100 protein-coding genes and 2 pseudogenes (1 of these 102 running past the window's edge) are annotated in these 115343 nt (G+C 71.1%); 59 read left to right on the top strand and 43 right to left on the bottom strand.

Annotation, left to right across the window (positions count from 1 at the left end; all coding sequences use genetic code 11):
* Window positions 1-675: the 5' portion of a deoxyribose-phosphate aldolase gene (gene deoC / locus VJ976_RS09740; protein WP_324100016.1), read on the bottom strand. It extends 120 nt beyond the left edge of the window; only the first 675 of its 795 coding nucleotides appear in the window; the start codon lies at window positions 673-675; its stop codon lies beyond the left edge, outside the window.
* A 23-nt stretch (window positions 676-698) separates the two neighbouring features.
* Here deoC and VJ976_RS09735 point away from each other — a divergent pair, with 23 nt between their 5' ends.
* Complete coding sequence (locus VJ976_RS09735; protein WP_324100015.1) at window positions 699-1049, top strand: cupin domain-containing protein; 351 nt, start codon at window positions 699-701, stop codon at window positions 1047-1049.
* Window positions 1039-2166 (top strand): adenosine deaminase, encoded by a 1128-nt coding sequence (locus tag VJ976_RS09730; RefSeq protein WP_324100014.1) that lies wholly within the window; start codon window positions 1039-1041, stop codon window positions 2164-2166. The genes VJ976_RS09735 and VJ976_RS09730 overlap by 11 nt, the downstream gene beginning before the upstream one ends.
* On the opposite strand, the gene VJ976_RS09725 is transcribed toward VJ976_RS09730, so the two are convergent.
* Entirely contained in the window at window positions 2120-3034 is a 915-nt protein-coding gene (locus VJ976_RS09725; protein ID WP_324100013.1) for an RDD family protein, read from the bottom strand. The genes VJ976_RS09730 and VJ976_RS09725 overlap by 47 nt on opposite strands.
* A 62-nt stretch (window positions 3035-3096) precedes the next feature.
* Between VJ976_RS09725 and VJ976_RS09720 the strand changes: the two genes are divergently transcribed.
* Window positions 3097-4092, top strand: coding sequence for a stage II sporulation protein M (locus tag VJ976_RS09720; RefSeq protein ID WP_324100012.1), 996 nt, complete (start codon window positions 3097-3099; stop codon window positions 4090-4092).
* A 57-nt stretch (window positions 4093-4149) separates the two neighbouring features.
* Here the strand turns inward: VJ976_RS09720 and VJ976_RS09715 are convergent, their stop codons facing one another.
* From VJ976_RS09715 to VJ976_RS09690, 6 genes are read right to left on the bottom strand one after another with little or no spacing between them, the layout of a single operon-like run.
* Window positions 4150-5706 (bottom strand): MFS transporter, encoded by a 1557-nt coding sequence (locus VJ976_RS09715; protein ID WP_324100011.1) that lies wholly within the window; start codon window positions 5704-5706, stop codon window positions 4150-4152.
* A 7-nt stretch (window positions 5707-5713) separates the two neighbouring features.
* Window positions 5714-7048, bottom strand: a complete 1335-nt coding sequence (locus tag VJ976_RS09710; protein WP_324100010.1) for a DUF58 domain-containing protein — start codon at window positions 7046-7048, stop codon at window positions 5714-5716.
* Between the two features lie 7 nt (window positions 7049-7055).
* Window positions 7056-8072 carry a MoxR family ATPase gene (locus VJ976_RS09705; protein WP_324100009.1) on the bottom strand — a complete coding sequence of 339 codons (1017 nt, stop codon included), beginning with the start codon at window positions 8070-8072 and terminating at the stop codon, window positions 7056-7058.
* The gene (locus VJ976_RS09700) at window positions 8069-9307 is read right to left on the bottom strand and encodes a DUF4350 domain-containing protein (protein ID WP_324100008.1); all 1239 of its coding nucleotides are present in this window, start codon (window positions 9305-9307) and stop codon (window positions 8069-8071) included. Before VJ976_RS09700 ends, VJ976_RS09705 begins: the two co-directional genes overlap by 4 nt.
* Window positions 9304-9933 carry a DUF4129 domain-containing protein gene (locus VJ976_RS09695; RefSeq protein WP_324100007.1) on the bottom strand — a complete coding sequence of 210 codons (630 nt, stop codon included), beginning with the start codon at window positions 9931-9933 and terminating at the stop codon, window positions 9304-9306. The genes VJ976_RS09700 and VJ976_RS09695 overlap by 4 nt, the downstream gene beginning before the upstream one ends.
* Window positions 9930-10844 (bottom strand): glycerophosphoryl diester phosphodiesterase membrane domain-containing protein, encoded by a 915-nt coding sequence (locus VJ976_RS09690; protein ID WP_324100006.1) that lies wholly within the window; start codon window positions 10842-10844, stop codon window positions 9930-9932. The genes VJ976_RS09695 and VJ976_RS09690 overlap by 4 nt, the downstream gene beginning before the upstream one ends.
* Window positions 10845-11203: 359 nt before the next feature.
* On the opposite strand from VJ976_RS09690, the gene VJ976_RS09685 reads away from it, so the two are divergent.
* A complete protein-coding gene (locus tag VJ976_RS09685; protein ID WP_324100005.1) occupies window positions 11204-11842 on the top strand; it encodes a hypothetical protein in 639 nt (212 codons plus the stop codon).
* 10 nt (window positions 11843-11852) lie between these two features.
* On the opposite strand, the gene VJ976_RS09680 is transcribed toward VJ976_RS09685, so the two are convergent.
* A complete protein-coding gene (locus VJ976_RS09680) occupies window positions 11853-13571 on the bottom strand; it encodes a phospho-sugar mutase (protein WP_324100004.1) in 1719 nt (572 codons plus the stop codon).
* Window positions 13571-14407: a purine-nucleoside phosphorylase gene (locus VJ976_RS09675; protein ID WP_324100003.1), complete on the bottom strand. Its 837-nt coding sequence runs from the start codon at window positions 14405-14407 to the stop codon at window positions 13571-13573. The genes VJ976_RS09680 and VJ976_RS09675 overlap by 1 nt, the downstream gene beginning before the upstream one ends.
* Window positions 14408-14447: 40 nt before the next feature.
* Between VJ976_RS09675 and VJ976_RS09670 the strand changes: the two genes are divergently transcribed.
* Window positions 14448-15857 carry an NAD(P)H-quinone dehydrogenase gene (locus tag VJ976_RS09670; protein ID WP_324100002.1) on the top strand — a complete coding sequence of 470 codons (1410 nt, stop codon included), beginning with the start codon at window positions 14448-14450 and terminating at the stop codon, window positions 15855-15857.
* A gap of 33 nt (window positions 15858-15890) precedes the next feature.
* On the opposite strand, the gene VJ976_RS09665 is transcribed toward VJ976_RS09670, so the two are convergent.
* Complete coding sequence (locus tag VJ976_RS09665; protein ID WP_324100001.1) at window positions 15891-17660, bottom strand: acetyl/propionyl/methylcrotonyl-CoA carboxylase subunit alpha; 1770 nt, start codon at window positions 17658-17660, stop codon at window positions 15891-15893.
* A gap of 108 nt (window positions 17661-17768) precedes the next feature.
* A complete protein-coding gene (locus tag VJ976_RS09660; RefSeq protein ID WP_324100000.1) occupies window positions 17769-18161 on the bottom strand; it encodes a MerR family DNA-binding protein in 393 nt (130 codons plus the stop codon).
* A gap of 76 nt (window positions 18162-18237) precedes the next feature.
* On the opposite strand from VJ976_RS09660, the gene VJ976_RS09655 reads away from it, so the two are divergent.
* Together VJ976_RS09655 and VJ976_RS09650 are read left to right on the top strand one after the other, a co-directional pair.
* A complete protein-coding gene (locus VJ976_RS09655; protein WP_324100044.1) occupies window positions 18238-19419 on the top strand; it encodes an acyl-CoA dehydrogenase family protein in 1182 nt (393 codons plus the stop codon).
* Window positions 19416-21002: an acyl-CoA carboxylase subunit beta gene (locus VJ976_RS09650; RefSeq protein WP_324099999.1), complete on the top strand. Its 1587-nt coding sequence runs from the start codon at window positions 19416-19418 to the stop codon at window positions 21000-21002. The genes VJ976_RS09655 and VJ976_RS09650 overlap by 4 nt, the downstream gene beginning before the upstream one ends.
* 15 nt (window positions 21003-21017) lie before the next feature.
* Here the strand turns inward: VJ976_RS09650 and VJ976_RS09645 are convergent, their stop codons facing one another.
* The gene (locus tag VJ976_RS09645) at window positions 21018-21665 is read right to left on the bottom strand and encodes a Maf family protein (RefSeq protein WP_324099998.1); all 648 of its coding nucleotides are present in this window, start codon (window positions 21663-21665) and stop codon (window positions 21018-21020) included.
* Window positions 21666-21814: 149 nt separating this feature from the next.
* Here VJ976_RS09645 and VJ976_RS09640 point away from each other — a divergent pair, with 149 nt between their 5' ends.
* Together VJ976_RS09640 and VJ976_RS09635 are read left to right on the top strand one after the other, a co-directional pair.
* On the top strand, window positions 21815-22057 hold the full coding sequence (locus tag VJ976_RS09640) for a hypothetical protein (RefSeq protein WP_324099997.1): 243 nt from the start codon (window positions 21815-21817) through the stop codon (window positions 22055-22057).
* Between the two features lie 6 nt (window positions 22058-22063).
* Window positions 22064-22930: an FHA domain-containing protein gene (locus tag VJ976_RS09635; protein ID WP_324099996.1), complete on the top strand. Its 867-nt coding sequence runs from the start codon at window positions 22064-22066 to the stop codon at window positions 22928-22930.
* An 18-nt stretch (window positions 22931-22948) separates the two neighbouring features.
* On the opposite strand, the gene VJ976_RS09630 is transcribed toward VJ976_RS09635, so the two are convergent.
* Complete coding sequence (locus VJ976_RS09630) at window positions 22949-24844, bottom strand: cation:proton antiporter (RefSeq protein ID WP_324099995.1); 1896 nt, start codon at window positions 24842-24844, stop codon at window positions 22949-22951.
* Between the two features lie 65 nt (window positions 24845-24909).
* Here VJ976_RS09630 and VJ976_RS09625 point away from each other — a divergent pair, with 65 nt between their 5' ends.
* Complete coding sequence (locus VJ976_RS09625; protein ID WP_324099994.1) at window positions 24910-25617, top strand: MOSC domain-containing protein; 708 nt, start codon at window positions 24910-24912, stop codon at window positions 25615-25617.
* 18 nt (window positions 25618-25635) lie between these two features.
* Here the strand turns inward: VJ976_RS09625 and VJ976_RS09620 are convergent, their stop codons facing one another.
* Both VJ976_RS09620 and VJ976_RS09615 read right to left on the bottom strand, forming a co-directional pair.
* A complete protein-coding gene (locus tag VJ976_RS09620) occupies window positions 25636-25878 on the bottom strand; it encodes an acyl-CoA carboxylase epsilon subunit (RefSeq protein ID WP_324099993.1) in 243 nt (80 codons plus the stop codon).
* Window positions 25875-27479, bottom strand: coding sequence for an acyl-CoA carboxylase subunit beta (locus VJ976_RS09615; RefSeq protein WP_324099992.1), 1605 nt, complete (start codon window positions 27477-27479; stop codon window positions 25875-25877). Before VJ976_RS09615 ends, VJ976_RS09620 begins: the two co-directional genes overlap by 4 nt.
* Window positions 27480-27502: 23 nt before the next feature.
* On the opposite strand from VJ976_RS09615, the gene VJ976_RS09610 reads away from it, so the two are divergent.
* The 4 genes from VJ976_RS09610 to VJ976_RS09595 all read left to right on the top strand — a co-directional run bounded on the left by VJ976_RS09610 (window position 27503) and on the right by VJ976_RS09595 (window position 30862).
* Entirely contained in the window at window positions 27503-28303 is an 801-nt protein-coding gene (locus VJ976_RS09610) for a biotin--[acetyl-CoA-carboxylase] ligase (protein WP_324099991.1), read from the top strand.
* Window positions 28300-29112, top strand: coding sequence for an enoyl-CoA hydratase/isomerase family protein (locus VJ976_RS09605; RefSeq protein ID WP_324099990.1), 813 nt, complete (start codon window positions 28300-28302; stop codon window positions 29110-29112). The genes VJ976_RS09610 and VJ976_RS09605 overlap by 4 nt, the downstream gene beginning before the upstream one ends.
* A 10-nt stretch (window positions 29113-29122) precedes the next feature.
* On the top strand, window positions 29123-29800 hold the full coding sequence (locus tag VJ976_RS09600; RefSeq protein WP_324099989.1) for a response regulator transcription factor: 678 nt from the start codon (window positions 29123-29125) through the stop codon (window positions 29798-29800).
* An 84-nt stretch (window positions 29801-29884) separates the two neighbouring features.
* Window positions 29885-30862 (top strand): HAMP domain-containing sensor histidine kinase, encoded by a 978-nt coding sequence (locus VJ976_RS09595; protein ID WP_324099988.1) that lies wholly within the window; start codon window positions 29885-29887, stop codon window positions 30860-30862.
* 46 nt (window positions 30863-30908) lie between these two features.
* Here VJ976_RS09595 and VJ976_RS09590 read toward each other — a convergent pair.
* Window positions 30909-31475, bottom strand: a pseudogene (locus tag VJ976_RS09590) (GtrA family protein); the annotation flags it as partial.
* On the opposite strand from VJ976_RS09590, the gene VJ976_RS09585 reads away from it, so the two are divergent.
* Genes VJ976_RS09585 through VJ976_RS09575 form a run of 3 tightly spaced genes read left to right on the top strand, consistent with a single transcriptional unit; the run spans window position 31402 to window position 34333 of the window.
* On the top strand, window positions 31402-32628 hold the full coding sequence (locus tag VJ976_RS09585) for a 5-(carboxyamino)imidazole ribonucleotide synthase (RefSeq protein WP_324099987.1): 1227 nt from the start codon (window positions 31402-31404) through the stop codon (window positions 32626-32628). The pseudogene VJ976_RS09590 and the gene VJ976_RS09585 sit on opposite strands and share 74 nt — an antisense overlap.
* Entirely contained in the window at window positions 32625-33179 is a 555-nt protein-coding gene (purE, locus tag VJ976_RS09580; protein WP_324099986.1) for a 5-(carboxyamino)imidazole ribonucleotide mutase, read from the top strand. Before VJ976_RS09585 ends, purE begins: the two co-directional genes overlap by 4 nt.
* Window positions 33176-34333 (top strand): acyl-CoA dehydrogenase family protein, encoded by a 1158-nt coding sequence (locus tag VJ976_RS09575; protein WP_324099985.1) that lies wholly within the window; start codon window positions 33176-33178, stop codon window positions 34331-34333. Before purE ends, VJ976_RS09575 begins: the two co-directional genes overlap by 4 nt.
* A 23-nt stretch (window positions 34334-34356) precedes the next feature.
* Here VJ976_RS09575 and VJ976_RS09570 read toward each other — a convergent pair whose 3' ends face one another.
* On the bottom strand, window positions 34357-35595 hold the full coding sequence (locus VJ976_RS09570) for an LCP family protein (RefSeq protein WP_324099984.1): 1239 nt from the start codon (window positions 35593-35595) through the stop codon (window positions 34357-34359).
* 49 nt (window positions 35596-35644) lie between these two features.
* On the opposite strand from VJ976_RS09570, the gene VJ976_RS09565 reads away from it, so the two are divergent.
* A complete protein-coding gene (locus VJ976_RS09565) occupies window positions 35645-36640 on the top strand; it encodes a glycosyltransferase family 2 protein (RefSeq protein WP_324099983.1) in 996 nt (331 codons plus the stop codon).
* Here VJ976_RS09565 and VJ976_RS09560 read toward each other — a convergent pair.
* The 3 genes from VJ976_RS09560 to VJ976_RS09550 are packed head-to-tail and all read right to left on the bottom strand — an operon-like array spanning window position 36637 to window position 38835.
* Window positions 36637-37281: a CoA transferase subunit B gene (locus VJ976_RS09560; RefSeq protein ID WP_324099982.1), complete on the bottom strand. Its 645-nt coding sequence runs from the start codon at window positions 37279-37281 to the stop codon at window positions 36637-36639. The two genes, VJ976_RS09565 and VJ976_RS09560, sit on opposite strands and share 4 nt — an antisense overlap.
* Window position 37282: 1 nt before the next feature.
* Window positions 37283-38089 (bottom strand): CoA transferase subunit A, encoded by an 807-nt coding sequence (locus VJ976_RS09555; RefSeq protein ID WP_324099981.1) that lies wholly within the window; start codon window positions 38087-38089, stop codon window positions 37283-37285.
* 20 nt (window positions 38090-38109) lie between these two features.
* A complete protein-coding gene (locus tag VJ976_RS09550; RefSeq protein ID WP_324099980.1) occupies window positions 38110-38835 on the bottom strand; it encodes a TIGR03089 family protein in 726 nt (241 codons plus the stop codon).
* Window positions 38836-38886: 51 nt separating this feature from the next.
* Here VJ976_RS09550 and VJ976_RS09545 point away from each other — a divergent pair, with 51 nt between their 5' ends.
* Window positions 38887-39828, top strand: coding sequence for a DNA-3-methyladenine glycosylase 2 family protein (locus VJ976_RS09545; RefSeq protein ID WP_324099979.1), 942 nt, complete (start codon window positions 38887-38889; stop codon window positions 39826-39828).
* Here VJ976_RS09545 and cofE read toward each other — a convergent pair.
* Both cofE and cofD read right to left on the bottom strand, forming a co-directional pair.
* A complete protein-coding gene (gene cofE, locus VJ976_RS09540) occupies window positions 39770-40915 on the bottom strand; it encodes a coenzyme F420-0:L-glutamate ligase (RefSeq protein WP_324099978.1) in 1146 nt (381 codons plus the stop codon). The genes VJ976_RS09545 and cofE overlap by 59 nt on opposite strands.
* Window positions 40915-41922 carry a 2-phospho-L-lactate transferase gene (gene cofD / locus VJ976_RS09535; RefSeq protein ID WP_324099977.1) on the bottom strand — a complete coding sequence of 336 codons (1008 nt, stop codon included), beginning with the start codon at window positions 41920-41922 and terminating at the stop codon, window positions 40915-40917. The genes cofE and cofD overlap by 1 nt, the downstream gene beginning before the upstream one ends.
* Window positions 41923-42103: 181 nt before the next feature.
* Here cofD and VJ976_RS09530 point away from each other — a divergent pair, with 181 nt between their 5' ends.
* The 3 genes from VJ976_RS09530 (at window position 42104) to VJ976_RS09520 (ending at window position 47207) form a co-directional block, all read left to right on the top strand.
* Entirely contained in the window at window positions 42104-42355 is a 252-nt protein-coding gene (locus VJ976_RS09530; protein ID WP_324099976.1) for a WhiB family transcriptional regulator, read from the top strand.
* 68 nt (window positions 42356-42423) lie between these two features.
* Window positions 42424-45624: a hypothetical protein gene (locus tag VJ976_RS09525; protein ID WP_324099975.1), complete on the top strand. Its 3201-nt coding sequence runs from the start codon at window positions 42424-42426 to the stop codon at window positions 45622-45624.
* Complete coding sequence (locus VJ976_RS09520; RefSeq protein WP_324099974.1) at window positions 45621-47207, top strand: DUF5719 family protein; 1587 nt, start codon at window positions 45621-45623, stop codon at window positions 47205-47207. Before VJ976_RS09525 ends, VJ976_RS09520 begins: the two co-directional genes overlap by 4 nt.
* 38 nt (window positions 47208-47245) lie before the next feature.
* Here VJ976_RS09520 and VJ976_RS09515 read toward each other — a convergent pair whose 3' ends face one another.
* A complete protein-coding gene (locus VJ976_RS09515) occupies window positions 47246-47641 on the bottom strand; it encodes a metallopeptidase family protein (protein ID WP_324099973.1) in 396 nt (131 codons plus the stop codon).
* A gap of 80 nt (window positions 47642-47721) precedes the next feature.
* Here VJ976_RS09515 and VJ976_RS09510 point away from each other — a divergent pair, with 80 nt between their 5' ends.
* The 13 genes from VJ976_RS09510 (at window position 47722) to secA (ending at window position 64108) form a co-directional block, all read left to right on the top strand.
* A complete protein-coding gene (locus VJ976_RS09510; RefSeq protein WP_324099972.1) occupies window positions 47722-48102 on the top strand; it encodes a DUF3499 domain-containing protein in 381 nt (126 codons plus the stop codon).
* Between the two features lie 9 nt (window positions 48103-48111).
* Window positions 48112-49590 (top strand): phosphomannomutase/phosphoglucomutase, encoded by a 1479-nt coding sequence (gene manB / locus VJ976_RS09505; RefSeq protein ID WP_324099971.1) that lies wholly within the window; start codon window positions 48112-48114, stop codon window positions 49588-49590.
* Window positions 49591-49603: 13 nt separating this feature from the next.
* Window positions 49604-49837, top strand: coding sequence for a hypothetical protein (locus tag VJ976_RS09500; RefSeq protein ID WP_324099970.1), 234 nt, complete (start codon window positions 49604-49606; stop codon window positions 49835-49837).
* Window positions 49821-51140, top strand: coding sequence for an SIS domain-containing protein (locus tag VJ976_RS09495; protein WP_324099969.1), 1320 nt, complete (start codon window positions 49821-49823; stop codon window positions 51138-51140). The genes VJ976_RS09500 and VJ976_RS09495 overlap by 17 nt, the downstream gene beginning before the upstream one ends.
* Before the next feature lie 36 nt (window positions 51141-51176).
* Window positions 51177-52556: a mycothione reductase gene (locus tag VJ976_RS09490; RefSeq protein ID WP_324099968.1), complete on the top strand. Its 1380-nt coding sequence runs from the start codon at window positions 51177-51179 to the stop codon at window positions 52554-52556.
* Window positions 52557-52784: 228 nt separating this feature from the next.
* Window positions 52785-54266, top strand: a complete 1482-nt coding sequence (gene ahcY / locus VJ976_RS09485) for an adenosylhomocysteinase (protein ID WP_324099967.1) — start codon at window positions 52785-52787, stop codon at window positions 54264-54266.
* A gap of 29 nt (window positions 54267-54295) precedes the next feature.
* Window positions 54296-54973 (top strand): MtrAB system response regulator MtrA, encoded by a 678-nt coding sequence (gene mtrA / locus VJ976_RS09480; protein ID WP_324099965.1) that lies wholly within the window; start codon window positions 54296-54298, stop codon window positions 54971-54973.
* A complete protein-coding gene (gene mtrB / locus VJ976_RS09475) occupies window positions 54966-56624 on the top strand; it encodes an MtrAB system histidine kinase MtrB (protein WP_324100043.1) in 1659 nt (552 codons plus the stop codon). The genes mtrA and mtrB overlap by 8 nt, the downstream gene beginning before the upstream one ends.
* Window positions 56621-58402: an LpqB family beta-propeller domain-containing protein gene (locus tag VJ976_RS09470; protein WP_324099964.1), complete on the top strand. Its 1782-nt coding sequence runs from the start codon at window positions 56621-56623 to the stop codon at window positions 58400-58402. Before mtrB ends, VJ976_RS09470 begins: the two co-directional genes overlap by 4 nt.
* Window positions 58403-58465: 63 nt before the next feature.
* Window positions 58466-59206, top strand: a complete 741-nt coding sequence (locus VJ976_RS09465) for a ComF family protein (RefSeq protein WP_324099963.1) — start codon at window positions 58466-58468, stop codon at window positions 59204-59206.
* A 161-nt stretch (window positions 59207-59367) separates the two neighbouring features.
* Window positions 59368-60051: a ribosome hibernation-promoting factor, HPF/YfiA family gene (gene hpf / locus VJ976_RS09460; RefSeq protein ID WP_324099961.1), complete on the top strand. Its 684-nt coding sequence runs from the start codon at window positions 59368-59370 to the stop codon at window positions 60049-60051.
* 124 nt (window positions 60052-60175) lie between these two features.
* Complete coding sequence (locus VJ976_RS09455; RefSeq protein WP_324099960.1) at window positions 60176-61279, top strand: winged helix-turn-helix domain-containing protein; 1104 nt, start codon at window positions 60176-60178, stop codon at window positions 61277-61279.
* A gap of 75 nt (window positions 61280-61354) precedes the next feature.
* Window positions 61355-64108 (top strand): preprotein translocase subunit SecA, encoded by a 2754-nt coding sequence (gene secA / locus VJ976_RS09450; protein WP_324099959.1) that lies wholly within the window; start codon window positions 61355-61357, stop codon window positions 64106-64108.
* A gap of 12 nt (window positions 64109-64120) precedes the next feature.
* Here secA and VJ976_RS09445 read toward each other — a convergent pair whose 3' ends face one another.
* Complete coding sequence (locus VJ976_RS09445) at window positions 64121-64687, bottom strand: Rv3235 family protein (RefSeq protein WP_324099958.1); 567 nt, start codon at window positions 64685-64687, stop codon at window positions 64121-64123.
* Window positions 64684-65505 carry a LysM domain-containing protein gene (locus VJ976_RS09440; RefSeq protein WP_324099957.1) on the bottom strand — a complete coding sequence of 274 codons (822 nt, stop codon included), beginning with the start codon at window positions 65503-65505 and terminating at the stop codon, window positions 64684-64686. The genes VJ976_RS09445 and VJ976_RS09440 overlap by 4 nt, the downstream gene beginning before the upstream one ends.
* Window positions 65506-65625: 120 nt before the next feature.
* Between VJ976_RS09440 and VJ976_RS09435 the strand changes: the two genes are divergently transcribed.
* Window positions 65626-66186, top strand: coding sequence for a hypothetical protein (locus tag VJ976_RS09435; protein WP_324099956.1), 561 nt, complete (start codon window positions 65626-65628; stop codon window positions 66184-66186).
* 19 nt (window positions 66187-66205) lie between these two features.
* On the opposite strand, the gene VJ976_RS09430 is transcribed toward VJ976_RS09435, so the two are convergent.
* Entirely contained in the window at window positions 66206-66439 is a 234-nt protein-coding gene (locus tag VJ976_RS09430) for a helix-turn-helix domain-containing protein (protein WP_324099955.1), read from the bottom strand.
* A 228-nt stretch (window positions 66440-66667) separates the two neighbouring features.
* Here VJ976_RS09430 and VJ976_RS09425 point away from each other — a divergent pair, with 228 nt between their 5' ends.
* From VJ976_RS09425 to pruA, 4 genes are read left to right on the top strand one after another with little or no spacing between them, the layout of a single operon-like run.
* Window positions 66668-67333 carry an SAF domain-containing protein gene (locus tag VJ976_RS09425; protein ID WP_324099954.1) on the top strand — a complete coding sequence of 222 codons (666 nt, stop codon included), beginning with the start codon at window positions 66668-66670 and terminating at the stop codon, window positions 67331-67333.
* Window positions 67330-68667 (top strand): hypothetical protein, encoded by a 1338-nt coding sequence (locus VJ976_RS09420; protein ID WP_324099953.1) that lies wholly within the window; start codon window positions 67330-67332, stop codon window positions 68665-68667. Before VJ976_RS09425 ends, VJ976_RS09420 begins: the two co-directional genes overlap by 4 nt.
* 14 nt (window positions 68668-68681) lie before the next feature.
* Window positions 68682-69137: a DUF6912 family protein gene (locus VJ976_RS09415; protein ID WP_324099952.1), complete on the top strand. Its 456-nt coding sequence runs from the start codon at window positions 68682-68684 to the stop codon at window positions 69135-69137.
* Between the two features lie 20 nt (window positions 69138-69157).
* Window positions 69158-70786, top strand: a complete 1629-nt coding sequence (gene pruA, locus VJ976_RS09410) for an L-glutamate gamma-semialdehyde dehydrogenase (protein ID WP_324099951.1) — start codon at window positions 69158-69160, stop codon at window positions 70784-70786.
* A 37-nt stretch (window positions 70787-70823) separates the two neighbouring features.
* Here the strand turns inward: pruA and VJ976_RS09405 are convergent, their stop codons facing one another.
* Entirely contained in the window at window positions 70824-71318 is a 495-nt protein-coding gene (locus VJ976_RS09405; RefSeq protein ID WP_324099949.1) for a hypothetical protein, read from the bottom strand.
* Window positions 71319-71479: 161 nt separating this feature from the next.
* On the opposite strand from VJ976_RS09405, the gene VJ976_RS09400 reads away from it, so the two are divergent.
* On the top strand, window positions 71480-76273 hold the full coding sequence (locus VJ976_RS09400) for an NAD-glutamate dehydrogenase (RefSeq protein WP_324099947.1): 4794 nt from the start codon (window positions 71480-71482) through the stop codon (window positions 76271-76273).
* Window positions 76274-76304: 31 nt separating this feature from the next.
* Entirely contained in the window at window positions 76305-77813 is a 1509-nt protein-coding gene (locus tag VJ976_RS09395; RefSeq protein ID WP_324099946.1) for a sensor histidine kinase, read from the top strand.
* Here the strand turns inward: VJ976_RS09395 and VJ976_RS09390 are convergent, their stop codons facing one another.
* The 5 genes from VJ976_RS09390 to VJ976_RS09370 form a co-directional block, all read right to left on the bottom strand.
* Complete coding sequence (locus VJ976_RS09390; RefSeq protein WP_324099945.1) at window positions 77814-78062, bottom strand: WhiB family transcriptional regulator; 249 nt, start codon at window positions 78060-78062, stop codon at window positions 77814-77816.
* Window positions 78063-78469: 407 nt separating this feature from the next.
* Window positions 78470-81184, bottom strand: a complete 2715-nt coding sequence (gene ppdK, locus VJ976_RS09385) for a pyruvate, phosphate dikinase (protein ID WP_324099944.1) — start codon at window positions 81182-81184, stop codon at window positions 78470-78472.
* A 103-nt stretch (window positions 81185-81287) separates the two neighbouring features.
* A complete protein-coding gene (locus tag VJ976_RS09380; protein ID WP_324099943.1) occupies window positions 81288-82142 on the bottom strand; it encodes a pyruvate, water dikinase regulatory protein in 855 nt (284 codons plus the stop codon).
* Between the two features lie 83 nt (window positions 82143-82225).
* The gene (locus VJ976_RS09375; RefSeq protein WP_324099942.1) at window positions 82226-83245 is read right to left on the bottom strand and encodes a CNNM domain-containing protein; all 1020 of its coding nucleotides are present in this window, start codon (window positions 83243-83245) and stop codon (window positions 82226-82228) included.
* Complete coding sequence (locus VJ976_RS09370; RefSeq protein WP_324099941.1) at window positions 83242-84687, bottom strand: hemolysin family protein; 1446 nt, start codon at window positions 84685-84687, stop codon at window positions 83242-83244. The genes VJ976_RS09375 and VJ976_RS09370 overlap by 4 nt, the downstream gene beginning before the upstream one ends.
* 150 nt (window positions 84688-84837) lie before the next feature.
* Here VJ976_RS09370 and miaA point away from each other — a divergent pair, with 150 nt between their 5' ends.
* Window positions 84838-85749 carry a tRNA (adenosine(37)-N6)-dimethylallyltransferase MiaA gene (miaA, locus tag VJ976_RS09365; RefSeq protein WP_324099940.1) on the top strand — a complete coding sequence of 304 codons (912 nt, stop codon included), beginning with the start codon at window positions 84838-84840 and terminating at the stop codon, window positions 85747-85749.
* An 8-nt stretch (window positions 85750-85757) separates the two neighbouring features.
* Here miaA and VJ976_RS09360 read toward each other — a convergent pair whose 3' ends face one another.
* Both VJ976_RS09360 and VJ976_RS12685 read right to left on the bottom strand, forming a co-directional pair.
* A complete protein-coding gene (locus VJ976_RS09360; protein WP_414693612.1) occupies window positions 85758-86471 on the bottom strand; it encodes a LysR family substrate-binding domain-containing protein in 714 nt (237 codons plus the stop codon).
* Window positions 86472-86486: 15 nt separating this feature from the next.
* A pseudogene (locus VJ976_RS12685) lies at window positions 86487-86657 on the bottom strand (LysR family transcriptional regulator); the annotation flags it as partial.
* An 80-nt stretch (window positions 86658-86737) separates the two neighbouring features.
* On the opposite strand from VJ976_RS12685, the gene VJ976_RS09355 reads away from it, so the two are divergent.
* The 4 genes from VJ976_RS09355 to VJ976_RS09340 are packed head-to-tail and all read left to right on the top strand — an operon-like array spanning window position 86738 to window position 91763.
* Entirely contained in the window at window positions 86738-88075 is a 1338-nt protein-coding gene (locus tag VJ976_RS09355) for an FAD-dependent oxidoreductase (RefSeq protein WP_324099938.1), read from the top strand.
* A gap of 10 nt (window positions 88076-88085) precedes the next feature.
* Window positions 88086-88358 (top strand): sarcosine oxidase subunit delta, encoded by a 273-nt coding sequence (locus VJ976_RS09350; protein WP_324099936.1) that lies wholly within the window; start codon window positions 88086-88088, stop codon window positions 88356-88358.
* Window positions 88355-91216, top strand: coding sequence for a 2Fe-2S iron-sulfur cluster-binding protein (locus VJ976_RS09345; protein WP_324099935.1), 2862 nt, complete (start codon window positions 88355-88357; stop codon window positions 91214-91216). Before VJ976_RS09350 ends, VJ976_RS09345 begins: the two co-directional genes overlap by 4 nt.
* 55 nt (window positions 91217-91271) lie before the next feature.
* On the top strand, window positions 91272-91763 hold the full coding sequence (locus tag VJ976_RS09340; RefSeq protein ID WP_324099934.1) for a hypothetical protein: 492 nt from the start codon (window positions 91272-91274) through the stop codon (window positions 91761-91763).
* Between the two features lie 30 nt (window positions 91764-91793).
* On the opposite strand, the gene VJ976_RS09335 is transcribed toward VJ976_RS09340, so the two are convergent.
* Entirely contained in the window at window positions 91794-92795 is a 1002-nt protein-coding gene (locus VJ976_RS09335) for an Ldh family oxidoreductase (protein WP_324099933.1), read from the bottom strand.
* 96 nt (window positions 92796-92891) lie between these two features.
* Window positions 92892-93551 (bottom strand): class I SAM-dependent methyltransferase, encoded by a 660-nt coding sequence (locus VJ976_RS09330; RefSeq protein WP_324099932.1) that lies wholly within the window; start codon window positions 93549-93551, stop codon window positions 92892-92894.
* An 80-nt stretch (window positions 93552-93631) separates the two neighbouring features.
* On the opposite strand from VJ976_RS09330, the gene hflX reads away from it, so the two are divergent.
* The 3 genes from hflX (at window position 93632) to holA (ending at window position 98316) form a co-directional block, all read left to right on the top strand.
* Window positions 93632-95080, top strand: a complete 1449-nt coding sequence (gene hflX / locus VJ976_RS09325; RefSeq protein ID WP_324099931.1) for a GTPase HflX — start codon at window positions 93632-93634, stop codon at window positions 95078-95080.
* A gap of 75 nt (window positions 95081-95155) precedes the next feature.
* On the top strand, window positions 95156-97336 hold the full coding sequence (locus VJ976_RS09320; RefSeq protein ID WP_324099930.1) for an ATP-dependent DNA helicase: 2181 nt from the start codon (window positions 95156-95158) through the stop codon (window positions 97334-97336).
* Window positions 97333-98316 carry a DNA polymerase III subunit delta gene (gene holA / locus VJ976_RS09315; protein WP_324099929.1) on the top strand — a complete coding sequence of 328 codons (984 nt, stop codon included), beginning with the start codon at window positions 97333-97335 and terminating at the stop codon, window positions 98314-98316. The genes VJ976_RS09320 and holA overlap by 4 nt, the downstream gene beginning before the upstream one ends.
* A gap of 23 nt (window positions 98317-98339) precedes the next feature.
* On the opposite strand, the gene VJ976_RS09310 is transcribed toward holA, so the two are convergent.
* Window positions 98340-98939: a DUF998 domain-containing protein gene (locus tag VJ976_RS09310; RefSeq protein ID WP_324099928.1), complete on the bottom strand. Its 600-nt coding sequence runs from the start codon at window positions 98937-98939 to the stop codon at window positions 98340-98342.
* A gap of 138 nt (window positions 98940-99077) precedes the next feature.
* On the opposite strand from VJ976_RS09310, the gene rpsT reads away from it, so the two are divergent.
* From rpsT to VJ976_RS09285, 5 genes are all read left to right on the top strand, one after another.
* Window positions 99078-99341 (top strand): 30S ribosomal protein S20, encoded by a 264-nt coding sequence (rpsT, locus tag VJ976_RS09305; protein ID WP_324099927.1) that lies wholly within the window; start codon window positions 99078-99080, stop codon window positions 99339-99341.
* Between the two features lie 212 nt (window positions 99342-99553).
* The gene (gene leuS, locus VJ976_RS09300; RefSeq protein WP_324099926.1) at window positions 99554-102466 is read left to right on the top strand and encodes a leucine--tRNA ligase; all 2913 of its coding nucleotides are present in this window, start codon (window positions 99554-99556) and stop codon (window positions 102464-102466) included.
* Window positions 102467-102479: 13 nt separating this feature from the next.
* Entirely contained in the window at window positions 102480-103385 is a 906-nt protein-coding gene (locus tag VJ976_RS09295; RefSeq protein WP_324099925.1) for a DegV family protein, read from the top strand.
* A gap of 121 nt (window positions 103386-103506) precedes the next feature.
* Window positions 103507-104340 carry a helix-hairpin-helix domain-containing protein gene (locus VJ976_RS09290; RefSeq protein ID WP_324099924.1) on the top strand — a complete coding sequence of 278 codons (834 nt, stop codon included), beginning with the start codon at window positions 103507-103509 and terminating at the stop codon, window positions 104338-104340.
* A gap of 29 nt (window positions 104341-104369) precedes the next feature.
* Window positions 104370-106784 (top strand): ComEC/Rec2 family competence protein, encoded by a 2415-nt coding sequence (locus VJ976_RS09285; protein WP_324099923.1) that lies wholly within the window; start codon window positions 104370-104372, stop codon window positions 106782-106784.
* On the opposite strand, the gene VJ976_RS09280 is transcribed toward VJ976_RS09285, so the two are convergent.
* Together VJ976_RS09280 and VJ976_RS09275 are read right to left on the bottom strand one after the other, a co-directional pair.
* Entirely contained in the window at window positions 106781-107719 is a 939-nt protein-coding gene (locus VJ976_RS09280) for a LysR family transcriptional regulator (RefSeq protein WP_324099922.1), read from the bottom strand. The two genes, VJ976_RS09285 and VJ976_RS09280, sit on opposite strands and share 4 nt — an antisense overlap.
* Window positions 107720-107746: 27 nt before the next feature.
* Window positions 107747-108136, bottom strand: a complete 390-nt coding sequence (locus VJ976_RS09275; protein ID WP_324099921.1) for a hypothetical protein — start codon at window positions 108134-108136, stop codon at window positions 107747-107749.
* 113 nt (window positions 108137-108249) lie between these two features.
* Here VJ976_RS09275 and VJ976_RS09270 point away from each other — a divergent pair, with 113 nt between their 5' ends.
* The 3 genes from VJ976_RS09270 to VJ976_RS09260 are packed head-to-tail and all read left to right on the top strand — an operon-like array spanning window position 108250 to window position 110898.
* Window positions 108250-108972: an AIM24 family protein gene (locus tag VJ976_RS09270; protein WP_324099920.1), complete on the top strand. Its 723-nt coding sequence runs from the start codon at window positions 108250-108252 to the stop codon at window positions 108970-108972.
* 2 nt (window positions 108973-108974) lie between these two features.
* Entirely contained in the window at window positions 108975-110024 is a 1050-nt protein-coding gene (locus tag VJ976_RS09265) for an aminotransferase class V-fold PLP-dependent enzyme (protein ID WP_324099919.1), read from the top strand.
* A gap of 4 nt (window positions 110025-110028) precedes the next feature.
* The gene (locus tag VJ976_RS09260; RefSeq protein ID WP_324099918.1) at window positions 110029-110898 is read left to right on the top strand and encodes a Sir2 family NAD-dependent protein deacetylase; all 870 of its coding nucleotides are present in this window, start codon (window positions 110029-110031) and stop codon (window positions 110896-110898) included.
* 71 nt (window positions 110899-110969) lie between these two features.
* On the opposite strand, the gene lexA is transcribed toward VJ976_RS09260, so the two are convergent.
* Entirely contained in the window at window positions 110970-111689 is a 720-nt protein-coding gene (gene lexA / locus VJ976_RS09255; RefSeq protein ID WP_324100042.1) for a transcriptional repressor LexA, read from the bottom strand.
* Window positions 111690-111891: 202 nt separating this feature from the next.
* On the opposite strand from lexA, the gene VJ976_RS09250 reads away from it, so the two are divergent.
* On the top strand, window positions 111892-112266 hold the full coding sequence (locus tag VJ976_RS09250) for a LysM peptidoglycan-binding domain-containing protein (protein ID WP_324099917.1): 375 nt from the start codon (window positions 111892-111894) through the stop codon (window positions 112264-112266).
* Between the two features lie 16 nt (window positions 112267-112282).
* Here the strand turns inward: VJ976_RS09250 and VJ976_RS09245 are convergent, their stop codons facing one another.
* Complete coding sequence (locus tag VJ976_RS09245) at window positions 112283-112759, bottom strand: hypothetical protein (RefSeq protein ID WP_324099916.1); 477 nt, start codon at window positions 112757-112759, stop codon at window positions 112283-112285.
* A 59-nt stretch (window positions 112760-112818) separates the two neighbouring features.
* A complete protein-coding gene (locus tag VJ976_RS09240) occupies window positions 112819-115320 on the bottom strand; it encodes a glycoside hydrolase family 65 protein (protein ID WP_324100041.1) in 2502 nt (833 codons plus the stop codon).
* Window positions 115321-115343: the final 23 nt, after the last annotated feature.

The raw sequence follows: 115343 nt of genomic DNA, 5'->3' as shown, positions 1-115343 counted from the left end.
GGTGCTGGAGGTTCCCAGCCGGGTCACGCCCTCGGCCACCATGGCCAGGGCGGTGTCGATGTCCCGCACGCCGCCCGATGCCTTGACCTGGACCCCGGGAGAGCACTGTTCGCGCATCAGCCGCACGTCGGACAACGTCGCGCCGCCGCCGGCGAACCCGGTGCTGGTCTTGACGAAGTCTGCCCCTGCCGCCTCGCTGAGCCGGCAGGCCTGCTTCTTCTGCTCCTCCTCGAGCAGCACGGTCTCGAAGATGACCTTCACCAGCACACCGGCCTCATGTCCCACCTCGACCACCGCAGCGATGTCGTCCTGCACCTGCTCGTGCAGACCCCCGATGAGGGCACCGATGTGGAGCACCATGTCCAGCTCGGTCGCGCCGTCGGCCAGCGCCTGACGCGCCTCGGCCACCTTCGCCGCGGTGGAGGTCGTGCCGTGCGGGAACCCGATGACCGTGCACACGCGCGTGGGGGAGCCCTCCACGCCGGCGGCGGCCTCGACCGCCAGCGGCACGTCAGCAGGCCGCACACACACCGACCAGATCCGCTGCCCGGCGAGGTCGACGACGCTGGCTCGCACATCTTGGGGCGTCAGCTCGGGCTTGAGCAGCGCGTGGTCGATGAGGTCGGCGATGTCCTGGGTCGACAGGGAGGTTCCGGCGGAGATGCGGTCGGTCATGGGTGCCACCTTAGACTCCTGGGATGGCAGAGATCATGGCTCCGACGCCGTTCCCCCTCCCCGACGGCAAGTCGATCCACGAGTTCGTCGGACGCATCAGCTCCGGCCACGGGAACTTCTCCGTCGCCCACAACAAGGCCGAACCGGGCTGGAGCGAGCCGGGCCAGGCCCCGGACTTCGACGAGGTGACCTACGTCATCGCCGGGTCGGTCGAGATCCACCACTCCGATGGCTCGCTCACGATCTCGGCCGGCCAGGCAGCCATCTCCCGCTCCGGTCACTGGGTGCGCTACGCCGCCGGTGACGAAGGGGCGGAGTACCTGGCGGTCTGTGTCCCGGCCTTCGACCTCGAGGCGGCGCACCGTGACTCCTGAGGACCTGGGCGCGCTGCCGAAGGTGCTGCTCCACGACCATCTGGACGGAGGTCTGCGTCCGGAGACCATCCTCGACCTGGCGCGGGAGCAGGGTTACGCCGACCTCCCGTCCGACGACCCCGTTGACCTCGAGCGCTGGTTCCGTGACAGCGCCGACTCCGGCTCGCTGGAGCGCTACCTGGAGACGTTCGCCCATACCGTCGCCCTGATGCAGACTCCGGCCGCCCTTCACCGGGTGGCTCGCGAGTGTGTCCTGGACCTCGCCGAGGACGGCGTGGTCTACGCAGAGGTCCGCTACGCCCCGGAGCAGCATCTCCGCGGCGGGCTGGAGCTGGACGAGGTGGTCACGGCGGTGACCGAGGGCATCGAGGACGGCATGGCCGAGGCGAGCCGTCTGGGCTCCCCGATCGTGGTGCGCTCGTTGCTGGGGGCGATGCGGCACGCCGCGCGCTCCCGTGAGATCGCCCAGCTGACCGTGCGCCATCTGGAGCGTGGCGTCGCCGGGTTCGACATCGCCGGGGCCGAGGTCGGTTTCCCGCCCACCCGGCACCTCGACGCCTTCGAGTACCTGCAACGTCAGAACGCGCACTTCACCATCCACGCCGGCGAGGCGTTCGGTCTGCCGAGCATCTGGGAGGCGATCCAGTACTGCGGCTCCGAGCGGCTGGGACACGGCGTGCGCATCGTGGATGACCTCACCCTGCACGGTGATCCGGTCAGTCCGGCGGACACGCCGTACGGCTCCTGGGCCCACGACGACGTGCAGGCCGTCCGGCTCGGGCGCCTCGCCGCCTACATCCGTGACCGGCGCATCGCCTTGGAGATGTGCCCGAGCAGCAACCTCCAGACCGGCGCGGCAGACAGTGTCGCGATGCACCCGATCACCCTGCTCGCCCGCTTGCGTTTCCGGGTCACCCTCAACACCGACAACCGGCTGATGAGCGGGACGACCATGACCCGTGAGATGCAGCTGCTGGTGGCCGAGGCGGGCTGGGAGATCAGCGACCTGCGGCGGGTGACGATCGACGCGATGAAGTCGGCCTTCCTCCCCTATGACCAGCGGCGAGCCCTCATCGACCGGGTGATCCTGCCCGGGTACGCGCAGGCGCTGGACTGACGCCGTCGGGCTGGGAGGTGCCTGGCCTGGTGGCGTGCTGAACCCCGAGCCGGTCCGCCAGCGGGTCAGGACCGAGGACCCGGGATCGGACCTCGTCGTGCCGTCGTGCCTGGATGAGGTCGCGGCGCCGGCGCTCCGCGAGCACGGTGGCCATCACGGCCAACGGAGGGGCACCAGCCGGCGGGGGCGGCGAGACGTGGGCGACGACGTTGCTGAACAGCTGTTGCGTCACGGCAGCGTGGTGCGCGGGAGTCATGGTGGATGAGCGGCTCAACACCTGGCGCACGGCGACGGTCAGCGCGTCCGGCAGCCCGGCCATGTCGGCATGGCGCGCCCAGTCCTGCAGCAGCGGGTCACCCTCCGGCGCCGAGACGGCTTTCAGGCGGACCCGGTCGCGCACGACGTAGGTGCCGGCCAGATAGTCGCCGAGTCTCTTGCCACGGGCGTTGGAGATCGCAACAACCACCGCCAGGGCGCCCGCGGTCAGCCAGACTTCGACGAACATCAGCAGCGCCCGGATCACCGCGTGTCGCAGGCCGATCGGCCCGGCGTCGTCGCGGACCGTGCGCAGACCCAGCGCGATCTTGCCCACGGTGCGACCACGCAGCAGGGTCTCCTGAGCGACGGGCACCGCGACCACCGCCGCGACGAGCGCGAGGGTCACCAGGGCCTGCAGCAGTGCCTGGTCGGCGAACACCGCCGTCTGGGCCACCAGGAAGACGCCGGAGAACAGCACCGCGAGGATGACGGCCAGGTCGATCAGGGCCGAGCAGATGCGCAGCCCGATGCTGGCCGCCGGCAGATCGAGCTCCACCGCTTCCGGCATGACGAAGCCCGGGCTGTCCATGATCCCGGTGGGAGGCTTCACCGCCTCAGCGTACGTGCGCGACGCAGGGTCAGGGCAAGAGAGCTTCTCGCTAGACTTCGTCGGTGGACGTGGATGCGCTCATCGCCCGTCGCCGTGGGGCGTGGGAGCGGCTGGCGAGGTTGTCGAAGGCGCGGCGCCTCTCGGGGGCTGAGGTGGACGAGCTGCTGGATGAGTACGGGCGCACCGCCACGGACCTCTCCCTGGTGCGCTCGACCGCCCCCGACCCGGCGCTGGTCGGCTATCTGTCGGCGGTGCTGGCTCGCGCCCGCGTGAGGTCGAGCAGCTCCCGCACGCTCGGATGGTCGAGCCTGGCCGGCTTCTTCGTCGAGGTCTTTCCCGCCGCGCTCTACCGGATGCGGTGGTGGTGGGGGGTGACCGCCCTGATCAACGTGGTCCTCGGCCTGGCCCTCGGCGCATGGCTGGTGCAGAACCCGGTGGTGGAGAACACGTTGATCTCCACCGCCGAGATCCAACAGCTCGTGGACGCCGACTTCGAGAACTACTACTCCGAGAACCCGGCCAGCAGCTTCGCGGCTCAGGTATGGGTCAACAACGCCTGGGTAGCCGCTCAGTGCATCGCTCTGGGGGTGCTCGGGCTGCCGGTGCTCTACGTGCTGTGGCAGAACATCAGCAACGTCGCCGTCATCGCCTCACTCATGCACGCCGAGGGGCGCGGGTCGCTGTTCTGGGGTCTGATCACCCCGCACGGGCTGCTCGAGCTGACGGCGATCTTCGTCGCCGCCGGGGTCGGCCTGCGCCTGTTCTGGTCGTGGGTGGATCCGGGGCCGAGGACCCGGTGGTCCTCGCTGGCGCAGGAGGGACGGACCGCGGCCGGGGTGAGCATGGGTCTGGTCGTGGTCCTGCTCATCTCCGGTCTGATCGAGGCGTTCGTCACTCCCTCGCCGCTGCCCACCTGGGCACGGGTGGCGGTCGGGGTGGTCGCTCTCGCGCTGTTCCTGCTCTACGTCTTCACGCTCGGACGCTGGGCGGTGCGCGCCGGGCGGACCGGAGACGTGCAGGACTCGATGTTGCCGAGCGAGCGACCCAGCGCGTTCTGAGCGCGACGACGTCGTGTCGCTGCCGGCATCAGCGGAGCCGTTGCCGGCGCCCTCGCGCTACTCCTCCCCGACGGGTGGCCCGCATTCGACGCGCAGCGGTGGTGCGCCGACCGCGCAGTGGCTGGTCGGGCGCGGGTGCGACGGGACGGGCTCGGCAGGGGTCGCGTTGGACGCGGGGTCGTCGGCGGCCTCGCTGAGCGTCGTGGAGGAGATGGTCATGGCGGCGATCGCGCCACCGAGCAGCAGCACCGCCACGGCTGCCCACAGGGAGCGTTCGAAGCCGGCGTCGAAGACAGCCGGCCGGGTGTAGTCGTCACCCGAGATCCCGGCGACGGCGGGCAGGACGGCGATGGCGAGAAGGCCCGCGGCGCGGGCCACCGCGTTGTTGACGCCGGAGGCCAGCCCGGCGTGCGTTGCGGGTGCGGCGGCAAGGGCGGTCGCCGTGAGCGGTGCCACCATGATCGCCAGGCCCAGGCCGAAGACAGCCACCCCGGGCAGTACTTCGGTGAGATAGGCGGCCTGCGGGCCGATGCGCAGCATCAGCACCAGCCCCGCCGCACAGACCACGGGCCCCAGGCTCATCTGCCACCGTGGACCGATGCGGTAGGCCAGGGCGCCGGAGCGGGAGGACAGGGCCAGCATGACCAGCGTGATCGGCAGGATCGAGACCCCCGCTTGCACCGGCGAGAACCCCGCGACGACCTGCAGCTGGATCACCAGCAGGAAGAAGACGGCGCCGAAGCCCCCGTAGACGGCGAAGGTGACGAGGTTGGCCGCGGTGAACTGTGTGGATCGGAAGATCGACAGGGGCAGCATCGGTTTTCTGCTGGCCCCTTCGACGAGGACGAAGGCGACACCCGCGCCGAGACCCACGACGGCCGCGATGACCACGGGTGCGGCACCGGAGCCCTGCCCCGGCTGCTCGACCAGTGCGTAGGTCACCCCAGCCAGGGCGGCCACACCGAGCAGCGCACCCCAGACGTCCACGCCCGAGGACGGGGCCGAGGACCGGGACTCCGGCACGTGTCGCAGGGCTACGACGATGACCAGTGCGGCCAGCGGCACGTTGACCAGGAACACCCAGCGCCAGGAAACCTGCTCGACCAGCCATCCGCCGAGGAAGGGCCCGGCCGCGGTGGCGATGCCGCTGAGCCCCGACCAGGCCCCGATGGCACGGGTGCGGTCCTCGGGCACGAAGGACGCCTGGATGAGGGCCAGGCTGCCCGGGGTCAGCAACGCTGCCCCCACTCCTTGGACGGCGCGCGCGGCGATGAGGGTGCCGATGCCGGGAGCGAGCCCGCACAGCAGCGAGGCGGCCGCGAACCATACGACACCGGTGAGGAATATCCGCCGCCGGCCGAAACGGTCGGCGAGCGAGCCGCCGAGGAGGATGAAGGAGGCGAGCGTCAAGGTGTAGGCCGTCACCGTCCACTGCAACCCCGCGAAGCCGGCGTCCAGTGACTCGCCGACGGCCGGCAGCGCGACGTTGACCACGGTGGCGTCGATGCCGGCGAGTCCTGACCCGAGCACGGCGGCGAGCAGGATCCAGCGGCCCGACGCAGACCCGAACGTCACCGGCTCGGCGTCCCGCCGGACGGTCGGGTCCGAGGTCATCTGTCGATTAGAGCAAACCCCGAGCCTTGAGTGCGAGGTAATGGTCTGCCAACACCGCCGGAAGCCGGTCGGGGTCTTCGTCGAGGACCTGTACTCCCAGGCGTTCCATCGCCGCGGCCGTGCGGCGATGCAGCGACAGCGTGCGCTCCGCGGCCGCCGCCCCGTAGACCGCCGACAGCGAGGCCAGGTCACGCGCCATCCGCGGGAGCTCCGGGTCGGCGACGGAGGCCACGACGACCTGGTGGTGGGCCGTCAGGGAGCCCAGCACAGGAAGCAGCCCCTCCTCGAGGGCAGCCGGCTCCAGCGCCGTCAGCAGCACGACCAAGGCCCGGTGCCGGCTGCTGGCGTTCACCGCCCCGGCCAGCAGGGCCCAGTCCGCCTCGACCAGCACCGGGTCCAGCGGTGCCATCATCGTCACGATCGAGCTCAGCAGGGTCGGGCTTGCGGGGTCGGGCCGCACACGGCCGCGGATGCGCCGGTCCCCGGCGATCAGGTCGAGGCGGTCGCCGGCTCGTGAGGCCAACGCAGCGAGCAACAGTGAGGCGTCCATGGCCGCGTCCAGCCGCGGCTGGTCCCCGACCCGAGCTGCGCTGGTGCGAGAGGTGTCGAGCACGATGATCACGCGGCGGTCGCGTTCGGGCTGCCACGTCCGCACCACCACGGTCTGGCGTCGAGCGGTGGCGCGCCAGTCGATGCTGCGCACGTCGTCCCCGTCCACGTAGTCGCGCAGGGAGTCGAACTCGGTGCCCTGCCCGCGCGTGCGCACCGCCGAGCGACCGTCCAGCTGGCGCAACCGGGCCAACCGGCTGGGCAGATGCTTGCGGGAGTGGAAGGGCGGCAGCGCGCGGACCGATCCCGGCACCTCGCGGCTGCGCTGCCGGGCCGCCAGGCCCAGGGGCCCGTGGAGGCGGACGGTGACCCGGTCGGTCTCTCGGTCGCCCCGGCGAGTGGGCCGCAGCGGTGTGTGCACGCGACGACGCTCCCCTCCCGGTAGGTAGAGCCGATGCCGGTTGGAGGTCGCCCCGGCCGACGGCACCCATGCGTCACGCAGGACACCGCGCACGCGGCGCCGGGTGGGGTTGGAGACCAGCAGTGAGGTCTGTGTGCTCTCACCGAGGCGCACCGACAGCATGACCTTCCCGTCGCCGTGGCGCACCGCACTGTCGCCGAGCAGCTCGCGCTCCACGCGGACCGTGGAGGTGGCAGGCGTCAGCAGCAGGTCGGCGCCGATCACCACAGCGACGGTCAGCAACCACCACCACACGGTGGCAGCGCCGGGCCAGATCGCGACCGGAACGATGCCGAGCAGCACCGCGACCGCGCTGAGCGGGCGGATCACCATCGGCAGCTCAGCGTGGCACCGGCACGGAGCTCATCGCGCTTTCCAGCACCGAGCGCACAGAGACGCCCTCGAGCTCGGCCTCCGGCCGCATCGAGAGCCGGTGGGTGAGGGTGCCCGGCGCGAGGGCCTTCACGTCGTCCGGCGTGACGAAGTCGCGGCCGTTCAGCCACGCCCATGCACGTGAGGTGGCGAGCAGGGCGGTGGCGCCGCGGGGGCTCACCCCGAGCTGCAGCGAGGGTGAGGAGCGGGTGGCCCGGGCGATGTCGACGATGTAGCCGGTCACCTCCGGGGATACCTCGACGTCGCCTACCGCCCTCGATCCGGCTGCCAGATCCTCGGGCCCCGCTACCGGGCGGACCCCCGCCCGTGCCAGGTCACGAGGGTCGAAACCGTCGGCGTGGCGCGTGAGGACCTCCACCTCGTCGGCGCGGGGCGGCAACGGCAACACCACCTTGAGCAGGAAACGGTCGAGCTGCGCCTCGGGCAGCGGGTAGGTGCCCTCGTACTCGACCGGGTTCTGGGTGGCCGCCACCAGGAACGGGTCGGCCAGGCGGCGCGCGGTCCCGTCCACCGTGACCTGCCGTTCCTCCATGGCCTCCAGCAGGGCTGACTGGGTCTTCGGTGGGGTGCGGTTGATCTCGTCGGCGAGCAACAGGTTGGTGAACACCGGACCGGGCCGGAACTCGAAGTCGCTGGCGCGGGAGCTGTACACCAGCGAGCCCGTGACGTCGCCGGGCATGAGGTCGGGGGTGAACTGCACGCGGGAGGTGTCGATGTTCAGCGCCGTGGCGAAGCTGCGCACCATCAGGGTCTTGGCTACGCCCGGCACCCCTTCGAGCAGGATGTGACCGCGGGCCAGCAGCGCGACGATCAGTCCCGTCACGGCGGCGTCCTGACCCACCACCGCCTTGCCCACCTCGACCTTCACCCGGTGCAGCGCCTCGCGAGCGGACTCGGGGCGGGCGGGCCCGGAGGGGCCGGAGCCTGCGCTGCCCTGCGTGGTGGTGCCGTCGTCGGTGCTCATCTCGCGCCCAACCCTTCCTCCAGGGACCGCACCTCGCGCGCGGTCCGCACCAGTGTGTCGTCGTCGTCGGCCGTCGGGTCCAGCAGCAAGCGGCGGACCTCGTGCTGGCTGCGACCGGACACCGAGCTGACCTCGGCCACGACGTCGTCCTCCGAGGCGGTCCCGGCCGGTAGCCCCAGTCGGCGGGTCAGCCGCTGCCGGGCGGACAGCTGCAGCGAGGCGAGCGCGCGGCGACGGTCTTGCGCCTCCTGGTACAGCCGTCCCCGGCTGGTGGTGGTCTCGATCGCACGGACGACCACGGGCAGCGACTCGGTGCTGACCGGCCCGAGGCGACGTCCGCGCACCAGCGACCAGACCACGAGAGCGACCACGATGACGACCATGCTCGGCAGGAGCGGGTCGGGCAGGACGTCGAAGAGGCCCTGAGGGGGTATCTCGCCCGCGTCGGCGACGGTCGGGATGACCCAGACCAGTCGACCGGACTGCCCGAGCAGACGCAGCCCCGTAGCCGCGTTGGCGTCGGCGGCGATGTGCTCGTTGGTCAGGGCGCTACCCAGCCCGGCGACGACGATGCGAGGGCTGTCCGGGGTGGCTGCGAACTCCACCAGGTGGCCTTCGCGCGCCCCTCCGGCGTTGAATCCCGGCGAGGGCGGCAGACAGGTGACCGCTTCGTCCCTCGGTACATCCTCATCGACGCGCAGACGTCGGTCTGCTCGGCTCACCCGTTCGTCGGCGTTCCACAGGCCGAGGTCGCACTCCGGCGACATGGAGGTGGTCGTGAGCCGGTCGGTGACCTCCACCCCGATCTCCAGGGTGCCGCGGAGGTTGTCGGCGGGGGACAGCACGACCAGTGAGGACGCTGGCCGGGCATACGCCAACACCTCCTCCCCTGAGTCCGCGGAGAGCAGCCCGGTGCCGGCCACCAGGACCGTGGCCCCGGCCGCCGACCCCTCCGGCAGGTTGTCGACGCCGCGGACCACGTCCACCTGCACACCCCGCTGGTCCAGCACGCGCGCCAGCGCCTGCATCCCCTCACCCTCGGGGTTGTCCGGGTCCAGCGGGCGGGTGCTGGACCCGGACTGCCCCACGAGAACCGTCATGACCGCGCTCAACCCCAGCACGACCAGCCCCCAGGTGACCCAGCGGGGGGCGCGCCGAGGTCGACCGCCCGCGTCGCCGCCCGCGGCACCGTGGGCCTCGCGCCCGGCCGGGGCAGACGTGCGGGGCGCGCTCACGACGCCGACCCGGCGCGTGCCGGACGAGCCTGCATCACGGTGGCGTCCAGCTCACGCACCGCCACAGCCTCCGCGGGGGAACAGGACCTGCCTCCGTAGCGCACCCGGTCGAACCCTTCCGCCGCCTGGAGCAGGGAAAGCCGGTGGTCGGGGAACACCCGGCCCAGATGCAGGGCCACCTCGTGGGCGGTGCGGGTCGGGGCGTCGTCGAGCAAGGTCCGTTCGCCGGCCGCGGTCGTCAGCGCGCGGTAGGAGTCCAGGAGCACGGTGTCCCAGTCGCCCCTCTCGGCGGCGCGGGCTGCGCGCTGCCGGTAGTCGCGGCCGCTCAGATGGGTCTCCTCCAACACCGCTCCCGGACTCTGGGGGCCCAGGGCCGAGGAGCGCAGCCGACCCCGCATCGCGAGGACGCAGGCTGCCACGGCGATCACGACGACGGCGCCGATGAGGATCGAAGCGAGCCCGCCGGAACCCGGAAGCACCTGCAGCAGACGGTCGAGCTGCTCGAGGAGCCACGACAGGAGGCGGTCGAGCAGGTCCTCCGGCCGGTTGTACTCGGGACGGGACAGCTCCTCGGTGAGCAGGCGACGGCTCTCCTGCTCACCCGGCTGCGAGGGGTCTGAGGTCACCGGCGATGACGTCGTGCGGTCCGCGTCGAGGCGGCTTGCTGCATGGCGATGTCCAGGCCCTCGCGTCGCATCCGCTGGTCGAGGTAGAGCAGCGCGGTGACCCCGGCGGTGAAGGGAGTGACCACGACGCCCACGGCGAACTGGGCCAGGTGCTGGCCGAAGACCATCACCGTCAGCAGGCTCGACTCGTCGGTGAAGATCGTGGCACCGCCGAAGCTGATCAGCGCCTGCAAGGGGGTGGACACGACGGATCCCACGATGCCGGCGAGGAGCTGGGCGAGCACTGTGATGCCCAGCAGCCGCCAGAACTGCCTGCCCCGGCTCAGAGCCCAGGACCGGGTGATCCCGCGCAACGGTCCGACTCGCTCGAGCACGATCGGGGCCGGGGTCAGGATGAGCCGGACGGCGAGCCAGAGCATGGCCACGAAGGAGACGATGAAGGCAAGGACGGCGATGACCACCACCGCGGTCTCGCCGACCGCGATCGCAGCGATGAGGGCGCCGGCTCCCGCCACCAGAGGCGCGCTCACCAGCACACTGGTCAGCAGGGTGCCGGCGATCAGCGGCAGGAGCCGAGCGCGCACCTGGGTCCACGTCTGACCGAGCCCGACCTTGTCGCCCAGTGCCGCTTCGCTGACCACGTAGAGGACGAAGCCGGTGAGCAACACGGTGGCCACGGCGGCCACGAGAGAGGGGATGAGCACTCCGATGAAGCCGGCGAGCTCACCGCCGATCCCCGGAACCAGCTGCACACCGTAGGAGAGCACCAGAGAGGGCAGCAGGAAGGCAGCGAGCACCACCACGGCCATGCCCATGGTGGCCTCCGGATTGCGCCGGATGGTGTTGACAGCTCCACCGAAGATGTCGCCGAGGCTGAGCGGTCGCAAGGGCACGACTCCCGGCTGGTACATGCGCGCAGCCTCCTCCGGCGCGACCTGCTGCCAGGAGGGCGGCTGACCAGGAGGGTGCCCCGGGCCGGGCTGGCCGGAGCCGCCCGCGGCCGCCGGCGAGGGAGTGGAACCGGGTGGCGGCGCCGCTGGTGGTTCCGAGCCTGGGGCGGGACCCGCGGGCCAGGATGCTTCCGGCTTCGGCGAGGACCCTGGCGGGTCGGACGTGGGCGGTTGCCAGGCCGGCGTCGGCGCACCGCGACTCTCGCTCATGCTCCTCACCCCCGGTGCGTCTGTGGCCATGGACGATACCCGGGCCGGGGGCGGGCGGACGAACCCCGGGTCCCTGCCGCCCCGTGCGAGGTGGCCCTAGACTCGCTGGAGTGAGCACGCCCGGCGGGGCCGCGCAGGCGGCGGGGGACGATGCGCAGACGGCGCTCCTGGGCGTCTACCGCACCCTTCCCGCCCGTCTCCTGGGGTGGACGGTGGTGTCCACCGCTTCGTTGGTGGGCTTCGTCGTGGTGCGTGGCGAGCTCTCGCTCGGCCGCAACGTGCTTTTTCCGGTGGCCGTCGTGCTCTTCGTCATCGCACTCGTCTGGGTGCTGCTGCTCCGCCCCCGGGTGGAGCTGCGTGCCGACTCGGTCACCCAACGCAACATCCTGCGGGACGTCGTCGTGCCGTTCGAGCGTCTGGCCGCGGTCGGTTCCCGGTGGGCGTTGGAGCTGACCGACACCACCGGGCGTACCTACAGCTCGTGGGCCGTGCCCAAGCAGCGCGAGTTCTCCGCTCGGCGGGCCTTCGACGACTTCGCCGAGACCACCTCGCGGGCCAGAGCCCGCCCGGGGACGACCGCGCAGGTCGTGGCCGGGGACACCGAGCGGGCCTTCCAGCGCTGGCAGATGGGTGGCGGAGCCCCGCAGCCGCAGGCGCGGGCCGACCTGCAGTGGGCCCCAGCCGCGGTCGTGCCGCTGGCCGCCTCCACCGCCCTGCTGGCGCTGGCGATCGCGGCTGAGAGCGCGTGACCACGGGTGCTCAGCCCACGGAGGTGAGCTCGTGCATCGTGTCCACCACGGCGTCCAGGCGCCGACGCGCCTGCGCCCTGGCGTCGGGCAGCTCGTCGGGCGAGCTGAGCCCCACGATCGCCTCGACATACACCTTGAGCTTGGGTTCAGTGCCGCTGGGACGCACGATCACCCGGGTGTCGTCCTGGAGGTAGAAGCGCAGACCCGGGGTGCCGGGGAGGTCGTCGTCGGGGTCCTGGAGGTCCTCGACCGAGCGCACCGGTACCCCGCCGATCCGCTCGGGTGGGGCATCGATCAGCCGCTGCAGGATCGCAGCGATCTGGGAGACGTCCGAGACGCGAACCGAGAAGGCGTCGGTCGCGTGGACACCGTGTGCGCACGCGAGCTCGTCGAGCAGGTCGTCGACGGTGCGGCTCTCGGCGCGCAGGCCCGCCAGCAGCTCGGCCATGAGCAACGCGGCGCTCACGCCGTCCTTGTCGGGCACCCGGGCCGGGTCGACGCAGTAGCCGAGGGCCTCCTCGTAGCCGAACGCCAGACCGGGCACGCGCCCGATCCACTTGAACCCGGTGAGCGTCTCCATCGCGGGGAGTCCGGCCCGGTTGGCCATCGCCCCCAGCAGCCGTGACGACACGATCGAGCGGGCCAGGACCGTGCGCTCGCCTTCGGGGTCGATGCCCCGCTGGATGAGGTGCTGACCCAGCAGAGCGCCGACCTCGTCGCCTCGCAGCATGCGCCACCCCTGCGCGTGGGGGACCGCCACGGCGCAGCGGTCGGCGTCCGGGTCGTTGGCGATGACGGCATCGGGGTGGGTGGTTCCGGCGAGGCGGAAGGCGGCGTCCATGGCCCCGGCCTCCTCCGGGTTGGGAAAGGTGACGGTGCTGAACGCGGGGTCGGGCTCCTGCTGCTCCTCGACCGGGACGGGCGCCGCGAAACCCGCACGCTCGAAGGCACTGCGGATGACCTCGGCGCCCACCCCGTGGAGGGCCGTATGCACCAGTGAGATCTCACGGCTGGTGTGCGGGTCGACCACGGCGACGACACTGTCGAGGTATGCCTCCAGCACCTCCTCGCCGAGCCGGGTCCAGCCCTCGTCGGAGCGGGGGACGTCGCGGACACGCTCGACCCGCTCCAGGTGGGCGGCGATCCTCTCGTCGGCCGGGGGCACGATCTGGGACCCGTCGCCGAGGTAGACCTTGTAGCCGTTGTCGTTCGCCGGGTTGTGGCTGGCCGTGACCATCACTCCGGCATCGGCGCCCAGGTGCCCGATGGCGAAGGCCAACACGGGCGTGGGCAGCGGGCGCGGCAGCAGCATCGCCGTTCCTCCGGCCCCCGTCACGACCGCGGCCGTGTCGGCGGCGAAGGTCTCCGAGTTCGTGCGCGCGTCGAAGCCGATGACGACCCGCGGGGCCGCGGTCCGCCGCTCCTGCTGTAGGTAGGCGGTGAGCCCGGCGGCGGCCCGGATGACCACCGCCCGGTTCATCCGGGCGGGCCCAGCGCCCAGGGCCCCGCGTAGCCCGGCCGTGCCGAAGGCGAGCGGGCCCGAGAAACGGTCGGCGAGCTCGGTGTATGCGGCATCGGGGTCGGCCTCGCCGGAGTCGCCGGCGGGCGGGGAGCCGCGGTCGACGCGGGCCAGCAGCTCCTCCAGCTCGGCGCGAGTGGTCTCGTCCGGGTCGTCGTCCCGCCACGCCCGGGCGCGGGCGAGCATCTCCTCGCTCCCGTGGCCCGACATCAGATGCGCTCCACGATGCGGGCCAGCAGCTGGCTGCACCGCCCGGAGGCTGCCTTGCCGGCCTCGGTGACCTCCTCGTGCGACAGCGGCTGCGCACTGATCCCGGCCGCCAGGTTGGTGACCAGAGAGACCGCGAGGACCTCCATGCCGGCCTGCCGGGCAGCGATGGCCTCCAACGCCGTCGACATCCCGATGAGGTCGGCTCCCATGGTGCGGGCCATGGCCACCTCGGCTGGGGTCTCGTAGTGCGGGCCGCGGAACTGGGCGTAGACGCCCTCGTCCAGGCTCGGGTCCACCTCGCGGGCCAGGCCGCGCAGCCGTGGGCTGTAGAGGTCCGTCAGGTCCACGAAGTTCGCGCCCTCGATCGGTGAGGTGCCGGTGAGGTTGAGATGGTCACGGATGAGCACTGGTGTCCCGGGGTCCCAGTCGGTACGCACTCCACCGCAGCCGTTGGTGAAGACGACCGCGCGGCAGCCGGCCGCCGCCGCGGTCCGTACCCCGTGGACCACCGCTCGTACTCCGCGGCCCTCGTAGAAGTGAGTCCGCGTGCCGAAGACCAGGGCCCGCACGTCGCTGTCGCCGATCGCCACCGAAGAGATGGTGCCCCGGTGTCCGGCCACCGCGACGGCGCCGAAGCCGGGCACGTCGGTGTTCTCCACCGTGCCGACCGTCTCACCGATGAGATCGGCGGCGCCGGCCCATCCGCTGCCCAGAACGAGCGCGATGTCGTGGCGCGGCGTGCCGGTGCCGTCCGCGATGGCGGTGGCCGCCTGGGCGGCGACCTCGTTCGGGTCCGTGGTCGGATCGTCCAGGTGCAGTGTGCTGTCGTCGCTCATCGGCCCAGCCTAGTGAAAAGCCGGGTGGTTGGATGGGGCCATGAGCACCCCGCGGCAGTCCGTGACCATCATCGGCGGCGGCCCCGGTGGCTACGAGGCGGCGCTCACCGCCGCCCACCTCGGCAGCAGGGTCCACCTGGTGGAGAGCGAGCAGGTGGGTGGGGCCGCGGTGCTCACCGACTGCGTCCCCAGTAAGGCGCTCATCGCCACCGCCGACTTCATGGACCGCTTCTCCGCCGCGGCACGGATCGGCGTGCAGTTCGACGGTGCCCCGCAGGACCAGGGGGTGACCGCGCATCTGGACGACATCAACCGCCGGGTGATGAACCTCGCCTCCGCGCAGAGCGCGGACATCATCGAGCGGTTGGAGCAGGCCGGCGTCGATCTGGTCACCGGCCAGGCGGTGGTCCGCGACCGGCGGACGGTGCAGGTGGGTGAGCGGACGGTGGACGCCGACGTCATCCTGCTCGCCACCGGGGCTCGGCCACGCGTGCTGGACTCGGCCGTGCCCGACGGCGAGCGCATCCTGACCTGGCAGCAGATCTATGCCCTGACCGAGCTTCCCGAACACCTGGTCGTGATCGGCTCCGGCGTGACCGGGGTCGAGTTCGCGCACGCCTACCTGGGCCTGGGCTGCGACGTCACCTTGGTGTCCTCCCGCGAGAGGGTTCTGCCGGGGCAGGACGTGGACGCGGCCAACCTGCTGGAGGAGGTCTTCCGCCGCCGCGGGATGCAGGTGCTGAACCGCTCCCGGGCGGCTTCGGTCGAGCGCGTCCGGGAGTCGCACGGCACCGACCGCGACGGGGTCGTCGTCACGCTGCAGGACGGTCGCACGGTGCGGGGCAGCCACGCGCTCCTGGCCGTCGGTTCGTTGCCGAACACGCAGGACATCGGCCTGCGTGAAGTGGGGGTGGGGCTGACCGAGTCGGGGCACATCGAGGTGGACCGGGTCTCTCGGACCAGCGTGCCCGGGATCTACGCCGCCGGAGACTGCACCGGCATGCTGCCGCTGGCTTCGGTCGCGGCCATGCAGGGTCGGATCGCCATCGCCCACGCCCTCGGCGACGCGGTGGCGCCCCTGTCGCTGCGACGAGTGAGCTCCAACATCTTCACCGACCCCGAGATCGCCACGGTAGGGGTCTCCCAGCAGGACGTCGACGAGGGGCGGGTGGACGCCCGGGTGGTCATGCTGCCGTTGACGAAGAACCCTCGCGCCAAGATGCAGAACCTGCGGGACGGGTTCGTCAAGCTCTTCGCGCGTCGGGGGAGCGACACCATCCTCGGAGGTGTGGTGGTCGCCCCCCGAGCCAGCGAGCTGATCTTCCCCATCGCACTGGCCGTCTCGACCCGGCTCAACGTGGACCAGTTCGCGGCGACCGCCACCGTCTACCCGTCGATGACCGGGTCGGTCTCCGAGGCCGCCCGACAGCTGCACTCGGTGGCCGAGTAGCCGACACCGGCCCCGGCCCGGGCGCGTCCTGGCTCAGCCCCCGATGTCGCAGATGACGGCCCCGTTGGTGACGGTCTGTCCGACTTCGGCCTTCAGGGAGCTCACCGTTCCCGACTTGTGCGCCTTGATCGGCTGCTCCATCTTCATCGCCTCGATCACCACGACCGTGTCGCCCTCGGAGACCTCCTCGCCCTCGGAGACGACCACCTTGACCACCGTGCCCTGCATCGGCGCGGTCACCGAGTCCCCCGAGGCTGCCTGGCCACCGGAGGCTCGCCGGGTGCGCCGCGGGGCCTTGTTCTGGTGGCCGCCGCCATCAGCGCCCACGGAGAGCCCGCCGGGCAGGGAGACCGCCAGTCGCCGGCCGTCGACCTCGACGACCATCTCGGTGCGCTGCGCCTTCTCCTCCTCGGCGTCCGCAGTGGGCCCGGAGTAGGCCTCGATGGTGTTGTCGAACTCGGTCTCGATCCACCGCGTATGCACCGAGAAGGGCTCCTCGCCCTCGGGAGCGAAGGCCGGGTCGTCCACCACGACCCGGTGGAAGGTCAAGGCGGTCGGCATCCCGGCCACCTCGAACTCGCCCAGGGCGCGGCGCGCGCGGGCAAGCGCCTGGCGGCGGTCGGCCCCGGTGACGACCAGCTTGGCCAGCATGGAGTCGAACGCGCCGGAGATGACGTCACCCTGCTCGACTCCGGAGTCGACCCGCACACCCGGCCCGCTCGGGGTGCGATAGGTCATCACCGTGCCGGGCGAGGGCAGGAAGTCCCGCCCGGGATCCTCGCCGTTGATGCGGAACTCGATGCTGTGCCCGCGCGCCCGGGGGAGCGAGGTGAAGGTCAGCTCCTCCCCGTCGGCGATCCGGAGCTGCTCGCGGACGAGGTCGACGCCGGTGATCTCCTCGGAGACCGGATGCTCGACCTGCAGGCGGGTGTTGACCTCGAGGAAGGAGATGGTGCCGTCGTCACCGACGAGGAACTCCACGGTGCCTGCCCCGACGTACTTCGCCGCGAGCAGGATGTTCTCCGAGGCCGTGACCAGCTCGTCGACCTGCTGCTGGGTCAGGAAGGGGGCCGGAGCCTCCTCGACCAGCTTCTGGTGCCGACGCTGCAGCGAGCAGTCGCGGGTCGAGACGACGGCGACGTTGCCGTGGGTGTCCGCCAGGCACTGCGTCTCCACGTGGCGGGGACGGTCCAGGTAGCGCTCGACGAAGGACTCGCCGCGACCGAAGGCGCCTTCGGCCTCACGGACGGCGGCGTCGAACATGTCCGGGATCTCCTCCTCGGTGCGGGCTACGCGCATCCCGCGGCCTCCGCCGCCGTAGGCCGCCTTGATCGCCACGGGGAGACCGTGCTCCTGGGCGAACGCCAGGACGGCGTCCGAGTCGGGCACCGGGTCCTGTGTGCCCGGGACCAGGGGGGCGCCGGCCTCGGTGGCGATGTGGCGGGCCTTGACCTTGTCGCCCAGGGCGTCGATGGCCTCCGAGGGGGGCCCGATCCACACCAGCCCGGCGTCGGTCACGGCCTGGGCGAACGTGGCGTTCTCGGAGAGAAAGCCGTACCCCGGGTGGATGGCGTCCGCCCCGGACTTGCGCGCGGCCTCGAGGACGGCGTCCTGGTCCAGATAGGAGTCGCCGGGGGTGCTCCCGCCCAGCCCGTAGGCCTCGTCCGCGACCTTGACGTGCAGAGCGTCCCGGTCGGGGTCGGCGTACACGGCCACCGACTGGATGCCGGCGTCGGCGCAGGCTCGTGCCACGCGGACCGCGATCTCGCCGCGGTTGGCAATGAGCACCTTCTGGATCGGCATGCGGTCAACCTACTACGCGCCCTGGCAGGCTGGGAGGCGTTCCAGGCGTGCTGAGAGAGGTTGTCCTCGCTGGCTCACCACGGCCATCGCCGGTGGTGCCCGGCCGCTCTAGTGGCGCCGCCGGAGGTCGCGGCGGCAACGCTCCTCGAGCTCGTCGAGCTCGGCCAGTGACTTGCGGATGTCGGCCGCGCGACGCTGCAGGTCGGCGCGACGGTCACCGATCTGGGACAGCAGGTACTGCAGCTGACCGGTCTCCCCGGGCTGCTCGTCGTACATGTCGATGATGGTGCCGATCTCTTCCAGTGGGAAGCCGAGGCGTCGCCCGCGCAGGATCAGAGCCAGACGGGTCCGGTCACGGCGTCGGTAACGCCGGACGGCTCCGCCCCCACCGATCCGCTCGGGGCTCAGCAGCCCGAGATGCTCATAGTGCCGAAGCGCGCGGTGGGTGACTTCGAAGTCGTCGGCCATCTCGGCGATCGTCCACGAGTCCTGGCTTGTCATGCTCGCGATCTTGCTTTACGTTTACGTCAACGTCAAGTGGCATGTCCCTCCGAACCACAGAGAGGTGGGCACGGTGATGTTCGAGCTCAGCCACGACCATCTCGACTTCCGACATCTGGTGCGCGACTTCGCCGCGGCACGGATCGAGCCCTACGTGGCCGACTGGGACCGCCGGGCGCACTTCCCGACCGAGCTGGTGCCGGCCATGGGTGAGCTGGGGCTGTTCGGGCTGAACGCTCCCGAGGAGTTCGGCGGGGCCGGCCTCGAGGAGGGCGGCTTCACCTACCTGTGCGTGGCCATCGAGGAGCTCGGCCGGGTGGACCAGTCGGTGGGCATCACACTCTCGGCCGGCGTCGGGCTGGGGATCAACCCGATCCTCACCTACGGCACCACGGAGCAGAGGGAGCGCTGGCTGCCCGACCTCGTGGCCGGTCGCCGGCTGGCCGGTTTCGGACTCACCGAGCCGGATGCCGGCTCTGACGCTGCCGGCACCCGGACGCGCGCCGGGCTGTCGCAGGGGCGGTGGACCCTGAACGGCTCGAAGGCGTTCATCACCAACTCCGGGACTGAGATCACCTCCGTGGTCACGGTCACCGCCCGGACGGGGCGCCGTCCGGACGGTACGCCCGAGATCAGCGCGATCCTGGTGCCCAGCGACAGCCCGGGGCTCACCGTGGAGCCGGCCTACCGCAAGCTCGGCTGGCATATCAGCGACACCCACGGCCTGACCTTCGAAGACGTCGAGGTCCCCGAGAGCAACCTGCTCGGCCAGCGCGGACACGGATTCAAGCAGTTCCTCAAGACTCTCGACGACGGCAGGATCGCGATCTCCGCGCTCGCGGTCGGGTGTGCACAGCGGATGCTCGAGGAGGCGACGGCGTACAGCAAGCAGCGGATGGCCTTCGGGCGGCCGATCGGGGCCAACCAGGGCATCAGCTTCCAGGTGGCGGACCTTGCCGTGATGGTGGAGTCCGCGCGGTTGCTCACCTACAAGGCGGCCTGGTTGAAGGACGAGCACGAGGCCGGTCGCCGCGGGGCGGGGGAGGTCAAGCAGGCCGCGGCCATCGCGAAGCTGCACTCCACCGAGGCCGCGATGGACGCCACCCGCATCGCCACCCAGGTGTTCGGGGGCAACGGGTTCATGGAGGAGTACCCGGTCGCCCGCTTCTACCGCGACGCCAAGATCCTCGAGATCGGGGAAGGCACGTCGGAGGTGCAGCGGATGCTCATCGCCCGCGGGCTGGGGCTTCCGGCATGAGCACTCCCGAGCAACCGAGCGCCGCCGCTGGAGGCGCCCACACGGCGGACCCACGCGTCCACGAGCTGCGCGAGCGACTGTCCGCGGCGTACCGCGCGACCGGCCAGCCCAGCGCACGGGGGCGTGCCAAGCTGGAGGCGCAGGGCAAGCTCGCGGTCCGCGAGCGCATCGACCTGCTCATGGACCCCGGGACGTTCGTGGAGGACGGACGGTATGCGCACGCCCTCGCCGGAGACCTTCCCGCCGACGGCGTGGTGACTGGGCGGGGCGAGGTCGACGGGCGCGCGGCGATCGTGGTCGCGGGGGACCCGACCGTCAAGGCCGGTTCGTGGGGGGCCCGCACGGTGGAGAAGATGATCCGTGCGACGGAGGCGGCGCTGCGCGAGCAGCTGCCCGTGTTCTGGTTCGTCGACTCGGCGGGAGCCCGCATCACCGACCAGGTCGAGCTCTTCCCCGGCCGCCGGGGCGCGGGCCGCATCTTCCACAACCAGGTCGCGCTGTCCGGCAAGGTCCCCCAGATCTGCTGCCTGTTCGGTCCCTCGGCTGCCGGCGGCGCCTACATCCCGAGCTTCACCGACGTGGTGATCATGGTGGAGGGCAATGCCTCGATGTATCTGGGCAGTCCGCGGATGGCCGAGATGGTCGTGGGGGAGAAGGTCTCTTTGGAAGAGATGGGCGGAGCCCGGATGCACTGCACCGTCTCCGGGGTCGGGGACGTGTTGGCTGCAGACGATGAGGAAGCGGTGGAGCTCGCCAAGATCCTCTTCTCCTACCTTCCCTCGCGCTGGGATGCCGCCGCCCCGCGCTACGACGCCGAGGAGCCGGTGATCCCGCTGCGGCCGGACGTCGTCCCCGAGGCGGAGTCGGTGCCCTTCGACATCCACGAGGTCATCGACTCACTCGTCGACCAGGACAGCTTCTTCGAGATCAAGGAGCTCTTCGCCCCCGAGCTGGTGGTGGGTCTGGGTCGGCTGGGTGGGGAGTCGGTCGGCATCGTCGCGAACAACTCCGCCGTCAAGGGTGGGGTGCTCTTCAGCGACTCGGCCGACAAGGCGACCCGGTTCATCTGGATGTGCGACGCCTACGGGATCCCGCTGGTCTACCTGGCCGACGTGCCGGGCTTCATGGTGGGCTCAGAGGTGGAGCGCGGTGGCATCATCCGCCACGGCGCCAAGATGGTCAGCGCCGTGGCCGAGGCCACCGTGCCGCAGGCGTGCGTCGTCCTCCGCAAGGCCTACGGTGCCGGGCTCTACGCCATGGGCGGCCCCGGGTTCGGGCCCGACGTCACTCTGGCTCTGCCCACCGCGCGGATCGCGGTGATGGGGCCCGAAGCCGCGGTCAACGCGGTATACGCAGGCCGTCTGGCCCAGATGCCCGGCCCGGCCGAGCGCGAGGCGTTCGTCGCCGCGAAGCGGGCCGAGTACCTCCAGGACGTCGACCTCGAGCGCCTGGCCTCGGACCTCGTCGTGGACGACATCGTCGAGGCGGGCAGCCTCCGCGGCGAGCTGTGGGCCCGTCTGCGCTACGCCCGCGACCGGGACCGCCGGTTCAGCACGAGGCGCCGGGGGATCCCGCCGGTCTGAGGTCGTCGAGGCCCCTCAGCTCTCACGCAGCTCGTGCCAGCTCAGCCCGAGGCTGCGGACCATCTGACGCAGCAGGGGCAGGCTGAGCCCCACGACCGCGTGGTAGTCACCCTGGATGCCGGCGACGTAGGCACCGCCGAGCCCGTCGACCGTGAAGCCTCCGGCGACGGTCAGGGGTTCGCCGGTGGCCACGTAGTCCTCGATCTCCTCGTCGTCGAGATGGGCGAAGTGGACCCTCGTCGACGCCGTGGCCCCTTCGGCGGCGTGGTGCCCACCGGAGACGTCGCGACGGTCGAGCAACCAGTGTCCGCTGTGCAGGATCCCGACCCGCCCCCGCATCTGCCTCCATCGCCGGGTCGCCACGTCAGCGGTGGACGGCTTACCGAAGGCCTCGCCGTCCAGCTCCAACACGGAGTCGCAGCCGAGCACCAGCCCGGGGCTGGCCTCACCGCGGCCGGCGAGTGCGTGGGCCACCTGCTCAGCCTTGGCCCGGGCCAGGAGCAGCGCGACGTCGCGGGCGCCCAACGGACCGCGGGAGGTCTGCGCCCTCTCGAGAACGGCTTCCTCGTCGACGCCGGAGACGACGACGCGTGGACGGATCCCTACCCCTTCGAGCGTCCGGAGTCGGGCGGTGGAGGCTGAGGCCAGCACGAAGTGACTCACCGCGTTAACCTACCCGTAGGCAGGTGTGATGGCTGCGGCCACCCCCAGCCCGACCGGCGACGGAGGCCGTCCTACTCTGGAGGAACTCGAGGCACGATGGCCCAAGGTCGTCGGCTGGCCACACGACAACGGCACTCAAGGAGATCCAGATGAGTATTCCCGAAGAGCAGGAGACGTCCGAGGACAAGAGCTGGACCGATCTCGGTCAGGACCTGTGGGCCTACCTCACCGGTCGCGGCGCGGCGATCAACTACAGCTTCGTCGACATGGCTGTGGAGGTGCCGCGTGACACCGGGCCGGAGGCACCCAGGGCGACGTGGAAGCTGAACGGCACGCTGCGTATCACCACCAGCGACGAAGAGCACCCGGGGTCGGACCCGCTGCGGGACTGAGCCACCGTGGTCCATCGCTTCGACATCGATGCTGACCTGAGCTTCTCGGTCGAGCTGCCTGACGAGGGTCAGGGCGGTGCGTCCGTCTCGGGAACCGTCACCGGCCAGGGCCGACACCTCGAGGTACGCAGCGATGACGTCGGGGCGATGTCCTCTGGAGCGTCTCTGGGCCAGGCCCGGGCCATGGCCGCTGGGCTCGCGGCCTGGGGTCTCACGGTGACCGTCGTGGGCCCGGATGGCCCTGTGGTCAGTGTGGGAGACGTCAAGCCCAACCGGCTGGCTCGACTGCTGACCCGCTCCAAGCACATCCGGATCGAGGACTGGCGGCAGGCCGCGTCGCTGCGCGGTGCGGCCGCTCCGGGGCGGTCGGGTGGCGGGGCGTTCCTGCCACCCGGCACCCCGTGGCCGCCGGCACCGACCTTCCGTTGGTCGAGGCGACCGCTGACCACCACGCACGACCCGGACGGCGGAGGACGGCCTCGACTCGTCATGGCGATGGGGGAGCACGCCCAGCGCGGGGACGCCCGGCGGGTGGTCCCCTTGCGGCCCGCTGGTGTGACCATCGGCAGCTCGGAGGACGCCGACCTGCGCCTGCCGGGTACCGACTCGCTGCAGGCGCGCGTACGTCGGGACGCCAACGACGAGTACGTGCTGGTCATCGAGAGCGACCAGACGCCCTCCGCCTTCAACGGTGGCCGGCTGACGGCGGGGGAGGAGAGGACGCTACGGACGGGGGCGCGTGTGCAGCTGGGCACATGGACCATGACCTACACCCGTGAGGAGTACGCCGACCACGGCCGGCCCTACGGTGGCAGAGCCGGCGGTGAGTTCGCGCGGCAGCGGCACCAGGCCAAGCCCAAGTACAAGAAGTAGCCGGCGCGAGTAGCTCGGCTAGCCGGTGAGGCCGTCGACGTAACACCAGCGCCAGGCTTCGCCCTCTTCGAAGCTCTCGACCACCGGGTGGTGCGTCCGCTCGTAGTGCTTCGTCGCGTGCACTTGGGGCGAGGAGTCGCAACATCCCACGTACCCGCAGCTCAGGCATTTGCGCAGGTGCACCCATGTGCTGCCCGCCTCGCGGCAACCCACGCACTCGGGAGCCACGGCTTTGGTGTCCTCCGGCGCCTGCGCCAGGTGGGAGCAGCCCCCCTCCAGGCCCCGCGGAGGCCGGATGCCGGTGCGACGCTCACCGTCCTGGCGATCCGCCGCGAACGACTCCAGCACCGACTCCTCGATGTCGAGCTGCTGCAGGATCTCGGCCAGCAGCTCGTGCTCGGCGGCGCCCTCGTTGCGCAGCCGGACGAGCTCTTCGCGCTCGGCCGAGATCATGCCGAGTCGCAGCCGTCGATAGGCGTCGCTGGGCGTCTCGTCGTTGCCCACGCCGCGCGGCCCGACCCGCTCCCATCCTTGGTGGGTGCGGCGCTGGGCCTCTTGTCGCAGCTGACGCAGCAATGCGTGCGACTCATCCCGGTGCTGGTCGAGCTCGGCCAGACCGGCCGAGACGGCATGCTCGGTGAGCACGGCTTGTTGCAGCGCGTCCTCGCGGGCGTCGGGTCCCTGTACCTTCAGGGCCCGGGTGAGCCAGGGCAGCGTCAGGCCCTGCAGGGTGAGTGTCCCGATCGCCACCACCATGGCGATGAAGATGATCGCCTGCCGCTCAGGGGAGCTCGCCGGCACGAGGAAGGCGGCCGCCAAGGTGACCACGCCGCGCATGCCCGCCCAGGACACCAGGGCGAGCTCGCGTGGCGGAAGGCCCGACCCATGGGAGCGGCGCGAGAGCAACCAACGGCTGGGAAAGACCCAGAGGGGTCGCAACAGCATCACCACGACGAGGATGACTCCCGCCGCGAGGAGGACGCGCGACAACGACATGGAGTCGTTCTGAGTCGTGGTGACGATGTCGCGCATCTGCAGCCCGATCATCAGGAACACCGCGCTCTCTCCGATGAACTGCACGCTCGCCCAGTTGCTGCCTTCGGACAGCCGGGAACGGGCGTTCTGCAGAGTCAGCGCCCGGTGGCCCAGGATCAGCCCGGCCGTGACCACGGCCAGCACCCCAGAGGCGCCCAGCGCCTCGGCCGGCAGGAACGCCAGGAACGGGAGTGTGAACGACAGCGCCGTGTCGAGCTCGGGGCCCAGCCGGCGGCGGCGGAGCACCGAGGCGGCCAAGGCCACCGCCACGCCCACACTGAGCCCGCCGACCACGGCCCAGACGAAGCTCAAGGCGACCGTCCAGGTGCTGACCCCGTCGGTCGTGGCCGCGATCGGTCCGCGCTCGGCGCCCAGACCGGCCAACGCCAGGCCGGTGCGCAGAGCCACCAGTGCGGTGGCGTCGTTGAGCAGCGACTCCCCTTCCAAGATGGTCACGATGCGGCGGGGCATGCCGACCTTGCGCGCCACCGTGGTGGCGGCGACGGCGTCGGGCGGAGCGACGATGGCCCCGAGCGCGAAGGCCAGCCCGTAGGAGATGGGCAGCAGGGCGTAGGCCACCGCCGCCACTCCGAGGGCGGTGAACAGGACCAGGCCGACCGACAGCGACAGGATCGCCGCACGGTGCCGGGTGAAGTCGACCAGGGAGGTCCGGATCGCCGCTGCGTAGAGCAACGGGGGCAGCAGGCCGTACAGGACGACGTCGGAGGTCAGCCGTACCTGGGGGATGAAGGGCAGGTACGACCCGACCACCCCGACGAGGAGGAGCAGCACGGGACCGTTCCATCCGCGCCGCTCGGCCGCGCCGGCCACGAGGACCGCCGTGCCGGCAACCAGCACGAGGGTCAGGGCCACCGTCATCGTCGCCCCCGGTCTGCGGACATCACAGGTCCATCTTCACCGATGCGCGGTACTACCGTGGGCGAATGAGCTCACACACGCCGTCGTCCGCCCAGGTGCTCTCCGTGAACGTGGGTCGGGCGCGGATGGTCGGGCAGGGGCGGCGTGCTCACGTCAGCGGCATCGACAAGCGACCGACCACGACGATCACGGTGCGAGACCCCGGCGACCGGCTGACCGGTGCGGGCAGCGGGGTGCCTGGGGACCATCTCGCCGACCGCAAGCACCACGGCGGCACGTCGCAGGCGGTGTACGTGGTGGCCCGGGAGCAGCTGGACCACTGGCAGGCCGAGCTCGGACGCGACCTGGCGCCAGGAGTCTTCGGCGAGAACGTCACGACGGGCGGCCTGGTGGTGGACGACGCTGTCGTCGGGACGACATGGCACGTCGGCGACCATGCGCAGCTCGAGGTGCGCGGCCCGCGCATCCCGTGCGCCACCTTCGCGGCGCACCTCGGTGAGCCGGGTTGGGTCAAGCGCTTCACCGCACACGGCCACCCGGGGGCCTACTGCGCGGTGCTCCGACCGGGAACGATCCGGGCGGGCGACGGCATCCGCGTGCACGCCGTCCCTGGCCACGGCGTCACCGTGCGCACGGTGTTCTCCGCCTACTCCGGTGACCTGGAGGCGGTCGATCTGGTGCTGCGGGCGGGATGCCTGCCGGCCGAGGAGCACGCCGAGCTGGAGGCGCGGGTCGCGCGGCGCCGTGCCGACGCCACCCCCGCGGCGGACTGAGCCGGGTACGGCGGCCCGCTAGCGGGGCAGGCGGGTCGCCTGCCAGGCCCCCGGGCCCGGGCTCAGCGGCGGGCGCGTCGCCCGGATGCGCGAGTTCCACAGGCTTCGTTGCTCGCTCACCGAGGGCCGGTCACCCGCAGGGGCCTGGCTGACCGCGACGAGGGCCGCGACGACCGCTGCCGTCTCGGCCGCCGACGGCCGGCCAGTGATCAGGATGTCGGGCCCGTCTTCGGTGGGTCCCTGGCTCGGTGCGCCGCTCACAGTGGGATGTTCCCGTGCTTCTTGGGGGCCCGGTGGGCACGCTTGGTGCGCAGCGTGCGCAGTGCCTTGACCACCTGGACCCGAGTCTGGGAGGGAGCGATGACCGCGTCCACGAAACCGCGCTCGGCCGCGGTGTAAGGGTTGGCCAGGGTGTCCTCGTACTCCTGGATCCGCTTGGCTCGCTCGGCCGCGACATCCCCTCCCTCCTGCTCGACCTGCGCCAGCTGCTTGCGATAGAGGATGTTGGCGGCCCCTTGTGCTCCCATCACGGCGATCTGAGCCGAGGGCCAGGCCAGGTTGATGTCCGCGCCCAGATGCTTCGAGCCCATCACGTCGTAGGCGCCGCCGTAGGCCTTGCGGGTGATCACCGTGACCAGGGGCACCGTGGCCTCGGCGTAGGCGTAGAGCAGCTTGGCCCCCCGGCGGATGATGCCTCCCCACTCCTGGTCGGTTCCGGGGAGGAAACCCGGGACGTCGACGAAGGTGAGGATGGGCAGGTTGAAAGCGTCACAGGTGCGCACGAAACGGGCCGCCTTCTCCGAGGCGTCGATGTCCAACGTCCCGGCCAGCTGCAGCGGCTGGTTGGCCACGACACCGACCGAACGCCCTTCGACGCGGCCGAAGCCCACCACGATGTTCGGTGCGAACCGCTCCTGCACCTGCAGGAACTCCCCGTCGTCGAGCACGTGCTCGACGACCTCCACCATGTCGTACGGGGTGTTCGCCGAGTCGGGGACGAGCGTGTCGAGCTCCTCGTCCTCCTCGGTGACCGACATCTGTGGTGTTGAGTCGAAGGCGGGCGGATCCTCCAGGTTGTTCTGCGGCAGGAAGGAGAGCAGGTCTTGGACGTAGGCGATCGCCTCCTGCTCGTCGGAGGCCGCATAGTGCGCGACACCGGAGCGCGAGTTGTGCGAGTGGGCACCGCCCAGCTCCTCGAAGCTCACGTCCTCTCCGGTCACCGTCTTGATCACGTCCGGTCCCGTGATGAACATGTGGGACGTCTTCTCCACCATGACGATGAAGTCGGTGATCGCCGGCGAGTAGACCGCACCCCCTGCGCACGGGCCGAGGACCAGCGAGATCTGCGGGATGACGCCGGAGGCGTGCACGTTGCGCTTGAAGATCTCGGCGTACAGCCCCAGCGCCGCCACCCCCTCCTGGATCCGCGCACCGCCGGAGTCGTTGATCCCGATGACCGGGCACCCGACCTTGAGAGCGAGGTCCATGACCTTGACGATCTTCTCGCCGAAGACCTCCCCGAGCGAACCGCCGAACACGGTGAAGTCCTGGGCGAACACGGCCACACCGCGCCCGTCGACGGTGCCGTACCCGGTCACCACGCCGTCGCCGTAGGGGCGGAAGTTCTCCTGGCCGAAGTTCGTCGACCGATGCCGGGCCAGCTCGTCCAGCTCGGTGAAGGACCCCTCGTCCAAGAGCTGCTCGATGCGCTCGCGGGCCGTCTGCTTGCCACGGGCGTGCTGCTTGTCCACCGCCCGCTCCGACCCCGCATGCACGGCCTCGTCGAGGCGTCGACGGAAGTCTGCCAGCCGGCCCGCGGTGGTGCGCATGTCGGCGTTCGCGCCCAGGGTGGAGTCGTCCATCCGGATAACCTAGCCTTGCTGCGATGGTGAGTCAGCCTTGGACGCGCCCGCAGTGGCACACCACCATCGACTCGACGAACGCCCGTCTGCTGGCGGACCCGCGGCCGGGTTCGGTGGTGGTCGCCGAGCACCAGAGCGAGGGCTCGGGCCGGCGAGGCCGGCGTTGGGTTGCTCCCCCCGGCATGGCGCTGGCCGTCAGCGCCGCAGTCCGCGCTCCCAGCCCGGAGCGAGCCGGCTGGGTGCCGCTGCTGGCGGGGCTCGCTGTGGCCCGCGCCCTGTCGCAGCACGAGCTGGCGTTGCCGACGGTGCTCAAATGGCCCAACGACGTGCTCGTGCCCGCCGGGGTGACGGCGCCGGATAGCCCGAGGGTGACGTCGCCCCGACCCGGCAAGGTATGCGGGGTGCTGGCGCACGCGGCGGGGCCGGTCGTCGTGGTGGGCGCCGGCCTGAACATCGACCAGGGCGTGGACGACCTACCGGTGCCGGAGGCCACCTCGTGGCGTCTGGGCCTGGGCCTGCCTTCGTTGCCGCGTGAGGTGCGCCAGAGCTGGCTGGCGAGCTACCTCGAGGCTCTGGGTGGGCTCCTCGAGCAGCTCAGCGTGGACCCGTCGGCGGCGGCCGCCGCCTACCTGAGGCGCTGCGACACCGTTGGACGGCGCGTCCGGGTGGAGCTCCCCGGTGGTGGACGCTCGTGCGGGACGGTCACCGGGACCACCGACGAAGGTGCCCTGGTCCTCCAGACCCTCACCGGCACCCAGGTGCATCGAGCCGGCGACGTGGTGCATCTGCGGGCGACCGCACCGGTCGCAGGGGTGGGTTCGTGAGCGCTCCGGCCGCGATGGTGGTGCTCCGCCGCGAGCCTGCCGACGGGCCGGTGGTGGAGGTGACGCTGGACCGTCCGCAGGCGCTGAACGCGATCTGCACCGACATGGCGCGTGAGCTGACGGCGACGATGGCGCGCCTGGCTCACGATGCCACCGTCCGAGCGGTGGTGCTGACCAGCAGCTCGGCTCGGGCGTTCAGCGTCGGGGCCGATCTGAAGGAACGATCGTCGATGAGCACCGACGAGCTGCTGGCCCACCGCGAGGTCAGCCGGGCAGCCTATGCCTCCGTGCTCGACCTGCCGGTGCCCGCGATCGCGGCCGTGGCGGGCTACGCCCTCGGCGGTGGCTTCGAGCTGGCGTTGTCCTGTGACCTCGTCGTGGCCTCGGCCGGGGCGGTCTTCGCGCTCCCCGAGGTCCGGGTGGGGCTGGTCCCCGGCGGAGGTGGGACCCAGCTGCTCACCCGCAGGGTCGGATGGTCGCGGGCCGCCGGGATGGTGTTCAGCGCTCGCCGCGTCGGGCTCGAGGAGGCGAGCCGACTGGGCGTGGTGGACGAGGTCGCCGCGCCCGGGGAGGCACGGCGCGTGGCGCTGCAGCGGGCCTGGGGCATCAGCGAGAACTCCCCGGCGGCGGTGCGCTACGCCAAAGCGGCGATGCGCGACGGAGCCGATCTGGGCCTGGAACAGGCACTGGAGTGCGAGGACGACTATTGGCGACGGGCCGTGGTTCACGACCAGCGGGTAGAAGGGATAGCGGCATTCAACGAAAAACGCCACCCCTCATGGCATCCGGGAGAGGCCCCAAGCGTCTAGTATTCTATTTATGATGCGCGTATTGCTGGCTGAAGACGACGAGACTATCTCAGAGCCTCTCTCCCGTGCACTGCGCCGAGAAGGGTACTCCGTCGATGTCGCGGAGGACGGCCGGGCCGCCTTGACCTCGACCGAGGGGGAGGCCCCTGACCTGGTGATCCTGGACATCGGCCTGCCCTACCTCGATGGGCTGGAGGTCTGCCGCCGTATCCGACAGGAGGGTTTGACCTCGCCAGTGCTGATCCTGACCGCCCGGGGGGACGAGGTGGACACGGTGGTCGGTCTCGACGCCGGCGCCGACGACTACGTGACCAAGCCGTTTCGGCTCGCCGAGCTGCTGGCGCGAGTGCGAGCACTGCTGCGGCGAGGGAACGACCAGCGCGATGGGGGAGACCGGCCGATCACCATCGACACCAAGGCTCGTCAGGCATTCTTCCGGGGGCAGGAAGTGGCGCTGACCGCCAAGGAGTTCGACCTGCTGCGCGTGCTGGCGCGCGAAGAGGGCCGCGTAGTCCCGCGAGAGACCTTGATGCTCGAGGTATGGGACAGCTGGTTCGGGTCGACCAAGACCCTGGATATGCACATCTCGGTGCTTCGTCGAAAGCTCGGCGACGACGCAAACAATCCTCGATACATCGTGACGGTGCGCGGCGTAGGGTTCCGCTTTCAAAACGAACCCGAGCAATGAACCTCTGAGTACGTGCGTCGAGAACTCCGACGAATCGCTGTCGTCGTCGCCCTCGCGGGAGCCGGAGTCGCTTTAGGGTTGACGATGCTGTTCTTCGCGTTGGCGAAGAACCTCACGCCGTGGGCCACCGTCGACATCGAACCGGGATGGCTTCCGTACGTGTCCTTCGTCCTGGGCGTGGTGATCACGGTCGCGGTGGTGGTGCCGACGGCGCTGGTGCTGATCGACCGGACCGTCGCGACGTTGACCCTGGCCCTGCAGGACCTGGCGCAGCAGGCCGACGACTTCGGTACCGGCGCCTTCACCGCCGATCCGCCGCCGGAGGGCCAGGACGTGGAGCCATCCGGGCGTACCGGTCTGGACGAGATCGACACCGTGCGGAACATCATGGCCCGTTCGCAGACCACCCTGGCGCGCGCCCTGAGCTCGGAGCGCTCCTTCGCCGCCGACGCCTCCCACCAGCTGCGCACTCCCTTGGCTGCCCTCTCGCTCCGTCTGGAGGAGGTCGTGCACACCGACGACCTCGATGTCGCCAAGCACGAGGCGCAGATCGCCATGGGCCAGACCGAGCGCCTGGCCAGTGTGGTCGACGACCTGCTGCACCGCACCCGGGCCGGTCACGCCGACGGGGGGCGTTCGGTCTCGCTGGATACTGTTCTCTCGGCGCTCGAGCAGGAATGGACGCCGTCCTTCCAGGCTCGGGGACGACAGATCGTGGTGCGCGCCGAGCGGGCCATGATCGTGCGCTCCAGCTCTTCCGCGGTCTCGCAGATTCTCAACACGCTGGTGGAGAACTCGTTGCAGCACGGTGACGGGCTGGTGCAGGTCGCCGCCGCGCGCTCCGGACCGTCGGCACTGCTGGAGGTGCGGGACGAGGGGCCCGGGATGGACCCGGAGCTGGCTCGCCGTGTCTTCGACCGGGCGGTTACGAGCGGATCCGGGACCGGCCTGGGTCTGGCCGTGGCGCGGGAGACGGCGGAGTCGTTCGGGGGGCGGTTGGAGCTCGCCCAGGCGAAGCCGGCAGTCTTCGCCCTGTATATCTCGATGGAGCCGGCCCGGTAGCGGTGCTCCGTGCCCCGTGGGTCGGTGACGCCGCGAACACATAGCTCCGGTAGGCCCAGAAGCGGAACAGGGTCCCGAGCACCAGACCGATCCCGTTGCCGCTGACGTTGTCCGCGAGCTGGCTGTCCAGCCCGAGGCCGTACCGCGAGAAACCCAGGCAGGCCAGGGCGATGGCGAGGCCGACGATGTTGGCCGCCACGAAGAGAAGAAACTCCTGAGCGCGAGCGGCGCGACGCCGGTGCCGGAAGGTCCAGTAGCGGTTGCCGACCCAGGCGAAGGTGGTGGAGAACACGGTGGCGGCGATCTTGCCCCGCAGCGGCATGTCGGCGAACATTCCCGCCTCGCTGGTGCCGGGGATGCCGAAGACGAAGTAGTTGTACAAGACGGTGTCCAGCACAAAGGCACAGAGTCCGACGACGCCGAACTTGGCCACCTCACGGGCGAGCAGGTCGTACCAGTGACGCACGCGCCGCACGAGCAGGCGGGAGCGGCTGGTCACCGCCGCAGCATACGTGTCCGGCCTACTAGGCTGGCTGACCGTGACGTCCACCTCGCAGCGCACCCGTGGCCCCCAGCCGCAGCGCACGCCGGGAGGCTTCCCCGTGGTCGGCATCGTCGGCGGCGGGCAGCTCGCCCGGATGTGCCAGCCTCCCGCGGTCGCGCTCGGGCTGACGCTGTCCGTCCTGGCCGAGTCGCCGACCGCCTCGGCCGCTCTGGTCGTGCCACACAGCCCCGTCGGTGCCTGTGACGACCTCGATGCCGTGGTCGACTTCGCCCGCTCCTGCGACGTGGTGACGTTCGACCACGAGCATGTGCCCGGCCGCGTCCTGCACGCGGTCCAGGCCGCGGGGGTGAGTGTGCACCCCGACCCCTCGGCCCTGCGGTACGCGCAGGACAAGATCGCGATGCGAGACCGGTTGACGCAGATGGGCGTCCCCTGCCCGCGCTGGGCGGTGGCCCGCGAGCAGCAGCAGGTCGAGGACTTCGGTGCCCGAGTGGGCTGGCCGGTGGTGATGAAGGCGGCCCGCGGCGGCTACGACGGTAAGGGTGTGCGGGTCATCTCGGCGTCCGAGGAGGCCCAGGACTGGCTCGCGCGAGCCCGTACCGCGCGCGACGGCGACGGCAGCCCCGAGGGTGTCCTGCTGGAGGAGAAGGTCGACTTCCGGCGCGAGCTCGCCGTGCTGGTGGCCCGCAGCCCCAGCGGCCAGGCGGCGACCTGGCCGGTCGTGCAGACCGTGCAGCAGGACGGGATCTGCACCGAGGTGCTCGCGCCGGCTCCGGGGCTGACCCACCAGGTTGCGACCGAGGCGACCGCGGCGGCGCTGCGCATCGCGGGTGAGCTCGAGGTCACCGGAGTGATGGCCGTGGAGATGTTCGAGCTCAGCGCGCCCGGGGAGCCCGGGTTCGTGGTCAACGAGCTGGCGATGCGTCCCCACAACAGCGGGCACTGGACCATCGACGGCGCGGTCACCAGCCAGTTCGAGCAGCACCTGCGAGCGGTGCTGGACCTTCCGCTGGGGGCCACCCGTGCCCGCGACCGGTGGAGCGTGATGGCCAACGTCCTGGGGGGCTCTGAGCCGGAGCTCTACTCCGCCTACCGGCACCTGATGGCACGTGACCCTGCCCTGCGCCTGCACCTGTACGGCAAGCAGGTGCGCCCCGGCCGCAAGATCGGCCACGTGAACGTCGGGGGCTCCGACCTGGAGGACCTTCGAGCCCGGGCGGGCCACGCCGCCGACTACCTTCGAGGAGTGGTCACCAGATGAGCGAATCGACGGGTGGACCGGGCTCGGCCGGCGCGGACGAGCCCGCGCCGGTCGGCCTGGTCATGGGCAGCGACAGCGACTGGCCGGTGATGGAGCAGGCTGCGCTGGTGCTGGCCGAGCTGGGCATCTCCTGTGCACCGGACGTGGTCTCGGCTCACCGCATGCCGCTGGAGATGATCGAGTACGGCAGCCGTGCCGCCGAGCGTGGGCTGCGCGTGGTCATCGCCGGAGCCGGGGGCGCCGCCCACCTTCCGGGCATGCTGGCCTCGGTGACCACGCTGCCGGTGATCGGCGTCCCGGTGCCGCTGAGCTACCTGGACGGGATGGACTCACTGCTGTCGATCGTGCAGATGCCCGCAGGTGTGCCGGTCGCGACCGTCTCCATCGGCGGGGCCCGGAACGCCGGGCTGCTCGCGGCTCGCATCCTGGCCAGCGGCTCCGACGCCGAGGCTGCGCGGATCTCCCGGGCGCTGACGGCCTTCGCCGCTGACCTGCGCGACCAGGCACACGCCAAGGGCGAGCGAGTGCGCGGTCGTACAGTGAACCCGTGAGCGGCTTCGACCTCTTCCGGCTGTCCGAGGACCACGTTGCCCTGCGCGAGGCGGTCCGTGAGCTCTGCGCCGACAAGGTCGCTCCGCATGCGGCCGACGTCGACGCTCGGTCCCGGTTTCCCACGGAGGCCTACGACGCCCTGCGAGCCACCGACTTCCATGCCCCTCACATCGCCGAGGACTACGACGGGGTCGGCGCCGACGCGCTGGCGACCTGCATCGTCATCGAAGAGGTCGCCCGCGTCTGCGCCAGCTCCTCGCTCATCCCGGCCGTCAACAAGCTGGGCACGCAGCCTGTGATCCTGGCGGCGGGCGAGGAGGTCAAGCGGCGGTACCTGCCGCTGGTGGCCCGTGGCGAGGCCATGTTCTCCTACGGGCTGTCCGAGGCCGCCGCGGGGAGCGATACCAGTGCCATGGCCTGCAAGGCCATCGAGAACGCAGACGGCTCGTTCACGCTCAACGGCCAGAAGTCCTGGATCACCAACGCCGGGGAGTCCGCCTACTACACGGTGATGGCCGTGACCGATCCCGAGGGCGAGCGAGGCCGCAACATCAGCGCCTTCGTGGTGCACGGTGACGACGAGGGATTCGAGCTGGGACCCCCGGAGCGCAAGCTCGGCATCAAGGGCTCACCGACCCGCGAGCTGCTGTTCACCGACTGCACGATCCCCGGTGACCGCCTCGTCGGCCGGCGGGGCGAGGGGCTGAAGATCGCCTTGGCCACGCTGGACCACACCAGGGTCACGATCGGCGCCCAGGCGGTCGGCATCGCTGCCGGTGCACTGGCTCAGGCGCTGGCCTACGTCAAGGAGCGCCGGCAGTTCGGCAAGGCCGTCGCCGACTTCCAGGGTGTGCAGTTCATGCTGGCCGACATGGGCATGAAGCTCGAGGCGGCGCGGCAGATGGTCTACGTGGCGGCAGCCAAGTCAGAGCGCGGCGACGACGACCTGCCGTTCTTCGGGGCGGCGGCCAAGTGCTACGGCTCGGACGTGGCCATGGAGATCACCACGGACGCCGTGCAGCTGCTCGGTGGTGCCGGCTACACCAGCGACTTCCCGGTGGAGCGGATGATGCGCGACGCCAAGATCACCCAGATCTACGAGGGGACCAACCAGATCCAGCGCATGGTGATGGCCCGTCAGATGCTGCGCTGACGCGAGATGACCGCCCACGGCGGCTACGGCTCGACCGTCAGGGGCTCGCCTTCGCGCAGGGCCTCGAAGAGCTCGCCGGCCTCCGCCTCGTCCCAGAGCACCGTGCTCCCCGCCGCCGTGGCGTAGTCGGTGTCCGCGATGGGCACCGTGATCGACTGCCCCGAGCCGCCCGAGATCGAGCGCATCGCGAGCCCCACCCTGGTCATCTCCCAGGCCGAGGTGTCCTCGCCCCGGCGCAGGGAGGCTCCGGTCGCCGTTCCGGCGGCGTGCAGCTCCCACGGGACCAACAGGGTCGAGGGGCTGGTCATCTCCCCGACCAGGGAGCTGAGGAACTCCCGCTGGCGCTCCACGCGGCCCAGGTCTCCGCGGGGGTCGGAGTAGCGCATGCGGACGTAGTTCAGCGCGTCCTTGCCCTCCAGGTCCTGGCAGCCGGCCGGGAGGTCGAGGTCGCTCCGCTCCTCGACCACCGGCTCGGGCAGGCACATCTCGACCCCGCCGACCGCGGCCACCACGTCCACGAAGCCGTCGAAGCCGACCTCGAGATAGCCGTCCACGGGCAGGTCGGTGGACTGCTCCACCGTGTCGACCAACAGTGGGGGCCCGCCGTTGGAGTAGGCCGCGTTGATCTTGTTCATGCCGCGGCCCGGGATGTCCACGTAGGAGTCCCGGGGAATGGACACCAGGGTCGGCTCCCCGCCGGAAGGCAGGTGCAACAGCATGATCGTGTCGGCACGGGAGCCCTCCGTGTGGCCGGTCTTCAGCTCGTTGCGCTGCTCGCGAGTCAGTGACGACCGCGAGTCGGTGCCGACCAGGAGGATGTTGCTGCCGGAGGCGGACCCGGGCCGGTTCTCGGTGGTCGGCGTGGCGTCCACCTCACCGATCGCCAGCCAGCTCGCCGCTACGGCCCAGACCATCGCGGCGACATAGAGCCCGATGACCAGCAGGACCAAGACGCTGACCCGGCGAAGGCCGTAGCGCGGCCGTCGTGGGTGCCGGGAGCCGTACCGCGAGCGCTGACCTGGTGGGGACCCGCGGCCGTCGCGTGGCCGCCGGTCGTCCGGCCAGCCGTCGCCGTCCCACTGCTCGTCCTGCCATGGGTCGGTGTGCCCGCCTTCCTGAGGCCACCCGTCGTCGCGCTCGCGGCGCTGCCGGTCGGTGGTCCAGTCGTCTTCCCACGAGGGCGGCGGGCCCTGGTTGCCGTCCGGCGCGCGTGGAGTGCGCGGCATCGGTCGCGTCCAGTCGTCCTCTGGGCGATGCGGCATTCGGCCAGGGTAGGTGAGAAACGTGGCCCACTGCCGCTACCCTGCCGGGGTGCCGCCCGATGAGCCTTCGCAGGACGACGCGGCCAATCCCCCAGTCTCGGTGGTGATGCCGGTGCGCAACGAGGCCCGGCACCTGGCGGAGTCCCTGGGCTCGGTCCTCGGTCAGGACTACCCGGGCGAGATGGAGGTGGTGATCGCCCTGGGCGGCAGCACCGACGCCAGCCGTGAGGTGGCCCAGCGCCTGGTCGCGCGGGAGCCACGGGTGCGGATCGTCGACAACCCCACCGGGCGCACCCCGCAGGCGCTCAACGCTGCGATCGCCGCCACCCGCCATCCGATCGTGGCCCGGGTGGATGCCCACGGGGCCCTGCCCCCGGACTACCTGAGCACGGCGGTGGCCATCTTGCTGCGCACCGGTGCCGCCAACGTCGGCGGGCGGGCGGTCCCGAGAGGGGTGAGCCGGACCCAGCGGGCGGTTGCCCTCGGCATGGGGTCCCGGCTGGGCATGGGGGGCGCGCGGTTCCGGGTCGGTGGGCAGGCCGGCCCCGCCGATACGGTCTTTCCGGGCGTCTTCCGCAGGGAGTGGCTGCAGCGCGTCGGTGGCTTCAGCACGGACTACGAGCGTGCCCAGGACTGGGAGATGAACCTGCGGATCCGGCAAGCCGGTGGGCTGGTGTGGTTCAGCCCCGACGTCTGTGTGACCTACCGCCCCCGTGGCTCCTTGCGTGGGCTCGCAGCCCAGTTCTTCGCCACCGGGCAGTGGCGTCGACGACTGGCCGCCGAGCACCGGGGGGCGTTGAACGCGCGGTACCTGGCTCCACCGGTCGTCGTCGCTCTCGTGGCGGGGGGTGCGGTCGGCGCGGCGTGGTGGCCGCCCCTGGCGCTGTTGCCCGGCGGCTACGCCTTGGCGGTCACGGTCGGTGGGCTGACCATCGCCGCCCATGAGCCGTGGCCGGTGCGGCGCAAGGTTCCGCTGGTGCTGGCCACCATGCACCTGAGCTGGGGTGCGGGCTTCCTGGTCGGCGTGCGCCCACGCCGCGCCTAGCCCTCCGCCTCCGCCACGCCCAGGTCCGCGTCGGTGCGTGCGCGCACCTCCTGCTCGCTGACCCCCGGCGCCAGCTCCCGGAGCAGCAGGCCCTCCTCGCTCACGTCGATCACCGCGAGGTCGGTGATGATCCGTTGCACGCATCCCAGTCCGGTGATGGGCAGCGTGCACTCGTTCAGGATCTTCGGGCTACCGTCCTTGGCGGTGTGCTCCATCAGGACGATGACCTTCTTGGCTCCGTGCACGAGGTCCATCGCGCCGCCCATCCCCTTGACCATCTTGCCGGGAATCATCCAGTTGGCGATGTCCCCGGCCGCCGAGACCTGCATCGCGCCCAGGATGGCGGCATCCACCTTGCCGCCACGGATCATGCCGAAGCTCATGGCGGAGTCGAAGAACGACCCCCCTTGGCGCACGGTGACGGTCTCCTTGCCCGCGTTGATCAGGTCCGGATCCTCCTCGCCCTCGACGGGGTAGGCGCCGACACCGAGGATGCCGTTCTCGGACTGCAGTACCAGCTCCACGTTCTGCGCGACGTAGTTCGGCACCAGGGTCGGCAGGCCGATCCCGAGGTTGACGTAGTCACCGTCGTGCAGCTCCCGGGCCGCCCGCGCGGCCATCTGCTCCCGGTTCAGTGCCATCTCAGTGCTCGCGCTCCTGCTCCTGCTCCCGAGCCGGTCCCGGCCGGGTGGTGCGTTTCTCGATCCTCTTCTCACCGGCCTGCTCACGCGTCAGCGGCAGCACCCGCTGGACGTAGATGCCGGGCAGGTGCACCTCGTCCGGTGCCAGGACGCCGGGCTCGACCAGCTCCTCGACCTCGGCCACGCTCACGCGTCCGCTCATGGCGCACATGGGGTTGAAGTTGCGCGCGCTGGCTCGGAAGAGGAGGTTGCCGTGCCGATCTCCCTTCCAGGCGCGCACCAGCCCGAAGTCGGCCGCGATCGACTCCTCCAGCACGTACTCCTGGGGGTCACCGCCGAGGTGGTGGAACACCCTGCGGTCCTTGGCCGGGGAGGAGACCCGCACCTGACCCTGGGTGTCGTAGCGCCACGGCATGCCGCCGTCCGAGACCTGGGTGCCCACTCCGGTGGCGGTGTAGAACGCCGGAATGCCGGCGCCGCCCGCGCGCAGCTTCTCGGCCAGCGTCCCCTGCGGGGTGAGCTCGACCTCCAGCTCCCCGCTCAGGTACTGCCGAGCGAACTCCTTGTTCTCTCCCACGTAGGAGGCGATGATCCGCCGGATCCGCCCCGCCGCGAGGAGCAGGCCCAGCCCCCAGTCGTCGACCCCCGCGTTGTTGGAGACCACCTCGAGGTCAGCGGTGCCGGAGCGGAGGAGCTGTGCGATGAGCACCGAGGGCACACCGCACAGGCCGAAGCCGCCGACAGCCAGCGTCATCCCGTCGGTGACCCCGCGCAGGGCGTCCTCGGGACGCTCGACGACCTTGTCCATAGCGCCGAGGATAGTGCCCCTCAGACGAAGCGGGCGTCGACGCCTTCGCTCTGCATGCGCGGGTCCTGCTGGTCGACGTCGGCGCCGCGCACCATCACCACCGAGCCGTGGGCGGCCAGGCCGCCCAGCACCGCCTGCAAGAAGGTGGCCGGGTCCCGCTCGGTGACCAGCAGACGTCCGGATGCCGGGCCGGAACGCTCGCGGGCGCGCGTCACGAGGTCGGCATATCTCGTCCGCTCACCTCCGGCGACCAGCGCCACATCCCCGGCCTCGGGTCCGGTCCACGGGGTGAACGTGTCGGCGAAGGAGGAGATCTCACGTGCCTCGTCCATGACCCCGGTCCGCAGGTCGCCGTCGAAGGCCCGGGCCAGCGCCGGCAGGGACACGGCGACCACCTCGTCCGCGTCCGCCGCCTCCGGGGAGGCGGGGTCCGTCGTCACGAGTACGTCCGCCCCTTCGAAGGTGTCCAGGGTCACGGTGGCGCCGACCGACCACGCGGCGAAGGCCCAGTACGCCATCCGCCAATGAGGAACGGGGATATCGAGGCGCACCAGGGTGCCCGGCTCGGCGTCGAAACCCTCTTGCAGGGCGTTGGCTGCCTTGGCCACCCACGTGCCCAGCACCTTGCGGGAGATCTCGATGCGCTCGTGCTGGGTCGGGCCCGGCTCGTCGTCGTAGAAGGTCAACGCGGGACGCGAAGAGTCCTCCTCGATCAGTCCAGCCAGCACGTCGGCAGGGGTCGGCACGCGCACAATGTAGTGCACGGCGGCGCCGCGCCCGCATGCGAGGCTGGGAGCATGTGCGCTCTTCCCGTCCGGCCTGAGCGCAGGCGGGTCTGGCGACCAGGGCGGGAGGTGGACCTGGAGGCCACCTGGGGGCCGTTGCGCCGGGGTGCCGGCGACCCCACCTGGCGCCGCCGCGGGCACTGGCTCTTCCGTGGGATCAGCACCAGCACAGGCTGCGCGACCCTGGCCGTTTCGGTGCGGACATCGCCGGGGGAGGTGCTCGCCCAGGCGTGGGGAGAGCCGGAGGTGGTCGACCGGCTCCTCCACCGCCTGCCCGCCATGCTCGGCGAAGGCGACGACCCCTCGGGGTTCCGGGTGCGCCATCCGGCGCTGCGGCGGGTCCACCTCGCCCGGCCCGGCTGGCGGGTGCCACGCACCGGGTTGGTGATGGAGTCGCTCATCCCGGCGATCGTGGAGCAGAAGGTCACCGGTGCCGAGGCGTTCGCCGGGCAGCGGCGCCTGGTGCGACGCTTCGGGGCTCCGGCACCGGGTCCGGGGGCCGCGATGGGCCTGTACGTGCCGCCTACCCCCGCTCAGGTGGCGCGCATCGCCTCCTGGGAGTGGCTGCGGATGGGAATCAGCCCGCAGCGTTCGGACACGGTGATGCGCGTGGTGAGGATGGCCGACCGGTTGGAGGAGCTGGCGCTGCTCGACGCCGAGAGGGCCAGCCGTCGCCTCCGCGCGGTGCCGGGAGTGGGGTTGTGGACGGTCGCCGAGACCGCTCAGCGGGCCCTGGGTCACGCCGACGCCGTCAGCTTCGGGGACTACCACGTGGCCAAGAACATCGGCTACGCCCTGACCGGTGAGCCACGGGACGACGCTGGGCTGGCCGAGCTGCTCGCCCCCTACGCACCCCACCGGTACCGCGTGCAGCGGCTGGTCGAGCTGGGGCGGTTCAGTCCGGAACGGCGGGGGCCTCGGATGTCGGTGCCGTCACACCTGCCGACGCGGTGACCCGCTCGACCCGCCAGTCGTGCAGGTTCTCGCTGTGCAGCGCCACCTCGAGCCTGGCCACGGCCCGGCCACAGCGGTAGGGATCCTCGAGGCTGACCTCGAGCACGCGGTCGCCGACCGCGACTGCGGCGTAGTCGACCGGCGGGTCGATCTCGAGCAGGGCGAGGTCGACGCAGCGCCGCAGACGGGTGGCGAGATCCTCCTCGCCGGTGGAGGTGATCCCGACCGCAGCCGCCCGCTCGGAGCCGGGCGGTGCTCCCAGGGCTGCACGGACCGACTCCGCGGTGCCCAAGGTGAACCAGTCGCTCGACGCCGGTCGGAGCAAGGCACGCGCACCCACCGCAGCGGGCGTGGTGACCGCGTGGGCCAGCCCTCGGACCACCACGGCGGGAATCGCCGCTCTCTTGCCCTTCACCAGGTCGGCGGCCGCAGCGATCTCGTCCGCCACGGCCCGCGCGGTGACCGACAGCATCCGACCGTCGGCGTCGCTGCGCCCTCTCAGGTCCTCGAGCACCTCCACCCCGCAGGCACCGAGCGCGAAGTCGACCTGACCCTCGCGCCAGGGGCGGCCCGCGGTATCGCTCAGCAGCACCCCGATACGGGGCAGGGGCACCGGCGCGTACGCGGTGAGCAGGTCCGCATACAGGGTGCGGGCGGCCAGGTCGGGATCGCTGGGCAGGATGAGAGATCCGCCGTGGGGGCCGGTGTTCGAGGCGTCCACCCCCGCCGCCGCCAGGACCGGGCCCGACCGAGAGGTCACGATCCTCGTCGTGCCCGACGGCGTCGCCCGCTCGGCCACCACGCGGGTGCTCTGTTCCAGCACGATCTCATCACGGCCTCCAGCGTCATCCGGAGCGGGATACTCATCCGTGGTGCTCGAGCGCAGCCCGAGGGCCTTGGAGACCACCTTGCTGGAGACGACGAGTACGTCACCGTCGCGCAGCACCACCCCGGCCCGCTCCAGCGCGTCGCGCAGCAGCCGGGCGAGGTCGTGAGCCGCCGTGACCTCGGGCATACCCGGCAGGGGCGTCACGGTGAGGCTGCCTACGGTGGAGCCGGCCGTCTCCTCCGGCGACGGTTCGCGCATCAGCGCACGACTTCGGCCAGGGCGATGGCGGCCTGCGCAATCTCCCCCGCACTGCCGACGTCGCGCATGTGGAGGTCTCGGGCCCTCATGGGCAGCGCACCGTAGTCCTCGCCGCCGTCCGCGGAGTCGACGAGCCAGCCGTTGAGGAAGTCCCGGTAGAGCCCGGCCACTCCGGCTGCCGTGACCGGCACGCCGAGCGCGCTCAGACACGCGTCAGCGTGTCCGCGCACGGGGGCCCCACCGATGATGGGGGAGACGCCGACGACCGGCGCGCGGGTGCCCCGCAGCGCGTCCCGTACGCCGGGGATGCTGGTGATGATGCCGATGGAGACCACCGGGTTGCTCGGCGGAAGCAGCACCACGTCGGCCTTCCGGATGGCCTCCAGGACGCCGGGGCCGGGCGTGGCGCGGGCGAGCCCGGCCACGACGAACCGGAGAGCGGGGGCCTGTGCCTGCATCTGGATCCACCACTGCTGGAAGTGCACGGCTCTCTCGCCGGGGTCCTCACCGGGACGACCGCCCGGGTCCGCGCTGAGAACGACGTGCGTCTCGATCGGCTCGTCCGTGGCGGGCAACAGGGCGATGCCCGCCTGCGTCAGGCCCCAGCGGCGCGCCAGGCGCGCGGTCACCTGGCTGAGCGGAACGCCTTCGGCCAGCCAGTGGCTGCGAGCGACGTGGGTGCCCAGGTCGCGGTCGCCGAGGGCGAACCAGGAAGGTCCGACTTCCAGCGCGTCGAGCTCCTGCTGGGCGCGGAAGGCCTCGTCGGCCCGTCCCCAACCCTGTTCCTCGTGTACGGCGCTCCCCAGGGTGTACAAGAGGGTGTCCAGGTCCGGGCACACCCGCAGTCCGGCGATGGTGATGTCGTCGCCGGTGTTGCCGATGACGGTGACGGTGCTGCCACTGCCGGTCGCGGGGTCGTACGCCTCTCCCATGGTGTCGAGGTGGTGGCGCAGGCCGCGCACGAAGCGGGCGCCGCCGACACCGCCGGCCAACACAGTGATGTGCATGGGGTCCATTCTGGTTGGTGGACAACGTGTCACATGAGTCGCGTGGGGTTGTAGCAGATCCGGGGTTGACGGGAAAGGATGACACGCGTGTAATTTAGGCGTACCGCGGGGTTCTCATCGAGCAGCACCGTGGTGCCGTGGTGCTGGCGAGGGTTGAGGAGGAGCCGTGCACGATTTGGACATGGTGTCATTGTTGACGACCGAGGGTGGGGACGAGGCGTCGTGGCAGGAGCGTGCGCTGTGCGCCCAGACCGACCCTGAGGCGTTCTTTCCGGAGAAGGGGGGGTCGACCCGCGAGGCCAAGAAGGTGTGTGTCGGGTGTGAGGTGACCGCTGAGTGCCTCGAGTACGCACTTGCCCACGATGAGCGATTCGGCATCTGGGGGGGCTTGTCCGAGCGTGAGCGTCGCAAGCTGAAGAAGCGAGCCGTCTGAGCGCTTCTGCCCTGACCGAGTCGGCGACCCGGGCGTCCCGTGACGAGCGCCGCGGCTCAGTCGGCGTGGTGGTGCTGCCATCCGGGCCTGGCGGTAAGCCTTCGTCCGATGCCACCCCGCCGGTGTTCGACGCGCTGCTTCCCACGGCCGAGGAGGTGCGCTGGGTCAGCCTGGAGCTGAGCGGAGTTCCGGCGGCCGAGCTCGGCCACCATCCGCTGGTCGCATCCGGGCAGGTCCGGGTGCTGCCGGAGGCCTCGGTCGCGGTGTCCCCGGAGACCGCAGGCGTGGTGGAACACGCCTGGCCGGACGATGTCAGCTGGTTGTGGTTCCTTCCCGCGGACGCCCAGCCGCGAGCCGACGCCCTCGCGGCCATGACAGCGGTGCTGCGTGACTCCGGCCGGGTGGCGGCGGTGGGTCCCAAGCTGGTGCGAACGGCGGCCCCTCGCGTCGTAGTGGGAGTCGGTCACCGCGTGACCCGCTGGGGTCGCTCGGCTGAGGGCGATGACGTCGGTGCCTACGACCAGGGTCAGTTCGACGACCGGAGCGACGTCATCGCCGTGCCGTGCGAAGGCATGGTGGTGCGCGCCGACGTGGTCCAGAAGATCGGCGGCGTGGACCCGCGGGCCCACCCGAGCGTCGTGGGCTTGGACCTGTGCTGGCGGGCCCATCTGCACGGTTACCGCGTCCAGGTGGTGCCGGACGCCGTCGTGTCGGTCGACGGGTCGGCCGGCGATGGTGATGTCGCGGTCGGTCGCAGTGCTCGGGTTCCGGTCCGTCAGCGAGCGCAGGCGCGGGCGGAGGTCGCGTTGGCCCGGGCGGCGTGGTGGCGGCTACCGCCGAGGGCGCTGGCGATGCTGGCCTGCTCCTTGTGGGTCACGGCGCTGATGCTGCTGTTGCGACGACCGCGTGCGGCGGGTGTGGCCTGGGCCGAAGCGGCAGCGGTGATCTCCGCACGACGGGTGTGGGCAGCACGCTGGCGCTTCCGCGGGCGAGGCAGGCTCTCCGAGAAGGACCTGGCCAGCGTCTTCGAGCCCGGACGCGCTGCCCGCTCCGCGGCCCGGTTGATGCCGCTGGACGCCCCGGTCACGGGCCAGGTGTTCTCGCCTGGTCCGGTCCCGGAGCGCGTTGCCCCCGCCGTACGCGGCACCTCTGCCGAAAGCTCGGGTAGCTCCCTGGACTCCGGGCCCGTCTGCGAGGAGTTCGCCTCGCCCGAGGCCGACGCGAAGCCGGCGCGGTGGTGGAATCCGGCGCTCGTCGCGGCGCTCGCTCTGGCGTGTGCGGTCACCGCCGCGCGGTGGTGGGAGCTGACCGGTGCGCTGGATGGTGAGGGGTGGGGGGTGCGCGGCTCGGAGGTCCTGGGTGTGGGGGCGTCGGCGCCGGATCTGTGGTCCGCGTGGTGGTTCGGCTGGACCGGCGCCGGCCTCGGGCAAGCCGGCCAGGGCCCGTCCTGGCTCCTGCCGATGAGCGGTCTGACGTGGCTGGCCGAGCAGGTGCCCGGTGGCCCGGTCGAAGGTCACGGGGCGTCGGTGGTCACCGCATGGCTGCTGTGCTCGTCTCTGGTGCTCAGCGTGGTCGTGGCCTACGTGTCGGCCAAGGCGGTGGTGCGCTCGCGGGCGGTGCGTGCCGCCTTGGCCCTGGGATGGGCGGGCCTGGCCCCGATGACAGGGGCGGTGGACGCCGGGCGCCTCGGCCCCGCGCTGGTGCACGTGATCGCTCCGGCACTGGTGGCCGGCGTGGTGCTCAGCCTGCGCCCGGGCCGCCAGGGCACCTCGGCCTCGTTCGGTACGGCGCTGTTGGTCGCCGCAGCCGCCTGGTGGGTGCCGGTGGTGACCGCGGTCGGCGTCGTGGGCGGGGCGGTCCTGCTCATCAGCCTGCGGGGGGCGGCGCGCCTGCGTGGCCTGGCGCTGGCCCTGCTACCGCTGGTGCTGCTGGGACCACATCTGCTGCAGTACCACTCCGATCCGGTGATGCTCTTCGGCGGCGCGGGCTCGACCGTCGCCGGCGCGGAGGCGCTCGCGGGTTGGCAGGGGTTGCTGATGCACCCCACCGGAGCGGTGCGGATCAGCATGTGGTGGGTGATGCCCATCTGGCTGCTGGCCGTCGTCGCCGTGCTCGCGCCCGGCGGACGCCGGGCGGGCCGGTTGGCCACCGGCCTGACGCTGGCCGGAGTCTGCGGGCTTGCCGGGGGCGTGCTGGCCTCCCGTCTCGTGGTGGGTGAGCTGCCCGCCGGGTATGAGGAGGCCGGTCTCGGGGTCACGATGTGGCCGGGAACGTTCGCGAGCCTGGGGGGCGCGGCCGTCTTCATGGCCGGCGGCATCGGGGCGGGCCGGCTGGTGGAGACCTCAGCTCGCCGGGGTCGCGGCACCACGCTGGGCACGGTTCTGCTGGCCGTGGCCGCCGTCGCGGCCGTCGCCATGTCCGCCGTCCATGCCGTCACGCCCAGCTCAGGCAACCTCAACGCGGCAGACGCACCCGTGCCGGCGGTCGTGGCCGAGAGACTGAGCGGACCCGGCCAGGTCCGGCTGCTGCAGCTGACTCCCGTCGCGGCGGGGCCGACGGACAACGAGGTGTACGGGGTGCGCTACCAGCTGCAGGGAGCCGAGCCCTCCCCCTGGCTGCGCGACCGCGCCCGCGACCTGGCCCAGGCACCCCCACTGGACGGGCAGACGCAGCCGGGCGACGCGGCAGCGCTCGCCGACCCCGTCGCCCGGGCGGTGGACACGGTGCTCACGCCGGCAGCCTTGTCTGCGGACCACGCGCGGCTCACTCGGGAACAGCTGGCCGACCTGGCGGTCGGTTACGTCTCGGTCCTCGCCCCGCAGGACCATGCGCTGGTCGGGCGAATCGACGAGGACCCCTCGCTGACCAGGGTCAGCTCGGCGCCGGGGACGGCGTTGTGGCGCGTCGCGTCCCAGACTCCCGGGGCGCGGGTGCGGTGGGAGGCCTCGTCGGGGGAGCGATCCGACGCCGCGCCCAGCACCGGGCCGCACGGACGGGCCCGGCTCGCGCGCGACGGTGGGCCCGAGATGCTGGTGGTCTCCGAGCCCGCGGCCTGGGCTCACGTCGCCCAGGTGCGGGCGGACGGGGAGATCCTGACGCCCGAACCCGGCTTCCCCGTGCGCTACACCGTCCCGGAGCAGGCTGAGCGGGTCGTGGTCGATGTCCCACCACCGCACCTCCGGTGGTGGCTTCTCACCGGTGGCGTCGCTCTGGTGGCAGCGGTGGCGGCCGTGCCGCTCGTAGGCAGGGAGCGAGGTAGAGGGGCATGAGGTTCCGGCCGGGACGGCGCGCGGCACGGGCGGCGGTGCTCGCCGGCGCCACCGGCGCCGTGCTGGTCGGGTCGGCTCACGCCCCGGCCTCGGTCCATCTCGGCGACCGCACCACGGCCATCACCACCGCACCCTCGGCTGCCGGGCCCTCCGAGGTGCCCGTCGACCGAGCCGGCCTGGTGTGCCCGGGTCCGGAGCAGCGAGGCATGACCGACAGCGCCGTACCCGAAATCGCGCAGGACGTCCGGGTCGAGGCGGTGAGCGCGCCGGAAGAGGCGCTGCCGGGGATCGTCACCAGGCCCGGCGCGACCGCGGGGGCCGTCGCGGTGCGCCGGCTCGCCGGTGCGCCCGTGGGCGAGATCGGCGACCGTGGCTCGATGGCCCGGACGAGCTTGGACGAGGCCGACGCCGTCGTCGTCGACGCTCAGGGGGCACTGGCCCCCGGGCTGGGGGCGGCTCAGCTCTACCACGGCGACCAGGAGCAGCGTCTGGCCCTGTCCCTCACCGGCTGCCCTGCTCCGGCCGAGCACTCCTGGCTCGTGGCCGGCGGCGGTGCGGTCGGCCGTTCGGAGCGGATCGTGCTGGTCAACCCCGGTGTGAGCGCCGTCGACGTCCGCGTCGGGGTGCTCGGCGCGGCCTCGGAGGCCGGCGCCGACGCCGGCGAGCCGCCAGGCACGGTCGTCGCTCTCGGGCCCGGTGAGCGAGAGATCCTCCTCGTCGACGCGCTGGCACCGGGCGTCCGGGCTCCGGTCGTCGAGGTGACCTCGAGCCCCGGCCCGGTGGCTGCCTTCCTCGGTGACCGGTGGCTCGACGGCAACACGGATGCCGGGATGCAGCTGACCACCCCCGTCGGGCCTCCCGCGACCACACAGGTACTGGGGGGGCTCGGCAGCCGGCCCGGTGATGGGTCGGACGTCACGGTGCGCGCAGCCGTGCCCGGTTCTCGCGCCACCGTGGTCCAGGTGCGAGCCCTCACCCCCGAGGGGCCGGCACGGGTGGATGCGGAGGCGGTGGTCGTGCAGAGCCGGGCGGCGCAGGACATCTCCGTGGGTGGGCTGCCCGACGAGGCCGTCGCCCTGGAGGTGACGAGCGAGCGACCGGTCGTGGCCGCGGCTCAGACGCGTTCATCGGAGAGCGAGACGGGCGCGCGCGACCTGGCTTGGTCGCCAGGCATGGCGCCACTTCGCGCACTCGGTGGTACCCCGCTGCCCCGACCCCCCGGCCAGGGGCAGGTCGACTACAGCCTCGAGGTGGTCGCTCCGCGCGGTGGTCGGGCACAGGTACTGCTGCAGGACGCCGGGGGCGACGTGGAAGCACAGGCGGTAGACCTTGCCGCCGGGCGCACGTGGAGCCGGGAGCTGGACGGCGCCGCGGTCTGGGTGGTGCCGGAGTCCGGCGAGGTCTACGCGACGGTGACAGCACGGTCGCAGGTCCGGCCACGGCCCGCGCCGGACGACGTCGAGGCGAGGCGCGGCGGAGGCCGGGGGGCCAGACGGGTGCCGGTCGACCTGGTCTCGGTGCTTCCGGTGACGGACCTGGCGGTCACGCGACCTGTGCTCGCGGTGGTGCCCGCAGTGCCGTGAGGTCCTCGTGCGGGCACGACCCGGCAGCGGCCGGGCTTTCACAGGAAGTCCTCGGGATCCACGCCCAACATCGTCGCCAGCTGCTCCACGACCACCTCGTGCACCACCGTGGCCACCTCGGAGGGGTCAGCTGCGCGCGCCTCCACCGGGAGCCGGTAGATGACCATGCGAGCCCGGGCGCCGCGCTCGGCCGGGAAGAGCCGGCCCAGCGCCACGCCTTGCTCCCAGGGGTGCGGGTCGCTCGCCGGGACGTCCTGGACCGCCACTTCCAGCTCGGGAAGCGGTGAGCCCCAGCGGCGCTCGAACTCGGCCACGGCGTCCAGCACCGCCTCGTCGAAGCGCTCGCGGCGCGAGACCATGACGGGCACCCGTGGCCAGGCCAGGGGCCCGCGCATCCCCCGGCCGTGTCTGTCCCGGGATCGTGCTGCGGCCACCGGACGAGCCTAAGCCTCGCGGGGTCGGCCCGGCGTGGTGCAGCCCGCGATGTCTCAGGGTCCACCTACAGTGGGGTGCCGTGACCATCTCTCGCCAGTGCTCCCGGACCGCTTGTGACCGAGGGGCCGTGGTGACCCTGACCTACGTCTACGCCGAGCAGACCGCGGTGCTCGGCCCCTTGGCCACCTACGCCGAGCCGCACTCCTACGACCTGTGCGCCGGCCACGGAACCGGCTTGACCGCTCCTCAGGGCTGGGACATCGTGCGCCTGGAGGCACCCGAGAGTCACGCTCTCCCCGCGGACGACCTGGTGGCCCTGGCCGAGGCGGTGCGCGAGCGCCGCGCCCAAGCGGTGCCGACCGACGGGGCGGGCCCGACTCACGGGGCGGGTTCGACTCACGGGGCGGGCCCGACTGACGGGAGGCGACGCGGTCACCTGCGTGTGCTGCGGGACCGGTAGCCTCCCGGCGTGCCTGACCTCTTCGCGCTGACCAAGGCTCATGACGTGCGTGGGCTCGTTCCGGGCCAGCTGACGCCTGGGGTGAGCCGGGCTCTCGGACTGTCCTTCGCTCACGTCGTCGTGCGTCCCGGCGGTCACGAGCAGATGGTGCTGGGTCGCGACATGCGTGCCTCGTCGCCGGAGCTGGCCGAGGCCTTCGCCGGCGGGGTGAGCGCGGGGGGCGTGGACGTGCTCGACATCGGTGAGTGCGCGACGGACCAGCTCTACTTCGCCAGCGGGAAGTACCGGTCTCCGGGGGCCATGGTGACGGCGAGCCACAACCCGGCCTCCTACAACGGCATCAAGCTCTGCCGTAGCGATGCCGTCCCCCTGGCGCTGGGTTCCGGTCTGACGGAGGTGAGGGACCTGGCCCAGTGGCTGCTGGATCGGGGCGAGGTGCACGGTGGGGCGTTGGCGGCCTCGCGTCCCGGGGCGCGACGACGGCAGGACACGTTGCCCGACTACGCCGCCTACCTGCACTCGCTGGTGGATCTGGAGAACCTGAGACCGCTGCGCATCGTGGTCGACGCCGGCAACGGCATGGCTGGGCTGACGGCCCCGGCTGTGCTCGGGGCCATCGGGTCGGGATGCGAGATGGTCGGGCTGCATCTCACTCTCGACGGGTCCTTCCCCCACCACGAGGCCAACCCGCTGGACCCCTCCACCCTGGTCGACCTGCAGCAGGCGGTGCTGCGGGAGGGAGCGGACCTGGGGCTCGCCTTCGACGGCGATGCCGACCGTTGCTTCGTGGTCGACGAACGGGCACGGCCGGTCACCGCGAGTGCCGTGACCGCTCTGGTGGCGGCGCGGGAGATCGACAAGGAGCGCGCCCGGGGAGTTCCGGCCACGGACATCACCATCGTGCACAACGCCACCTGTTCACGGTCGGTGCCGCAGCTCGTGCGCCGCCTCGGCGCGCGACCGGTACGCACCCGAGTCGGTCACTCCTACGTCAAGGAAGCCATGGCCGAGCACGACGCGGTCTTCGGCGGTGAGCACTCCGGGCACTACTACTTCCGCGACTTCTGGCGAGCCGACACCGGGATGCTCGCAGCGCTGCACGTGCTGGCCGCGTTGGGTGGGTCCGCTGAGCCCGTCACCATGTCGGAGCTGGCGCGGCCCTTCGACCCCTACGTCCAGTCCGGCGAGATGAACTTCACCGTGGCCGACGTCCCGGACGTCATCCAGCGGGTGCGGCAGTGGGCTGAGGCGGCCGACCCCCACGTGGCTATCGACACCGACGACGGCCTGGGCCTGGTCAGCGTCGCCGGCCAGGCAGGCTTCTGGAGCCTCTCGCTGCGCGCGAGCAACACCGAGCCGTTGCTGCGCTTGAATGTCGAGGCTGCGGACGCGCAGACCATGGACGAGATCCGGGACCACGTCTGTTCGCTGATCACCGCCGCCGAGGCGGGATGCCCGCGAGCCCGAAGCGGCCCGCAGGCCGGATGAGTACGGTGGACGGATGAGCTCCCCGATCGAACCCTGGCTCCGCGAGATCCTGCGTTGCCCGGTGGGCCGGCATCCGCTCCTCGACGATGTCGACGACCGCGGGCAGCCGGTCCTGGTCTGTGACCGCGACTGTGGATCGCCGGGCCAACGCCGGCAGTACCCCTTCTCCGGGGGGATCCCCGTCCTCCTGGCTGACCAGGCCGCGGTGGTCGGTGTCCGGGGAGGCGAGGATGGCGCCGCACATTGACGAGGCCTTCCTCGACGACGTCGAGGAGCTCGAGCTCAAGGACAGCCGCGGGACGTTGCGGGCTCTGGCCACCGCCGGGGCGCAGACCCGCGAGGCCCTCACCCTGTCCCACGAGGCAGGAGTCGACCGTCTGGGCTCGGGCGAGCGCCCCCGCTCGGTCCTGGTGGCGGCACTGGGTGGCTCAAGTGTGGTGGCCGACGTGCTGGAGCTGCTGGCCGAGCCCGGGTCCCCGGTCCCGGTGCAGGCACGGCGGAACCTGCCGCTGCCAGGGTGGGTCGGGCCCTTGGACGTGGTGGTTGCCGTGTCCCTCTCCGGCCGTGCGCCCGGCCCCCTCGCCGTGGCCGCTGAGGCGGCTCGGCGGGGAGCCGCACTGCTCACCGTGGGGGCGGCCGACTCGCCGCTGGCCGAGGTCTGCGCTCGTGCGCGCGGTGTCCATGTCGGCGTGGGCCGCGACCGTGTCAACAGCCGCACCGCCCTGTGGTCGCTGCTCACGCCCGTGCTGCTGGCGTTCGACCGCGACCACCTCGGCCTGATCTCGTGCAGCCACAGCGTCCTGCTCGAGGTGGCCGGCCGCCTGGACGAGAGCGCGGAGAGCTACCGCCCCTCCTCCGAGAGCTTCGTCAACCCAGCCAAGATGCTGGCGGTCCAGCTGGCCGAGACCGTGCCGATGGTGCTGGGCCAGGGGCCGTTGGGTGGGGTCGCCGCCGCCCGGGCCAGCGCGATGCTCGCCCGTACCGCGCGCATCCCGGCCGCCTTCGGCGAGCTTCCGGATGCGGCCAGCCAGATCGTGGCCTGCCTGGATGGTCCCTTCACCGACAGCGGCGCGGCCGACCCCGGTCCCGGGGGGACGAGGCCGGGCACCTACGACCCGCTGCGCATCCGGCTGGGCCAGGTCGATACCAGCACCTGGGAGCCGCACCACTTCGACGAGCCCGAGGGGGAGCTGCGGGAACGTCGCACCGGCCCGTCCACCTCGGGGATCTTCGCCGATCCCTTCCTCGACGCGCCGAGCACCCCACCACTGGGCCTGTGGGTGCTGCGCGAGCATCCGGCCGAGGAGGTGCAGGACGAGCAGACCCCACCGCCGGGGAGCCTGGCGGCTCTGACGGAAGCGGTGATGTCGACCGCGCGCTCAGCGGGAGTGCGGGTGATGCAGTCCGTGGCCGGTCCCGGAGATCCGGTGGTGCAGCTGGCCGACCACATCGCGACGGTGGACTTCGCCTCCACCTACGTCGCACTGGGGCTCGGCCTTGACCCGTCGGTCTCGCCGCACGTCGCCGATCTGCGTGATCTGACGCGCTGACTCTCGAGCACCGATGGCTGGGTACAGTTTCCTCGCGTGAGCCCTCTCGAGTTCGACCTGGTCATCATCGGCAGCGGGTCGGGCAACTCGATCATCGGGCCGGAGTGGGACGACAAGAGGGTCGCGGTGGTGGAGGCCGGCACCTTCGGCGGAACCTGCCTGAACGTGGGGTGCATCCCCACCAAGATGTACGTGTACGCCGCCGAGGTCGCCTCCATGGTCGCCGGCAGCTCTCGGTACGGCATCGACGCCCAGGTCACGGCCGTGCACTGGCCGGCGATCCGGGACCGGATCTTCGGGCGGATCGACCCGATCTCCGAGTCCGGCCGCGAGTACCGCAGAGACGGAAACAACACGACGTTGCTCACCGGGTGGGCGCGGTTCACCGGGCCCCGCCAGCTCGAGGTGTCCGGCCCGGATGGGACCGTCACCGAGATCAGCGGCGCTCAGGTGGTCATCGCCACCGGCTCGCGCCCTGTCCTGCCACCGGTCCTGCGCGAGTGCCCGGTGCCCGTGCACACCTCGGACACCGTCATGCGAGTGCCGACCCTGCCCGGCTCGATGCTCGTCGTGGGGGGCGGGTACATCGCGGCCGAGCTCGCCCATGTCTTCGGTGCCCTGGGAACGGCGGTGACGCTCGTCAACCGTACCGACGTCATGCTTCGTGACCAGGACGCCGACGTGAGCGGGGCGTTCACCGAGGCGGCGTGCCGGCAGTGGGACGTCCGGCTGGAGACGGAGGTGGTCCACGTCCAGGCCGTCGGGGACGGCGCCCGCGTCGAGCTGTCCGACGGCCACGTGGCCGAGGTGGACCTCATCCTGGCGGCGACCGGGCGCACTCCCAACTCCGATGGAATGGGTGTGGACGCGGCTGGGGTCGAGGTCCACGACGACGGGCGGATCGTGGTCGACGAGTACGGCCGGGCCAGCGCCGAGGGGGTGTGGGCGCTCGGGGACGTCAGCTCGCCCTACCAGCTCAAGCACGTCGCCAACCATGAGGCACGGGTGGTCCGGCACAACCTGAGCCACCCGGAGGACCTGCAGGCCTTTCGCCACGACGTCGTACCGGCCGCCGTGTTCACCCACCCGCAGATCGCGATGGTCGGGTTGACCGAGCAGCAGGCGCGCGACGCCGGGTATCGGGTCAGTGTCTCGACCCAGGCGTACGGGGACGTCGCCTACGGGTGGGCGATGGAGGACGAGCACAGCTTCATGAAGGTGGTCGGGGACCGACAGACCGGCCTCGTGCTCGGTGCGCACCTCTTCGGGGCGCAGTCGCCCTCGTTGATCCAGCCTCTGATCCAGGCCATGACCTTGTCCATCCCGGCACGGCAGGTGGCCCGCGAGCAGTACTGGATCCATCCCGCCCTGGCCGAGGTCGTCGAGAACGCGCTGCTGGGTCTCGAGGTCGACTGACGAGCGCTCGGCGCGCGACCGCCCTGACCACGTGCGCGGACGTCTACCCTAGGAGCGTGTTCGCACCGCGCTCCCAGGTTTACCGTTGACGATGGACCGGGAGCCCGGTGTCACCCCAGCGGGGCACGATGCCCGCACACCAGGACGTCGGCAGCGTCAGCGACATCGACCCTGCCGGCACCCGCGACGTACCGACTCATGCCCGATCACAGCGAAGGACCAGCACCGATGACATTCGACTTCCGCGTGGCGGACCTGTCCCTGGCGCCTGCGGGACGCCACCAGATCCGTCTGGCCGAGCACGAGATGCCCGGCCTCATGGCGATTCGCGAGCGGTACGCGGCGAGCCGCCCTCTGGCGGGAGCCCGGATCGCCGGGTCGTTGCACATGACGGTTCAGACGGCAGTGCTCATCGAGACCCTGGTGGCCCTGGGTGCCGAGGTGCGATGGGCCTCCTGCAACATCTTCTCCACCCAGGACGAGGCGGCTGCCGCGGCGGTGCTCGGCCCGGAAGGCACCAGCGACGAACCCGCCGGAGTGCCGGTGTTCGCGTGGAAGGGCGAGACCCTGGAGGAATACTGGTGGTGCACCACCCAGATCCTCGACTGGCCCGACGGCAACGGCCCCAACATGATCCTCGACGACGGGGGGGATGCCACGCTGCTGCTGCACAAAGGACGGGAGTGGGAGCTTGCCGGCGTCGTGCCCACCGCCGACGAGCAGGATCCGCAGGAGTGGAAGGTCATCCTCGACACCGTGCGTCAGAGCCTGCACGAGCGTCCGCGCCGGTGGACCGACATCTCCGACGGGGTTCTCGGCGTGACCGAGGAGACCACGACCGGTGTGCACCGCCTCTACCAGCTGCACGAGGCGGACCAGCTGCTCTTCCCGGCGATCAACGTCAACGACGCGGTCACCAAGTCGAAGTTCGACAACAAGTACGGCTGTCGGCACAGCCTCGTCGACGGGCTCAACCGGGCCACCGACACCCTCATCGGTGGCAAGACGGTGGTGGTCTGCGGGTTCGGAGACGTCGGCAAGGGCTGCGCTGAAGCGCTGGCCGGGCAAGGGGCCCGGGTCATCGTGACCGAGATCGACCCCATCTGCGCGCTGCAGGCCGCGATGGAGGGGTACCAGGTCGCCACCCTGGACGACGTCGTCAGCCGTGCCGACTTCGTCGTCACCACCACCGGGTGCCGCGACGTCGTCACGGCCGCCGACATGCGGGCGATGAAGGACAAGGCCATCTTGGCCAACATCGGACACTTCGACAACGAGATCGACATGGCCGGCCTGGCGCGCATCCCGGGGGTCAAGCGGATCGAGATCAAGCCCCAGGTGCACGAATGGGTCATGCCGGCCGAGTCGGTGACCGATCCCGAGGACGGGTCGGTCACCGACCGCGACGAGCGCTCCATCATCGTCCTGTCCGAGGGGCGCCTGATGAACCTGGGCAACGCCACCGGTCACCCGAGCTTCGTGATGTCCAACTCGTTCGCCAACCAGACCCTGGCCCAGATCGAGCTCTTCACCAAGGGTGAGGAGTACCCGCTGGGGGTCCACGTCCTGCCCAAGCACCTCGACGAGGAGGTGGCCAGGCTCCACCTGGAGGCGCTGGGTGCCGAGCTGACCGAGCTCAGCAAGGAACAGGCCGAGTACCTTGGGGTCGACGTGGCCGGGCCCTACAAGCCGGACCACTACCGCTACTGAGCAGCCTGCGGGCTGAGGAAGGCGTCCATGTGAACCCCCGCATTCTGGTGGTCGACGACGACCAGGCGTTGGCCGAGATGCTCGGGATCGTCCTGCGCAAGGAGGATCTCGACGTCGCGCACTGCGCCGACGGCGGACGCGCCATGGGGATGTTCCGCGAGTACCGGCCCGACCTGGTGCTTCTGGACGTCATGCTCCCCACCCTCGACGGGGTCGAGGTGTGCCGGCAGCTGCGATCGGAGTCGATGGTTCCCATCGTCATGCTGACGGCGCGAACCGACTCCCAGGACGTCGTGGGTGGCCTGGAGGCGGGGGCCGACGACTACGTGGTCAAGCCGTTCAAGCCCCAGGAGCTGCTGGCCCGCATCCGCGCCCGGCTGCGCCGGATGGACCGTTACCGGGAAGAGCAGCTGCGGATCGGAGACGTGACGATCGACGTGGCGGGTCACTCGGTCACCCGGGACGGCGCCGTGGTGCCGTTGACGCCGTTGGAGTTCGACCTGCTGGTGGCCCTGGCCAGCCGCCCGCACCAGGTGTTCGACCGCGAGTCCTTGCTGGAACAGGTATGGGGCTACCGGCACGCGGGGGACACACGCCTGGTGAACGTGCACGTCCAGCGGCTGCGCTCGAAGATCGAGGTCGACCCGGAGAACCCCAAGATCGTGCTCACGGTCCGCGGCGTGGGCTACAAGGCCGGCTCTGGCTGACCGGTCTGCGGCGTCGGCGACCCCCGGCCGCGCCGAACGGCTCCTCCGGTCACGGTCGCTGGCTTGGTGGCGATCATCGCTGCGGCTGCGCGTCATCAGCAGCACGGTCCTGCTCGGCATGGTGCTGGTCACCTTGTTGGGCACCGTGCTCTACCGCCAGGTGGCTTCGGGACTGGTGGAGCAGGCGGTGGCCCGAGCCGAGGCGGACGCGGCGCAGCAGGTGCAACAGGCCCAGGAGCTCTTCGACGCCACGGACCGCCGAGACGACTTCGGTCTCTCGGCCGCCGCCATCGAGACGGTGAACCAGATCGGGCCGGGCGGACAGGGGGAGGACCGCCGCGCCCTGCTGGTGCAGTCTCTGGACAGCCAACGCGACACCCTGATCGCGCCCGTGACCCTGGGTGACCTCGAGGTGGCCGACGTGCCACCGGCGCTGCGCGAGGCGGTGCGCGAGACCCCGGAGCTGCAGCAGGTGCTCGTGGCCGAGATCCCCGATCGTGTCGGTGACCAGCAGCCGGCGGTCTCGGTGGTCTCCCGGGTGCAGATCCCCCGCGCCGGGCCCTACGACCTCGTGCTCGTCTACCCGATGGACCGGGAGCGGGACATCCTGAACCTGGTGCGCGAGTGGTTCCTGGTCGGAGGCCTGGCGCTGCTGGTGCTCGTGGCCGCGCTCGCGTGGCTGGCCACGCGACTGGTGACCGACCCCGTCGGCCAGGCGGCCTCCGTCAGCCAGGACCTGGCCCAAGGAGAGCTGGACGAACGGATGGAGGTCAACGGCACGGACGAGCTGGCTCGGCTGGCCACCTCGTTCAACACCATGGCGGACAGCCTGCAGCAACAGATCCAGCAGCTCGAGGCGCTGTCCCAGACCCAGCAGCGCTTCGTCTCGGACGTCTCGCACGAGCTGCGGACGCCGCTGACCACCATCCGGATGGCTGCCGATGTCCTGTACTCCTCGCGCGACGACTTCGGTCCGCCGATGTCACGCTCCGCCGAGCTCCTGCACGGCGAGCTGAACCGGTTCGAGGACCTGCTCAGCGAGCTGTTGGAGATCAGCCGCTACGACTCGGGGACCATGGTGATGGAGCCGCATGACGGTGATCTGGTGCAGCTCACGAGGGAGGTCGTCGACTCGGTGGAGCCGATTGCCGCCACCGCCGGGAGCGAGATCCGGCTGTCCGCTCCGGTGCCGGTCTGGGTGGAGATGGACGCGCGACGGATCACCAGGGTCCTGCGCAACCTGCTCGTGAACGCGGTGGAGCACGGGGAGGGCAAGCCGATCGATGTCGCCTTCGAGCAGGACGAGCACGTCGCGTCGGTCTCCGTGCGCGACTACGGCATCGGGCTGACCGACGAACAGGTCGGCCGGGTGTTCGAGCGGTTCTGGCGTGCCGACACCGCGCGTACCAGGACGACGGGGGGCACGGGCCTGGGGCTGTCCATCGCCCGGGAGGACGCCCGGCTGCATCACGGCACCCTGCGGGCTGCCGGACGCCCGCACGACGGCGCATGCTTCCGCTTGACGCTCCCCAGGCGCGTGCCCACGGGTGCGGTCCTGGCGCCCGCGGAGCCCGACACCTCCCCGACCATCGAGGAGCTGCAGTGCGGGCAGCCTGCGGACCGACACGGAGCCCAAGGAGCGCGACCATGAGAGCACCAGTGCGTCAGCCACGCCGGTGGCTGGTCCCGGTCCTGCTCACCCTGCTGGTCCTGGCCGGCTGCGCCGGGCTGCCCACGGACGAGTCGCCCCGCGCCGGCCGGGCCGTTCAGGGGCAGCCACGGCAGGTCATCCAGGTGCGCCCGGAGGGGCCCCGCCCGGACGCGACGGCCGAGCAGATCGTCCGCGGGTTCCTGCTGGCCAACGTGAGCTTCAACGACAGCCACGAAGTCGCCCGGATGTACCTCACGGACGCCCTGGCCACCTCCTGGGTGCCCACCGAGCAGGTCCTGGTGAACCAGGGCGAGCCCGAGCTCACCACCACCCAAGACGGTCTGGTCCGCGCGCGCGCCACCGTGTTGGGCGAGCTCGACGCGGAGGGCACGCTGACCCAGCTACCGCCGAACACCACCCGGACCGAACAGTTCGAGCTGACCGAGGTCGACGGGCAGTGGCGCATCTCGGCCTTCCCAGAAGACTTCGGGCTGTGGATGCCGCAGAACTCCTTCGAGACGCAGTTCCGGACGGCGGCGGTCAACTACCTCGCCGCGGAGGACGACGTCTTCGTGCCCGAGGTCCGCTGGTTCTCGCGGGACGACGGTCTGCCGACTGCCCTCGCGCGCGCACTCCTCGCCCCTGTTCCGCAGTACCTCCAGGGCGCGGTGCGCACCGGCACGGGCGAGGAGACGACGCTGATGTCCAGCGCCGTCCCGGTCGACCTGGCCACGGGCACCGCCACGGTGAACCTGGGCGGGCCGGGGCTGACGGACGCCCCGGAACAGGTGCGGGCGCTCTACGCTCAGTTCACCTCCACGTTGACCCAGGCCGCCGGGGTGCAGCGGGTGGAGCTGCAGATCAACGGTCAGTCGGTGCCCTACCCCGGCCTCGACTCGGCGGCCGTGGCCATGGAGGATCTCGACCTGGGCAACCCGCTCCCCGGACCTGGCTACGCCGTGCTGCGGGTGGGCGAGTCGCTCACCGCCGTCGACCCCACCCACTACGCCTTGCGCAACCTGTCGTCGGCACGCCAGGAGGAGCTCGACCTGCCGGCGATCGACCCTCGGTGGCGGGGCGTCGCTATGAACGTCGACGCCACGCAGTTCGCTGCGGTCAGCGCCGACGGGTCCGTGCTGTGGCGCCTTGCCGACGGTGAGCGGGCCCGGCGTGACGACATCGGCGAGGACCTCGTCGACCCCTCCTTCGACCCCCGGGGGACGCTGTGGACCGCGGGGCGCTCAGGAGGAGGCTCGCGGGTCTGGACGATCGATACTGCGGGTGAGCTCGACGAGCCGCCACGAGTGCTGGATACCGACTGGCTCGACACCTCCACCCGCGTCGAGTCGTTCACGGTGGCCCCGGATGGCCAGCGCGCCGCCATGATCCTGCGCGAAGACGGCGAGCAGCGTCTCGTCCTGACCGGCATCGTCCGGGACGAGAGGAGCCGGCCTACGGGGTTGACCCCACCGACACGCATCGGGGGTACGTTGGAGTCGGTCGCGACCGTGACGTGGGCGTCGCAGGAGTCGCTGGCCATCCTGGGGCGCGGCAGCGATGAGGACGAAGACGGTGAGAACATGCCGTACCAGCTGCCGGTCGGGGGCTGGCTGCGTCCGTTGCAGCCCGAACCCGACGCCATCGAGCTGCTCGGGGTGCCCGACGACGAGGGCTTCGACCTGTTCCTGGTCACCGAGGAGGGGCGCGTGTTCACCCCTGAAGGCGCCGGCTGGTATCCCTACCGCAACGGTGACGAGCTGATCGTCCCCAGCGGCTGAGCCGGTCACGGGCGGTGCACAGCCTCGACGCCCGGCGGTCGCAACCGTGTGACTCTGGTTCGCGTGCGTGAGCTGCTCGACCTCGTGTGGTCGCAGTCCTGTGTGGGCTGCGCCCAGGTCGGAACCGGGTGGTGTGATGCCTGCCGCGAACGCCTGCGCGGGGCCGGGCCCGTGCGCGCAGCGCCCGAGCCCTGCCCGGCCGGGATGCCGACCACGTGGGCGGGCACCACCTACAGCGAGACCGCCTCGGTGGTCATCAGGGCCTGGAAGGACGACGACCGGCCCCATCTGGGCGCCACCCTCGTGCCGCTGCTGGCTCGCGCGCTCCGTCAGGCCGTCTCGGGGTCACCGACGTGGCAGCACGCGCTGCGAGAGCGCCCCGCGCTGGTCGTGCCCGTCCCGTCCCGCCCGGCCGGGACCCGTCACCGCGGCCGCTACCCCGTATACGAGCTGGTGCGCCGTCTGGTGTCGCGCAGCCCGGAGGCGATGCGGCCGCTGCCGGCTCTGGCTGTCTCGCCCGCCGTGCGTGACCAGGCCGGCCTGACGCACGAGGCCCGGGCGGACAACCTCGCCGGCTCGATGTGGGTCCGCGCGCCACACCGCGACGTGCTGCGAGGGATGCCGGTGGTGCTCGTGGACGACGTCGTCACGACCGGAGCCACGCTCGCCGAGGCCGCCAGGGTGCTGACCCGTTGCGGTGCCGGGCCGCTGCTCGCGGTCACCGTCGCGGCGACCCCGAGGCACCGGGGCTCGTGCGCAGGGCAGGGGGTCACGACCTTCTGCGTTGAGCGCGGCCACGGGTAGGGTGATTCGATGGACTGTTGTCGCGCCCCTCAGGCCAGCCAGGGGTCCGGCGCTCGCGGTCCGGCGCACGATCTCACCCGGAAAGGGGAGGTGGGACCAGGTCAATCCACGGCAGCCGACTGCCGACTTCTTACCGTCCGCTCAACTGACTAGGAGTAGCCATGGACATCACTGTGACCGGCCGAAAGAAGACCGTGACCGATCGGTTCCGACGCCATCTCGACGAGAAGCTCGAGAAGATCCCCAGCGTGGCTCCCCGTGTCTCTCGAGTCGAGGTCGTGCTCACCAGCGAGGCCAACCCGCGGCAGGCCAAGGAGAGCGAACGGGTGGAGATCACGTGCTTCGTCAAGCGCAGCGTGGTTCGCGCCGAGGCCGCAGCGGACGAGGAGTACGCCGCGCTGGATGTGGCGATGAGCCGCCTCGTGGAGCGGTTGCGTCGCACGAACGACAAGCGCCGGATCTCCCACACCGGCAAGCACCGGCTGCCTTCGGTGTCCGAGGCCACCTTCGGCCTGCCGACCGAACCGCTGGCCGGCGCCCGTGCCAACGGTACCCAGGAGTCCGCCCGTGCGGACACCGACCCCACCGACGCGATGGACGAGGACCTCGGGACCCGGGGGAACAGCCCGATCGAGCTGCGGCAGAAGGTGCATGCCTCGGCCCCGATGACGGTCGGCCAGGCCTTGAACGAGATGGAGCTGCTGGGACACGACTTCTTCCTCTTCCACGACTCCGGCTCCCAGCTGCCGTCCGTGGTCTACCGCCGTCGCGGCTGGTCCTACGGGGTGCTGCACCTGACCGGAGAGGAGTCGAGCGCAGCGGGGCAGCCGGCGGGCGCACCGTAGTCCGGCCGTGGGCCGAGCTCTCCCAGGCCTGTCGAGGCGGTCGGCTCGACGCATCGCCCTGGCCGCCCAAGGCTTCGCTGATCCACCGGTCAGGGGTCCGGTCACGCGGCGCCACATCACCCGGGTGGTCGACCGTGTGCAGGTCGTCCAGATCGACAGCGTCAATATCGTCTCCCGCAGCCACTACCTGCCTTTCTTCTCCCGACTCGGCGCCTACCCCCACGAACTGGTGGACGAGCGTCGGGACCAGGGCGTTCCCGCCCCGCGGCGTCGGCCCCACCCCGGGCCCGAGGACCTGGTGGAGTACTGGGCCCATGAGGCGAGTCTCGTGCCGGCCAGCACCTGGCCCTGGCTGACCTTCCGGATGCGAGCGGCGCGATGGCAGGCGCACGGGCGCAGGTTGGAGCAACGACACCCGGGCCTGTTGGAAGCGGTGCGCGAGGTGGTCGCGGACCGACCGCTGACCAGCCGGCAGGTGGAGGCGGCGTTGCCGACCGTCCCCCGCGCCCGGCGCCAGCACTGGGGTTGGAACTGGTCCGCAGCCAAGGAGGCCCTCGAGCACCTGTTCAGCGTCGGCCTCGTGACCAGCGCAGGCCGGACGGCGCAGTTCGAGCGCCGCTACGCCACCCCGGAAGCGGTCCTTCCGGCGCAGGTGGCGCGTCGCGGGCCGTGGCGTGCGGCGGCGCCCACCGACCGCGAGTGCGCACTGGCCCTGATGCGGATCGCAGCCCGGGCCCATGGGGTGGGCACGGAGATCTGCCTGCGTGACTACTTCCGCCTGCCACCGGCACTGGCTCGCGAGGCTCTGCAGGAGCTGGTGCGCGGCGGCGAGGTGGAGCCGGTGCAGATCGAGGGCTGGAGCCGCCCGGCCTACCTGGACCCGCAGGCACGTCGGCCGAGAAGGTCGCACGGCACGGCGCTGCTGAGCCCCTTCGACTCGCTGGTCTGGCAGCGCGAGCGCACCGAGCGTCTCTTCGGCTTCCGCTACCGGCTCGAGATCTACACCCCGGCGCCGAGGAGGGTCCACGGATACTACGTGCTGCCGTTCCTGCTGGACGGCGAGCTCGTCGCGCGCGTGGACCTCAAGGCCGACCGCGCGGCCGGAGCGCTGCGCGTTCTCGCGACCTCCATCGAGCCCGAGGCGCCACGGCACACCACGGAGCGGCTGGAGGGCGAGCTGGTATCGATGGCCGGCTGGCTCGGCCTGGAGCGACTGGTCCGGGCCTAGTCCCATCGCCACGCGACGCGACAGAGGCGAGGCGCTCACAGCCTCGCCGCAGCCGCACCGTCTAGCCTGTGTCTCGTGGTGAAACTGTTCGAGAAGATGCTCCGAGCCGGTGAGGGCCGCACGCTGCGGCGCCTGGAGCACATCGCGACCGCCGTGAACCGGCTCGAGAAGGACTTCGAGGGACTCAGCGACGAGGAGCTGCGCGAGGAGACCGACAAGTTCAAGGCACGGCTGGCCGGCGGGGAGAAGGTGGACGACCTGATGGTCGAGGCGTTCGCCGCCGTCCGCGAGGCTGCCAAGCGCACCATCAACAAGCGTCACTTCGACGTCCAGATCATGGGCGGGGCTGCCTTGCACCAGGGCAACGTCGCGGAGATGCGCACCGGTGAAGGCAAGACGCTGGTGGCCACGCTGCCCTGCTACCTCAACGCCCTGGCGGGCAAAGGCGTGCACGTGGTGACGGTCAACGACTACCTCGCCGAGTACCAGTCCGAGCTGATGGGCAGGGTCCACCGGGCGCTGGGACTGGAGACCGGGTGCATCCTGGCCTCGATGACCCCCGAACAGCGCCGGGCCGAGTACGCCAAGGACATCACCTACGGCACGAACAACGAGTTCGGTTTCGACTACCTCCGCGACAACATGGGTGCTTCCACGGCGGAGATGGTGCAGCGCGGCCACCACTACGCCATCGTCGACGAGGTCGACTCCATCCTCATCGACGAAGCACGCACCCCCTTGATCATCAGCGGCCCCGCGGACGAGCCCACCAAGTGGTACAAGGAGTTCGCGATCCTGGTCCAGCGGCTCGAGCGGGGCGCGGACGGCCAAGGCGACTACGAGGTCGACGAGAAGAAGCGCACCGTCGGTGTCCTGGAGGCCGGCATCGCGAAGGTCGAGGACTACCTCGGCATCGACAACCTGTACGAGAGCGCCAACACCCCCCTGATCGGCTACCTCAACAACGCCATCAAGGCGAAGGAGCTCTTCGTCGCCGACAAGGACTACGTCAGCGTCGACGGTCAGATCCACATCGTGGACGAGCACACCGGACGGATGCTGCCCGGCCGGCGATACAACGAGGGCATGCACCAGGCCATCGAGGCCAAGGAGGGCGTGCGGATCAAGAACGAGAACCAGACCCTGGCCACGGTGACCCTGCAGAACTACTTCCGGATGTACGACAAGCTCGCCGGCATGACCGGGACCGCGCAGACCGAGGCCGCGGAGCTGCACCAGATCTACAAGGTGGGGGTGATCAGCATCCCGACCAACAAGGAGATGATCCGCCTCGACCAGCCTGACCTGGTGTACCGCACCGAGGAGGCGAAGTTCGACGCGGTGGTGGAGGACATCGCCGAGCGGAACTCCCGCGGTCAGCCGGTTCTGGTCGGTACGACCAGCGTGGCGAAGTCGGAGTACCTGTCGGAGCAGCTGCGTCGGCGTGGCATCAGGCACGAGGTGCTCAACGCCAAGAACCACGCCCGGGAGGCCAATATCGTGGCCGAGGCGGGCCGGCGCGGGGGAGTGACCGTGGCCACCAATATGGCCGGCCGTGGAACAGACATCATGCTGGGTGGCAACCCCGACTTCATGGCCGTCGCGGAGCTGAGAGAGCGCGGGCTGGACCCGCACGAGACCCCGGAGGAGTACGAGCAGGCGTGGCACCCCGCCTTGTCGCGCGCCGAAGAGGCGGTGGCGGAACAGCATCGTGAGGTGGTCGACCTGGGCGGGCTCTATGTCCTCGGCACCGAACGGCACGAGTCCAGGAGGATCGACAACCAGCTTCGTGGACGTGCGGGACGCCAGGGGGACCCGGGGGAGTCCCGGTTCTACCTTTCGCTGCAGGACCAGCTGATGCGCCTGTTCAACGCCGCGGTGGTGGACCGGGTCATGACCACGGCCAAGCTGGAGGACGACGTGCCGATCGAGTCCAAGATGGTCAGCCGGTCCATCGCGTCGGCGCAGACCCAGGTTGAGGCGCAGCACTTCGAGACCCGCAAGAACGTCCTCAAGTACGACGACGTGCTCAACCGTCAGCGCGAGGTCATCTACGCCGAGCGGCGCAAGGTGGTCGAGGGGGAGGACCTGCACGAGCAGATCCGCATGTTCATCAACGACGTCGTCACGGAGTACGTCACCGCGGGCACCAGTGCCGCGTTCGCCGACGAGATGGACCTGCCCAGCCTGTGGCAGGAGCTCGCGACCGTCTATCCGGTGGGGATCACGGCCGACGAGGTCGCCGAGCGCGTGGGTGGACCCAGCGCCGTCACGCCGGAGGCGCTGGTCGAGCAGCTGACCTCCGATGCCCAGCATGCCTACGACCAGCGCGAGGAGGCCGTCGGCTCGGAGGTGATGCGCGAGGTCGAGCGACAGGTCGTCCTGCAGGTGCTGGACCGTAAGTGGCGTGAGCACCTCTACGAGATGGACTACCTGAAAGAGGGTATCGGCCTGCGCGCGATGGCCCAGCGTGAACCGCTGGTGGAGTACCAACGCGAGGGTTACCAGCTCTTCGCCGCGATGATGGAGTCGATCAAGGAGGAGTCTGTCCGGCTGCTCTTCCACGCCGAGATCGCCACGGAGGACGCGGACGGCGACTCGGCGGAGGCGATGCCGGTGCTGACCGCGGCGGGTGCCGCCGCCACGGCCGGCGGTGCCGGTGCGGCCCTGCGGGCTCGCAGCGAGACCCTCACCTATACCGCGCCCAGCGAGGACGGCACGGTGACCCAGCGACGGGGGTCGAGCGGGCCGACCACGGGCGGCGAGTCCTCGGCCCCCGCGGCGGGTGGGAACCGAGCCCAGCGACGCAAGGCCAAGAAGCGTCGGTGAGTGTGCTGGTGCTCAGCCGACCTCGAGAGCCGTGAGCACCCATCGGCCGTCCATGCCCGTCATCCGCAGCGCCACGGCACGGTAGCGCCCCGCGTGGACCACCAGCGCAGCGACCTCGCAGGCATCGTCGCGCGGCGTCGACAGGTGAACCGAGCACACGCGTCCTGGCTGGGGGTATCGTCCGCCGCGCCGACGCGCCACGATCCCGCGGCGTGCCACCCGCTCGGCGATGCCATGGTCAACCCACCGGCTCAGCTGGCGGGCCGGACGCAGCCCGTCCATGACCTCGAGCAGGAGCCGCAGGGCCTGCTCAGCCCACAGTGACGGTTCGGGTAGCCGGGACGCCGGGGTCGGCTGGGGGCGGAAGAGGGCGTCGCCCTCCTGGTCGAAGCTGACCGATAGAGCCTCCTGCCGGTAGGACGGTCGCGACCTCGCGGGTGCGCTCAACGCCACCGCCAGCTCCTCGGGCGACAACGGCGCCGGGTCGGTCGCCGGGATGGGCAGCACGCGCAGGTGAGGCCGCCGGTCGGGCGGTGGGGCGGCGGCGCGTGGGCCGGTCTGGCTGGGCTGGGCGCTCATGAGGCCTCCTGACCCGGTCGGCGCGTTGTCGGGCAGCCCACCGGCGGCGGGTCGAGGACCTGGCCCGGGCGGATCAGGTCCGGGTCCCGGCCGATCGTGCGCCGGTTCTGGTGGTACCAACGAGGCCAGTGCTGCGCGATCTGACGGGGCGTCGCCGCTGGTCCCAATCCAGACGCCGCGATGCCCCACAGTGTGTCGCCGTCTGCCACCACGACGGCGACACGTTCACAGTCCGTCTGTCCTGCGCCGTCGGCTGGCGCCTGACCGAGTGTCCCGCCGTCGCCGTCGCCGTCGCCGGCGCCGTCCTGCGGGTCCACAGACCGCCAGCCCGGCAGCGGGAAGCGGCGCTGGGGTTCCTTCTCGTCCGGCCCGGGACCGGACGCTGCAGGCAGGTGCCGGTGCGGGGCGGCGGTCGCAAGGCCGGCGAGTGAAGAGCCCTGGACACCGGGGTCCGACGAGCCGTTCGAGACCGCCTGGGCGGCCGGCGTACTCATGGTCAGCGCGAGCAGGAGTGCGCCGGCGCGGCCTGCCCATCGACCACCCGGCACGCGGCGGCGATCCGGCCCGGACGGCGATGCGGCGGCCAGAGAGCCGAGGCCAGACAGCCACGCCAGCAGCAGCAGGCCGGCACCCACGCCCAGCGCTGCCAAGGTCACCACGGCCTCCTCCACGGGCACGACCTCTGTCGTCATGGTGGCCGCACGGCCTCCGGCGGCCCTCAGGACCGCGGTTCCGGTACACGCCAGCAGCGCCGTGGCGGCGATACCGAGGGCACTGGCGCGACGACAGTGAGCTCGGCTCGGTCTCGTGGGCGACATGATGCCTCCATTGGCGGACGTTTAACTGCTTTTGCGTTCATTTAAGGTTATTGACGCCTGGTTGGCAAGAGGTGCTCGGCCGTCACTCCGGCCTCGCGGTCGCGGTGCCACACTGAGGCCGTGCGTTGGACCCGTCTCTTCGACGACCTCGAAGCCCAGGTGCGCCGGCTCGAGCAGGATGAGCGGGCGGCCGAGATCGCGGAACAGAGCCGGGCCGCGCGGGGGAGAGTCGAGCTGGTCGAAGCGCTTGCGGCCGACCGTGGCAGACAGGTGAGCGTGCGAGCCCACGGCGTCGGCCGGGTGACCGGGACTGTGGCCGAGGTAGGCCAGGACTGGTTCACCGTGGACATCGACGTCCAGGCTCCTCAGCGCCGCCGGTCGGTGCTGCTACCCCTGTCCTCGGTGCAGACCGTCTCCGGGCTCAGTGGGTTCGTCGACCAGCGGGACTCGGTCTCGTCGCGTCACTTCGGCTTGCGCCTGGCTCTGCGGGCTCTCAGTCGTGACCGTGCGACCGTGCGCGTGCACCTGGTGGACGACACCGTGCTGGGAACGATCGACCGGGTCGCCCAAGACCACATCGACGTGTCGGCGCACCCGGACGACGTGCCCCCTCGCCGTGGGCAGGTGCGGACGAGCGTCGCCGTGCCCTTCTGGTCGATCTGCGCCGTCCGTCAGATCTGAGACCTGGAGCCACGGCGGGTCACAGGTCTCCGCCGCTCCCGCTGTGCCGCTCCTCACGCTCGATGTAGTCCCTGGTCTGGGCGTACATGCGAGCGATGTAGTCCTCGAGGGCGCTGCGCTCCACCCGCCAGGCGCCCCGACCACCGATCTTGATCGCGGCCAGCTCCCCACTGCGCACCAACGACTTGGTCTGGGCGAGGGTGACGTTCAGTGTCTCCGAGACGTCGGTGAGAGTCAGGAATCGCGGCTCCACGGCACCTCCACGTCGTCGTCGCGCTCGGGCTCCACGTCAACCACTAGGCCCGGGCCTGTTCCCGGCTGTATGTTGACCGCGATCTTACGTCCCAACCCCTGTGGGGCGTGCGCGGCTGTGGACAACGACGGTCCGACCGGTGTGCGCGTGTGAATACTGAGCCAGTCAGTGCCGCCGCGCGGGCGAACGGTCGAGCGTGGCACCGCCGTCCGCCCGGAAGGCCGCCGTATGTCGTCACCGTCCGCCGCCCAGGCCACTCGCCTCCGCCGCCCCTCATGGCGCGATGCCCGTCTGCTGGTGGGGGTGCTGCTGGTGCTGCTCTCGGTGCTGACCGGGGCCTGGGTCATCGCCGCGGCCGACGACACCACCGGGGTGTACGCGGCGACCGGGCCGCTGCTGCCCGGTCAGGAGGTCCGGGAGTCCGATGTCACCGTGGTCTCGGTGCATCTGGACGAGACCGCCGCTGCGTACACCGACGCCTCAGGTGGGCTGAGACCCGGCACCTACGCTCTGAGGGCGGTGGCTGAAGGCGAGCTGATCCCCGCCGCCGCCCTCGGTTCGGCCCGCGAGGCGCAGGACAAGACCGTCGCTGTCCCCCTCGACCCGGCGGCCTCGGCCAGTCTCAAGGTCGGCGCTATCGTCGACGTCTGGGTCAGCCGCCGCGACCCGGACCAGGCGGGGGTGCGCTACCTCGACCCCGAGCTGCTGCTCGAACGCGCGGTGGTGGCCGAGGTGCCCCGCGCGGCGCGGGGGCTCGACGTCGGAGTGGGCCGCGCGCCGGTTTCACTGGTCGTGCCGGCCAGCGAGGTCAGCGCCGTGATCTCGAGCGTGGACCAGGAGGCGCGGATCACCCTGGTGCCCGCACCCGGGCAGGGCGGGGGTGAGGGCTCGTGAGGTTGCCGGCTCTGACCGCCGTCACCCCACGCTGGGAGGGGGCGCTGGCCGGACACCTCGGCCGCAGCGAGCACGTGCACGTGGCACGTCGGTGCGCGGACCTCGCCGAGCTGCTCGGTTGTGCGGCGGCGGGGGTCGGCCGGATCGCGGTGGTCTCGGTTGATCTTCGCGGCGTCGACCGCACTGCAGTGGCCAGCCTGAGCGAGCAGGGGGTACGCGTGCTCGGGGTACACCCGCCCGGTGACGCGGCCGGGCGGGAGGCGCTGCTGCGGTGGGGCGTCGGCGAGGTGCTGCCCGCCGACGCACCGGCCGATGACCTCGAGGTTGCGCTCTCGGCGCTGCTGAGGAACACGCCCCGGCGGCCCGAGGTGGCGGACGAGGAGGAGCCGGGGTCGGCGCAGGGCTCGCGGGAGCACGTCCACGACCTCGGCTCGAGCGCCGGCGTGACTTCGCCGCACCCGGACCCGCCGGCGGCCGGGCAGGTCGAGAGAAGTCCGACGGGCCAGGTGGTCGCGGTGTGGGGTCCGACAGGGTCCCCCGGCCGCAGCAGTGTGGCGGTCAACCTGGCGGCCGAGCTTGCCCGCACCGAGCCCGCTCTGCTGGTCGACGCCGACACCTACGGGGGTGCCCACGCCCAGATGTTGGCGATCCTCGACGAAGCGCCGGGGGTCGCGGCAGCGGCACGGGCGGCTGACCACGGCACGCTGGACGAAGCCGCCCTGGTCCGGCTGGCGCCGCTGGTGCAGGACCAGCTGCGAGTGCTGACCGGCCTGCCGCGGGCCGACCGGTGGCCGGAGCTGCGTGAGCACGCCATCGTCGACGTCCTGCAGACGGCCAGAGCGCTGTGGCCGTGGACGGTCGTCGACATCGGGTTCTGCCTGGAGCAAGACGAGGAGATCAGCTTCGACACCGCGGCACCACGGCGTAACGGCGTGGCTCTGCGCGTGCTCGACAGCGCGGAGCAGGTCGTGGTCGTCGGCCGTGCCGACCCGATCGGGCTGCAGCGGGTCGTGCGGGCGGTGGCCGAGCTGCGGGGGCACGTCCCCGGGCCGGTGCGGGTGGTGGTGACCCGGGTCCGTTCCAGCGCGGTGGGCCACGACCCGCAGCAGAGGGTCCGCGACGTCCTGAGCCGCCTCGGCGGCATCGACGAAGTGCACCTGGTCCCCGAGGACCGGGAGGCGATGGACGCGGCCCTGCTTCAGGGGGCGACCCTGAGCGAGGTACGGCCGGGGAGCGCAGTACGCTTGGCGCTCGCGGAGCTGGCCGATGACGTGGCAGGGCGCCCCCGCCCCCGCTCCCGCCGGGCCTACCGGCTGCGGCGGCGCGGAAAGTGACGATGTCTGCAAAAATGACCAGCATGTCGGGTGAGATCCGCGTCTATCTCCCCCTGCAGCCCGAGCACCTGGCCGCCCTGCAGGACGGAGAAGAGCTCGAGGCCGGTCTCCGCGGTTTCACCGTGACCGATCAGATCCGCCGAGTGAGCGTCGACGACGACGTGGAGGAACAGGAGTACATGGCTCTGCAACAGGCCGCCTTCGCGGCTCGCGCAGCCGGTCAGCCGGTGGTCATCGCGGCCGCCGACGTGCCCGCTTCGGCCCTGGCGCACATCGGGCGTGGTGTCGAGGGCCCGGTCGTAGAGCTGGGAGTGGCCCTGCAGGCCCGGCGCGTAGCCTCCTTCCACCTCGACGACGTGGCCCTGCAGGGTCAGGACGCGGACTCGACCGCCGCTTCCGACGAGGCGATCGACCTTTCTTGGTATGACGTCAGCGAGGTGGCGCAGGTCCTGCGTCACCTCACCACATGAGTAGTTTGGGAGAGTTCACGATGGATGCTGTCACCACCGTTCCGGAGCCGGTCAACGAGCCGGTCAAGCAGTACGAGCCCGGTTCGCCGGAGCGGGCGGAGCTCGAGGCCGCACTGAAGGAGGTGGCCGCCAACCCGATCGAGCTGCCACACATCATCGCGGGTCGGCCGGTCCAGGGCGAGGGGGAGCCGATGGACGTGGTGCAGCCCCATGCCCACTCCGAGGTGCTCGGCACGCTGCGCAACGCCACCGGCCAGGACGCGGCCGCAGCGATCGAGGCGGCCATGGTGGCCGCTCCCGCCTGGCGCGAGATGAGCTTCGACGACCGTGCCGCCGTCTTCCTCAAGGCGGCCGACCTGGCGTCCGGTCCCTGGCGCGCGCGGATCAACGCCGCCACCATGCTGGGGCAGTCGAAGACGGTCATCCAGTCCGAGATCGACGCCGCCTGCGAGCTCATCGACTTCTGGCGCTTCAACGTGCACTACGGACGCCAGATTCTCAACGAGCAGCCACCGGTCAACCCCGCGGCCACCTGGAACCGGATGGAGATGCGCTCCCTGGAGGGCTTCGTCTACGCCATCACCCCGTTCAACTTCACCGCCATCTCGGGCAACCTGCCCACGGCTCCGGCCATCATGGGCAACACAGTCGTGTGGAAGCCGGCGGTGACCCAGCAGCGAGCCGCGCACATGACCATGGAGATCCTGGCCGAGGCCGGGCTGCCCGACGGGGTCATCAACATGGTCACCGGTCACGGCGCCGCGGTCAGCGAGGTGGCCCTGTCCCACCCCGACCTGGCCGGCATCCACTTCACCGGGTCGACCGGCGTGTTCCGGATGATGTGGGAGGGCGTCGGCGAGAACATCGCGACCTACAAGTCCTACCCGCGGATCGTCGGCGAGACCGGAGGCAAGGACTTCATCCTGGTCCACCCCAGCGGGGACCCCTCGATCGTGCCGACCGCGATGATCCGCGGGGCGTTCGAGTATCAGGGCCAGAAGTGTTCGGCCGCCTCCCGGGCCTACGTCCCGGAGTCCATCTGGGCCCAGATCAAGGACGAGCTCGTGCAGACCACGGAGAACATCCGCTGCGGCGATCCGCGGGACTTCAGCAACTTCATGGCCGCAGTGATCGACGACCGGGCCTTCGCCAAGCACAAAGCGGCCATCGACATGGCCCACGACGACCCAGGCGTCGAGGTCGTGGCCGGTGGCACCTACGACGACTCGGTGGGCTATTTCGTCCGGCCGACCATCGTCACCGTGAGCGACCCCGAGCACGAGATGTTCACCGAGGAGTACTTCGGGCCGATCCTGGCCGTGCACGTCTATCCCGACGAGACGTACGACGCGGTGCTGGACCAGATGGAGCCGGTGGCCGCCTATGCACTCACCGGCTCGGTGATCGCGCAGGACAGGACGGTGATCGCCGACGCGACGCGCAGGTTGCGCTTCGCGGCCGGGAACTTCTACATCAACGACAAGCCGACGGGGTCGGTGGTGGGCCAGCAGCCCTTCGGGGGCGCTCGAGCTTCCGGCACCAACGACAAGGCGGGGTCGCCGTTCAACATCCTGCGCTGGGTGAGCCCCCGAGCGATCAAGGAGTCGTTCGACCCGCCGACCGACTACACCTACCCCCATATGGGCTGACCGGCCGCGCGACCTCTCGCGCCCTGCGTCCGGCGGACTACCGAGACCCGGGTGCCCGCTCGTCGGGCTGCAGGAGGCGGTAGGCCGTCCGGATCGCGCGCATCGCGCCCGCACGCACCGCGGTGGCGCGGGCAGAGGCGGGTGGCTCCGCGGCCAGCTCCTCCAGCGCGCCGGCCAGGAGGTCCAGGGCGCGAGCGGTGTCGGCGCGAGCACCCGCCGGGATGCCCCCGGGGGCGGCGAGCAGCGGCCGGAGCTGGTGCTGGACCCCACGCAGGTGAGCGGCCGCGGCAGCGCAGGAGGCTCGGTCGACACGGCCCTCCCGAGGCTCGGCCGGAGTCGGGCACAGCAGCGGCAGGGCCCGTACCGGGGTGTCCCGGGTGAAGTGCTCACGCCCGTCCGACAGGTCGACGAGGGCGTGGGCCAGGGCGTCGGTCGCGGCGACCACCCACGCTTGCGCTGTCGCCGGGCCGACATCGGCGTACACGCTGCAGACCTGCTCGGCGAGCGCAGCGAGCCGCTCTGAGCCGTTCACCCCGTCACCCGCATCGGCTCACCCTACGGCGGCGTACCCGGCGGTTCGGCGCCGACGACGCGGTTGTGGGTCTACCCTCGTCAGTGGCCCCACAACGGCGTGGTGTCAGCAGCTCTGTCAGGGCAGCTTCGCTTGAGCAACAAAGAGGATGTGTCGATCCCATGACGGCCGACGAGACGCTCACGCGACGGTTCTTCGAGCACGTAGTGTCCGACGACGTCGAGGGTCGCGACCGCGACACGCTCCATGCGATGAGTAGGTCGACGCGCGACCTGGCGGCGACCCGCTCGACCGACGAAGCCGTAGTCCGTGTGGTCAACCCCACGGCGGACGAGCACGGCTGGACCGGACGCCACACGGTGGTGCAGGCCTGCGCGGCCGACATGCCGTTCCTGGTCGACTCCGTCCTGGGTGAGCTGACCAGGCGCGAGCTCACAGCACATCTGCTCATCCACCCGCAGATGGTGGTGCGCCGTGGCGCCGAGGGGCTGGTGGTGACCTCCACCGACCCGGCCGACGCGCCGGAGGGCGCCCGGGTCGAGTCGTGGATCTACGTCGAGATCGACCGCATACCCGGCGCCGACGCCCGCGAGGATCTGCGCCGGGCTCTGGTGCGGGTGCTGGACGACGTGCGCAAGGCCTGCGCCGACTGGCGGGCCATGCGCCAGAAGTGCCTGGACATCGTGGCCGAGCTGCGCGAGGGGCCCCCCGAGACCGTGGACCCCGACACGGTCGAGCCCACGCTCGAGTTCCTGACCTGGCTGGAGGACAACCACTTCACCTTCTTGGGCTACCGCGAGTACGAGCTGACCGAGGAGGAGGGTGAGCGCAAGCTTCGCTCGATCCCCTCCACCGGTCTGGGGATCCTGCGCTCGGAGTCGGACGAGCCGTCCGTGACCAACCTGGAACAGCGAGCCCAGCGCACCGCCCGGCAAGCGCGCCTCCTCAGCATCACCAAGGCCAACTCCCGGTCCACGGTGCACCGGCCGGTGTACCTCGACTACGTCGGGGTGCGACGGTTCGACGAGTCCGGGCACGTCGTGGCCGAACGTCGCTTCCTCGGTCTGTTCACCGCCAGCGCCTACGCCGAGTCGGTCCAGCGGCTGCCGATCATCGGCGGCAAGGTGCAGCGCATCCTGGACGGCTCCGGCTTCGCTCCGGACAGCCACTCCGGCAAGGACCTGCTCGGCGTGCTCGAGGCATACCCGCGGGACGAGCTGTTCCAGGCGTCGGTCGACGAGCTCAGCGAGACCGCCTACGAGGTGCTCCACCTGCAAGAGCGCCGCCGTTCCCGGCTGTTCGTGCGGGCGGACGAGTTCGGCCGGTTCGTCTCGGCGCTGCTGTACATCCCGAAGGACCGCTACACCACGACCGTGCGCCTGCGGATGCAGGAGCTGTTGAAGCAGGCCTACGGCACCGACTCGGTGGACTACTCGGCGCGTGTGGGCGAGTCGGTCCTCGCGCAGCTGCACTTCGTCGTGCGCATGCCCAAGGGCACACCGATCCCCCAGGTGGATACCGACGACCTGCAGGACCGCCTGATCGAGGCCACGCGCAGCTGGGGCGAGCGGCTCGGTCAGATCGTCGAGGAGCAGTTCGACGGGGACCCGACGGCCGGAGACGCTCTGGCCCACTACGTCGAGGCCTTTCCCGAGTCGTACAAGGAGGACTTCGACGCCGTCGACGCCTTCGGTGACCTCACCCGCCTGGCCGAGCTCGATGCCGACGAGTCCGTCGTCCAGCTGCGCCCCTACCTGTACGCCGCACCCGGGGGCGCGCAGGAGGAGCGACGACTCAAGCTGTACCGCCGGCAGGAGCTGTCGCTGACCGACGTCCTGCCCGTCTGCGCCGACCTCGGTGTGGAGGTCACCGACGAGCGGCCCTACGAGCTCGCGGGCAGCGACGGCAGCACCTGGGTCTACGACTTCGGGCTGCGGGCGAGCAGTGGTGAGTCCTGGCTCGAGCCGGGTTCGGAAGACATCGTGGCCGCGTTGTTCGAGGATGCCTTCGCCGCCGTGTGGGAGGGCCAGGCTGAGAGCGACTCGCTCAACGAGCTGGTGTTGACGGCGGGGCTGACCTGGCGCCAGGTCGTCGTGCTCCGCACGCATCTGCGCTACCTGCGGCAGGTGAGCTCCTCCAGCCTGAGCTACCTGCAGGAGGCCCTCGTGGCCAACCCGGAGATCAGCGCCATGATCGTCGAGCTGTTCGCGGCCCGGTTCGACCCCGATGCGGACGACTCGGTGCGCCAGGACCGGGACTCGGCCGGGCAGGACGTGGTCGACCGGATCGAACAAGCGCTGGACTCGGTGTCGAGCCTGGACCAGGACCGGATCATCCGCTTCCTGCTGCGCGTGGTGAACGCCACGGTGCGGACGAACTTCTACCAGCGCGACGGGGACGGCGAGCCCAAGAGCCGGGTGAGCCTGAAGCTGCTGCCCCGCCGGATCGACGCGCTGCCCGAGCCTCGGCCGGCCTTCGAGATCTGGGTCTACGCGCCCACGGTCGAGGGCGTCCACCTGAGGTTCGGCTCGGTCGCCCGCGGCGGGCTGCGGTGGAGTGACCGCCGGGAGGACTTCCGCACCGAGATCCTGGGCCTGGTCAAGGCGCAGCTGGTCAAGAACGCGGTCATCGTGCCCACGGGCTCCAAGGGTGGCTTCGTGGCCAAGCAGCTGCCGGACCCCTCCGTGGACCGAGAGGCCTACCAGGCCGAGGGAGTCGCCGCCTACACGACCTTCATCAGTGGGATGCTGGACGTCACGGACAACCGCGACGGCACCACCGTCCTGCCCCCGGAGCGGGTGGTCCGTCACGACGGTGACGACCCCTATCTCGTCGTGGCGGCGGACAAGGGGACCGCCACCTTCTCCGACATCGCCAACGGCGTGTCCCGGGACTACGGGTTCTGGCTCGACGACGCCTTCGCCTCGGGCGGCTCGGCGGGCTATGACCACAAGGCCATGGGCATCACCGCACGGGGCGCCTGGGAGTCCGTCAAACGTCACTTCCGCGAGCTCGGCGTGGACACCCAGAGCCAGGAGTTCACGGTCGTCGGGGTCGGCGACATGAGTGGTGACGTCTTCGGCAACGGGATGCTGCTCTCGGAGCACATCAAGCTGGTCGCCGCCTTCGACCACCGGCACATCTTCCTGGACCCCGAGCCGGATCCGGCGGCCTCCTTCGCCGAGCGGCAGCGGCTGTTCGAGCTGCCCCGCTCCAGCTGGGCCGACTACGACACCTCGCTGATCAGCGACGGGGGAGGGGTGCACTCGCGCACGGCGAAGTCGGTGGTCATCAGCCAGCAGGTGCGAGGGGTGCTGGGGTTGGAGGCCGAGGTGGAGTCACTGACGCCCGCCGAGCTGCTCAAGGCCATCCTGCTCGCTCCGGTCGACCTGTTCTGGAACGGCGGGATCGGAACCTACGTCAAGGCCTCGACCGAGCTCCATACCGACATCGGGGACCGGGCGAACGACAACATCCGCGTCGACGGACGCGACCTGAGGGTCAGGGTCGTCGGCGAAGGTGGCAATCTCGGTCTGAGCCAGCTGGGCCGCATCGAGGCGGCGCGCTCGGGCGTGCACGTCAACACCGACGCCGTCGACAACTCCGCGGGCGTTGACACCTCCGACCACGAAGTCAACATCAAGATCGCCCTGACCCCGCTGGTCGGCCGCGGCGAGCTCACGATGGAGCAGCGTGACGAGCTGCTGGCCGAGATGACCGATGAGGTGGCGCAGCAGGTGCTGCGCCACAACTACGAGCAGAACGTGCTGATCGGCAACGCGCGAGACCAGGGCGGGCGCATGGTCAGCGTGCACGGGCGGTTGATGCGTCATCTGACCGAGCACGTGGGGCTCGACCCGGAGCTGGAGTTCCTTCCGGACAGCTCCGAGCTCTCGCGCCGCCAACGGGCCGGACACGGCCTGAGCTCTCCCGAGTTCTCGGTGATGATGGCCTACGCCAAGCTGGGCCTCAAGGAGGACCTGCTGGACTCGGAGCTGCCCGACGAGCCCGCGGTGACGCCGTTGCTGGTGACCTACTTCCCGGAGCCGCTGCGGAAACGGATCAGCGACGAGCTCGCGGAGCATCCGCTGCGCCGTCAGATCGTCATCAACCAGGTGGCCAACGACATCGTGAACCGCGGTGGCGTGACGTTCGTGTTCCGGGCCATGGAGGAGACGGGGGCGAACAGCACGCAGATCGCCCGAGCGTTCGTGGTCTGCCGCGCGGTGTTCGACATGGCCGGCTACATCGCGCAGGTCGAACAGCTCGACAACGAGGTCGACACCGACGTGCAGACCGAGCTCTACCTGGAGTTCCGGCGCCTGTTGGACCGCGCGGTCCGGTGGTTCCTCAACAACCGCCCCCTCTCGGCCAACCTGACGACGGAGATCGAGCGCTTCTCGGAGCCGGTGCAGACCCACTCGCCCCAGCTGGTGCGGCTGTTGCAGGGCGAGGAGCGCGACCGGCATCTGGGCTACGTGCAGCAGATGTGCGACAAGGGGGTCCCGCGTGACCTCTCGAGCCGATGGGCCGGGCTGCTCGACACCTTCTCACTGTTGGATGTCGTCGAGGTGGCTGCGGACGCGGAGCGTGAGGTCGCCGAGACCGCCCAGGTGTACTTCGCCGTGTCCGAGGCGTTCGGCATCGACGCCCTCCTCACCCAGGTCTCCCACCTCCCGCGGGCCGACCGGTGGTCCTCCCTGGCCCGCGGCGCGGTGCGCGACGACATGTACGGAGTGATGCGGGCCCTCACCCGCGCGGTCATGCTGGCCACCGACCCCGAGCAGGAGCCGCTGGAGCGCGTGCACGACTGGATGACCCAGCAGTCCGAAGCATTGGCACGTGTCTCCCAGGTGCTCAACCGCGTGAGCGAGATGGACGAGCCGGGCCTGGCCCCGGTGTCGGTGGCGCTGCGCACCCTGCGCGGGCTGGTGCGCCAGGGGACCGCCGAGTAGCCCGAGGCCCGCGCGGTCTACTGTCACTGTCGTGCCCACCTTGCATGATGTGCTGTCACAGAAGACCGCGATGTCCGCCAAGGATGCCGAGTGGCTCCATCGCCTCGTCGGGGACTGGCAGATGATCGCCGACCTGTCCTTCGCCGACCTCACACTGTGGGCTCCGCGGGGGCAGGACTGCCCCGACGACCCGGCCGGCTGGGTGCTTGCGGCTCACGCTCGACCCAGCACCGGGCCGAACTTCTACGCCGACGACGTGGTGGGCTCACGCGCCACGTCCGCCCGCGCGGAGGTTTTCAGCGAGGTGTCGGCTACCGGCCGCTCTGCCACCCACCAGGATGCCGAGTACGTCCGTGAACAGTACGTCCCGGTGGTTCGCGCGGGAACGACGCTGGGGGTGCTCGTGCGCCATACCGACCTGCACCACATGCGCCAGCAGGGTGGTCTGGAGGTCAACTACCTGCACATCGCACAGGCCCTACTGGTGATGATCTCGCAGGGCACGTTCCCCGCCGACCCGCCGCACACAGGGGTGGGCCGCGGCACCCCTCGCGTCGGTGACGGGGTGGTGCGCCTGGGCTCCGAGGGCTCGATCGAGTACGCCAGCCCCAATGCCGTCTCGGCGCTGCGCCGGCTTGGGCACACCGACCAGGTGATCGGGGCCGACCTGTCGCAGATCGTCACCGCGCACCTGCGTCCCGGGGCCACCCTGGACGAGGCCGTGCCCTTGGTGCTGACGGGGCGCGCTCCGTGGGGCACCGAGATCGAGACCGAGGGGCTGCACCTGACACTGCGAGCGGTGCCGTTGCACGTGGGGGGTCGACGCACGGGGGCACTGTTGCTGCTGCGGGACGTCAGCGAGCTGCGCCGCCAGGAGCGCGAGCTGGTCACCAAGGACGCCACCATCCGCGAGGTGCACCACCGGGTGAAGAACAACTTGCAGACCGTGTCGGCCTTGCTGCGCCTGCAGTCGCGCAGGGTCGAGGATGCCACGGCGCGGGCCGCGTTGCGCGAAGCGGGGCGTCGTCTCAGCACGGTGGCGATGGTCCACGACACGCTGAGCCACGGTTTCGACGAGATCGCCGACTTCGACCAGGTGGCGACTCGGGTGCTGCGGGCCACGGCCGAGGTGGCGGCGAACGAGGTGGCTGTCGAGGCCAGCCTGTCGGGCGCCTTCGGCCCCCTCCAGGCAGAGGACGCGACCGCGCTGGCCATGGTGCTGGCCGAGCTGGTTCAGAACGCGGTCGAGCACGGCTTCGCGGCACCGGGATGGACCGGCGACGTCGCGCCCTCCGTGCACGTCCACGCCGAGCGGCGCCTGGAGCACGGCCGCGCCGGGCTGACGGTACGCGTGACGGACAACGGGCTGGGCCTGCCCGGAGGCTCTCACGCCCCTGCGACGTCCGGGCTGGGGATGCAGATCGTGGAGTCGCTGCTGGCCGACGTCCACGGCAGCATCACCTGGGAACGGATGTTGCCGCACGGCACCTCGGCGTGCTTCACCGCGCGACTCCGGGCCACCGAGTCCGGTGAAGGATGACTAGCCGGCGCGTCGGGCCCTGGCCTTGCGTCGCTTGAGCGCTCGCCGCTCGTCCTCGGAGAGCCCGCCCCACACACCGGCGTCCTGTCCTGTCTCCAGAGCCCACTTCAGGCAGGTGTCCAACACCGGGCACGTGCGGCAAACGGCCTTGGCCTCTTCGATCTGCTGCAGGGCCGGGCCCGTGTTGCCGATCGGGAAGAAAAGCTCCGGGTCCTCTTCCAAGCAGGCAGCGCGACTGCGCCAGTCCATGTAGGTGCTCCTTGTTGCGGTCTCGTGACGGTGCCCCTTGAGGACAGGTGCGCGAGGTGTTGACACGTCGGTGAAGGTGACGGTGGCGGTCCTGTGGCCGTCACCCGTTGGTGTAACGTCTGGGTGCGCGAATATGATTCCGGCTTCGATTACAGCTTTGTGTCGAACCCGTGCGACGTCGGATGACCGTGCCCGCACGCATCCCTGACGCCATGGTGTTGCGGCTTCGGACCCGACGAGGGAGCAGCCGAGGACGGGGCTCGTCCACCGACGACGGGCTCGAGCCCGGGTCCTTCTGCCCAACCCTCCTATGTTCCCAGGCCCCGACCACCTTGACAAGAGGTGGCGACTACCGAGCCCGCTGCATGCCTCACACTGCGAGCCGTGGCAGGCGGCTCCCGTCCTGCCTAGCCCTCGCTCTCGCTCTCGCTCTCACGGGCGTCCAGCACTGCCCGAGCCGCCGCGAACCGGGCGATCGGCACGCGGTAGGGGGAGCACGAGACGTAGTCCAGGCCGATGGAGGAGAACAGGCCGATCGACGCCGGGTCTCCACCGTGCTCCCCGCAGACCCCCAGCTTGAGGTCGGGCTTGGTGCGGCGGCCGCCGTGGGCACCGATCCGCACCAGCTCCGCCACCCCGTCGGCGTCGATGCTGGAGAACGGGTTGCCGGGCACGATGTCCTTGTCCTGGTAGGCGCTCAGGAAGCTGCCCTCGGCGTCGTCTCGTGAGATCCCGATCCCGGTCTGGGTCAGGTCGTTGGTCCCGAAGGAGAAGAAGTCGGCGTGCGCGGCGATCTGGTGGGCCACCATCGCGGCGCGCGGTACCTCGATCATGGTGCCCACGGTGTAGTCGAACCGCTGGCCCGAGCTCTCGAACTCCTCCTCCAGCGTCTCCTCGATCACGGCACGCATCCGGCGCAGCTCCTCGGCGTAGGCGACCAGCGGCACCATGATCTCGACGATGGGCTCTGCACCCTCCGCCTTGACCGCGAACGCGGCGCGCGCGATGGCCCGGACCTGCATGACGGGGATCTCGGGATAGAGCAGTGCGAGCCGGACGCCGCGGGTGCCCAGCATCGGGTTCATCTCGGTGAGCTTCTCCACCTGATGCAACAGTGTGCGCTGATGGCTGAGCTGCGCGGGGTCAGGCTCATCTTCGCCGCGCTGACGGGCCGCCTCCAGGCGTTGCACCTCGAGCGCCTGCTCGACCAGGTCGGGGAGGAACTCGTGCAGCGGCGGGTCCAGCAGGCGGATGGTCACGGGTAGGCCCGACATCGCCCGGAAGAGCGACTCGAAGTCTTCCTGCTGCATCGGCAGAATGGACTCCAGCGCCTGGGCCCGCGCCTCCGCGTCCCCCGCGAGGATCATCGAGCGCATCGCGGGCAGACGATCCTCGGTCATGAACATGTGCTCGGTACGGCACAGCCCGATCCCCTGGGCCCCGAACTCACGGGCCTTGGCCGCGTCCTCTCCGGTGTCGGCGTTCGCTCGCACCCCGAGCCGGCGGATCTCGTCGGCCCAGCCGACGATGGTTTCGAAGTCCTCGTTGAGCTGCGGGGGCATCAGGGCCAGGGCGCCGGCGTAGACCTCTCCGGTGGAGCCGTCCAGGGTGACCAGGTCCCCCTCGCGCAACACCGTGGCTCCCAGGGTGAGGGTCTTGGCGGCCACATCGATGCTGACCTCGGAGGCGCCGGCCACACACGGCTTGCCCATCCCCCGGGCGACCACGGCGGCGTGGGAGGTCATGCCTCCGTGTGAGGTCAGCACCCCCTGCGCCTGCAGCACCCCGCCGATGTCGTCCGGCGAGGTTTCGCGGCTGACCAGCACGACAGCGTCGCCGGCCTTGCCGCGCGCCTCGGCCAGATCGGAGTCGAAGACCACCTCACCCACGGCGGCACCGGGGGAGGCGTTGAGCCCGGTGGTCAGCGGCTCCTGGCCGTGGCCGGGGTCGATCGCCGGGTGGAGCAGCTGGTCGAGCTGGGCGGCGTCCACTCGGCGCAAGGCCTGCTCCCGGTTCAGCGTGCCCTCGTTCACCATGTCGCAGGCCACCTTGAACGCGGCGGCCGCGGTGCGCTTGCCCGAGCGGGTCTGCAGCAGGTAGAGCGTGCCCTCCTCGACCGTGAACTCCATGTCCTGCATGTCGCCGTAGTGCTCCTCCAGCCGCTGCATGGTGTCGACGAGCTGCTGGTAGGCCTCGGGCAGGGCCTGCTCCATCTCGGCCAGGGGTCGCGGAGTCCGGATGCCGGCCACCACGTCCTCGCCTTGGGCGTCCAGGAGGAACTCGCCGTAGAGCTCCTTGGCGCCGGTGGCGGGGTTGCGGGTGAAGCAGACCCCGGTGGCGGAGGTCTCCCCGCGGTTGCCGAACACCATCTGCATCACGTTCACCGCGGTCCCGAGCGAGTCCGAGATGCCGTTGGCGCGCCGGTACACCCCGGCGCGGGGGGTCTGCCAGGAGGCGAACACCGCGTCGATCGAGCGCCGGAGCTGGTCCAGTGGGTCGGTGGGCATCTCCTCGCCCATCTCCTCCCGGGACACCTCCAGGAACCGGTCGACCAGCTCCTTGAGGTCCTCGGTGCTGAGCTCGTTGTCCGACTCCACCCCCCGCTCGTGCTTCATCTCCTCCAGCACGTCGGCGTAGGCGTAGGCCGGGACGCCCTCGACCACTTCGCCGTACATCTGCAGGAACCGGCGGTAGGAGTCCCATGCGAAGCGCGGGTTGTCCGACTCGCGTCCCAGGGCCTCCACGGTCTCGCCGCTGATGCCGAGGTTGAGGATGGTGTCCATCATCCCCGGCATGGAGACCACCGCTCCGGAACGCACGGAGACCAGGAGCGGGTCGGACGGCGACCCCAGCACCTTGCCGGTCCGCTGCTGCATCCGCTCCAGCGCCTCGACGGTCTGCTCCCAGAGCCCCTCCGGCCAGGTCCCCCCGGAGTTCATGGCCGCGACACTGGCCTGGGTGCTGATGGTGAAACCGTCGGGAACCGGGACCCCCAGCTTCTTCATCTCGGCGACGTTGGCCCCCTTGCCCCCGAGCAGGTGACGCATCGAGGCATCCCCCTCGGACAGGTCGTAGAGGTAGCTGTGCGGGGGGGTTCCGGCATCGTTGACGGACTCGCTCATGTAGGGCTCCTGCGTTCCTCGGGTGTGCCGGGAACGCTACCCCCGCGCCGCCCCGGCGGCCAGGACCGAAGTCCCGCCCGCGCGGTCGCCCCGGCGTGCTGCGTCAGCGCGGGGTGCGCCGACGAGCCCGGGCGCTGCGGCGCTCGAGGACCTCGATCACCCGGCCGGCCGCTTCCTCCAGGGCCAGCTGGGTGGTGTCGATGACGGGACACCCCAGCGAGCGCTGCACTCCCGCGATCTCCTCCAGCTCGGAGAAGATGCGCGAGAGGTCGGCATACCCGGCTTGGTCGCTGGGGGAGCCCATGGCCGTCACTCGGCGACTGCGGATGGCGTGCAGGCGCTCGGGGTCGATCGTGAGGCCGACGATCTTGTGCCGCTCCACGTCGTAGAGCTCGTCGGGGGGTGCGATCCCGGGGACCAACGGGATGTTGGCCGTGCGGTAGCCGAGATAGCCGAGGTACATCGCGAGCGGGGTCTTGCCCGTACGCGAGACCCCGATCAGCACGACGTCAGCGTCCCTCAAGGGGTGGTGCAGCTTGCCGTCGTCGTTGGCGATCGAGAACTCCATAGCCTGGATCCGGGCGAAGTAGTCCTCGCCGACCCCGACCGGGCGCACCGTCAGCTCCGGGGCGGCGCCCGTGGCCTGGCTCAAGGCGGCCACCGCGTCGTCGAGCAGCTCCGCGTGCGGGATTCCCCGCTCGTCGCACACCTGCCTCACGAACTCGCGCAGGTCCTGCTGCATGATCGTCGAGAAGACCACCGCCCGGCTCTCCTGGTCGATCCGCTGCAGCACGCCGCGCACGCCGTCCGCGGAGGACAGGCGCGCGTGGCGCACGATCCTGGTGTGGAAGCCCGCGTACTGCGCGCAGGCTGCCCGCGCGACCCGTGCCGCGGTGTCCCCGGTCGAGTCGGCCAGCACATGCACCTGGATGACGTCAGCGTCCCTCTGCTCGGCCATGCGCCCAGTATGGACTCGACCGGAGTCGGACCGACCGATCCGGACCGTCCGCGCTCGAAGTCCCGCCGGCGTGGGAACAGGCCTCAGGCCGGCTGCTGTGACGCGGGCAGGACGCGGTGCAGGATGTCCTGGACGCTGATCAGGCCCACCACACGGTCGCCGTCCGCGACGACACACAGCTGCTCGCCGCTCTCTCTCATCCTGCCCAGCGCCTCGTAAGCGGGCACTTCCCGGGTGAGCACGAATGCGGAGCGGGCGGCCGGTCGCACTGAATCCTGCGCCGGCCAGTTCAAGGTGTCGCGCACGTGGACGACCTCGGGCAGGCCACCGTCGGCAGTGGCCAGCAGGATCCGCAGGTGGCCGCTCTGTGCCGCGGCGTCGTGGACCTCCTCGACGGTCGCGTCCACTCCCACCGCTGCGGGCTCCTGGCCCTCGGGCACGAGGTCGGCCACCGTCAGGTGCTGAAGCTCGATCGCATCAGAGATCTGGCTTTGGGACGAAGTGTCGAGGACCCCCTCGGACGCGGACTGTTCGACGAGCTGGCGGATGGTGTCGGCGTCCCGTCCACCGGCGGCGGCACGGTCCACCGGTGTGATGCCGCTGGCCAGGACCAACCGGTTGGCCAGGGCGTTGACCCCGAGCAGCACGGGCCGTACGACCCACACGAAAGCACGCGCCGGGACCGCGACGAGCTGAGCCGCGCGCTCCGGGTTGGCGATGGCCCAGGACTTAGGGGCCATCTCGCCCACGACCAGGTGCAGGAAGGTCACGAACAGCAGGGACAGTGCGAACGAGGTACCACCGGCCAGCCACCCGGGCACTCCCAACGCGGCCAGACCCGGCCCCAGCCAGTGGTCGATGGCGGGCTTCGTGACGGCTCCGAGGGCGAACGTGGCTGCCGTGATGCCCAGCTGGGCACCGGCGAGCATGACGGTGAGCTCGTTGATCCCCGCGAGAGCCGCCCGTGCCGAGCGGGACGTGGCTGCCTCTGCCTCCAACCGGTGGCGTCGAGCCCCGATCAGGGAGAACTCGATGATGACGAAGAACCCACTCAGGACGATGAGAAGAGTGGTGACGACGAAGACGACCAGCGGGTCGTTCATGACTTCTGCTCCCGGGTGGCGTCGCGGTCGACCGAGGAGTCGGCGGGCTCGCCGTCGATGGCACCCTCGACGGCCTCGCCCTCGGCCTCGTGCGCCCGGGTCGTGAGCCGGACCAGCACCTCGCTGGGCACGTGCCGTTCCACCTGCTGGACCTCGATCTCCAATGCTCTGTCCACGGGTTCCTCGGCCAGCACCTCACTGGGGTCCGGCGGGAGCTGCAGGGTCACCAGGTCTCCCTCCTGGGGCAGGTCGCCTGCCTCGGCGATCACCAGGCCGGCGATGGTCTCGTAGTCCCCTTCCGGAAGCTCACTGCCCACAGCCCGCGCCACCTCGTCCAGGTGGACGTCGCCGTCCATACGCCACGCGTCGTCGCCTTCGCTGACGATGAGCTCGGATGGGGCCTCGTCGTGTTCGTCGGTGATCTCCCCGACGAGCTCCTCGGCGAGGTCCTCCTCGGTCAGGATGCCCGCGAAGCCCCCGAACTCGTCGATGACGCAGGCCATCTTCTCGTTCGCCTCGGCGAGCTTGTCCACCGCCGCCGGCATGAGCATGAGGGTCGGTACGACGACGGCAGGGCGCATCACGTCATCGACCTGGGTCTCGGGGTCCGGCCGATGGGTGAGCAGGTCGACGAGCTCGACGACGCCGACCGGTTGTCCCTCCGCGTCGACGACCGGATAGCGGGTGTGCGCCGCGGCCATCAGCTCGCGCACCTCGGCCACGGTGGTGCCAGGCTCGACGGTGTCCACCCGGGCCCTCGGGATCATGGCGTGCTCCACATCCTGCTCGTGGAAGTCGAGGATGCGGTCGAGCAGCACCGACAGCTCCTCGGGAAGGTCGCCGCTGTCGCGGGAGTCCGAGACGATCCGTTCCAGGTCCTCCGCGGTGGCGGTCGAGTCCACGTCGTCGATCGGCTCGATCCCGACCGATCGGAGCAGCAGGTTCGCCGACTTGTCGAAGAGACTGATCAGCCAGCCGAAGATCGCCAGGTAGATCAACGTGGAGCGCGCCATCCACCGGGCCATCGGCCCGGCGTTGGCGATGGCGAGGTTCTTGGGGTAGAGCTCACCGAAGAGCATCTGCACGATGGTGGCGATCGCAAGCGCGGACACCGTGCCCACCGTGATGGCCAGGGCCGGCGGGACGCCGGCGCCCCCCAGGAGTGTCCCGAGGCCCCGGCCTACGAGGGGCTCGGCCACGTAGCCGATGAGCAGACCCGTCACCGTGATGCCCAGCTGTGCACCCGAGAGCATGAACGAGGTGCGCTTGGTCACCTTCAGGGCGCGCTCGGAGGCTGCGTCCCCCTGCTCCGCCTGGGCCGCGAGCTGGTTGCGGTCGATCGACATGTAGGCGAACTCTTGAGCGACGAAGTAGCCGTTCGCCGCGATGATGAGCAGGATCGCACCGACACCGGCCAGCAGGAGCAGGATCGCCTCGGTCACCGACGCACCCCCGCCGGGGTGATGCGTGCTAGCGAGCGCTCACGATTCACGAGGTCCCTTCCTGGACGTCACCGCGCCGGCCCCAACGACGGGCATGCGGTGGTGACAGGCTAACCGGCCCGGTGGTCGGCCGCGTGTCAGACTCCGGGCATGGGCCACCCCGCCGACGCCCCCGTGGTGGCGGTCGTGGGCGCGACCGCCACGGGGAAGAGCGACCTGGGCCTCGCCCTGGCGCGCGCCCTCGGCGGTGAGGTGGTCGGCGCCGACGCTTCACAGCTGTACTGCGGCATGGACATCGGCACCGCCAAGCTCCCGGCCCATCGCCGCCAGGACGTCGCCCACCATCAGATCGACGTGCTCGAGGTGTGGCAGGAGGCGAGGGTGGCGGCCTACCAGCAGCACGCCCGTGCCGACATGGCACGGATCCGCGCACGGGGGGCGCGGCCGGTGGTGGTGGGAGGGTCCGGGCTGTACGTGCGGGCGCTGTTGGACCGACTCGACATCCCGCCGACCGACCCCGGCGTGCGGGCGCGGTGGGAGGAGCGCCTGGCGCGGGAAGGAGCGCAGTCGTTGCACGACCTGCTCGCCGACCGGGATCCCGCCGCGGCGCGCGGCATCGACTGGCGCAACGGGCGCCGGCTGGTGCGGGCCCTGGAGGTCATCGACCTGACCGGCCGTCCGTTCAGCGCCACGATGCCGACCCGGGAGTTCGCGGCGCCGACGGTGATGATCGGGCTGGGGGCCGACCGGCCAACTCTCGACGAGCGGATCACGCGGCGCGTCCGCGACATGTGGGACGCAGGGATGCTGCACGAGGTGAGCGGGCTCGTCGACCAGGGGCTGCGGCCGAGCAGCACCGCGGTCCGTGCTGCGGGCTATCCACAGGCGCTGGCTCAGCTCGACGGACGGCTCAGTGAGGAGCAGGCGCAGTCGGACACGGTCGTGGCCACCCGCAGGCTGGCCCGACGGCAGATCTCGTGGTTCGGCGCCGACCCCCGCGTCGTGTGGCTTCCGCACGACGCGCCCGACCTGGTGGAGCGAGCCCTGGCGCTGGCTGGATGAGCACCGGATCACCCCGCCTCGTCCGCACCCGCGAAGAGGTCGATGAGCAGGGTCGTGGTGTGACGCACGAGCGGCGAGGACTCCTGCTCTCGCCGCACCAGGTAGAAGCTGGCCCGCGCGTCCGGGTCGCTGACGGGCAGGTAGGAAAGCCCCGAGGGCCGGAAGGAGCGCACACTGGCCGGCACCAGCGCCATGCCCTGGCCGGCCGCGACCAGCCCGAGCACGGTGACGTACTCAGTGGCCTCGATGATCGGGTCGTAGGTCAGCCCGCGCCGCGCGAACAGCGTCACGTAGTCGGCGAAGAGCGACGGGGAGACCGTGCGCCGGAAGCCGATCAAGGCAGAGTCGCCCAGCGCCTCGATCGTCACCGACTCGTGCGCGCAGAGCTCATGTCCGCTGGGGACGGCGAGCATCAGGCGCTCGCGGAGGAAGGACGTGGCCACCACCTCGCGGCCGCGTGGCCGGACCCTGCCGACACCCATATCGATCCGCCGCTCTCGCAGAGCTCGCTGCTGCTCGTCGGAGGACATCGTCTCCAGCCGGTACTCGATGCCGGGATAGCGCTCCCGCGAGGAGCGCAGCAACCGTGGCATGACGTCGTAGGAGGCGGAGTCCACGAAGGCGATCCGCAGCACCCCGCTCTCCCCGCGACGGAACGTCTCGACCGCCCGGGCCGCCTCGTCGGCGCGCGCCAGCACCTGCCGGGCGTGGGGCAGGAACATGGCCCCCGCCTCGGTCAGGGTGACCCGGCGGGTGGTGCGCTCGAGGAGGCGCAGCCCCAGCTCGCCCTCCAGCCTGCGTACCTGCTGGCTCAGCGGGGGCTGGGCCATATGCAGCTGCTCCGCGGCTCGTCCGAAATGCAGGTGGTCAGCCACCGTGACGAAGTAGCGCAGACGCCTGAGATCCACCCGTCAATGATATCGAAAAGATATGAGTTGTCCGCGGATTGATACTTCTCGCCGCCCTCCGCTGCCCATACGGTCGGCGTATGCCGTCCGTCAGTCGTGCCTCAGGTGCGGCCTCGACCCGGGGCCGGCGGCGCGACAGGCCGACGCGCTACTCGGCAGCCGGTTTGCTGAGGCGGGGGCTTACCGAACAGCCCTGGCCGCGGGTGTGGCGCGCGCGCGAGCTCAAGCCGACCTACGACGTCGTCATCGTCGGGGGAGGTGTCCACGGTCTGGCCACCGCGTACTACCTGGCCACTGAGCACGGCATCACCGACGTAGCCGTCCTCGACAAGGGCTACCTCGGCGGCGGCGGGTCGGGCCGGAACACGGCGATCGTGCGCTCGAACTACCTCACCCCCGAGGGCGTGGCCTTCTACGACCGCTCACTGTCGCTCTACCGCTCGATGGCGGTCGACCTCAACCTCAACGTGATGTTCTCCGAACGCGGACACATGACGCTGGCCCACAACGACGCGGCGTTGCGCACGATGCGCTGGCGCGCCGAGGTCAACACCCTCGCGGGGGTCGACTCCCGGGTCATCGACCCCGCGGAGTGCAAGCGTCTCGCCCCGAGCCTGGACACCTCGAGCGACCCGCGCTACCCGGTGCTGGGTGCGCTCTACCACCCCCCCGGGGGCACCATCCGCCACGACGCGGTGGTGTGGGGCTACGCCCGCGCCGCCGACCACGCCGGGGTGGAGCTGCACCAGGACACCGAGGTCGTGGACGTCGTCGTCGAGGGGGGCGAGCTGGCGGACGGCAAGGGGCCGGGGGGCCGGGTCACCGGGGTGCGCACCAGTCGCGGCGAGGTCTCTGCGCCGGTGGTGGTGAACTGCACGGCAGGCTGGGCCAGCGTGGTCTCCTCCCTGGCCGGGGTAGCACTACCGATCAGCACCCGACCCCTGCAAGCCGCGGTGACCGAGCCCGTCAAGGTGTTCCTGCCGACGGTGGTGGTCTCCGGCTCGCTGCATGTCTACGTCAGCCAGACCGACCGCGGCGAGCTCGTCTTCGGCGCGTCGGTGGACCCCTTCAACACCTACGACACCCGCGGCTCCCTGGCGTTCACCGAGGAGCTGGCCGCCCACGTCCTGGAGCTCATGCCCGGGATCTCCAAGCTGCGGCTGCTGCGGCAGTGGGCCGGGCTCTGCGACATGACTCCGGACTACTCGCCGGTCATGGGGTTCACCCCGGTGGCGGGTTTCCTGTGCGACGTGGGTTGGGGGACCTACGGCTTCAAGGCCGGTCCCGTCTCCGGCGAGCAGATGGCCATGGCGATCGCGACCGGGCGCACGCCCGCCCTGATCGAGCCGTTCCGCCTGTCCCGGTTCGTCGAGGGGTGCCTCGTCGGCGAGAAGGGCGCCGCGGCGGTCGGGCACTAGAAGGAGACTCATGCTGCTCGTCCCGTGCCCGCACTGCGGGCCGCGCAACGCCTCCGACCTGGCCTACGTCGGGGAGGCGCGAAGACGCCCCGACCCGGCTGCCACGTCACCGTCGCAGTGGCGCGAGTACCTTTACCTGCGCAGCAACCCGGCCGGGCTCCTGAGGGAGACCTGGTACTGCCGAGCGGGGTGCGGCCGCTACTTCGTCGTCGAGCGGGACACCGTGAGCAACACCTTCTCCGCCCCGCCCGTGCCGGGCAGAAAGACGGGTCGAGGAGCATGAGCCTGCCTTCCCGGCTCCCCCCGCAGCCGACCGAGGTGATCGACCGTTCCCGGGTGCTGGAGTTCAGCTGGAACGGCCGCCCGCTGACCGGCTTCGACGGGGACACCATTGCCTCGGCGCTGGCGGCCAGCGGCAAGGGGATCGTGTCCCGCTCGATGAAGTACCACCGACCCCGGGGTCTGCTCACCGCCGACTACTGGGACCCGAACGCGCTGGTGCAGGTCGGCGACGAGCCCAACGTGCGCGCGGCGCACCGGCGGCTCGAGGCCGGGATGAGAGTGAGCGCGCAGAACGCCTGGCCCTCGCTGGAACGGGACGTGCGCGCGGCGAACGGCTTGGTGCAGCGTTTCCTCACCGCCGGCTTCTACTACAAGACCTTCATCCGCCCACGACGGCTGTGGCCCGCCTACGAGAAGGTGTTGGCCACCTTCGCTCCCGGCGGCCGGGTGGACCTGCAGACCCCACACGGTCGTCACGACAAGCGCTACGCGCACCCGGATGTCGTGGTGGCCGGCGGCGGGCCGGCAGGGCTCGTGGCAGCGACGCATGCCGCCCGGGCGGGCGCTCGCGTGATGCTGGCCGAGCATGAGTACCGCCTGGGCGGTCACCTGCTGTGGGGCGAGGCGCAGGACGTCGCGCTGGCGGTGCGCCTGGCCGACGAGGCAGTCCGGGCCGGCGTCGAGCTGCTGACCGACTCGACGGTCACCGGCCGCTACGAGGACAACTGGGTCGCCATCGCCCAGCGCAGCCATCCCGGCGTGGCGGAGCGGCTCATCAAGGCCCGAGCGAAGATGCTGGTCGTCGCTCCCGGTCTGGTCGAACGTCCCTACGTCTTCGCTGGGAACGACCGGCCCGGGGTGATGACCTCGGGGGCGGTACGCCGGTTGGTGCGCATGTATGCCGTGAAACCCGGTGAGCGTGCCGTGGTGCTCACTGCGAACCCCGACGGTGACGCGGCTGTGGCCGCCCTACGCGCGGCAGGGGTCGAGATCGTCGCGGTCGTGGACGCGCGGGCCGGGGAGGGCATCGTCGCTGCTCACGGAACCGCGCGACGGGTCGAGGCGGTGGAGCTCGAGGACGGACGCACGCTGCCGTGCGACCTGCTCGTCACCGCCGTCGGATGGACGGCGCCCACGTCCCTGCTCAACATGGCCGGCGACCGGCCCGACTTCGACCCCACCTCGGCGCGCTTCTTCGGCTCGGACGCGCTGGAGCACGTGTTGGCCACCGGGGGCCTGGCCGGCGACGGCGACAGCGACGGCCACAGCCTGCTCGACCACGCCGCCCAGACCGGCCGGCTGGCTGCCGCGCGAGCCGCGGTGGTGGCGCACCGGCTGCAGACGCGGACTGCGCACGCCGCCGCCGTCGACGGCGAGGAGCCGCCCTGGCCGGCCGACACCCGGTCCGCGCTGCCACGGGAGCCTCACCCGGGCCTGTTCCGGGCGCGCACCCACGGCATCGTGGACTACTCCGAGGACGTCAGCTCCAAGGACCTCGTGGCCGCGGCGGCCGAAGGGTACGACCACATCGAGCTGCTCAAGCGCTACACCACCGCCACCATGGGTCCCTCCCAGGGCAAGCTGGAGACGGTCAACACCGTGGCCGTGCTGGCCGAGCTGCGGGGCCAGAGCATCGGGGAGGTCGGCACCACCGTGTGGCGTCCCCCGTACGCACCGGTCAGCCTGGGTGCTCTCGCCGGCCGGATCTTCGAGCCCAAGCGGGTCTCCCCCATCCAGCCCTGGCACGAGGCACACGGTGCCCACCCGATCGTGGCCGGGCAGTGGATCCGGCCCGAGCACTACGGCGACCCGGCGGCGGAGGTCGTCCGCACCCGCACCGGCGTGGGCATCACCGACGTGACTCCTCTGGGCAAGCTCGACCTGCAGGGGCCGGACGTTCCTCTCCTGCTGAGCCACCTGTACACCGGCCGGTGGATGAAGCTGCCCGTCGGCTCGGTGCGGTACGGCGTGATGTGCGGCGAGGACGGTGTGGTGCTCGACGACGGTGTCACCGGCCGCCTGGGGGAGGAGCACTACCTCATGAGCACCACGAGCTCCGGGGCCCGCACGGTCCTGGAATGGGCCGAGAGCTGGCTGCAGACCGAGCACCCGCAGTGGCGGGTCCACCTCACACCGGTCACCGACGCCTTCACCAGCATCAACGTCGCAGGCCCGCACAGCCGTACCCTGCTGGCCCGGCTGACCGACGACATCGACCTCGACCCGGAGTCCTTCGGCTTCATGCGCGTCCGGCGCGGAGCCATCGCCGGGTCGCCAGACTGCGTCGTCTGGCGGATCGGCTTCACCGGCGAGCTGTCGTTCGAGGTGCACGTCCCCTCCGGCTACGGCCTGCACGTGTGGCAGGCGCTGCTGGAGGCCGGAGGCGACCTCGGGGTCGCCCCCTTCGGGCTGGAGGCCCAGCGGATCATGCGTCTGGAGAAGGGCCACTTCATCGTCGGGCAGGACACCGACGGGCTGACCCAGGCGCCTACGACCGGCCTCGGCCGGCTCATCGCCCTCGACAAGCCCGACTTCGCGGGCAAGCCCGAGCTGGCCTGGGCGCTGCAGCAGCCGCAGGCGCCCCATCTGGTGGCCCTGCAACCGGTCGACCCGCGGGTGGTCCCGGACGAGGCGTGCCAGATCGTCCGGGCCGGCACTGACGAGATTCTCGGGAGGATCACGTCCTCGCGGATGTCCCCGACCCTCGGGCGTGGGATCTGTCTCGGGCAGGTTGCGGCCGAGGTGGCTCACCCCGGCGCGGAGGTGACGGTGAGGCTGACCAATGGTGAACGGGTCCTCGCCCGGGTCCTGGAAGAGCACGCACACTTCGATCCCGAGGGGGCGCGTCTTCGTGGCTGAGTCACCCACTTTCGCCAGCCCCGTCTCGCCGACGCCGTCAGCGCGGGAAAGCGAGGTGAGCCTGTCCGACTGCTCGGGCACCGCGATGGTGCTGCTGCGCGCGGACCCGGACGGGGACCTCGCGGCATCGATCGGCGTGCGTTACGGCGCCAGTCGTGTCGCGGAGGGGGTCACGATCTCCGGCCAGCGACCGGGCGCGTGGGCGCTGACCGGGGACTCCGTGGCGGTGCACGCGCTGGTCGCCTCACTCGAAGTGACCGAGGATGCCCATTCTGTCGACGTGACGCACGGGGTGGCACTGCTCCGGCTCCGCGGTGCCCTGGCTGCCGCCACCTTGGAGAAGATCTGCGGCCTCGACTGGTCCGAGTCGATGATGCCCGACGGTGCGGTGGTCTCCGGGTCGGTCGCCCTGGTGCTGTGCCACATCCTCCGTCAGGACGATCACGGCGCCCCGTCCTACCACATCAGCTGTGAACGCTCGTACGGGTCCTACCTCTTCGAGGCCATCCTCGACGCTGGAGCGGAGTTCGGGATCACGGTGCGGTAGCCGGCGGCGGCTTGCTCCGGGAGGAGCACCTCAGCCGGGTGTCCCGCCGGCCAGCTCCACGGTGTCCTGCCAGAGCGCTCGGTCGAGCGTGACCTGGTCGGGCAGGGTGCGGTGGGCTCCGGGTAGGCGCGCCCCGGGCTGCTCGTCGACCCGTTCGGCCAACAGCGCGAGCGAATCGTAGAAGGCCTCACCACTGTAGGAGCGCGGGTCCACGACGAGGTAGAACTGCCCGAGGTCGTGCGGGGGCCCCTCGGGTGCCTTGAGTGCCTGCACGTCGGCGCTGGCCACCGACCCGGTCAGCGCGGAGGACAACACCTCGACCATCAGACCGATGGCGTAGCCCTTGTAGCCCCCGGCCGAGAGCAACGAGCCGCGCAGGGCCGCCTGCGCGTCGGTGGTCGGCTCGCCGTCCTCGTCGACCGCCCAGCCTGTGGGGATGGGCTCGCCCTCGGCGGCCGCCATGGTGATCTTGCCCAGTGCCACTGCGCTCGTGCTGAAGTCGAACTGGAAGGCCACCCCGCCCTCACGCGCCGGCACGGCCATGGCGATCGGGTTGGTGCCCAGCAGGGGGCGGTTCCCACCCGGGGGCGCGACCCGGGCCGACGCGGTGGTGGTACCGATCGCCAGCAGCCCGGCCTGTGCGAACTGCTCGGTGAAGAATCCCAGCGAGGTGCAGGTGTGGCTGTGCTCGACCGCGAGACCACAGGTGCCGTTGCTCCGCGTGGCCTCGACCGCGGGTTCGAAGGCCGCGGCAAAAGCGCTCTGGGCGAAGCCGAACCGCGCGTCGACGCGGACCGCGCCGGGACGGGCGACCGTGACGACGGGGTCGACCTGGCCGTCAACGCGCCCGGTGACCAGCTGGCGGCAGTAGCTCTCCAGGTAGTACAGGCCACAGATCCGGTTCCCTGTCGCTTCAGCGACGCGGACCGCTCGGCTGACGTGGCCGGCGACGGCGGGTGCGGCCCCGTGGCGCTCCAGCGCGGCCGCGGTGACGGACTCCACCTCGTCCAGGGAAACCTCGACCGTCTCCATGGCTTCGTCCTCCAGGGTGGGCGATGACTGAGCAGCTCGCGTGCGGGTCGCTCCGAAGTCTGGCAGAGATCGGGGGGACCACGTGCCCGTGGCGGTTCAGGCGGCCGAGCCGTCCGCGGGCAGGTGCACCCGCAGGACGCGGAAGCCCTTCTCCGAGGCGTGGCGCTCCACCTCCCAGCGTGCATCCTGACCGGCGATCCAGGTCTGGAGCGAGTCGGCGCCGAGGTTCTTACTGACGACGAGGTACGCCGTCCCTCCGGGCGCCAGACGGGGAAGCCAGCGCAGCAGCATCTCGTGCAGGGCGACCTTGCCGATGCGGATGGCCGGGTTGCTCCAGATCAGGTCGAAGCGGACATCGCCCGGCAGGTCGTCGGGCTCGGCCACCCTGACCTCGCGGGCCCCGACGGCATCGGCGTTGCGGCCGGTCAGCTCCAGCGCGCGCCGGTTGACGTCGACCGCGTACACCGCCGCGTCCGCCGAGGTCAACGCCATGGTCAGGGCCAGCGCGCCCCATCCGCATCCGAGGTCCAGGAAGGTGCCGCGCACCGGTGGCTCGGGCACATGCCGGAGCAACATCGCCGTGCCCTTGTCGACGCGGTCGGGAGAGAAGACTCCCGAGGCGGTGAGCAGGCGCAGTGGCCGACCGGCCAGGTGCACCTCGAGCACCCGTAGGTCGGCGTCGGACACCGGCTCGGCGGTGAAGTAGTGCTGCGGCGGTGACTCGGTCTGGTCCTCGGGTTCGGGCGGCGTGGACATCGCCTTCGATCCTACGGCGGAGGAAAACGATGGCCTGCTGCGTTGAGGGATGAGACGCTGAACGCGACCCGAGGGAGACGATGACCGCATACCGACACCACCAGCACGCTGACCCCGACCTCTCGCCGGGGCTGGAGCCGGTCAGCACCCCACCCGCCGACGACCTGGACGGGGAGCAGCTCGACCGCGAGGAGCGGGCCGCGCTCCGACGCATCGCCGGCCTGTCCACCGAGCTCCGTGACGTCAGCGAGGTCGAGTACCGCCAGCTTCGCCTGGAGCGGGTCGTGCTCGCCGGGGTGTGGAGCCAGGGTAGCTCCGAGAGCGCCGAAGGCTCGCTGCGGGAGCTGTCGGCACTGGCCGAGACCGCCGGGTCGACGGTCACCGACGCCGTGCTGCAGCGACGCTCGAGCCCGGACCCGGCGACCTTCCTCGGCTCGGGGAAGGCGCAGCAGCTGCGCGAGATCGTCCAGGCCGCGGGGGCGGACACGGTGGTCTGCGACGACGAGCTGGCACCCTCGCAGCGCCGGGCGTTGGAGGACATCGTCAAGGTCAAGGTCATCGACCGCACCGCGCTCATCCTGGACATCTTCGCTCAGCACGCCAAGTCGGCCGAGGGTCGCGCCCAGGTCGAGCTGGCACAGCTGCAGTACCTGCTGCCGCGCCTGCGAGGTTGGGGTGAGTCGATGTCCCGGCAGGCCGGCGGCCGCGTGGCCGGAGGTGAGGGCATCGGCTCGCGCGGCCCGGGCGAGACCAAGATCGAGCTGGACCGGCGCCGGATCAACACCCGGATCGCCAAGCTGCGTCGCGACATCGCGTCGATGAAGGTGACCCGCGAGACCAAGCGGTCCTCCCGCAAGGCGGGCCAGGTGCCGAGCGTGGCCATCGTCGGGTACACCAACGCGGGCAAGTCCTCGTTGCTCAACCGTCTCACCGGCGCCGGGGTGCTGGTGCAGGACCAGCTGTTCGCGACGCTGGACCCCACCGTCCGCCGCGCCGAGACCGCGGAGGGACGGGCCTACACCCTCGTCGACACCGTGGGCTTCGTGAGCCGTCTGCCTCACCAGCTCGTCGAGGCCTTCCGCTCGAGCCTGGAGGAGGCCGGCGAAGCCGATGTGCTGCTGCACGTCGTGGACGCTTCCCAGGAGGACCCGGAGGCGCAGATCCGGGCCGTGCACGAGGTGCTGGCCGACCTCGCGGTCGGCGACCTGCCCGAGCTGGTGGTGCTCAACAAGGCGGATGTGGCCAACCCGCTGACGGTCGAGCGGCTCAAGCGCGCCTACCCGGGGGCGGTGGTGGCCTCGACCCGGACCTCTGCGGGCATGCCGCAGGTCGTGGACGCGCTCGAGGCGGCGCTGCCTCGTCCGCAGATCCTGATCGATGTACTGGTGCCCTACGACCGCGGCGACCTGGTGAGCCGACTGCACGCCGAGGGGGAGATCCTCACCGAGAACCACACCGCCCACGGCACACGACTGGAGGCCAAGGTGCTCCCTGACCTGCACGGAGCGCTGGCGGCCTACGCTTCGTAGCCGCAGCCGCTCGGCCGCTGCGCCAGGTCTGTGGAGCTCGCAGGTCGGCGCCCGGCACGGCATACCCTGTCTGCCATGACCGCGGACCTCGAGGCGCTGCTCGCGAAGGCGGTGGAGGCGGTCGGGGGCGCGACGCGCGAGGGCCAGGTCCGCATGGCGCACGCCGTGCGGGACGCAGTGGAGGACGAGCAGCACCTGCTGGTGCAGGCGGGGACAGGTACCGGCAAGTCACTGGCCTACCTCGTTCCGGCGCTGGCTCACGCGGTGCTCACCGGTAAGCCCGTGGTGGTGGCCACCGCCACGCTGGCTCTGCAGTCGCAGATCATCGACCGCGACCTGCCGCGCATCGCGCGGGCGCTGCGCGGCGAGCTGGGGCGGGAGCCGACGTTCGCGCTGGTCAAGGGACGCTCGAACTACCTGTGCCGGCACAAGGTCGTCGGCGGGTTCGTCGACAAGGACGCCGATGCCCTGATGGCGGTCGGCGCCGTCGACACCGAGCGATCGGCGCTCGGCGCCGAGGTGAGCCGGTTGCGCGAGTGGGCCGAGGTGACCGAGTCGGGCGACCGTGACGAGCTGGCTCCCGGGGTGAGCAACCGGGCCTGGCGTCAGGTCTCGGTGAGCGCCCGGGAGTGTCTGGGGCAGAAGTGCCCTCTGTTCGGCGAGTGCCATGTCGAGGCCGCGCGCGCCGTCGCCCGCGAGAGCGACGTGGTGGTGACCAACCACGCCTTCATGGCCATCGACGCCTTCGAGGGCCGGCACCTGCTGCCCGAGCACGACCTGCTGGTCATCGACGAGGCGCACGAGCTCACCGACCGGGTGACCTCCACCGTCACCGACGAGATGAGTGCGGCATCGGTGACCGCCGCCGCCCGGAAGGCGGGGCGGCAGGAGTCTGCCGACGACCTCACCGAGGCGGCCGAGGAGCTGCGCGAGGTGCTCGCCTCGCTGCCCGAGGGACGGCTGAGCCTAGGGTTGCCGGAGGGCCTGGGGCGTGCGCTGACCGTGGTGCGCGATGCGGCACGAGCGCTGACCAGTGAGATCTCCTCGTCCTCCGACGGTGGGGCCGACGGCGCCCGGCAGGCGGCTCGTGCCGCCGTCGGTGAGGTGTTCGACGGCTGCGAGCGGCTCCTGGCCGAGCGTGAGCTCGACGTGACGTGGGTGGCCCGTGACCCGCGTGGCCAGCCCGCCCTGCGGGTGGCCCCCATGAGCGTGGCGGCGGCGGTGCGCGAGAACGTCTTCACCGACCGCACCGTGGTGCTGACGTCGGCGACCCTGGAGCTGGGTGGCTCCTTCGACGCGGTGGCCGGCACGATCGGGCTGCGCGGCTCCGAGACCCCGGGCTATGTCGGCCTCGATGTCGGCAGCCCCTTCGACTACCCGCGCCAAGCCATCGCGTACGTCGCACAGCACCTGCCGCCGCTGGGTCGCGACGGAGCCGGCCCCGTGGTCTTCGACGAGATCGAGGCGCTCATGCGTGCGGCGGGGGGCCGCACCCTCGGGCTGTTCAGCTCGCGTCGAGCGGCCGAGACCGCTGCGGAGCAGATGCGGGACCGCCTCGCCGACACCGACATCGAGGTGCTGTGCCAAGGCGATGACCAGACGCCAGCCCTCGTGCGGGAGTTCGCCTCCCGCGCCTCGACCTGCCTGTTCGGCACCATGTCGCTGTGGCAGGGCGTCGACGTGCCCGGATCGGCGTGCCAGCTCGTGCTGATCGACCGTATCCCCTTCCCTCGGCCCGACGACCCGCTGTCCTCAGCGCGCACCGAGGCGATCGGTCGTATCGGCGGGAACGGCTTCATGGCCGTATCGGCCACCCACGCGGCACTCAAGCTCGCCCAGGGGGCGGGCCGCCTGATCCGCCGGCATGACGACCGGGGAGTGGTGGCCCTGCTGGACTCGCGCATGACGACCAAGAGCTACGCCGCCTTCCTGCAACGCTCGCTGCCACCGTTCTGGCCCACCACGGACCGGGACCTCGTCCTCGGCGCACTGGCCCGTCTCGACCGTGACGCTCCCGAGGTGCTGCCGTGGGCCGGTGGAGGGGGGTCGGCTGTGACCTCCGCGCCACCGGTCGCACGTTCGCCCCGTACGGCGGTGACCGGCGGGCATGCCTGGACCGAGCAGGAGGACGGGCAGCTGCGGGACGCGGTGGAGGCAGGCCTCACCACCGAGGCCCTGGCCGAGCACCTGTCCCTGCCCCCGGACCTGGTCACCTCAAGGCTGAACCAGCTGGAACTGAAGGCGGTCGCGCCGTGAGCGCGACTCCCGCACCCTCACTGGTCCTGGTCTCCGGGCCGGAGGAGATCCTCGCCGAGCGCGCCGTCGACGACGTGGTGGCGGCCGTGCGCCAGGACGACCCCGAGGTCGAGGTGGTCCGGCTGTACGCCTCCGCCTACGTGCCGGGAGACCTGGGGATGCACGCCAGCCCCTCCCTGTTCGGAGGGGCCACGGTCCTGGTCGTGCATGACCTCGACGAGGCGGATGACACCCTCATCGAGGACGCCATGCAGCTCATCAGCGCGCCCGCCGACGACGTGACCCTCGTCATCCGCCACAAGAGCGGCAACCGCGGCAAGCGTGTGCTGGACGCCCTGCGCTCCGGCGGGGCCAGGGTGATGGAGGCGAAGGCCATCAAGAGCGAGGGCGACAAGGTCGGCTTCGTGGTGAAGGAAGTCCAGACCGCCCGTCGCCGCATCGAGCGGGAGGCCGCCACGGCGTTGGTCCGCGCCGTCGGAAAGGACGTCCGAGAGCTGGCCTCGGCGTGTTCGCAGCTGGTGCGGGACACCTCGGGCGCCATCAGCGTCTCCGACGTCGAGACCTACTACGGCGAGCGTGTCGAGACCACCGGCTTCAAGGTCGCCGCCGCCGCTCTGGCCGGAGACCAGGCCGAGGCGATGCGCCTGCTCAGACACGTGATGATCGGGGGACTGGACCCGGTGCCGATCATCGCGGTCCTGGCCATGCAGCTGCGACAGGTCGGCCGCGTGGCGGCGGCCGGCCGGGCCAGCCCGGCCTCCATCGCCAAGGACCTCGGGATGGCACCGTGGCAGGTCGAGCAGGCGCGGCGGGCGTCGCAGGGCTGGGACGGGCCGCGGCTCGGCCGGGCCATCGAGGCTGTGGCCGCAGCTGACGTGGAGGTCAAGGGCGGGCTGCGTAGCGGTACGGCGGTCGCGCGCTCGCCCGAGTACGCCGTGGAGCGCGCCGTGCTCACGATCTGCGCCGAGCGCAACCGCTGAGAGCCTCCGGACCGACCCCGAGCTCAGCGTCGCCAGGACGAGGTGCCCGCCAGGCTGAGCGCGAGCCACACCTTGGCCGGCCAGAGGGCCGCGCGCTCGGCCAGACCTGCCCCCGCCGGTGCCCCGAGCAAGAGGGCGAAGGCGAGCGTCCCCGTGACCGACAGCGCGGCCAGCCCCATCCCGATGGAGCGCACGGCGGAAGCCGGGCGCAGACGTAGCTGGAGCAGCAGAGCGACCGGCTGGCACAGGAAGACCGGCAGCGCCACCAGCGTGTGCGCAAGCGGCCGGGAGTCCACCGGGAAGAGCCCCACCAGGATCGAGAAGGCACCCGCGCTCGCCCACAGCGCGCCGGCGACCCGGTCGCTGCGCCTTCCCCGGGAGCGCAGTGCCGGCCACGCTCCGAGGACCTGCAATGCGCCGAAGACCACGAAGACGGCGTTCATCACCGCCCCGGCATCGGCGCACCCGGTCCCCCCGGGCGGGCAGGTCGTGCCCAGTGCGCTGATGGTGTCGTCCCGGAAGGAGTAGGACACACCGAGCGTGGCCCCGATGACCACCTCCGCCACGACATAGAGGGGTTGCATCGCCCACGCGACGCGGGGCAACGAGGACGCACCGGACATCTGCGGAGGATACGACCATCGGATTGGTCTTGGTCTGAACCTGCGCGTATGGTGGGCGGTTGGCTCCGCTGCCCACGCGGCGGCCCACATCCTTCGCAACACGAACCACCGGCCCGTCACCCAGCAGGAAGAACCTACGTGGCAAACATCAAGCAGCAGATCAAGCGCGTCAAGACCAACGCCGAGCGCACCGAGCGCAACCGCGCGTACAAGTCCGAGCTGCGCACCTGGATCCGCAAGTTCCGCCGTGCCCACGCCAGCGGCGACGTGGAGGCGACCCAGCAGGCCCTGCGCCAGGCGTCCCGCAAGCTCGACAAGGCCGTCAGCAAGGGCGTGCTGCACCCGAACACGGCCGCCAACAAGAAGTCGGCCATGGCCAAGCAGGCGAAGACCCTCGGCTGACCGCAGGACCTCGTGTTGTCGAGGGCACCGACCCGGGACGGGTTCGGTGCCCTCTGCGCTACCATGACGACACCATGACCGGACCGACCCATCCCCGGCTCCTGGTGACCCGGCTGCGCTGACGCGGGCACCACCCAGTGCGGCCGACCCCTCGTGCTACGAGGGGCTTTTTTGTGCATCCACCGCCGACGACCGAGGAGAAGACCACCCGGATGAGTGAGGACATACCCGCCCACCGCTACACCGCGGCCGTCGCGAACGAGATCGAACGGCGCTGGCAGGACCGGTGGGAGGCCGAGGACACCTTCAGCTCGGTCAATCCCGCCGGGCCGTGGGGGCGTCCCGACGATCCGCGGGTGGCCCCAGGCCGGCCCCACCTCATGGTCATGGACATGTTTCCCTACCCCTCGGGGGCCGGGCTGCACGTGGGACACCCGCTGGGCTTCATCGCCACCGACGTGTACTGCCGCTTCCAACGGACCACCGGCACCAACGTGCTGCACACCATGGGCTTCGACGCGTTCGGGCTGCCGGCCGAGCAGTACGCCGTCCAGACGGGTCAGCATCCGCGCACGACCACCGAGGCCAACATGGTGGGCTACCGCGCCCAGCTGCGGCGCCTGGGAATGGGGCACGAGAGGCGTCGCGGGTTCGCCACGATCGACCCGGACTACTACCGCTGGACACAGTGGATCTTCACCCAGATCTACGAGTCCTGGTACGACACCGAGGCGCTCCGCGACTCCGGGGAGCGGGGGCGAGCACGCCCGATCGGTGAGCTCGTCGCGCAGTTCGCGTCCGGGGAGCGCCGCACGCCGGGCGGTCAGCCGTGGGATGAGCTCACCCCCGTCGAGCAGTCGCGGGTGTTGGACGACTACCGACTGGCCTACGTCTCCTCGGCCCCGGTCAACTGGGCTCCCGGCCTGGGCACCGTCGTCTCGAACGAGGAGGTCACCAACGAGGGCCTGACCGAGCGCGGCGACTTCCCGGTCTTCCGGCGCAACCTCAGCCAGTGGATGATGCGGATCACCGCCTACGCCGACCGGCTCGTGGACGACCTGGACCGGCTGGACTGGCCCGAGCGGGTCAAAGCCATGCAGCGCAACTGGATCGGACGTTCGACCGGTGCGATGGTGCGGTTCGCCACCGCAGCGCCCGGAGCGGAGATCGAGGTATTCACCACCCGTCCGGACACCCTGTTCGGAGCGACGTTCATGGTGCTGGCTCCCGAGCACCCGCTGCTGGAGCAGCTGGTGCCGCCGGATTGGCCCTCCGGCGTCCCGGCGTCGTGGACTGCGGGTGCGCCGGACCCGCGCTCGGCGGTCGAGACCTACCAGCGCCACGCCTCCATGAAGAGCGACCTGGAGCGCCAGTCCGACACCCGGAGCAAGTCGGGCGTGTTCACCGGCGCCTTCGCCACCAACCCCGTCAACGGCGCGGCGCTGCCGGTCTTCGTCGCCGACTACGTCCTGATGGGCTACGGCACGGGCGCCATCATGGCGGTGCCCGGGCAGGACGAGCGCGACTGGGACTTCGCCCAGGCCTACGGGCTGCCCATCGTGCGCACGGTGCAGCCGCCGGAGGGCCACCCCGAAGACGAGGCCTTCGTCGGCGACGGCCCGGCGATCAACTCGGCCAACGAGACCGTGAGTCTGGACGGCATGGGTGTCGAGCAGGCCAAGGAGACGATCGTCGCCTGGCTGACCGAGCACGGCACGGGCGCGCCGACGGTGACCTACCGGCTGCGCGACTGGCTGTTCAGCCGCCAGCGGTACTGGGGCGAGCCGTTCCCGGTGCTCTGGGACGCAGACGGCGTGGCTCACGCGGTGCCGGACGCGATGCTGCCGGTGGAACTGCCCGAGGTGCCTGACTACAGCCCACGCACCTTCGACCCGCACGACGCGGAGTCGATGCCCGAGGCGCCGTTGGCGCGAGCGAGCGACTGGCTCGAGGTCGAGCTGGACCTGGGTGACGGGCGCGGGGTGCAGACCTACCGACGGGACACCAACACCATGCCCAACTGGGCCGGGTCCTGCTGGTACCACCTGCGCTACCTGGACCCTGCGAACACCCAGCTCCCGGTCGACCCGGAGGTCGAGCGCTACTGGATCGGGCCGCGCGAACGGCCGGTGGCCGGCGCTCCCGACGGTGCTCGCGACCCCGGCGGTGTGGACCTGTACATCGGCGGGGTCGAGCACGCGGTGCTGCATCTGCTGTACGCGCGCTTCTGGCACAAGGTCCTCTACGACCTGGGCTACCTCAGCAGCGAAGAGCCGTTCCGCCGGCTGATCAACCAGGGCATGGTCGAGGCCTACGTCTACCGGGACTCCCGAGGCCAGCCGGTTCCGGCGCATGAGGTGGTGGAGGTCGCCGACCCCGAGGGAGGGACGCCCACCCACACGTGGCAGGGCCAGGTGGTGACCCAGGAGCACGGCAAGATGGGCAAGTCGCTGAAGAACGTGGTGACACCGGACGAGATGTGCGAGCAGTACGGCGCGGACACGTTCCGGGTCTACGAGATGTCGATGGGTCCCCTGGAGCAGTACCGGCCCTGGGAGACCCGTGCCGTGGTGGGCTCCCAGCGCTTCCTGCAACGGCTGTGGCGCAACGTCGTCGACGAGGAGACCGGCGAACCCCGGGTGGTCGAGGCCCCGCTGTCGGACGAGCTGTCCCGGACGCTGCACCGCACGATCGAGGGGGTACGTGCCGACTACGAGGCCATCCGGTTCAACACCGCGATCGCCAAGATGATCGAGCTCAACAACGCACTCACGAAGCTCGAGGCCGTACCGCGGGCGGCGGCGGAGCCACTGGTCCAGATGGTGGCGCCGGTGGCCCCGCACCTGGCCGAGGAGCTGTGGTCGCGCCTCGGACATGCCCAGTCGCTGGCCTTCGCGCCCTTCCCGCAGGCCGACCCCGCGTGGCTCGTCCAGGAGTCGGTGACCTGTGTGGTGCAGGTCAAGGGCAAGGTGCGTGACCGCATCCAGGTGGCCGCCGACATCGACGAGACGGCGCTGCGAGACCTGGCCCTGGGGACCGAGCGGATCCAGCAGCTGTTGGGCGGCGTCGAGCCGCGCACGGTCATCGTCCGTGCGCCCAAGCTCGTGAACATCGTCCCCGCCTAGGGCGGTTCCTCGTATGGCACCCGTTCCAGCCTCCGACGGTGTGGCCGTCGTCTGCGACTCGACGGCCAGCCTGTCGGCTGCCATGGCCGGGCAGCACGGCGTCGAGCTCGTCCCCCTCCACGTGATCGTCGGGGCACGGACCTACTCCGAGGGGGTCGACATCTCCGGCCGCGAGGTGGCGTCACTGTTGCGCGGCCAGGAGTACCCGCTGAGCACCTCGGGGCCCTCGCCGGGGCAGCTGGCGCACTTCTACGGCGAGGTGGCCCGCCGTCGCGGGGTGCGCAGCCTGGTCTCGGTGCACCTCTCCAGCCGCATCAGCCGCACCGTGGAGTCCGCGCGGCTGGCCGCAGCCGAGGTGGCGGAGCAGATCGAGGTCACCGTGGTGGACTCGCGGACCCTCGGGCTCGCCATGGGGTATGCCGTCTGCGCCGGTGCCGACCTGGCCACCGCCGGTCAGCCGGCGCAGGTGGTGGCCGACACGGTCGCCGAGCGTGCGGCCGCCTGCTCGGCCTACTTCTACGTCGACACCCTGGAGTACCTGCGCCACGGGGGGCGCATCGGCAAGGCGTCGGCGCTGCTGGGTGGCGCCCTGGCCATCAAGCCGCTGCTCACCGTGGCCGACGGGGAGGTGCAGCCGTGGGAGCGGGTGCGCACCCGGGCCAAGGCCCTGGCGCGGCTGCGCGCGCAGACGGTGAGCGACATCGGTGCGCACCTGGCCGCAGGCCGCCCGGTGCGGGTCGGCATCCACCACCTCGACGCCGCCGACCGGGCGGAGGGCTTCGCCGCGGCCCTGCAGGCGGACCTGGCGGCAGACGCAGAGGTCCCGGTGGACATCGTCGAGCTCGGTGCCGTCATCGGGGTTCACACCGGACCCGGCACCGTCGCCGTCGTCGTCTGCCCCGAGCCGGCCCCGGACTGAGCCGCCGTTCGTCGGCCGGTCGCTGAGGGGCCTCGTCCACACCCCGCTCGTCTTCGCCTCACGGTCCCCAGAGGTGCCGCAGAACGGGTCGGACCGGACTGCGCGTTTCTAGCGTGCGGCCATGGCCTCTTCCTCCGACCGGGTCTCGCGGCTCCTCGGGGCGATGGAGACGACCGAGACCCAGACCCAGACCCAGACCCAGACCGAGGTGGGACCCGGTGCAGGTTCCACCCCCGGCGTCCTCACGCTTCCACGAGCTCTGCGCCGGGCGAGGGTCCGCGTGGCCTCGCCGGTCCTGGCGGGCGCGGTGCTCGTGGTCCTGGCGGTCCTTGCGGTGCTCGGGGTGCGGGTCCTCGCTGCGCAGCCGAGCTCCGAGGCGACCGCGATCCCGCGGGCGGACTCGGTTGCGGTCACGGCCACGCAGGCCCCTTCTCCCGGGGCCGGCATGCATGCCGACGCCGCACCGGCTGCGGCGAGCACGGCGTCGGGAACGGCATACGTCCACGTCATCGGAGCGGTCCGCGATGCCGGCGTGGTGGACGTTCCCGCGGGCTCGAGGGTCGCAGACGCGGTGGATGCGGCAGGCGGCCTGTCAGCGAAGGCGGACCCGGCCCGGCTGAACCTCGCACGCCTGGTTGCGGACGGAGAGCGCATCTGGGTGCCGGTCAAGGGCGCGGAAGCCCCCGCGGAGGCCGTGGCCCCGTCACGTCCTGCAGCGGGCAGTGTCGCCCCCTCGGCCTCCTCGCGCGCCGCTGCCGGTCCGATCGACCTGAACGCCGCCGACTCCACGACGTTGCAGACCTTGTCCGGGGTCGGTCCGGTCACGGCGGAGGCGATCCTGGCCTGGAGGGCCGAGCACGGACGGTTCAGCTCGACCGAGGAGCTGCTCGAGGTCAGCGGAATCGGCCCGAAGACCGTGGAGCGACTGCGGTCCCAGGTGACGGTCAACCCGTGAGGCCGTCAGCCCGCGCGCCAGTGCACCGCGTGCGAGCAGGGCTTGACCTTCGGCTGTTGCTCCCCGCCCTCGTCGCCTGGGCGTGCGCCGCCTGGGCCGCGGGGCAGCCGTCGCCCCGGGCCTCGGTCGGGTTGGCGGGTGCCGGCCTCGTCCTGCTCGTCTCGGGTGCCCAGATTCTGCGCCGGCCGTCGCGGCGCACGCCGGGCGCGGACGGAACCGGCGGTGCCGGCCGGCGTGCCGGCTCCTGGAGCGCCACGGTGGCTCTGGGTGCCCTCGCCGTTGCGGCCGTGTTGGCCTGTGCCACTGCTGCTCGACAGGTCGAGCGAGCCGGACCGGTTGCTGACCTGGCTCAGCAGGAGGCGGTCGCCCGCGTCCGAGGAGTGGTGACCACGCAGCCACGTGCGCTCGAGCAGGGGCCCGGCGGGACGCAGCGGGTGGTGCTCCGGCTGCGGGTGGAGCACGTGAGCGCCCGCGGTGCGGTGAGCCGCTCGTCGAGTCCGGTGCTGGTGTTCGCGGGCCCGGAGTGGCGCAGCGTGCCCTGGCGGGGGACGGTGAGCACCACCGGCCGTCTGGCTGTGCTGCGGGACGACGCCGGGTCGGTGAACACGTCGGCCGACGTGGTGGCGGTGCTGACCGCGCCCAGCGACCCCGTCCTGGAACGGGCACCACCATCCCTGCTCCGAGGGGCGGACCGGGTGCGGGCCCGCCTGCGCGCGGCGGTAGACCCCCTTCCGCGCGACGCGCGTGCCCTCATTCCTGCCCTGGTCATCGGCGATACCTCCCTGACGCCACCCGAGCTGTCCGAGGCGATGCTGGAAACGGGCATGAGCCACCTCAGCGCCGTCAGCGGCAGCAACGTGGCCATCGTGCTGGCAGCGGTGGTGCTGGGGTGTCGTGCGACCGGCGTTCCCCGTCGCTGGCGCTCGCCGCTGGCCGTGCTGGCCCTGGTGGGCTTCGTGCTGCTGTGTCGCCCCGAGCCGAGTGTGCTGAGGGCGGGCGTCATGGGGCTGATCGGCCTGGCCGGGTTGAGCGCCTCGCGCCGGGCGGCAACCCTGCCGGCTCTGGGATGCGCCGTCATCGTGCTGCTGTGCGTGGACCCGCACCTCGCTCGTTCCTTCGGCTTCGCGCTCTCGGTGCTGGCCACACTGGGGCTGGTGATCTTCGCCCGGCCATGGGGTGAGGCCTTCGCCGCGCGTCTTCCGGCACGGGCCGCGGTGCTCGGTCACGCCGTCGCGGTGCCGTTGGCGGCACAGGTCGTCTGCGCCCCGGTCATCGTGCTCCTGCAGGGGGACATCGCCGTCGTCGCCGTGCTGGCCAACCTCCTGGCGGCGCCGGTGGTAGCGATGACCACGGTTGCCGGTGTGGCGGCGGCCCTCGGGGCATGGGTGTGGGTCCCGTTGGGAACCGGGCTGGCGGCGCTCGGCGCGCTTCCTGCCTGGTGGATCGGTGCGGTGGCGCGAGCCTGTGCGGCGCTGCCCTGGGGCCACGTGGAGTGGGCCGACGGCGCCGTGGGGGCCTGGACGCTCGCCGTCCTGACCGGGCTGCTGTTGCTGACGGGGCCGTGGCTGTCCGCCCAGCTGCGCGCGCGTCGTGCGGTGAGCGCGGTCCTGGCCTGCGCCATCGCCGCGACCCTGGCGCCGGTGCCGGGGGCTTCGCGCTGGCCACCGCCCCCGGGCTGGACACTGGTGGCCTGCGATGTCGGCCAGGGTGACGCGTTCGTGCTGCCTACGAGCTCCCCGGAGACCGCGGTCGTGGTCGACGTGGGCCCACCGGAGTCAGGGATCGTGTCGTGTCTGCGCGACCTCGGTGTGTCTCGTGTCTCGGCCCTGGTGCTGAGTCACTACCACCAAGACCACGTGGGGGCGTTGGGGGAGGTGCTGGCCGCCGTGGAGGTCGATGCCGCCTTCGTCACCCCGGTCCAGGACCCGGTTGCGGAGGCCGCACAGGCGCTGCAGGCCCTGGAGCAGGCACAGGTCCCCACGCGCGTGGCCGTGAGCGGCACCCGGATGAGCTGGCCCGGTGGTGCCGCCGAGGTGGTGTGGCCGCCGTCGGGCCGCGGGGTTGCGGGCGAGTCAGCAGCCAACAACGCGAGCCTGGTCCTCGACGTCACCAGTGGCCCGACCCGGGTGCTGTTCACCGGCGACATCGAGGCCGAGGCGTCTCGGCGGGTGCGCCGGTTGGTGGCCGGACGGCGCTTCGACGTGCTGAAGGTGGCCCATCACGGCTCGGCGGACCAGGATGCTCCGCTCGTACGCGGGGTCGGGGCCGGACTCGCACTGATCGGTGTCGGCGCCGACAACTCGTTCGGTCACCCCACGACCGCCACCCTGACGCTGCTGCGAGGCGCGGGGATGCGCGTCCGGCGTACGGACCTGCACGGTCACGTGGCCGTCCTCGCCTCACCCGGTGGTGGGATGAGCGTGCTCCACGCCGCCGATCGCTAGACGGCCTCTCCCTGGTAGGCCGAGTCCGTCAGCTCGCGGGCACTGAGCTGCAGGGCGCTGATGGTCGCCTCCACGGCGGGCACACGCCGCAGGTCCGGGGTGGTGACGACGTGCACAGATCGTCGGGATGGTGGTTCGATCGCCCGTGTCACCACGGCCTCGTGGGAGACGGAGTTCAGGATCAGGGCCGGCACCAGCGCAACCCCCAGCCCGGCGGCGACCAGTCCCAGCACCGCCACGTAGTCCTCGGTCTCGAACGCGACGTCGGGCGCGAAACCCGCCCGTCCCGCCAGGGCCAGCAGATGCCCACGACACCGGGGGCACCCCGCGATCCACGGCTCGGGAGCCAGGTCCGTCAACGCGACCACCTCCTGGGCGGCCAGACGGTGCTGCGCCGGCAGGGCCACGAGCACCGGGTCGGTGAGCATCTCGATCACGTCCAGCCCCTGAAGGTCGTCGACGCCACGCCCCACGTCCGTGCCGTCGTAGGTGAACGCCACGGCCAGGTCACACGCTCCCTCGCGTACCGCGGCCAGCGACTCCTCCGGCTCACCTTCGGAGAACTGGATGGTCACGCCTGGATGTTCGGCACGCACCTTGGCCAGGGCCCGCGGCACGAGGACGGCGGAGGAGGACGGGAAGGCCATGAGCCGCACGCGGCCGGCCTGCATCCCTGCGATGGCGGTGACTTCCGCCTCCGCGTTGTCCAGCGCGGTCAGCACGAGACCGGCGTGACGTGCGAGCACCCGACCTGCTTCGGTCAGGCGTACGGATCGACCGAGCCGCTCGACCAGCACGGTTCCCGCGCGCTGCTCGAGCCGCCGCACCATCTGGGAGACGGCCGGCTGGGTGTACCCGAGCGAGGCTGCCGCTGCCGTGTAGCTGCCATGATCGGCGATGGCCCGCATGACTCGCATACCGGCAGCATCGAACATGCCAGCAACGATAACTCGAGATAATGGCTAAGTGCTGGGTCGGGGCGGCGGGGGAGGGGGTGGTGTCGAGGAGGACCCGGTCGGCGGCGGTGGGGCAGAGCCTGGTGGCGGAGGCGGGGGAGAGCCCGGTGGCGGTGGCGCCGCGGCCGTTCCCGGGGCCGGCGGAGGCGGCTCGGAGGGGGCCAGCGAGCCGAGCTGTCCGTGCTCGCGAAGGGCGTCCAGGCCGGCCAGGGCGCGAGTCCGCGACTCGCCGTCCACCGGTTGACCGCAGTGTTCGGCGTACGCGGCCACGCCGAGGTCGCGCAGGTAGCGGTCGGTCTCGCCTTGGCTCGCGCCCGAGGCCGCCTGTGTCAGAGCGGTGTCCGCCTTCGCGGCGAAGTCGGTCGCGGCCGCTTTGGCCTTGTCCAAGAACCCCATGATGCTCCTGCCCGTGTCGCGCGACCGGGACGCTGTCGCGATACAGCCCTACCACTTCCAGGTTTCGGTAGAGGATAGTGAGGACCACACCATCACGGAAGGGCACTACGGCTATGGCAATCCACGGCTCGCTGTTCAAGGAACACCAGGAGAACCCGTCCACCGACCCGTTCGTCCTCCAGAACAAGAAGCTGCTGAAGATCTCGATGAACTACGGCCCGGTCATGGCCAAGACCGGCTCGATGGTCGCCTACCAGGGCGACGTGAAGTTCGCCAACAAGGGCTCGGGGGGGCTGAACAAGATCATCAAGTCCAAGATGACCGGTGAAGGGGTCCAGATGATGACCTGCACCGGTCAGGGGGAGCTGTTCGTGGCCGACGACGCCTCGGAGATTCAGGTCATGTACCTGGAGAACGACGAGATCTCCGTCAACGGCAACAGCATCCTCGCCTTCTCCTCCTCGATCGACTGGGACATCAAGCGCATCCAGGCTCGTGGCGGCATGGCGACCGGTGGCCTGTACAACGTGCACCTGCGCGGAACGGGCTACGTGGCGATCACCACCAAGGGCGATCCCGTGGCCTTCGACGTGGCTTCGGCCCCCACGTTCGGCGACGCCCAGGCCGTCGTGATGTGGACCGCAGGCGTGCGGATGGACGTCAAGGTGGACAGCGGGGGCCTGGGGTCGCTGGTGCGCGGGGGCACGGGGGAGATGCTGCAGATGGCCTTCGGTGGGCAGGGGTATGTCCTGGTCCAGCCGTCGGAGGGCGTGGCCACCGGTGGTCATGCCAGCTCCAGCAGCTCGAGCTCCGGCATCGGCGAGCTGTTCCAGTAGGGGTGGCTCTGCCGCAGTGGGTGACCGACGCGTTCGCTCCTGCGCCGGGGTATCTCAACGCGCCGACCATGGGTCTGCCGCCCCGGGCGGTCGTCGAGGCCATGCGCCGAGGGCTGTCGGACTGGCAGCAGGGCATCGCCTCGCCCTTGGCCTACGACGAGTCGGTCATCCGCGCGCGCCGTGACTACGCGCGCCTGGTCGACGCGCCGGTGAGCGCCGTCGCGGTCGGCCCGAGTGTCTCGGTCTTCGCCGGGGTCGTGGCCGCCTCCCTTCCCGACGGGACCCGCGTGCTGGCGGTCGAGGACGACTTCACCTCGATCCTCTTTCCCTTCCTGGTGCAAGCGGGACGTCACCGCGGGGTACAGGTCGAGATGGTCTCGCTCGCGGCCTTGCCCACGGCTATCGACGATGCGACCGACCTGGTCGTGTTCAGCCTCGCGCAGAGCTCCACCGGCGAGGTGGTCGACCTCGAAGGGGTCCGTGCGGCGGCCCGCCGGTGCGGGGCGCTGACCTTCTGTGACGTCACTCAGGCTGCCGGCTGGTACCCGGTCCGCGCTTCGGGCTTCGACTTCACGGTGTGCGCCAGCTACAAGTGGCTCTGCCAGCCGCGAGGAGCCGCCTACCTGACCGTCGGGCCGGAAGGTCGCGATCGGCTCATCCCGGTGAACGCCGGATGGTACGCCGGGGAGTCGGTCTGGGAGTCGGTCTACGGCCCCCAGATGCATCTCGCCGCCGACGCTCGGCGCTTCGACGTCTCGCCCAGCTGGCTCACCTGGGTCGGTGCGGCGGCGGCCGGCGAGGTCTTCCGGCACGTCGACGTCGCCGAGCTCGGCGCACACGGCGTCGGCTTGGCCAACGACCTGCGGGCCCGGCTGGACATGCCGCCCCGAGCCACTCCCGTCGTCGCGATCCAGGACCCCGACGGCCGGCGTGCCGCGGCGTGCGCGGAAGCCGGTGCGACAGTCGCCTCCCGTGCCGGCCTGGTGCGCGTCGGCTTCCACCTGTGGAACACCCCCGACGACGTGGAGCTGGTGGACGGCGCATTACGCTGAGCCGATGCTGCACCACCCCACCGTGCCCTCACCGGCCCCGGTGGATGTCTCGGCCTACGAACAGGTGAGCTCCCTGCTGCAGGGGGGCGAGGTGGCGGTGCTCACCGGCGCCGGAATGTCGACGCCGAGCGGGATCCCGGACTATCGAGGCCCCGACGGACGTCGTCGGGTCCAGCCGATGATGTACAGCGAGTTCCTCGCGGACCTGGAAGGTCGGCGCCGGTACTGGGCACGGGCCTTCGCGGGGTGGGAGCGCTTCTCGGCTGCCGGGCCCAACGTGGCCCACCACGCCGTCGCGAGATGGCAGCGTGCGGGCGCACTGTCAGGCATCATCACCCAGAACGTGGACGGGCTGCATCAGGCGGCCGGGGCACGCGACGTCATCGAGCTGCATGGGAGCCTCGCACGGGTCGTCTGCCTGGACTGCTCTCGGGCCTACCCACGCCCGGAGGTGCACGGCTGGCTGGCCGAGGCCAACCCCACCTTCCTCGTCGCCGACCGCGACTCCGTCGTGCAGCCTGACGGGGACGTGGTGCTGACGGCCGAGCAGGTGCGGGCCTTCACCGTGGTTCCGTGCCCGGGTTGCGGCTCCGACCGGCTCAAGCCGGACGTCGTCTTCTTCGGTGGCACGGTGGACAAGGCGCTTGTCGAGGCATCGTTCGCATTGGTCGAACGTGCCCGCAGCGTGCTCGTGCTCGGGTCTTCGCTGCAGGTGATGAGCGGGTATCGGTTCGTCCGTCGCGCCGCCGCCCTGGCCAAGCCGGTCGCGGTCATCACCCGCGGCTCCACCCGGGGATCCGCGGAGACCAGTGTGCACGTGGACGCGCTGCTGGAAGATGTCCTCCCGCGCCTGGCCGACCAGATCGGGGCCTGAGAGATCCCGAGCGCAGCAGTGCCGCCCGCCGGAGGGATGGAGTCGGCGGACGGCACCGGATCTACACGGGCTCAGACGCGGCGCAGCACCGCTGTCACCTTGCCCAAAATGACCGCATCGCTGCCGTCGATGGGGTCGTAGTCCTCGTTGTGCGGCAGCAGCCATACACCGCTCGCGGTCCGCTTGAACGTCTTCACGGTGGCCTCGTTGTCGAGCATGGCGGCCACGATGTCTCCGTTGTCCGCCGACGGCTGCCGGCGGACCACCACGTAGTCCCCGTCGCAGATGGCCGCGTCCACCATGGAGTCGCCCACGACGTTGAGCAGGAACAGGTCACCGTCGCCCACGATCTGCTTCGGCAGCGGGAAGATGTCCTCGACGGCCTGCTCGGCCAGGATCGGGCCGCCCGCGGCCACCCGACCGACCACCGGGACGTACGACGCTGCGGGGCGCTCGTCGCCGCTGTCCGTCTCGTCGAACGAGGCTGCAGCGTGCTCGGTCTCGCCACGTCGGTAGCCACGGGACTGGTGCGGCTCGGCGCCGGGAAGCACGACCTCGATCGCCCTCGGACGGTGCGGGTCCCGACGGAGGAAGCCTTTGCGTTCCAGCATCTTCAGCTGATGAGCCACGGAGGACGGTGAGGTGAGGCCGACCGCCTCACCGATCTCCCGCAGGCTCGGTGGGTAGCCGCGCCGGTCCACCGCGTCCCGGATCACCTCCAGGACCCGGCGCTGGCGACCGCTCAGCTCGGCAGGCCCTTCCTCGCCGGGCAGGCTGCGAACATCGCCCATCAACTTCATCCCCTTTCCACCATCATCGCTGCTCATCGGGTCTGTCGGTGCGATCTGGTGCACTGCATCCCATGAAGACATCGTACGAATGTTCGCCATGGCGGACAAACATGTGTTCGACCGGCGTGTCGCCATTCTCGTACACGCGTGCTATACAGTGTACGTATGTACGAGTCGCTGAGTGCGTACGCGAGGAGACCCCATGAGTGCTGTTGCTGCTGAACGCTTTGCCCCCGTGGCCCCCGGCCTTCGTGAGCGTCACTTGCGGCTGGCACCCGCGGCCGGCGCCGGTGGTCGGCGACAGGAGCAGGTGTGGCGGCTGACTCGACGCGGCCGTCTGACGCTCACCGTGTCGTTGACCCTGGCCGTGGTGGCGGCGCTGGTCTCGGCAACCCTGATGCTGGGGCCGGCGTCGGCTTCCTCTGAGGTGGTCGTGCAGCCGGGTCAGACCTTGTCGGAGATCGCGGCGACGCACCTGCCACACCTGCCGCTGGACCGAGCGATCGTCACGCTGCAGCGGGAGAACCAACTGAACAGCCTGCACCTACAGACGGGGCAGACCCTGGTCGTCCCGTGATCGGGTTCCCAGCGGCCTAGGAGGCGGGCTGCCGCACGGCTGCGTGCACGACGGGCAACTGGTCCGAGGCGATGAAGTAGCCACTGATGTGGGGGTCGAACATCAGGCCGTCGATGCCCGCGTCGACGTAGTCCCGTGAGGTCGCGACCACCTCGTCGGGGCGCAGGGCGATCGCGCTGAGATGGTCGTCACGGGCGATCATGCCTTGTGCCACCGCGAAGTGACGTGCTCGCGCGCCGTCGGTGAACGCGAGCAACATCAGTTGGTCGTCGATGTCGGCGGCCGCGGGCGACTCCTCCCCGGGCTCTCCGACGGCGATGAACCACCACTGGTCCAGGTCCATGGTCACGCGCCACAGCGCCGCCATACCGACGTGGTCGTCTTCGCCCGAGATGGCATCGACGAGCCGGTCGATCTCGGACTCGGGGGGAGGAGGGTCATCAGCCTGGCCGGCCGGAGAGCCGCCCTCGGTGGACTCAGGGGTGCTCGTCATCTACCCATGGCACCACACTCAGTGGGCTCCGCACCACATCGCACGCCTGGTCAGAAGGGTCAACCAGGCAGGTTGCCGGCCTGGGCGGCCTCGACGTCGACCCCGTCGATCTCCTCGGACCACGAGTGGGGCACGGTCGCGGAGAACCTGCTGCCGTCCGGACGCTTACTGCCGAGCAACGTGGAGATGTCGAGCAGGCCTTCGCGTCTGGGCCCGTGGTCGGCCACCGAGATGCAGACCTCCTCCGGCCCGACGACGTGCAGCTCCCCCCGCACCGCAAGAAGGACATCCGGGCCGTTCAGGACGCGGAACGTGATCTCGTGCTGGCGGACCGTGACACGCATCCGGGAACCACGCCAGAGCATGGGCCAGCTGATCTCTTCCCACTCCGCGGGCAGGCGCGGGTCGAAGGTGAGGGACCCACCCTCGTCGCGCATCCCCCCGAACCCGCCGGCGAGTGCACTCCAGATGCCGCCGGTCGAGGCCACATGGGTCCCGTCCGTGGTGTTCCCGTGTCGGTCGTCGAGGTCGACGAAGAGACCGGCGTAGAAGTAGCGCAGCGCCAGCTCCGAGTAGCCCACCTCGGCGGCGACGATCGACTGGACCACGGCCGACAGGGTGGAGTCACCGGTGGTGATGGGGTCGTAGTACTCGAAGTTCGCCCGGCGCTGCTCGGCGGTGAACCGCTCGCCCTGCAGATACATGGCCAGCACGACGTCGGCTTGTTTCAGCACCTGGAAGCGATAGATGACCAGCGGGTGGTAGTGCAGCAACAGCGGCCGCTTGTCGTTGGGTGTGTGCTCCAGGTCCCACATCTCCCGCTCGAGGAAGTGCGAGTCCTGCTGGTGGATGCCCATGTCCTCATCGAACGGGATGAACATGCCCTTGGCCGCCTCGCGCCATTCGTCGACCTCGCCGGGGCGCAGCTTCAGCCGGGAGACCGCCTTGGCGTAGTCCTCGGGGGAGTCTCGCTCCACGTCGCTCAGGGTGGACGCTGCCACCGCCAGGTTGAACTGCGCCATCACGTTGGTGAAGAGGTTGTCGTTGACCACGGTGGTGTACTCGTCCGGCCCGGTCACCCCGTGGATGTGGAAGGTCCCCGTGCTGTTGTGCCGCCAGAAGCCCAGATCGGCCCAGAGGCGGGCGGTCTCGACGAGGATGTCCACCCCCTCGCGCACCAGGAAGGCGCGGTCACCCGTCGCGCGGACGTACTTCATCAGGGCGTGCGCCACGTCGGCGTTGATGTGGTACTGCGCTGTGCCCGCCGCGAAGTAGGCCGACGCCTCCTTGCCGTTGATCGTGCGCCAGGGGAAGCACGCCCCGTGCTGGGCGAGCTCGGCTGCGCGCTCGCGGGCCGCGGGCAGCATCCGGTGCCGGAACCGCAGGGCGTTCCGCGCTGCCCGGGGGTCGGTGTAGGACAGGAAGGGCAGCACGTAGCACTCGGTGTCCCAGAAGTAGTGGCCCCCGTAGCCCGATCCGGTCACCCCTTTGGCCGGGATGCCGTGGCTTCCCGCGCGGGCCGTGGCTTGAGCGAGCTGGAACAGGTTCCACCGCACGGCTTGCTGAACCGCGGGCTGATGGGCGATCCGGACGTCGGAGTTGGCCCAGTAGGTGTCGAACCACTGGCGCTGGTCCCGGTGCACGGCCTCGACCCCCCGCGCCACCGTGCGGGCCAGGGTGCGCCGGCACCGGTCGGTGAGCTCGCGCACCGGCACCCCCCGCGAAGTGTGGTACGTCACGATCTTCTGCAGGTGGATCGGCTGACCCTCCCGAGCTTCGATGTTGTACACGTGCTTGGCCATGTCGTCGGTGCTGCTCAGCTCCTCGCTCCAGGTGTTATCGGTCTGGAGCAGGTGCTCGGCGGCGACAGCGATGGTCATCCGGGAGTCGTGGCAGCGGTAGCCGAGCAAGAGCTGGCCGTCCTGGGTGCTGCTCGCTTGCGGCTCCAGCACGCGACGGTCGAATCCCTCGGCCTTGCGCGGGTCCGCGCCCTCGCCCATCGCCGCGGACCGGACGTGGTACTCGTCGGAACCGTCCTGGCGGTTCAACAGCTGGGAGGAGATGACCACCGGGGCGCTGCCGTCGAGCAGCTCGATGTCCATGGTCATCACGGCCAGGTGCCGCGCCGTCACGCTGACCATCCGGGTCGTGGTCACCTTGACGCCCAGCCCGGCGCTGGTGCGCCAGATGAGCTCGCGGCGCAGAAGACCCTCGGAGAAGGAGAGGCTGCGGCGGTAGGTCTCCAGGTCTGCGATGTCGAGCAGGAGCGGCTCGTCCTCGACGTAGATCTTGATGACCTTGGCGTCGGGGACGTTGACGATGGTTTGCCCGACACGGGCCAGGCCGAAGGCCTCCTCGGCGTGCTGGATCGGCCAGGTCTCGTGGAAGCCGTTGATGAAGGTCCCGTGCGTGTGCGTGTCGCGACCCTCCTCGGGGTTGCCACGCATCCCCAGGTATCCGTTCGCCACCGCGAACAGCGTCTCGGTCGTGCCGAGGTCCTCAATCCGGTAGTCGTCCTCGACCAGCGCCCACTCGTCGATCGGGAACCGGCTCCGGTCCAGCGGGTCGACGGGAGGCGGGGGAA

This window comes from Ornithinimicrobium sp., assembly GCF_035267225.1.
Classification (GTDB): Bacteria; Actinomycetota; Actinomycetes; order Actinomycetales; family Dermatophilaceae; genus Ornithinicoccus.
The sequence above is the reverse complement of the archived record's forward strand: the minus strand, read 5'-3'. Positions and strand labels throughout refer to the sequence as shown.

Bases quoted from the DNA above. Each gene is read 5' to 3' on its own strand.
- VJ976_RS09280 (WP_324099922.1), bottom strand. From the start codon at position 107,719: ATGTTCGATGCTGCCGGTATGCGAGTCATGCGGGCCATCGCCGATCAT.
- miaA (WP_324099940.1), top strand. From the start codon at position 84,838: ATGGGCCACCCCGCCGACGCCCCCGTGGTGGCGGTCGTGGGCGCGACC.
- VJ976_RS09610 (WP_324099991.1), top strand. From the start codon at position 27,503: ATGGTGAGTCAGCCTTGGACGCGCCCGCAGTGGCACACCACCATCGAC.
- VJ976_RS09530 (WP_324099976.1), top strand. From the start codon at position 42,104: ATGGTGTCATTGTTGACGACCGAGGGTGGGGACGAGGCGTCGTGGCAG.
- VJ976_RS09360 (WP_414693612.1), bottom strand. From the start codon at position 86,471: ATGTTCCTGCCCCACGCCCGGCAGGTGCTGGCGCGCGCCGACGAGGCG.
- VJ976_RS09630 (WP_324099995.1), bottom strand. From the start codon at position 24,844: ATGACGGTGGCCCTGACCCTCGTGCTGGTTGCCGGCACGGCGGTCCTC.
- VJ976_RS09270 (WP_324099920.1), top strand. From the start codon at position 108,250: ATGGCAATCCACGGCTCGCTGTTCAAGGAACACCAGGAGAACCCGTCC.
- hpf (WP_324099961.1), top strand. From the start codon at position 59,368: ATGGACATCACTGTGACCGGCCGAAAGAAGACCGTGACCGATCGGTTC.
- pruA (WP_324099951.1), top strand. From the start codon at position 69,158: ATGGATGCTGTCACCACCGTTCCGGAGCCGGTCAACGAGCCGGTCAAG.
- VJ976_RS09650 (WP_324099999.1), top strand. From the start codon at position 19,416: ATGAGCACTCCCGAGCAACCGAGCGCCGCCGCTGGAGGCGCCCACACG.
- lexA (WP_324100042.1), bottom strand. From the start codon at position 111,689: ATGGGCGATGTTCGCAGCCTGCCCGGCGAGGAAGGGCCTGCCGAGCTG.
- VJ976_RS09415 (WP_324099952.1), top strand. From the start codon at position 68,682: ATGACCAGCATGTCGGGTGAGATCCGCGTCTATCTCCCCCTGCAGCCC.
- VJ976_RS09705 (WP_324100009.1), bottom strand. From the start codon at position 8,072: ATGAGCACCGACGACGGCACCACCACGCAGGGCAGCGCAGGCTCCGGC.
- cofE (WP_324099978.1), bottom strand. From the start codon at position 40,915: ATGCGCGAACCGTCGCCGGAGGAGACGGCCGGCTCCACCGTAGGCAGC.
- VJ976_RS09470 (WP_324099964.1), top strand. From the start codon at position 56,621: ATGAGAGCACCAGTGCGTCAGCCACGCCGGTGGCTGGTCCCGGTCCTG.
- VJ976_RS09400 (WP_324099947.1), top strand. From the start codon at position 71,480: ATGACGGCCGACGAGACGCTCACGCGACGGTTCTTCGAGCACGTAGTG.
- hflX (WP_324099931.1), top strand. From the start codon at position 93,632: ATGACCGCATACCGACACCACCAGCACGCTGACCCCGACCTCTCGCCG.
- VJ976_RS09310 (WP_324099928.1), bottom strand. From the start codon at position 98,939: ATGTCCGGTGCGTCCTCGTTGCCCCGCGTCGCGTGGGCGATGCAACCC.
- VJ976_RS09320 (WP_324099930.1), top strand. From the start codon at position 95,156: ATGACCGCGGACCTCGAGGCGCTGCTCGCGAAGGCGGTGGAGGCGGTC.
- VJ976_RS09275 (WP_324099921.1), bottom strand. From the start codon at position 108,136: ATGGGGTTCTTGGACAAGGCCAAAGCGGCCGCGACCGACTTCGCCGCG.
- VJ976_RS09735 (WP_324100015.1), top strand. From the start codon at position 699: ATGGCAGAGATCATGGCTCCGACGCCGTTCCCCCTCCCCGACGGCAAG.
- VJ976_RS09715 (WP_324100011.1), bottom strand. From the start codon at position 5,706: ATGACCTCGGACCCGACCGTCCGGCGGGACGCCGAGCCGGTGACGTTC.
- VJ976_RS09245 (WP_324099916.1), bottom strand. From the start codon at position 112,759: ATGACGAGCACCCCTGAGTCCACCGAGGGCGGCTCTCCGGCCGGCCAG.
- VJ976_RS09260 (WP_324099918.1), top strand. From the start codon at position 110,029: ATGCTGCACCACCCCACCGTGCCCTCACCGGCCCCGGTGGATGTCTCG.
- VJ976_RS09680 (WP_324100004.1), bottom strand. From the start codon at position 13,571: ATGTCGGGCCACGGGAGCGAGGAGATGCTCGCCCGCGCCCGGGCGTGG.
- VJ976_RS09390 (WP_324099945.1), bottom strand. From the start codon at position 78,062: ATGGACTGGCGCAGTCGCGCTGCCTGCTTGGAAGAGGACCCGGAGCTT.
- VJ976_RS09250 (WP_324099917.1), top strand. From the start codon at position 111,892: ATGAGTGCTGTTGCTGCTGAACGCTTTGCCCCCGTGGCCCCCGGCCTT.
- VJ976_RS09350 (WP_324099936.1), top strand. From the start codon at position 88,086: ATGCTGCTCGTCCCGTGCCCGCACTGCGGGCCGCGCAACGCCTCCGAC.
- leuS (WP_324099926.1), top strand. From the start codon at position 99,554: ATGAGTGAGGACATACCCGCCCACCGCTACACCGCGGCCGTCGCGAAC.
- VJ976_RS09330 (WP_324099932.1), bottom strand. From the start codon at position 93,551: ATGTCCACGCCGCCCGAACCCGAGGACCAGACCGAGTCACCGCCGCAG.
- VJ976_RS09625 (WP_324099994.1), top strand. From the start codon at position 24,910: ATGAGCTCACACACGCCGTCGTCCGCCCAGGTGCTCTCCGTGAACGTG.
- VJ976_RS09495 (WP_324099969.1), top strand. From the start codon at position 49,821: ATGGCGCCGCACATTGACGAGGCCTTCCTCGACGACGTCGAGGAGCTC.
- VJ976_RS09570 (WP_324099984.1), bottom strand. From the start codon at position 35,595: ATGCCGCATCGCCCAGAGGACGACTGGACGCGACCGATGCCGCGCACT.
- VJ976_RS09355 (WP_324099938.1), top strand. From the start codon at position 86,738: ATGCCGTCCGTCAGTCGTGCCTCAGGTGCGGCCTCGACCCGGGGCCGG.
- VJ976_RS09345 (WP_324099935.1), top strand. From the start codon at position 88,355: ATGAGCCTGCCTTCCCGGCTCCCCCCGCAGCCGACCGAGGTGATCGAC.
- VJ976_RS09600 (WP_324099989.1), top strand. From the start codon at position 29,123: ATGATGCGCGTATTGCTGGCTGAAGACGACGAGACTATCTCAGAGCCT.
- VJ976_RS09670 (WP_324100002.1), top strand. From the start codon at position 14,448: ATGAGCACCCCGCGGCAGTCCGTGACCATCATCGGCGGCGGCCCCGGT.
- VJ976_RS09665 (WP_324100001.1), bottom strand. From the start codon at position 17,660: ATGCCGATCCAGAAGGTGCTCATTGCCAACCGCGGCGAGATCGCGGTC.
- cofD (WP_324099977.1), bottom strand. From the start codon at position 41,922: ATGCACATCACTGTGTTGGCCGGCGGTGTCGGCGGCGCCCGCTTCGTG.
- VJ976_RS09545 (WP_324099979.1), top strand. From the start codon at position 38,887: ATGTGCGCTCTTCCCGTCCGGCCTGAGCGCAGGCGGGTCTGGCGACCA.
- VJ976_RS09690 (WP_324100006.1), bottom strand. From the start codon at position 10,844: ATGTACCAGCCGGGAGTCGTGCCCTTGCGACCGCTCAGCCTCGGCGAC.
- VJ976_RS09710 (WP_324100010.1), bottom strand. From the start codon at position 7,048: ATGGTGATCCGCCCGCTCAGCGCGGTCGCGGTGCTGCTCGGCATCGTT.
- VJ976_RS09290 (WP_324099924.1), top strand. From the start codon at position 103,507: ATGGCCTCTTCCTCCGACCGGGTCTCGCGGCTCCTCGGGGCGATGGAG.
- VJ976_RS09440 (WP_324099957.1), bottom strand. From the start codon at position 65,505: ATGTCGCCCACGAGACCGAGCCGAGCTCACTGTCGTCGCGCCAGTGCC.
- purE (WP_324099986.1), top strand. From the start codon at position 32,625: ATGAGCGAATCGACGGGTGGACCGGGCTCGGCCGGCGCGGACGAGCCC.
- ahcY (WP_324099967.1), top strand. From the start codon at position 52,785: ATGACATTCGACTTCCGCGTGGCGGACCTGTCCCTGGCGCCTGCGGGA.
- VJ976_RS09380 (WP_324099943.1), bottom strand. From the start codon at position 82,142: ATGGCCGAGCAGAGGGACGCTGACGTCATCCAGGTGCATGTGCTGGCC.
- VJ976_RS09655 (WP_324100044.1), top strand. From the start codon at position 18,238: ATGTTCGAGCTCAGCCACGACCATCTCGACTTCCGACATCTGGTGCGC.
- VJ976_RS09295 (WP_324099925.1), top strand. From the start codon at position 102,480: ATGGCACCCGTTCCAGCCTCCGACGGTGTGGCCGTCGTCTGCGACTCG.
- VJ976_RS09640 (WP_324099997.1), top strand. From the start codon at position 21,815: ATGAGTATTCCCGAAGAGCAGGAGACGTCCGAGGACAAGAGCTGGACC.
- VJ976_RS09445 (WP_324099958.1), bottom strand. From the start codon at position 64,687: ATGAGCGCCCAGCCCAGCCAGACCGGCCCACGCGCCGCCGCCCCACCG.
- ppdK (WP_324099944.1), bottom strand. From the start codon at position 81,184: ATGAGCGAGTCCGTCAACGATGCCGGAACCCCCCCGCACAGCTACCTC.
- VJ976_RS09660 (WP_324100000.1), bottom strand. From the start codon at position 18,161: ATGACAAGCCAGGACTCGTGGACGATCGCCGAGATGGCCGACGACTTC.
- VJ976_RS09425 (WP_324099954.1), top strand. From the start codon at position 66,668: ATGTCGTCACCGTCCGCCGCCCAGGCCACTCGCCTCCGCCGCCCCTCA.
- VJ976_RS09555 (WP_324099981.1), bottom strand. From the start codon at position 38,089: ATGGACAAGGTCGTCGAGCGTCCCGAGGACGCCCTGCGCGGGGTCACC.
- VJ976_RS09675 (WP_324100003.1), bottom strand. From the start codon at position 14,407: ATGAGCGACGACAGCACACTGCACCTGGACGATCCGACCACGGACCCG.
- VJ976_RS09375 (WP_324099942.1), bottom strand. From the start codon at position 83,245: ATGAACGACCCGCTGGTCGTCTTCGTCGTCACCACTCTTCTCATCGTC.
- VJ976_RS09595 (WP_324099988.1), top strand. From the start codon at position 29,885: ATGCTGTTCTTCGCGTTGGCGAAGAACCTCACGCCGTGGGCCACCGTC.
- VJ976_RS09500 (WP_324099970.1), top strand. From the start codon at position 49,604: ATGAGCTCCCCGATCGAACCCTGGCTCCGCGAGATCCTGCGTTGCCCG.
- VJ976_RS09560 (WP_324099982.1), bottom strand. From the start codon at position 37,281: ATGGCACTGAACCGGGAGCAGATGGCCGCGCGGGCGGCCCGGGAGCTG.
- VJ976_RS09335 (WP_324099933.1), bottom strand. From the start codon at position 92,795: ATGGAGACGGTCGAGGTTTCCCTGGACGAGGTGGAGTCCGTCACCGCG.
- VJ976_RS09615 (WP_324099992.1), bottom strand. From the start codon at position 27,479: ATGGACGACTCCACCCTGGGCGCGAACGCCGACATGCGCACCACCGCG.
- VJ976_RS09520 (WP_324099974.1), top strand. From the start codon at position 45,621: ATGAGGTTCCGGCCGGGACGGCGCGCGGCACGGGCGGCGGTGCTCGCC.